The sequence below is a fragment of the Marivibrio sp. genome (assembly GCF_040218065.1).
GTDB lineage: Bacteria > Pseudomonadota > Alphaproteobacteria > UBA8366 > Aestuariispiraceae > Marivibrio.
On record NZ_JAVJQE010000009.1, the window covers coordinates 1 to 112,400 of the forward strand.

Below are 112,400 nucleotides of genomic sequence, written 5' to 3' on the forward strand. Positions count from 1 at the left end.
GCCCGCGCGCTGCGCCGCTTCCAGGCCGCCGCCGGCCTGAAAGTCGACGGGCTCGCGCGGCCCGGCGGGCCGACCGACGCCGCGCTCGACAACCGCCGCCGGCGCGTCTGGCGCTTGGCCGCGCAAGGCCGCCGGCCGGAGGATGAGACGCTCGACGACCGCCTCGCCGTCTTCTTGCAAGACCGCGCCCGGCGCCGCCGGATCGCCGAGGACGACCTCGCCGCGCTTTCGGAAAGCCGCACCGGCCGCCTCCACCTGATCCGCCTCGCCCGCACCACGGACCCGGAGACCGCGCGGCCCATCCTCGCCCGCGAACTCGACCGCCTGCGCGCCGAACGGGCCGCGCGGGCGAAAAGCCCGCCCGACGACGGCTCGCGCCCCCTGCCCGGCGACGGCGACGGTCGCGCCCCTGGCCGGCCGGGACCGCCCGACGACGGATCGCGGCCAATGCCCGGCGACGGGGGCGGTCGCGCGCCCGGCTATCCAGGACCGCCCGACGACGGCTTTCGCCCGCCGCCAGACGGCGATGACGACGGCCGCCCGCCCGGCCTCCCCGGCCCGCCCGACGACGGGTCACGCCCCCTGCCGGACGACAAGCCGCCGCCGCCCGACCCGGACGACGACGAACCGGAAGACGACTGCCCGACGCAGGAGGAGATCGACGCGCTTAAGGCGAGCGCAGCAAAGGTCCGTGAGCGTGTCCGCGAAGCGGAAGAAAAGGTTGCGGCTCGTTTGCGCGAAGCGGCCGCCGCGGAAGCCTCAATCCAAACAGAGAAAGTCAACGCCGCAAAAGCCGGGCTCGACGTTGGGCTTTGCTTGCTCAATTTGAACGCGGCAAGAGCTGCAGCGTGCATCTTACGAACCGCGGGCGTCGCCGGTGGCGCGCTTATCCTCACATTGTATAGATTGGACACCGCGCAAGACGCACTTCGCGCGGCGGAGCAAGAGATGAACGAAGCGCGGGAGGAGTTAGAAGCTCTTGAAGCCGAGATAGAAGCGCTGGAGGAAAAGCGCCGTGTATGTCGGGACAAAGGCCATGGCGCTGCAGTTCCGTCCGATCAGTCTGCAGAGGTCGAGTATCGCAGAAACAGGTGAACCTCACGGCGAACCTTTTTTCGTTCTTTGGCGGTCAAGGCGGCCGCGGCGCGCTCCACATCATCCGGATTCGGCCAAGCTCCCAACGCGGCGGCCAGGAGCATGTGATAATATGCATCCGTGTAGTCGCCCTCGTGCACTTGGAAACCGCCCAAGACGAGCGCGGCGATCGCATCACGCTCCGCGACCGCTTCCCGAAGCCAATATCGCCCGCCTGCGCGGTAACTCGGGTCCGCCGCCGGCGACAGGAGCATCTGGCCCACTGCGCGTTTCTCTGCGGGCGTCATCTCTTCCGGCGTGGGCGGATCGCTCACCGTTCGGGCGAAGCTTGGATAAGGGGCTTGGCCAATGCCGAAGTGAAGGCGCGCCATCAGTTCGAGGCGCGCAAGAGGACCGCCCTTCACGATCAAGGCGGCCCAGGCTCGCTCCCCCTCAACCCCGTTGAGCAGCGCGTCGCGCAACGGCGTCGGCCATTCCCTGAAGGCAGGGCCGAAGATGTCAGCAAACCCGTCCCACTCCTCAGGCGGCGCGTCGTCCAACCACCGCTGAAGCCACCAGCGCGCGGCCTGGTGGCGAAAGTGCGCCTCGGCGTCCGGCTCCCCCTCCCCGGGCTCGGCGAGCTCGAGGCGATAGGCGGCGGCGATGATCGCGGGCGCGAAGCCGCAGACGATCGATCGGTGCACCAACGTCTCCAGCCGATCGATCGCCGGCTGCACGATCGAACGGTCCTGCGCCGCGACGCCGGCCGCGACCTCGTCCATTGCGGCGTTGCACAACGCCCTATCTCGCTCCCGCGCGGCGATCTCCGCCGCGTCCAAGGCGGCGGCGCGGGCGGAGGCGAAGGTCAGCGCGATCAGCGCGAAAAGGAGCAACTTCTTCATTATTCAATTATAGAGAGCTTTTGACGGGCTCGGAAGCGGCCTATGCGGGCCTGGCGCTCCGCGCGCGCACCATGCAACTGGAGGCCGCCGCCGCCCGCCCTTCGCCGCCCGCCCTTCGCCGCCCGAGGCCCCCGCTTTCGCGGGGGCGCCGAGGGGCGTGCGGGCGGCCCGCGCCGCGGCCCGCCTCAAAGAAAAACGGCCGCCCGGATGACCGGACGACCGTTTTCATTGCGACCGGGACGAACCCGAGCCTGCGGCGCCTCAGGCGGCCTTCAGGTTCTGGTTGGCGAAGTCCCAGTTGATCAGATGCTCCAGGAACGCGCCCATATAGTCCGGACGGCGGTTCTGGTAGTCGAGATAGTAGGCGTGCTCCCACACATCCATGGTGATGAGCGGGGTCTTGCCGTGCACCAGCGGCGTGTCGGCGTTGAGCGTCTTCTCGACCTTCAACTTGCCGCCGTCGAGGACGAGCCACGCCCAGCCGGAGCCGAACTGCGTCGCGCCGGCGGTCTTGAACTGGTTGGCGAACTCCTCGTAGGAGCCGAAATCCTCCTTGATCTTGTCGGCGATGTCGCCGGTCGGCTGACCGCCGCCGTTCGGGCTCATCGAGTGCCAATAGAAGGTGTGGTTCCAGACCTGGGCGGCCTGGTTGAAGAGCCCTTGATCGCCCTTGTCATGGGCCGCCTGGGCGATCTCCTCGATCGAGGCGCCCTCAAGGTCGGTGCCGGAGATCAGCTCGTTGGTCTTGGTGACGTAGGCGTTGTGGTGCTTGTCGTGGTGGAAGCTGAGCGTATCGGCCGAGATGTGCGGCGCGAGCGCATCCTTACCGTAGGGCAGATCGGGCAGTTCGATAGCCATTTTTCCCTCGCTTTATCCCTGTTTCGCGCGGCGCGTCGCCGCTTCGGTGGGGTCTCGTTTCGGGCGAAAGACGGGGGCGGGCGCAGATACGCCGCGAAAGCCCCCTCGTCCCGCCTGCGCAATGTAAGCGCTCGCGGGCGGGGATCAACCCGGACGAACGGCGGGACCGGGGTTCAGGCCTCCGCGTCCGGGGCGTTCTTCTCCGCCGCACGCTCCCAGCCGCGATCGGTCTGCTTCCAGTAGGTCAGATGACGCCCGCCCTCCATCTCGCGCTTCCAGGCGGCCCGCGCGGCGGCGACGGCTTCTGGATCCCGGCCGTCGAAGATCCGGCAGACCAAGGCGAAGCCCTCCGCGCTCGCGGCCTCCGCCCCGTCCGTCAGGAATAGGACGGAGGCGCCGTTGGGGTTCTCCTGCTGGTCGGTCAGCCAGATCGGCTGTTGGGCGGCGTGGCCGTCCGCGGCGGAGCCGTGGGGCAGGAAGCTGCGCTCGGCGTAGGTCCAGAGGTGATCGGCCAACTGCTCCACCCGGTCGGTCGAGCGCGCACGCACGATCGCGCGCCAGCCGCGCTCCAGACAGCGCTCCAACATGATGGGAAGCGCCCCCTCCAGGCTCGCCCGCTCAAGATGATAGTAGCGGATTTCCATCGCCGAGCCTCCGCGCCCGAGCCGACCGCCCGCCGCCTCAGCCGTAATGGTCGGCGACGAAGCGGTTCAGCAGCCGAACGCCGAAGCCGGTCGCGCCCTTCGGGACGGTCGGCTTCTCCTTGGTCGACCAGGCCATGCCGGCGATATCCAGGTGCGCCCACTTGGTGTTGTCGATGAAGCGCGCCAGGAACTGCGCGGCCGTGATCGACCCCGCCGGCCGACCGCCGACATTCTTCATGTCGGCGATGTCGGATTTTAACTGCTTGTCGTAATCCTCGCCCATCGGCAGCCGCCAGACCTTCTCGGCGCTGTCCTGGCCGGCGCGGTGCAGACGTTCGGCCAGCTCGTCGTCGTTGCAGAACAGGCCGGCGTGCTCATGCCCCAGTCCGATGATGATGGCGCCGGTCAGCGTCGCCAGATCGACGATCAACTGCGGCTTGTGCTCCTTCTGGACATAGGTCAGCACGTCGCACAGCACGAGGCGGCCCTCAGCGTCGGTGTTGATCACCTCGATCGTCTGGCCGGACATTGAGGTCACCACGTCGCCCGGACGCTGCGCGTCGCCGTCGGGCATGTTCTCGACCAGACCGACGGCGCCGATGACGTTCGCCTTGGCCTTGCGGCCGGCCAGCGCCTTCATCAAGCCGGAGACGGCGCCCGCGCCCCCCATGTCCCACTTCATCTCCTCCATGCCGCCGGCGGGCTTGAGCGAGATGCCGCCGGTGTCGAAGGTGACGCCCTTTCCGACGAAACAGAGCGGGCGCGAGGATTTGCCGGCGCCGTTCCATTTCATGACCACGACTTGGCTTTCCCGGCGCGAGCCTCGGCCGACCGCGAGCAGCGCGCCCATGCCCAGCTTCTCGAGCTTCTTCTCGCCCATGACTTCGACTTCGACGCCGAGCGCTTCGAGCGCCTGTAGCTCCTTCGCGAAGCTTTCGGGGTAAAGGACGTTGGGCGGCTCCGAGACGAGGTCCCGCGTGAAGAAGACGCCGTCGGCGACGGCCTCGAGGTCTTTGTAAAGCTTGCGGGCCTTCGCCGGCTCCTCCGACTGGACGGAAAGCTTCCGGAGGGTCGGTTTGTCGCTCGCCTTCTCCTTGGTGCGGTACTTGTCGAAGCGATACCCCGACAAAAGCGCGCCATAGGCGAGGTTTGCAGCCGCATCGGCCGCGCTGACCGCGCCGAGATCGACGCAGATCAGCGCCTCCTTCTCACCGTCGGCGTTAAGCGCCTTGGCGAGCCGTCCGCCGACGTCCTGCCACTGCAGCAACTCCAATCCGCGGCCGACGCCGTAAAGATAGACTCGGCTGTAGGCGGCGTCGGACGGGGCCAGGACGGTGAGCGATTCGCCGGTTTTGCCGTTGAACCGGCTGACTTTCAGCGCCCGACTGATCGCGCCGCCGGTCTCCTCGTCGACGCGCTGAGCGGCGGGGCCGAGTTTGCGGCCCTCCTCGATCGCGCAGGCGACGGCGCCCGTCGCGCCAGCTTTCTTGGGCGCGCCCTTGGGCGCATCGGAAAAGGCGATCTTGAGCGCGTTCGTCATGGTCGGACCCGAAATTCCCTGCAAGTTAAGTCGCTTGGCCCGCCGGCCCCGCGCGCGACAGCGGCGCTGCGTCCGGCGTCTCCATGCAAGAGAGTAGGGCCTCCCCTCGCGCTTGAAAAGCGCCCCGGCCGGGGAAACCGCCGGCGCGGCGAAAGGGGCGATTTCGGGGCGCCCGGTGAAAGCGCGTGCATGGGCGGGGCGCTTTTGCTAGGAAAACAAACGCTCTAGCTCCAGGCGCCGCGCCGGCGCAGGCGGGGCGTTCGACCGGACGGACCGGACTCGTTAACGGATCGAACATGCGACGCGTCACACTCTACATGAGCCAACAGATCGCGGCCGTGACCCTGTTCGCGACGGTGGTCTTGTGCGTGGCGGTGCTCCTCGTCCAGTCAGTGCGGCTGATCGATCTGATCGTCAATCGCGGCGTGGGCCTCAGCCAGTTCGGCTATATGGCCTCGCTGATGGTGCCGCGGTTCGTCGCGCTGGTAATGCCGATCGCGCTCTTCGGAGCGACGCTCTTCAGCTACAACCGGATGATCAACGACAGCGAGCTTGTGGTGCTTCGCTCGGCGGGGCTGAGCACCTGGTCGTTGGCGCGTCCCGCGCTGATCGTCGCGGTCGCGGCGAGCGCGGTGTGCTACGCCATGACGCTCTACATGATGCCGGCGGCGGCGAAGGAGTTGCGCTTTCATCTGGAAGAGACCCGTTCCCAATGGGGCGCGGCGCTGTTGCAGGAGGGCAAGTTCACGAACGTCGGCGACGAGGTGACGATTTTCGTGCGCGAACGCACCGGCTCCGGCGAGTTGCAGGGGATCCTCTATCATAGTCAGGCGGCCGGCGAGACGGCCTTCACCGTCATCGCAGAACGCGGCGCCGTGGTCGAGACCGAACAGGGTCCGCGCATCGTCGTCCTGAACGGCACCCGCCAATCCTTCGAGGACGGGCGCATGCATCTGGTGCGGTTCGACCGTAGTACGATCGACCTTGGCGGCGACCGGAAGGCGAGCGAAAACTACTGGGATCAGCCTGAGGAGCGCTTCCTTCCGCGTCTTCTCTATCCCAGCGAGACCGACCCGAACGACGTCTACTACCGCCCGAAATTGATCGCCGAAGGACATGGCCGCCTGGTTCTCCCCATCCTACCGATCACCTATGCGGCCTTGGCGCTGGCCTTCATGTTGCGCGCGCAGTTCTCGCGACGAGGCAATCTGGGCGGCGTTTTGTGCGCCGTGGGCGTCATGACGGTGGTTCTGATCGGGCATCTGTCGCTGTTGAACGCGGCCGGGCGCAATTTAGACCTACTGCCGGCGCTTTGGGCGAACGCGCTCGCGCCGCTCCTGATCGCGCTGGCGGTGCTTTACAAGCCGCGAAAACACAAGCGCCGCGCCCCGCCGCCGGAGACGGCGGAGCCGCTCGGCCAGCCGGCGGAGTAGCGGGACGATGCGCCTATCGCTGCTGTTCACCCGCTACATGGGCCGGCATTTCGGATTTTGGCTCGCCTCGGTCTTTCTGACGTTGATCGCGATCGTGGCGATGTTCGATTTGGTGGAGCTGTTGCGCCGCGCGTCGGGCAAACAGGAGGTGACCACCGAGGTCGTGGTGCAGATGTCGCTGCTGAAGCTCCCGCATCTGGTCCAGGACATGCTGCCCTTCGCCGTGCTGATCGGGGGCATGCTGACCTTCTGGCGTCTCGCGCGGGCGAACGAACTGGTGGTGGCCCGGGCCGCGGGCGTGTCTGTCTGGCAACTGCTGCTGGCCCCCATCGCGATCACCTTCCTGGTCGGCGTGGTGTTGATCACGACCTTCAATCCCTTCGCGGCGGCCATGCGCACCCAATACGAACAGCTCGAGGCGAAGTATCTCAGCCAGCAACGCAGCGAGTTGGCCGTTTCGCCGACGGGCGTGTGGCTGCGTCAGGGCACGCGCGACCGGCAGTCGGTGATCCACGCTGACGACGTAGACGGCAGGGGCGCTACGCTGATCGGCGTCACCGTCTACCGGTTGGCGGAGCAGGACCGGTTCGTGGGACGCGTCGACGCCGCGCGCGCGGTTCTGCGAGAGGGCTATTGGGAGCTCCAGGACGCGTTCGTCTCCGAGCCCGAGCGGGCCTCGGAGCCTTACGCAACATACCGGATCGCGACGGACCTGACCGTCGACAAGATCCAAGACAGTTTCGCCTCCGCCGACAGTCTCAGCTTCTGGGAGCTGCCGCAGTTCATCGGCACGATGGAGGAGGCCGGATTCAACGCCAACATTCACCGGCTCTATCTGCATTCGTTGCTGGCGACGCCGCTGTTGCTGTGCGCGATGGTGCTGATCGCGGCCAGCTTCACGATCCGAACCGGACGGCGCGCGCGCACCGGACTGATGGTTGTGGGCGGCGTGACCAGCGGCTTTGTGCTTTACTTCTTCACCAACGTGGTCCACGCGCTTGGCCTGTCCGCCAGCATCCCGGCGCAACTCGCCGCCTGGATGCCGGCGGGGGTCAGCACAATGCTTGGCGTGACCGCGCTGTTGCATCTGGAGGATGGATGACGTTCCAACCCCCCCGTCGCTTTCGCACCCTCGCCGTCGTCGCAGCCGGACTGGTCGCGCTGGGGGGCGGCGCCTTCGCCCCCGATCCGTTGGGCGCGGACCCGCGCGACGGACGGGCCGCGGCGCAGGAGAATGTGCTGCGCATCGCCGCGGTGGTGAACGGCGACGTGATCTCGATCTACGATCTGACCAACCGACTGTCGCTGGTCGCGCTGTCGTCAGGGCTGGAGCTGGATCAGGAGACGCAACAGCGTCTGTTGCCGCAGGTCATGCGCTCCATGATCGACGAAAAGCTGCAGCTCCAGGCCGCCGCGGAGAACGGCGTGCGGGTGACCGACCGTGAAATCGAGCAGCAAATCGAACAACTGGCCCAGCGCAACAACATGCAGTCCCCGGACCAACTTCGGGCCTTTGTGGCCCAGCGCGGAGTCAACCCAACGGCGTTGCGCCAACAGATCGAGCCGCAGATCGCTTGGGCGAAGTATGTGCAACGCCGACTGCGTCGCGACGTGCGCATCGGCGAGGACGAGATCGACGAAGAGCTGGCCCGCCTCGCCGCCGTCGCCGATCAGCCGCAGCACCGGGTCTATGAGATATTTCTGTCCGTCGACAATCCGGACCGGGAGCAGGACGTGCGGCAGAACGCCGAACGGCTGGTCAGCCAGATCCGCAACGGCGCGGATTTCAGCTCGATCGCGCGGAGTTTCTCGCAGAGTTCGACCGCGCCGGCCGGCGGCGATTTAGGTTGGGTGGCCGCCGGGCAGTTGGAGCCGCAGTTGGACGAAGTCCTGCAGCAGTTGCGCCCAGGGATGATCTCCCGTCCGATCCGAACGGTGGCGGGCTACTACATCCTGTACGTCACGGACGAGCGGATCGAAGGGGTCGACCCGCTCGACGCGACAATCGATCTGGCGCAGATGACCGTCCGTCCCGACGGCGACGATCCGGCCGCGCGCGACCTGGTCCGGCGCGACTTGGATCAACGCGCCGGGTCGATCGCCGGCTGCGACGGGTTGCAGCGCTACTCAGACGAACGCGGCGACGCCAGCATCGCCCGTGCGGACGGGGTGCGGCTTGGCGATCTGCCGGAAGCGGTGCGCGAGGCGGTGGCGCCGCTTCAAACCGGCCAGACATCGCGCGCGATCGACCGCGGCGGCCCGATGGTGATGATCTCGATCTGCGCGCGCGAGGAGGCGACGGCCAACCTGCCGAGCCGCGACGAGGTGGCGAACCGGTTGCTGTCTGAGCGGCTGGATCTGCGCGCCCGACGGGAACTGCGCGACCTGCGGCGCGCGGCCTATGTCGACGTCCGGCTTTGAGGCGGCGATGGCGGACGGCGCCCCCGAGGTGAGAACGCCGCCGCTGGCGGTGACGATGGGCGAGCCGGCGGGCGTCGGCGGAGAGATCGCGCTGGCCGCATGGACCCGGCGCGCCGGCGAAGACCTGTCCCCGTTCTTTATGATCGACGATCCGGACCGGCTGACGGCATTGGCGCGCAAGATCGGTCTCGATGCGCCAGTGGCCGCGATCGACGCGCCCTCGGAAGCGCCCGGCGTTTTCGGGCGCGCCCTGCCCGTGCTCCCGCTGCGCGGCGGCTGCGCCGACGCAACCCCCGGCGCACCGCATCCGGCCCACGCGCCGAGCGTCATCGAATCGATTGACCGGGCCGTGCGCGCGGCGCAAAGCGGCGAAGCCGCCGGCGTCGTCACCAACCCTATCCAGAAAAGCGCGCTTTACGAGGCGGGGTTCACCCATCCCGGCCATACCGAGTATCTGGCGGCGCTCACCGGCGCCGAACGCTCGGTCATGATGCTGGTCGCGCCCGGTTTGCGCGCCGTGCCGGTGACGATCCACCGGCCGCTGGCGAAGGCCGTGCAGGAGTTGACGACGGATATGATCGTCGAGACGGGGCGGATTACGGCCGCGGCTTTGGCGCGCGACTTCGCGATCGCCGCCCCGCGTCTCGCGCTCGCCGGCCTCAATCCCCACGCTGGAGAAGGCGGCGCGCTGGGACGCGAGGAGATCGAGATCATCGCGCCCGCCGCGGAGATCCTGCGCGCCGACGGGATCACCGTGCTGGGTCCGCTGCCGGGCGACACCATGTTCCATGCGGAGGCCCGCGAGACCTATGACGCAGCGCTCGGCATGTATCACGACCAGGCGCTGATCCCGGTCAAGACGCTGGATTTCCACGGCGGGGTCAACATGACCCTCGGCCTGCCGATCATTCGCACCTCGCCGGATCACGGCACGGCGCTTACCCTGGCGGGAGCGGGCGTCGCGCGGCCGGACAGCCTGATCGCCGCGCTGCGGCTGGCCGCCCGGGCCGCCGCCAACCGCGCCCGCGCGCCCGGCGCCCACCAGCCGTGAGCGACGGCGATCCGGACGCACGGCGGATCGCCGAACGCGTGGCGGCGCTTCCCCCCTTGCGCGAGGTGATCGCCGGGTCGGGCTTGAGCGCACGCAAGGGGCTGGGTCAGAACTTTCTTTTCGACCTGAACCTGACGGGCAAGATCGCCCGGACGGCGGCGCCGCTCGACCGGGGGACCGTCATCGAAGTCGGCCCCGGCCCGGGCGGTTTGACCCGGGCGTTGTTAAGCGAGGGCGCGACCCGCGTCGTCGCGATCGAGAAGGACGCGCGCTGCATCGAGGCGTTGGCGCCATTGGTCGAGGCGGCGGACGGACGCCTCGTCCTGCTGCAGGCCGACGCCCTGACGGTGGACGTTGAGGCGTTGGGGCCGCCCCCGCGGCGCATCGTCGCCAACCTGCCCTACAATGTCGCGACGCCGCTTCTCATCGGCTGGCTGAAGCGCGCCGAGCTTTTCGAACGCCTGGTGCTGATGTTCCAGAAGGAGGTGGCGGAGCGGATCGTCGCACGCCCCGGCGACGACGCGTACGGCCGCCTGGGCGTGCTGACCGGATGGCGCGCGCATGCGCACATCGCCTTTTCCCTGCCGCCGCGCGCCTTCACCCCGCCGCCCAAGGTGGAAAGCGCCGTGGTCGACATCGAACCGCGGGTTCCGCCCCCGGAGGATTGTCGCTTGGCCGACCTGGAGGCCGTGACGGCGGCTGCGTTCGGACAGCGACGCAAGATGCTGCGCCGGTCGCTGAAGACCTTGACGCCGGCGGCGGAGACCTTGATCGCCGAGACGGGGCTGGATCCGACGGCCCGAGCGGAAACCCTGACGGTCGCGGATTTCGCCGCGCTCGCGCGCGGCTGGCGGCGCCTGTCCGAAAGCGGCGACGCTTAGGCGCCCTAAAGAAATCGTCAAGGGGTTGCACGACCATAATTGACCAATAGGTCCAGGTCGATGGCGCGCAGCGCGTCCTTGCGGCGCGTTGCCTGCAACTCGACGATAGAAAGGAGGCTCTCCCATGCGCACCATCGCAAGAACGAGCAGCCTGATCGCCGCCGGCGCCTTCGTCTTCGGCGCCGCCGCCGGCCTCGCGACGCCGACGCAGCCGGCCCACGGGGCGATCGAAACCACGATTCTAAGCGACTGGAGCTACGATGCGCTCTACGGCGACTGGCGGCTCACCTCCTTGATGGAGGCGTCCGTCCACGCCGAGACCGGCGAACGCGTCGGCTGGGTCGAGGACGTGATCTTCGACCAGAACGGCGTAATCGACACGGTGGTCGTCGAAACCAAGGGCGACATGGTGGAGAACGGGCGCTTTTTCGAAGTGGAGTGGGACACGCTCGTGTTCGACTCTCAAGAACGGGCCGTGACCTTGCCGTACACGGTCGCCCAGGTGCTCGATCTTGAGACGGCCCCGACCCATGCGGCCTTCGATTCCGGCCAGGAACGTCGCGGCGAGGCGCTTTTGTCCATGGTCGTTAATCTGGACGGGCGCGAGCCCTACGGTCGGGTCGACGATCTGCTGATGAACGTGGTCGGCAAGGTCGACGCCTACGTCGTCGAGCCGGACGGCGAAGAAGGCATGGGCTACGCCCTGCCCTACGATCCGAACCGGATCGATACGTCGGTCGAGCACACGACCTTGCCCTACACGCAGGACAAGATCATCGAACTTGGCCGCTTCGACTACGGCGAAATGGATCAATAATCCGCGCCGTTTCCAGCGCGCGCGACGCCGGGCCGGGTCCTGTCGGACCCGCGCCCAGCGCTCGCGTTCGCCGTCTCTTTTGTTGACGCTGCTCTCATGGATTTAGTTAATCGCCGACTGACCCCGCTCTTGGAGCGCTCCGAGACCACGATCTACATCGCGACCGCGCTGATCCTGGTCGGCGCGGCGGGCGCATTGCTGATCTTGGCGCTTGCCGAGACCGTCCAACGGGTGAGCGCGGGCGACCATATGGGCGCCCTGCTCAATCTGCTCGACCGGGCCTTGCTGGTCCTGATGCTGGCGGAGATCATCTACACCGTCCGGCGGATCGCCCGCACCCATCGGCTTGAGGCCGAGCCCTTCTTCATCGTCGCCATCATCGCCGCCATCCGGCGCATGCTGGTGATCACGGCCGAAAGCACGGCGCATGTGAACATGCAGGATCCGACCTTCCAGGCGGCGCTCGCCGAACTGGGCCTGTTGGCGCTGATCATCCTGGCGCTGGCCGGCAGCATGCGGATCGTGCGCCGGGTCGAACGCGAAGACGACGGCGCGGCGAAGGAGGAAACCGACGAACGGTGAGCGCGCCCCGTCCGTCACGCCGCCCCTCGCCTCTCGGCGCGGCGTTGTCGCGGCGCGTCGACGCTGGTAAAAGCCGGGCGCGCGCACGGCGAATCGGCTAGAGGCTGAGCGATCGTCGCCCAGGTTTCGCACCACGGCCCCTTTCTGGAGAGAGCGCCCGCCCATGAAAGCCAAAGTCTTCGTCACGCTGAAACCAGGCGTCCTCGACCCGCAGGGCAAGGCAATCGAACACGCGTTGGGCGGCCTCGGATTCGAGGGGGTCAACGAGGTGCGCCAGGGCAAGGTGATCGAACTCGACCTCGCCGCCAAGGACCGCGCGGCGGCGGAGGCCGAGGTGGAGGCGATGTGCAAGAAGCTCCTCGCCAACACCGTGATCGAGAATTACGCCATCGAGATCGACGGCTGAGCCGCGGAGACGAACCCATGAAATCCGCGGTCATCCTGTTCCCCGGCACCAATCGCGAAAAGGACATGCTGGATGCGATCGAGCGCGCCTCGGGCGTTCGGCCGGATCTGATCTGGCATCGCGAGACGAGCCTCGCCGGCTACGACCTGATCGTCGTGCCCGGCGGCTTCTCCTACGGCGATTACCTGCGCTGCGGGGCGATGGCCGGCAATTCGCCCATCATGCGCGCGGTCAAGGCTGAGGCCGAACGCGGCGTCGCGGTGCTTGGCGTGTGCAACGGCTTCCAGATCCTGACCGAAACCGGGTTGCTGCCCGGCGCGCTGTTGCGCAACGCCGGCCTCAAATTCATCTGCAAATACACCCATCTGAAGGCCGAGCGCTGCGCCGCGCCCTTCACCCAGACGCTGACGCCCGGCCAGGTCACCGAAGTCGCCGTCGCCCATAATGAAGGCAACTATTTCGCCGATCAGGCGACCTTGGACGAGCTTGAGGGCGAGGGCCGCGTGGTGTTCCGTTACTGCGACGCGGACGGCGCCGTGTCGGCCGAAACCAACCTCAACGGCTCGCAGCGCAACATCGCCGGCGTCGTCAACGCGCGCGGCAACGTACTGGGCATGATGCCGCATCCCGAAGATGCGACCGACGCGGCTCTCGGGAAGACCGAGGGGCTGCCGCTGTTCGAAAGCCTCGCGCACGCGCTGGCCCCCGCCTGACCGCTCGCTAAAGAAGGGACGCCTGCATGTTCGGAGCCGCGAACGACGACGCCCAACGCAATGTCTTCGGCGAGGCGATTCTGCCCTGCTCCGCCGATCCGATCACCGGCTTCTACCGCGACGGCTGCTGCAACACCGGCTCGGAGGATCACGGCTCCCACACCGTCTGCGCGGTGATGACCGAAGACTTTCTGACCTTCACCAAATCGGTCGGCAACGACCTCTCCACGCCGCGGCCCGAATTCGGCTTCCCCGGCCTGAAGCCTGGCGATCAATGGTGTCTGTGCGCGGCGCGCTGGCTGCAGGCCTACGAGGCCGACGCCGCGCCGAAGGTGCATCTGCTGGCGACCAACGAGAAGGCGTTGGAGATCGTGCCGCTCGACCTGATGAAGGCCCATGCGGCGGATCTGAGCTAAACGGCGCCTTTTTCTCGCGGGCGCTCGCCGGCAGGCGGGTATAGTCTGCGGACCAGATCGACAAAACGTCTTCCCGGACCCGGACCTCCCCTCTCATGGCGCGCTCAGCCGCCCTTTCCCCCTATCTTTCGCTCGCGGCGATCATCGGTTCGATCACGCTGCTCCAGTTGGGCTCCGGCCTGCTGCTGGCGCTGATGCCGCTCAAGATGGAGGCGGCGGGCCTGCCGGCGCGATCCGTCGGCTTCGTCTCCACCGGCTATGCGGCCGGCTTCATGGCGGGCTGCCTGTTCGCGACCTGGTTCGTGCGCTGGATCGGCCATATCCGCGCCTTCGCGGCGCTGGCGGCGGTTCTGGCGGCGACCACGCTCGCCTTCACCGTCAGCGGCGACCCTTGGCTGTGGACGGGCCTGCGCGCCTTCATGGGGCTGTGCATGGCGGGGCTGATGACCATCTCGGACAGCTGGGTCTCCGCCCAGACGCCCCCGGACCAGCGCGGCCGCGTGCTGTCCGGCTACATGATCCTGAACAAGCTGGCGCTCGCCGGCGGGCCGATGATGCTGACCTTCGGCGAGATCGCGGGGCCGGGCTTCTTCATGTTGATCTCGGCGCTCTACTCGATCTCGATGCTCCCGGTCGCCTTCACCCACGCGCCGCTGCCGACCTTGCCGCCGGCGGAACGCCTCGGCCTGCGCGCGGTCTATCGCAATGCGCCTGCGGCTCTGATCGGTTGCGTGGCGATCGGGCTGATGAATTCCGCCGTGCTCAATCTGGCGCCGCTCTACGGCGCGCAGGTCGGCCTCGCCCCCGCGGCGGCGGGCGCGCTGCTGACGGTCTTCCAATTGGGCTCGCTGCTGCTGCAATGGCCGATCGGGTGGCTCAGCGATCGAATGGATCGGCGCCGGGTAATCGTCGGCGGCGCGCTGGCGGTGGCGGCCGTGTCGCTGGCGCTCGGCCTGCTGGGCGGGCGGATCGGCGACGGCTGGATGCTGTTCGCGCTGGTCGGGCTGTGGGGCGGCGTGGGGCTGTCGATCTACGCGGTCTGCATCGCGCACGCCACCGACTTCGCCAAGCCGGAGCAGATGGTGGCGCTGTGCTCCAGCCTGATCCTGGGCTGGGCCATCGGCTCGGCGATCGGGCCGACGGCGGGCTCGCTGGCGATGGAGCGGCTAGGGCCGGGCGGGGTCTTCCTCTACGCCGCCGCGGTGGCGCTGGCGCTCGCCGGCTTCGTCGCCTACCGCATGACGCGCCGGCGCGCCAAGGCCCCGGCGGAGCGCGATCCCTTCGTCAACCTGCCCGCCACAAGTCCAGCGATTCCTCAGCTCGATCCGCGGGCGAAGCGGGCGATGGCCGAAAGCGTCGACGAAGCGCTGGGCTTGGACGAGACCCCTGACGGCGACGATCCGGCGGAGCCGCCGCGCTACAGCCCCAGCGCGCGCTGACCCGCGGGGCCTTCAACGATCAGCGCGAGCCTCGGGTCTCGGCGAAAAGGCTGCGCACCCGATCGATGTCCGCCTGGGTGAGCCGCCCCTGATCCTGCAGATGCGATTGGAACCGGAGGTCCGCCTTCGCCGCGTCGGCCGGCACCTCATCGAAATGGCTCACAACGTCCTCGCGATCCGCATAGCCTTTGCGCGCGCACGCCGTCCGGATATCTTCAAGCGCCGCGAGCGAGCCCGCATGGCGATCTCGGCGCCAAAGGAGGCCGGGATAGCCGTGCGCGGCCATCGTCTCCTCCTCATGGGCGAAGCGGACCCGCAAGCGAGCGATCAAGGCGTCCAGCCGCGCCTCGTAATCGCCGACGCGCGTTCCGTCATAGGCGTCGACGCAGTCGTTGAGGGCGTCGAGAATGGCGAGAGGCTCTTCATCGATCGCCAGCCACGCGATGATCCAAACCGCGGGCGACAGAAACCGCTTCATCCCCTCCTCGCAGTCGCTTCGCGCGATACGCCCCTGTTATACATTTTATGATATGCACCGCCTGCTGCGCGAAGATGTGGCGGCGGGCTAGGCCGCGACAAAAAAAACGCCCGGCCGAAGCGGCCGGGCGTCCTTCGTGGCTTTGGGACGCGCCGTTAGCGCGAATAGAACTCAACCACCAGATTCGGCTCCATCTGGACCGGATAGGGCACGTCCTCAAGCTTCGGCGTGCGGGTGATCGAAGCGGCCAGCTTCTTGTGATCGACGTCGAGATAATCCGGAATCTCGCGCTCGGCGGACTGGATCGCCTCCAGCACCAGCGGCATCTCTTTCGACTTCTGACGAACCTCGACCACATCGCCCATCTTGACGACGTAGGAGGGAACTGTGACGCGCTGACCGTTGACCAGAACATGGCCGTGATTGACGAACTGGCGCGCGGCGAAGACCGTCGGCACGAACTTCGCGCGATAGACGACGGCGTCCAGGCGGTGCTCCAGCAGGCCGATCAGGTTCTCGCCGGTGTCGCCGCGACGGCGCACGGCCTCATCGTAATACTTGCGGAACTGCTTCTCGCCGATGTTGCCGTAGTAGCCCTTGAGCTTCTGCTTGGCCATCAGCTGGATGCCGAAGTCGGAGGGCTTGCGCTTGCGGCCCTGGCCGTGCTGGCCGGGTCCGTATTCACGCTTGTTAACGGGGCTCTTGGGCCGACCCCACAGGTTGACGCCCAAACGGCGGTCAATTTTGTGCTTAGCGGCGTTGCGCTTTGACATATGGTCTCTCCCGGTTTACCCGATCGGATGCCGACCGGCGGTTGGCGTTGTCCCGGTAGTCCGACCCCGATGGCCACTTAAGGTTGATGCGCCCTGCATCCACCCGGCCGTCAGGCGGCGGGATCGCGATTCGATCGCCCGACCGTCGTGCGGCGAGCAAGCGTCCGCGATCCGCATTCCCGGAAAGCGCGCGGACTATAGGGATTTCGCAGACGCTGTCAAACCCGGCGCGCCGGGCGCGACGAGCCTTTTTTCAGGAGCGTTCATGACCGCTGGCGGCGAGATCGACCAGGACGCGTCCGACGCCGAACGGGCGGCGCACGCGCGCGGCTTCGCGCTGACGCTGTTCGGCGTCATGGTGCTGACGCCGGACACGCTTTTGATCCGTCTGATCGACACCGATCCATGGACCATGACCTTCTGGCGCGGCCTATTGATGCCCAGCGCCCTGATGATCGCCTATTGGGTCGTTCGGCGCGGGAAGATGTGGGCCGACATCCGCGGTCTCGGCTGGGCGGGGCTCGCGGTTTCGGGCATCTACGCCGTCAACGCGCTCAGCTTCGTGCTCGCGGTGGAGCACACGAAGGTCGCCAACGTGTTGGTGATCCTGGCCGCGGCCCCGCTGTTCGCCGGGCTGTTCTCGGTCATTTTCCTGCGCGAGCGGGTCCCGCTGCCGACCTGGGCGGCGATCGCCGCCGGCGTCGCGGGCGTCGCCATCGTGGTGGGCGGCGGCTTCTCCGCCGGGACGTCGGTCGGCGATCTGTTCGCCCTGCTGACGGCCTTCTCGCTGGCCGGCACCTTCACGGTGATCCGCAAATCGAAGGCGCGCAACATGGTGCCGGCGACGGCGCTGGGCGGGTTCCTCACCATGATCGCGATGATTCCGCTGGCCGATCCGGGATCGCTCGAAGGGATGCGGCTCGGCATGATGCTGCTCTTGGGCCTCGTCGTGCTGCCGATCGCCTTCGGCCTGATCACGCTGGGTCCGCGCACGGTGCCGGCGCCGGAGGTGGCGCTGCTGATGCTGCTGGAGACGGTGCTGGGTCCGTTCTGGGTCTGGCTGGCGATCGGCGAGGCGCCGGGCCTGCCGACCTATATCGGCGGCGCGGTCGTCCTCGGCGCGGTCGCGCTCCACGCCGTCTGGCGCCTCAGCCGCCGCCGGCGCGTCCGGCCCCATCCGCCGCCGCATGGGTGAACGCGGGCGCCGTCAGCCCAACGCCGCCAGAATGCTCTCGGCCACGCTCAGCGGCGCGCGGCGAGCCGTGTCCAAGCGCAAATCCGCCTCCGGCCAAGGCGGCGTTCGCCGGGCGCGCGCCTGTTCCCAGCTTGGCGCGCGCGCCGCGCCCGCCGCCTCCCGACGCGCCTCGACCCGCTCGCGCCAGAGCGCCTCGTCGCCGCACCGCAGTTCGACCGCCAAAAAACGCGCGCCCGCCTCCGCGGCGACCGCCCGCCAGGCCGCGCGCGTCTCCGGCAGCGGATTGACGCAGTCCGCGATGACGACCGCCTTGCGGTCCAGGTGGTCGGCGGCGAGCGCATAGCCTACGAGGTAGCCCGCCGGCGTATCGGCCAGCGCCGGATCGTGGCGTCGAAGGCCGGCTTCGATCGCGTCCACCCGGACCACCACCGCGCCCGTGCAGAGGGCGAGCGCGTCCGCCGCGCAAGACTTGCCGACGCCGGGCGGCCCCGACAGGGCGATCAGCAACGGTCCAGTGACAACGGCCATCAGCGCTCCATCGCCTGTCGCCGCGCGCCGGCGCCGCGCGGTCTCAGGTCTTGTCCAGCCGGATCGTCTCGCCGCCCTCGCTGACGGCGTAGAGGCCGTCGACCTTCTGCTGTTTCAGCATGTCGGCGTCCGCGCGGCGGAACTCCTCGATCACGCGATCGATCGTCTCCTCCCCCTCGCCCAGCCGGCGCAGGCCCTCGGCCGCCAGCACGACCGAGCTTTCGAAGGTGTCCCGCACGAAATAGTCGGCGTCGGAATCGATCATCTCCAGCGCGTGGATCCGGTCATGGGCGCGCGCCATGATCTTGATCTGGGGGAAGCGCTTTCGAATCTCCTGGATCGCCTGCAGGCACGCCTTCTGGTCGTCGATGGTGACGAAGATCATGTCCGCCTCCGCCGCCCCGGCGGCGGCGAGAACGTCGACGCGCGTCGCGTCGCCGAAATAGACCTTATGGCCGAAGCGCTTGGCCGCCTCGATCCGCTTGGGGTCGCCGTCGATCGCGGTCACCGGCACGCCCACGGACATGAAAATGCGAGCCACCACTTGCCCCACCCGTCCAAAGCCCACGACGATCGCCATGTTGCGATCCGCCTCGGCGGCGTCGGGCATCTCGCCGGTCTCGTCGGAGGTGAAAAGGCGGCCGATCGCCCGATCGCCGAGCAGACCGACGAGCGGCGTCAACGCCATCGAGACCGTCACAAGCGCCGTCATCAGATTCGCCTCGGCGGGCGAGAGGATCGCCGCGCCCGCGGCGACGGAGAACAGCACGAAGCCGAACTCTCCCCCCTGCGGCAGGGTGACCGCAATGCGGATCGCGTCTTTCGGGCCGGACCCGAAAAGCCGGGCCAGCGCGAACAGGATCAGCCCCTTGATCGCCATCAGCGCGACCGCCCCGCCCAGGACGAAGCCCCATTGCTGGATCACGATGCGCCAATCCACCGCCATGCCGACGGCGATGAAAAAGAGGCCGAGAAGCAATCCGCGGAACGGATCGATGTCGGCCTCGAGCTGGTGGCGGTATTCGGATTCGGCCAGCATCACGCCGGCGATGAAGGCGCCCAGCGCCATCGACATGCCGACCATGTGCATCAGCAGGGCGGCCCCGATCACCACGAACAAGGCCGCCGCCACGCTGATCTCGTCCGAGCGCGTCGCCGCGATGATGCGAAACAGCGGATTCAGCAGGAACTTGCCGGCCAGCACCAGGGCGGCGATGACGCCGACGGCCTCGAGCGTCGCCAACCAATCGGGCGCCGCCCCTTCCGCCCCGACCGCCAACAAGGGGACGAGCGCCAGCAGCGGCACGATCGCCAGATCCTGAAACAGCAGGATCGAGAAGGCGCGCGTGCCGTAGGGCGTGTTGAGGTCGCCCCGCTCGCGCAGAATCTGCACGCCGAAGGCGGTCGAACTGAGCGCGACCGCGAACCCGCCGGCAAGCGCGGCGTTCCACCCCACCCCCATGCCGTGGGCGGCGATCGCGGCGAGGAGAAGTCCGGTGATCATCACCTGAAGCAGACCGAGGCCGAAGATGTCGCGTTTGAGCGACCAGAGCCGCGACGGCTTCAACTCGAGCCCGATGACGAACAGCAGAAGCACCACGCCGAATTCGGCGAAATGCAGCACGTTCTCCGCATTGTCGATGACGGCGAGGCCGGCCGGCCCCAGCACCGCGCCGGCGGCGAGATAGCCCAGGATAGAGCCGAGCTTCAGGCGCTGGAAGATCGGCACGGCGACCACGGCGGCGCCCAGGAAGACAGCCGCGTTCTGGACCAACTCGACGCCCGCGCCTGAGGCCGCCGCCATATCAGCTCTCCTCCCGCCGGCGCCGATCGTAGCGCGGCGCATTGCGCTCCGCCCGGCGGATGGCGACGATGATCCCGTGCAGCGTGCTGATTTCCTGCTCCGTGGGACGGGCGCGCTGGAACAGGCTGCGGATGTTGCGCATCACCGTCGGCTTCATCGGCGCGGAGCGGAAGAAGCCGCCTTCGTCCAGCTGTTCCTCCAGCCGGATCAGGAAATTGTCGAGGCTCTCCTTGGTCGCGACCTCTGAAAGATTGGTTTCCAGGCGCTCCGCCGGCGTCTCGTCGCCGGCGATCCACCATTCGTAGGCCAGCATCAGCACGGCCTGGGCGAGATTGAGCGAGGTGAAGCCGGGGTTGAGCGGGGCGGTGATGATGGTGTCGGCGAGGCTTATGTCCTCGTTGTCGAGGCCGGAGCGCTCGCCGCCGAACAGCACCCCGGCCTTACCGCCGCCGCCCGACGCTTCCGCCCGCATCTCACGCGCCGCCGCCGCCGGCGTCAACACGCGGGTCACCATCTCGCGCGGGCGCGCGGTCGTGGCGTAGACGCGGGTCAGATCGGCGAGCGCGTCGCGCGTCGTCTCGAAGACCTGGGCGCCGTCGATCACCTCCAGCGCCCCGGCCGAGGTCTCGCGCGCCTTCTCGCTTGGCCAGCCGTCGCGTGGGCGCACGAGGCGCAGCTCGGTCAGCCCGCAATTCAGCATGGCGCGCGCGACCATCCCGATATTCTCGCCCAACTGCGGGGCGATCAGGATTACGACGGGCTTCTCGTCGGCGGCGGGATCGGTCACGGGCGGAGCGCTGCCTACATTGCGGGGGAAACGGGCTCGCCTCTCGGTTTTAGACGAGGCGGGCCTCGATTGCCAACGGGCCGGCGCCCCTTTAGAACCGCATTATGCAAGAAATCCGGGGAGAGCGGCGATGAGCGAGCATGTGCTGGGGGTGATCGGCGGCAGCGGCGTCTACGACATTGAGGGGCTCGACGGCGCCGAATGGACCTCGGTGGAGACGCCGTGGGGCGATCCCTCCGATCACGTGCTGTGCGGCGTGCTGGACGGGCTGCCGGTGCGCTTTCTGCCGCGCCACGGCCGCGGGCACGTGCAGACCCCGAGCTCGATCAACTACCGCGCCAATATCGACGCGCTGAAGCGTCTCGGCTGCACGGACGTGCTGTCCGTCTCGGCATGCGGATCGTTGAAGGAAGAGCTGCCGCCCGGCCGCTTCGTCGTCGTGGATCAGTTCATCGACCGCACCGTCGCCCGCGAGAGGAGCTTCTTCGGCCCCGGCTGCGTCGCGCACGTCTCGATGGCGCATCCGGTCTCGCGCTGGCTCGGCGACCGCTGCGAGGATGCGCTGAAAGAGCTTGAAATCGCCTATCAGCGCGGCGGGACCTATCTGGTGATGGAGGGGCCGCAATTCTCGACGGCCGCCGAGAGCGCGCTCTATCGCAGCTGGGGCTGCGACGTGATCGGCATGACCAACATGCCCGAAGCCAAGCTCGCCCGCGAGGCGGAGCTGCGCTACGCCACCGTCGCGATGGTCACCGATTACGATTGCTGGCATCCCGATCACGACCATGTCGATGTGGCGATGGTGGTGAAGACGCTGCTCGACAACGCCGACAAGGCTAGAGCGCTCGTCAAACGCGTCGCGGCGACGCTGACCGGCCCGACCAGCCCCGACGACGGCTGCGACGAGGCGCTGGAGAACGCTCTCATCACCCATCCGGACAAGCGTGATCCGGCGATGACGGCGAAGCTCGACGCGGTGGCGGGGCGCGTGCTGGGCGGGTGAGGGTTGCGACGCGCGGCGTCAGCGAGATCCGGGTCGGCCTGACGACCTTCCGGGATGATGGTGCTTGCTGCAAATCACGGCGCCCCCGCGAAGGCGGGGGCCTCAGGAGGATCGCACGCCGGCGGCGAAGCCGGTTGAGAAAGGTCCCCGCCTTCGCGGGGACTCCCACCGGCGGGCTGACTTTATGACGTCGTCGCCCCGGCGGGATGAACGAACTCGCCCCCTACCGCTCGAACAACCCCGCCAGTCCTTCCTTCGTCGCGGGCGCGACGCCGCGCTCCGTGATCAGGCCGGAGACGAGGCGCGCGGGCGTCACGTCGAAAGCGTCGTTGCGCGCGGCGACGCCTTCGGGGGCGATGTCGACCTCGACCACCTCACCCGTCTCGGTGCGCCCGGCGATGCGGGTCAGCTCCCGGCCGCTACGCTGCTCGATCGGGATTTCGGCCAAGCCGTCCTCGACCGTCCAGTCGATCGTGGTCGACGGCAGCGCGACATAGAACGGAACCTCGTTGTCCTTGGCCGCCAACGCCTTGAGGTAGGTCCCGATCTTGTTGCAGACGTCGCCGCGCGCCGTCGTCCGGTCGGTGCCCACGATGCACAGATCGACCAACCCGCGCTGCATCAGATGGCCGCCGACATTGTCGGCCACCAGCGTGTGGTCGACGCCGTGCCGGCCGAGCTCGAACGCCGTCAGCGCCGCGCCCTGGTTGCGCGGGCGCGTCTCGTCGACCCAGACGTGGATCGGAATCCCGGCCTCATAGGCCATGTAGATCGGCGCCGTCGCCGTGCCCCAATCCACCGTGGCGAGCCAACCGGCGTTGCAGTGGGTCAGAACGTTGACCGGCTCGCCCTTCGGTTTTTGCGCCGCAATCTCTTCGATCAAGGTCAGGCCGTTGCGCCCGATCGCCTTGCAGATTTCCACATCCTCGTCGCCGATCTCGGCCGCGCGCGCCCAGGCCAGCGCCGCGCGCTCCTCGACCGCGCGGTTGTCGAGCAGCGCCGTCATCTGATCCAACGCCCAGCGCAGATTGACCGCCGTCGGGCGCGTCGAATAGAGCCGGTCGTAGGCGCGGCGCAGCCCCTCGTCGCTCGCATCCTCGTTGCAGGCCATCGCCATACCGTAGGCCGCCGTCGCCCCGATCAGCGGGGCGCCGCGCACCAACATGTCGGAAATCGCCCGCGCCGCCTCGTCCATCGAGGAGAGCGTCACCGTCGTGAAGCGATGCGGCAGCTTGGTCTGGTCGATGATCCCGACCGATCGGCCCGGCTCCTCGACCCAGATGGTGCGATAGGGGATTCCGTCGATTTCCATAGCGCGTTCTACTTTCGCTTCGGCTGTTTGCCGTACGTCTTGAACTTCTCCAGCACCTCGGCCATTTCGGCGGCGCTCAGGATATGGGGATCGCCGAGCTGGCGGGCCAGCAGGTACTGCCGGGCCAGCGCCTCGACCTCCACCGCCAGGGCCAGCGCCTTGGCCGGGTCGGCGGCGAAACCGATCATGCCGTGATTGGCCAGCAGACAGGCCGTGCGCCCCTCCAGCGCCGTCAGCATATGGTCCGACAGAGCCTGCGTGCCGAAGGTGGCGTAGTCGGCGCAGCGGATATCGATCCCGCCGGCCGCCGCCACCATGTAATGGAACGCCGGAATCCCCTCCCGCCGGCAACTCAGCGCTGTGCAATGCGGGGCGTGCGTGTGGACGATCCCGCCCGCTTCCGCCCGAGCCGCATAGATGTCGCGATGCATCCGCCATTCGCTGGAGGGAAGCAACGCGCCCTCGGCCCCGCCGTCGGACAGCCGTACGCGTACGATCGAATTCGGAGTCACGTCTTCGTATGCGACCCCGGACGGCGTGATCAGCATCGCCGCGCCGTCTTCCGAGCGGGCCGAGACGTTGCCGGACTTCCCCTGGTTGATCCCGGCCGCGTTCATGGCGAGCGCCGCGTCGATCACGGCCTGGGCGCGCTCCTGGTCGGTCATGACGGTCGTCCCTTCCTCAGGCGCCCCGCGCGCCCGCCCGGAACAGCTTGTAGGCGTAGGCGTCGTAGAGCGCCATGACGGAGGCGTCGATGATGTTGGCGGAGGCCCCCACGGTCGTCCAGCGCACGCCGTCCTGATCCTGGCTTTCGATGGTGACGCGGGTCACCGCGTCGGTGCCGGTGCTGTCGGCCGAGGGCGGCATGATCCGCACCTTGTAGTCGACCAGATGCATCTGCGCCAGATCCGGATAGACGCTCATCAGCGCGGCGCGTAAGGCCGTATCCAGCGCGTTCACCGGGCCGTTGCCGTTGGCCACCCGCATCGACTGTTCGCCCGCCACCTCGACCATCACCGTGGCCTCGGACTCGGTCACCAGATCGCCGATCGCGTTGCGCCGACGCTCGTCGATCACCCGGAAGCGGATCAGGTCGAAATACTCCGGCACCTCGCCGCGCGTCCGGCGGGCCAGCAGTTCGAAAGAGGCCTCCGCCCCGTCATACGCGAAGCCGGCAAGCGCCTGGGCCTTCACCTCGTCCAGCAGACGGCGCAGCGCGGGCTCCTCCATCTCCACGCCGATCTCGTTGAGCATCGCGACGACGTTGGACCGGCCGGCTTGGTCCGAGACCACGATGCGCCGACGGTTTCCGACCAAATGCGGCTCGATGTGCTCGTAGGTTCGCGGGTCCTTGGCGACGGCGGAGACGTGCAGGCCGCCCTTGTGCGCGAAAGCCGCCTCGCCGACATACGGGCGGTGGCGGTCGGAGGGGCGGTTCAGCCGCTCGTCCAGCAGGCGCGAGACGTCTGTCAGCTCCTCGAGCCGCTCGCCGGCCGCCCCGCAGTCCATTCCCATCTTCAAGGCGAGCGACGGGATCACCGCCATCAGATCGGCGTTGCCGCAGCGCTCCCCCAGCCCGTTGATCGTGCCTTGCACTTGGCGCGCGCCCGCGCGCACGGCCGCCAGGCTGTTGGCGACGGCGTTCCCGGTGTCGTTGTGCGCGTGAATGCCGAGGTGATCGCCCGGCACATGCTCCGCCGCCTCGGCGACAATGCGCGCCACCTCGTCGGGCAGCGTTCCGCCGTTGGTGTCGCACAGCACGATCCAGCGCGCGCCGGCCTCATAGGCCGCCGTGATGCAGGCGAGCGCGAAGGCCCGGTTCGCCTTCCAGCCGTCGAAGAAATGCTCGGCGTCGAACATCGCCTCGCCCTTGCGCGCCTTGGCCAGCGCGATCGAGTCGCGGATCATCGCCACGTTCTCCGCGTGGTCGATCTCCAGCGCCACGTCGACGTGGAAGTCCCAGCTCTTGCCGACGAGACAGGCGGCGTCCGCCTTGGAGGACAAGATGGGGGCGAGACCCGGATCGTTCTCCGCCGACCGCCCGGGCCGGCGCGTCATGCCGAAGGCGACCAGCTTGGCGGTCTGCAAAGCGGGCGGCGCCTGAAAGAAGGCGTCGTCGCTCGGATTGGCCCCGGGCCAGCCGCCTTCGATATAGTCCACGCCCAACGCGTCCAATCCGCGCGCGATCGCCTCCTTGTCCGCGACGGAGAAGTCGACGCCCTGCGTCTGCGCGCCGTCGCGCAGCGTGGTGTCGAAGAGGTAGATACGCTCGCTCATGGTCTCGTCATCCTCATGCTCCCTCTCCCCTTCAGAGGGGAGAGGGCGGGGTGAGGGTGGTCGCGGAAAGTGGGGGCGCAAGCGCTTGGCCGCATCGATCCCCTCACCCTCCCGCGACGAGTCCCGCGCCGCGGATCCCTCCCTCTCCCCTTAGGAAAGGGAGAGGGCGTTAACCGCCCCTCACGCCCGCCGCCACTCCGTCACCCCGCCGGGCTTGTCCTCCAGCACGACGCCCCTGGCGGCCAGATCGTCGCGGATCTTGTCGGCGGTCGCGAAGTCCTTTTGTTTCTTCGCCGCCTTGCGCGCGTCGATCAGGCGCTCGACTTCCGCGGCGTCGGGCCCGTCGGCGCCGCCCTTGAACCAGGTTTCTGCGTCCTGTTGCAGCAATCCAAGCATGTCGGCGCCGGCGCGAAAGGCGGACGGATCGTCACATTCATGCAACGCTGCAATCGCCTTCGGCGTGTTCAAATCATCCTGCAAGGCGGACAACAGCGCGGTCGGCGGCTCGCCCGCCGCGTCGCCGGTCAGCCGACGATAGAATCCGTCCAACTCCGCCTTCGCCTCGCGCAGCTTCTCTTTCGAGAAATCCAGCGGCGAGCGATAGTGCGTCTTCAGGATGACCAGCCGCAGCGCCTCGCCCGGAAATTCGTCCAGCAGTTCGCGCACGGTGTAGAAGTTGCCGAGGCTCTTCGACATCTTCTCGCCTTCGCTCATCACATAGCCGTTGTGCATCCAGTATTTGGCGAAACGGCCGTCGCGCGCGCCCGGCGGATGGGCGCAGCAGCTTTGCGCGATTTCGTTCTGATGGTGCGGGAAGACGAGGTCGAGCCCGCCGCCGTGGATGTCGAAGTCCGCGCCCAGATGCTTCTCCGACATGGCGGAGCATTCGATGTGCCAGCCGGGGCGCCCCTTATCGCACCAGGGGCTCGGCCAGCCGGGTTGGTCCTCGTCGGAAGGCTTCCACAGCACGAAGTCCGCTGGATCGCGCTTGTAGCTGGCGACGTCGACCCGCGCGCCGGAAATCTGCTCATCCCGGTCCTTGTTGGCGAAGCGGCCGTAGTCGGGCCAGCTGGGCACATGGAACAGCACGTGCCCGTCGTCGAGCGCGTAGGCGTGGCCCTGGTCGATCAGCCGCTCGATCAGCGCGACGATCTCCGGGATCGTCTCGGTCGCGCGCGGCTCCACATCCGGCGTCAGGCAGCCCAGCGCGGCCGCGTCCTCGTGGAAATAGCGGATGGTCTCGGCCGTAAGGTCGCCGATCTCGACGCCGCGTTCGGCCGCGCGCGCGTTGATCTTGTCGTCGACGTCCGTGATGTTGCGCACGTATTTGACCGACGGATAGAGCCTCCGCAACAGCCGGTACAGCACGTCGAAGACAATCAGCGGCCGCGCGTTGCCGATATGAATGCGATCGTAGACCGTCGGCCCGCAGACATACATCCCCACGGCCTGCGGATCGCGCGGCTCGAACGGCCGCTTTTCGCGCGTCGCGGTGTCGTGGATCGTAAGCGTCATGGGACCCGAACCTCGCCTGCCGGAAGGCCCGTGTCATGCCTCATAGCGCGGCCGGTTGCAAGGCGGCGGGCGGCGGGCCGTCAGCCGTACGCGGGCGCCCTTCAGGTCCGCTTGCCCGTCATCCCGGCCTTGTGCCGGGGGAACAGCGGCCGGCGCCGTCGGCGCGTGTCGCCGTTGGGCCGGAAAGAAGTCCGGCCCGACGTTCAAGCCTGCGCCTGAGAAGACGGCGCCGCCGCCTCATCCGCCTTTGAGCCGCCTCACCGCGCGCGCCCGTCCCATCAGCGGCAACAGCGCGCCCAGGTCGGGGCCGTGCGCGCGCCCCGTCAGCGCCCGGCGCAGCGGCATGAAGAGTCCCTTGCCCTTGCGGCCGCTCGCCTCCTTCAGCCGCCCGATCCAGACGGGATAGGTCTCGGCGTCGAACGGTTCGTCCGGCAGCAGGTCGGCTGCCTGCGCGAGGTAGGCTTCATCCTCCGGCGCGCGCTCCGGCTCGATCTCGCCATAGGCCGCGGCGGCCCAGTGCGGCGCGTCCTCCAGGCTCTCCACATTTTCGCGCACGGCGTCCCACAAGGCTTCGTCGACGCCGGCTTGGCGCAACGCCTCGGCCAGCGCCGCATAAGGCTTGCGGTGCAGCACCTTGGCGTTGAGCTGGGCGAGTTCCTTCGGATCGAAACGCGGCGCGGCGCGCCCGAAAACGGCGATGTCGAAGCCGGGCGTCAGACTGTCGAGCGTATCGGAGCCTTCCGGCGCGGTCGGCGTGCCGAGTCGCGCGAGATAGGCGACCAACGCCTCGGGCTGGACGCCTTGCGCGCGCAGATCGCCGAGCGCGAGCGAGCCGAGCCGTTTCGAGAGCTGCTTGCCGTCCGCCCCCACCATCAGCGGCAGATGCGCGAAGCGCGGCGCGTCGTAGCCGAGCGCCTGGAACAATTCGATCTGCACGGCCGTGTTGGCGACGTGATCCTCGCCGCGGATCACGTGGGTGATGAAGAATTCTCCGTCGTCGACGACCGAAGACAGCGTGTAAAGCGGCCGACCGTCCTCGCGCAGCAGCACCGGGTCGGAAAGGTGCCCGGCCTCGAAGCGCACCGCGCCGCGGCCGAGGTCGGTCCACTCGATCGGCTGGTCGGCCAACTTGAAGCGCCAATGGGGCGCGCGCCCGTCGGCCATGAGGGCCGCCTGCTCCTCCGCCGAGAGATCGAGGGCGGCCCGGTCATAGACCGGCGGCTTTCCGCGACCCAGCTGGATCTTGCGCTTGAGCTCGAGCTCCTCCGCCGTCTCGAAACAGGGATAGAGCCGGCCCTTGGCCTTCAGGCGCGCCACCGCCGCGTCATAGCGCCCTTGGCGCGCCGATTGGCGGACGAAGTCGTCCCAATCGAGACCGAGCCATTTGAGATCCTCGAGAATCTCGCGCTCGAAGGCCTTGGTCGAGCGCTCCCGGTCGGTGTCGTCCATGCGCAGTAGGAATTCCCCCGCCTTGGACCGGGCGGCAAGCCAGTTCAGCACCGCGACGCGCGCGTTGCCGACATGCAGGCGCCCTGTGGGGCTGGGCGCGAAACGGACTTTGACCTCGGACATGACAGGACCTTCAGAGGATGCGGCGGAAGGCGTTGGTGATCGGATAGCGCCGGTCGCGCCCGAAGGCGCGCGGCGTCACCTTGACGCCCGGCGGCGCCTGACGGCGCTTGTATTCCGAGAGGTCGAGTTGACGCCAGACCTTTTGCACCGTCTCCGCCTCATGGCCGCGCGCGGTGATCTCCTCGACGCTCATCTCGCGCTCGATCAGACAGAACAGGATGTCGTCCAGCTTGTCGTAAGGCGGCAGCGTGTCCTCGTCCTTCTGGTCCGGCTTAAGTTCCGCCGACGGGGCTTTGGTGATGATCCGATCCGGCATGACCGGGCCGTCGGGGCCGAGAAGGGCCGCGCCCTCTCCCGACACGGCCGCCTTGCCCTCGTTGCGCAGCCGGCAGATGGCGAAGACGTCGGTCTTATAGATGTCCTTCAGCACGGAATAGCCGCCGCACATGTCGCCGTAGAGTGTGGCGTAGCCGACCGACATCTCCGACTTGTTGCCGGTGGTCAGCAGCATCTTCCCCTGCTTGTTGGAGATCGCCATCAACAGAAGCCCGCGTGAGCGCGACTGGATGTTCTCCTCCGTAATGTCGGCCGGCGCGCCTTGGAAGATCGGGGCCAGCATCTGATCGAAGGCCTGCATCGCCGGCTCGATCGACACCTCGTCCAACAGACAACCCAGCATCTCGGCCGCCCCGGCCGCGTCGTCCAGACTGTGCTGACTGGTGTAGGGGCTCGGCATCATCACGCAATGCACGGCGTCGGGCCCGAGCGCGTCGACCGCAACCGCAGCTGAAAGCGCCGAATCGACGCCCCCGGATAGGCCCAGCACCACGCCCGGAAAGCCGTTCTTGCGCACGTAGTCGCGGAGCCCCAAAACCATTGCGTGATACATTGACGCATGCCGATCCAACGGCTTGGCCTGCGCCCCGCCCTCGCAGACCCAGCCGTCGCCGCCGCGGGTCCAGCGGGTGAGCGTCAGCGCCTCCTCGAAGGCCGGCATCCGGAAGGCCAGACTGCAATCGCCGTTAACGCCGAAGGACGCGCCGTCATAGACCAGCTCGTCCTGGCCGCCGACCTGGTTCAGGTAAACCATCGGCAGGCCGCTTTCGGCGACCCGATTCAACACCAGCTGAAGGCGCTGGTCCTCCTTCTCCGCCTCATAGGGGCTGCCGTTGGGAACCAGCAGCAGCTCCGCCCCGCTCTCCTCCAGGCATTCGACGACGTCCGGCGTCCAGACGTCCTCGCAGATCGGGACCCCGATGCGCACGCCGCGAAAATTGATCGGCCCGGGCATCGGCCCCGGCTTGAACACCCGCTTCTCGTCAAACACGCCGTAATTCGGCAGATCGGCCTTATAGCGCTCCGCCGCAACCTCGCCCCCGTCCAACAGCAGGGCCGCATTGAAGACGCCGTCGGCCGTGCGGCGCGGCGTCGGCAGCAGCACGGCCGGCCCGCCGTCGGCGGTCTCGGCGGCCAGCGCCTCGATCGCCTCCTCCAGCTTGGCGTGGAAGAAAGGCTTCAGGACCAGGTCCTCCGGCTGATAGCCGCTCAGGAACAGCTCGGGAAAGACGATCAGCTCGGCGCCCTCTTGCGCCGCCTCGGCTCGGGCCTTGCGCACGCGCTCGGCGTTGCCGGCGATGTCTCCGACGATCGGGTTCAATTGCGCAAGCGCGATCGTGAGGCTGTCGGTCATGGGATCCCCAGAGATTCAGGCGCGACGGCGCGCGCGCGGACGGGGCAGAGCGTAGTCCGCCGGCCCGAGGACGCAAGAGCCGAGTCCGTCTCCGGGCGCCCCGGGTCCCGCCCTGCCGCGCCGCTGACCCGGGTGCGGTCGCCCCGCCGGTCTGGTCAGCGACGTCCCGGTTGCCTACTGTCTCACGGGCGAGGCGACGGCGGCGCGATTCCTGCATGGCCTCGTCCGGCGAAGACGCGCTGCGGCCAGGTTTCGGGGTGAGGTGGATCGGATGAGCGAGCGGGATCGCGATCATGACGGCGGATCGGCCAAAGGCGGCCCGGATCAGGCCGGACGGCAGGGCCTGAACGAACTGACGCAGGACGTGCTGGCGCTTTACATGCGCCGGGTGGCGGACGCCGTGGCGCGCACCGGCGTCACGACGATCGACCCGCAGGCGTTGGAGAGCATCGCCGAGCGCATGTCGCGCGGCGAAGACCCGGCGCTGCAGAAGATCTACGAGCGCACATGGGAGCGGCTGCAGGAGAGTTTCGAGCACGCCTTCTGGGCGCGCATGCGCAAATATCCGCTGGAGCGCCTGATCGTCTCGCGGTTCGAACACAAGCTGGCCCCGCGCGACGAGGCTCCGGCGCCCGGCGAGACCCTGTCGCGGCGCGTGATCCCGGCCTTCATCGGCGCGCTGCACCAAATGATCGGCCCCGACCTCTTCAACGAGTATGAGGAGCGCTCGCGAAACCTGGTGGAGGCCGTTCGCTCGTTGGAAGGGGACGGCGCGGCCTGGGACAAGCTTTACCAGCATCCGCAGGCGGACGTGCTGGTGAACGACATCCTGGTCTATATCGCGCGATACTTCACCGACGCGCCCAAGCGCCGGCACTGGCTGACCGGCTATATGGAGCGCAGCCTGCCGAGCGCGAAGACCGAAAGCGAGAAGCGCTGGGTCTTCGGCGACCGGGAGTTTCATCTGCTGCTGGGCGCGCTCTACGAGCAATTGGAGGCGCAGTTGCAGAAACCCGAAATCCGCATTCGGCACGTCAAGCGCTACGGCGAAGAGAACGTACAGATGGTGGAAGAGGCGCTCTCTGCGCTGGCGCGCGATCGACGACATGTCGGAACCTAGCGAGAGGGCCGCTTCCCGGTGATCGACCCAGGCGACTACGAGCGCCTCATCGCGGCGAACCGCGCCGCCTGGGACGGGTCCGCGCCGGATTGGGAGCTGGACGCCCGCACCCTTGGACGCTGTCGGACCCTGCGCGCCTGGCGGAAAGCTACTTCCGAGGCGCCCCCTTCATCGAAGAGCAGGCGCCCCTCTCTGACGACGTCGAGCCGACGCTGGGGCCGCCGCAGTACTGGTTTCCCCAGACGCCGCCCGACATCCTGATCGCCTGCCTCAAGGCCGGGCTCGCAATCGAAGCCTTCGTTGAGTTTCCGCGCAACATCACGACGACGGCCCATGACATCTATCAGGACCAACCGCTCCAACCGCCGCTGTGCTATTGGCTGACGGCCCGCAAGCCAGCCGCGAAGCCCTAACCTAACCAGCCGAAACGATGGAAAAAAAGCGGCGGCGGCGCGTTGATTGAGGGGGCCCCTGGGAAAAGCCGATCCTCACGCGCCGCCGCCTGTGCGGGCCGGACGGCAAACAGGAGGAAACCGTCCGCTGCGGATAAAACTCATGATAGTGTGATTGATGAAGGTTGTTAAGCTTAAAGTTGCCGTTTTCGCCAAAAAAGTGCAGTTTACGAAAATGTCCCCTCAGCCGGCGAGCTCGCGCCGGTCCAATGTGGCGACGACTTGCGGCAGGATCTCGTGGAAGGGACGGCGCCCGCGCGGATCGCCTGACAGCTCGAAGGCGCCCAAAATGCGGTCCACGCGCCCGCCCTCCCCCAGCGGCAACGACAAGCGGCGATACCGGAAGGTCTCGCCGCTTTCCAACTCATAGAGAGTGTCCGTAAGCCACGGCCGACGGTCGCGCATCACCGTGGTGTAGGATCGGCGCGCGGCGTCGCGCAGCCGCGGCTCGGGGAGCATCTCGGCGACGGTGCGCCCCGTCGGCTCGGCGTTGAACAGCTCGCGCACACCGGTTCCGGCAAGCCGGAAGCGATACGCGCCCTCGCCGATCGGCTCCAGGATGTAGAGCGCGGACAGCACATCCGGTATTTCGGTGGGATCAATGGCGCCGCGCGGCGGCATCTCGGCGCCGCCGGCCTTTTCCTCCCAATAGGCGAAAAGCCGCACCAGAGGGCCTGTCGCACCCAGCGCCTCGCGGAAGGCGCGTCGTCGGGCCTCGCTCACCGGCGCGAGCGGCCCAGCGCGGGATCGGGCGGCGCGTCGCTGCCTGCCGTCCGACCGGGGGAGCCCGCCGCGACGGCCCCGCCATAGCCGGCGCCGATCGCCGCGCGCGCACGGCGCTCGGAGGGGTCCTCGCCCGCCTCTTCATCGTGCGGGCGCTGCAGCAGAAACTCGCGCCCGACCTTGACGCGCGGCTCGCCGTCATAGGCGACGATGTCGGCGGTCGCGTAGGTCTCCGACCAACGGTCCGGCAGATAGGAGCCGGAGCCGATCACGTCGATCGGCGCGTCGGCGAGCGCCATGGTCTTACATTTCTCCGGCCCGAAACCGGACGAGACGACGATCTTGACCTGCGGAAAGCCCGCCGCGTCCAGCTTCTCGCGCAGATGCCAGATGGCCGCGGCCGAAACGCCGGGACCGATCAGATGGCGCAACTCATTCTCGGTGCGATACCCGCGAATGGCGCGCGGCGCGTTGCGGTCCAGCACCGCGTAGGAGGCCGCCGGATCCAGGCCCTCGCAAAACCGCCCGCCGGGCGTGTCCAGACGGATCGAAAGCTGGCCTTCGGCCGCCAACTCCGGAAACCGCTCGGCGACCGCAAGCGAGTCCGAAATCTCGCGTCCGAAATAGTCGACCAGCACCACCAGATTGGCGTCAGGGTGCGCCTCGTGGAACATTTCAGCCGCGCGGACGGTGGAATTGGCGTAGCCGATCAGCGCGTGCGGCATGGTGCCGAGGCCCCTCTCGCGGCCGAAATAATGCGCGGTCGCGTCGGTGGCGTTGCCGACGAAGCCGACGGCCCCCGACTTACGCTTCGCCCGGCCGGACCCGACGCTGGCGGCGTAGGCCATGAGCTCCGCCATTTCGGCGCCCGCGCAATGGCGCGCGTCCATCGCGAGAAAAGCGACCTTGGGCAGTTCCTGGCACATCGTGAAGGCGTTGTAGGCGGCGACCGAGGCCGGGCCGATTTTCTGCAGCAGCAGCGTCTCCAGATCGACCAGATGCAGGAACGAGCCGGTGACGTACATGATCGGCTCGCCGGCGCCGACCCAGCGCCCTTCGGCGTAGTTCAGATCGATCTGAAAGGCCGCGCCCCGGCGCATAGCCGTCGCCTCGAGCCATTCGATCGCCAGTCGCGGCGCCGAGACGACCGGGCGCCGCATGAAAACGGCGTAGGTCACCTGACAATCCCCGAACTTCTCAATCGCCGCCTTGGTGCGATTGAAGTAGGCGTCGGTCCAACGCCGCACTTCCGCATCGTCGCGCCCGGTCAGCGCGCCGCCCTGACGGCTCTCGCCGGACTCGTGCGTCTCCCGCTCGCTCATCACCCTTCCCCCGACATCGATCGGCGTCTTGCGCGCCGACCCGATCACATAACGCGTACGTCTGTCCTTCAGGACGCGGCGGCGAGGCTCTGAGCGAGCGCAGCGCGCTCGGTCTTCAACTGTTCGGCGATCAGGAAGGCGAGCTCCAGCGCCTGCGGCCCGTTGAGACGCGGGTCGCAATGGGTGTGATAGCGCGCGGACAGCCCGTCGTCTGTGATCGCCTGAGCCCCGCCCAGACACTCCGTCACGTCGCGGCCCGTCATTTCGAAATGCACGCCGCCGGCGTAGGTGCCTTCGGCTGCGTGGACTTCAAAGAAGCTGCGCACCTCCGCCAGGATGCGGTCGAAGGGACGCGTCTTGTAACCGCTCTCCGCCTTGATCGTGTTGCCGTGCATCGGGTCGGACGACCAGACGACCTTTCGGCCCTCGCGCTCGACCGCCCGGATAAGGGCCGGCAGATGCTTCTCCACCTTATCGTGCCCCATGCGTGCGATTAGCGTCAGGCGGCCCGCCTCATTGTGCGGATTGAGGATGTCGATCATCCGCAACAGGTCGTCGGGGTCCAGGCTCGGCCCGCACTTCATGCCGATCGGATTGTCGACGCCGCGCAGGAACTCGACATGGGCGCTGTCCGGCTCGCGCGTCCGGTCGCCGATCCACAGCATGTGGGCGGAGCAGTCGTAGTGCTTCTTGCTGATGCTGTCCTGCCGGGTCAGCGCCTGCTCGTACCACAGCAGCAGCGCCTCGTGGCTGGTGTAGAACTCGGTCTCCTGGATCTGCGGCACCCGGTCGGCGGTCAGGCCGCAGGCGGCCATGAAGCTCAGACACTCGGTCAGCCGCTCCGCCAGTTCGCCGTAGCGTTCGCCGGCGGGGCTGTTGGAGACGAAATCCTGGGTCCACTGATGCACCTGATGCAGGTCGGCGAAGCCGCCCTGGGCGAAGGCGCGCAGCAGGTTCAGCGTCGCCGACGCCTGATTATAGGCGCGCAGCATGCGCTCCGGATCCGGCCTGCGGGCGGCGGGGTCGAAATCGATGCCGTTGACGATGTCGCCGCGATAGCTCGGCAGCTCGACCCCGTCCTGGGTCTCCAGCGGAGCCGACCGGGGCTTGGCGAACTGACCGGCCAGACGCCCGACCTTCACAACCGGGCAGGCCGCCCCGAAGGTGAGCACGACCGCCATCTGCAGCAGCACCTTGAACGTGTCGCGGATGTTGTTGGCGCTGAACTCGGCGAAACTTTCGGCGCAGTCGCCGCCCTGCAGCAGAAAGGCGCGGCCTTCCGCGACCTCGCCCAGCGCCTTCTTCAGCTTGCGCGCCTCGCCCGCAAAGACCAGCGGGGGATAGGCGGCCAGCGTCGCTTCGACCTCCTGCAGCTTCGCCGGATCCTCATACTCCGGGACCTGCTTGATCGGCTTGTCGCGCCAGCTCTGCGGCGTCCATGCACCCGCCATGATCTCGTTCCTCGTAAAAAGCCAGGGTTCGCGCCCGCCTCGCGCCGTCCGCGCGGCTGCGCCAGGGGCCTTGTCTATCGCGCCCGGCCTCACTTTTCCACAGCGAAAGCGGGATTGAAAGAGCGCGGGCGGTGGCGATCCGGCGCGCGCGAGGCTAAGCTCGCCCCCGGGAGGCGGTCTGTCGAGGAAGAAGAGGCCCCATCATGTCCAATCCGATCCGTCAGGCGCTCGCCGCCGGCCTGCTGCTGCTGGCCGGCGGGCTCGCCGCCTGTTCTCCGGTCACGGTCGCCCAGCGCGCGCTGGAGGACCGCTCGGTCGCCGACATCCGCGAGGACAACCGCATCGTCGTCGCCGTCAACAAGCTGATGGCGAAGTACGAGACCGTCTCCGTGTCGACCGAGATCTACGAGCAGCATCTGCTGATCTACGGGATCCTGGAGACCGAGAGCGCCTACGAAGGCTTCCGCAACGACGTCGGCAAGATCGAGGGGATCGAGCGCCTCTACTGGCATGTGGAGCAGATGAGCGAGGCGGAGCGGGAGGCCCGCGAGGACGAGATGCTCGGCTTCGCGCAAGGTTTGAAAGTCAAGGCGCTGATCGAGAAGGACTGGCTGCAGGCGGAAGGGGTCGAAAGCTTGAATTTCCGCGTCGCCGTCGACCCGTTCGCCGCCGCCTACATCCTCGGCCGCGCGAAAAGCCAGATGGAAATGGAGCGCGCGATCGCCGTCGTCCGCAATACCGAAGGCGTGCGCCGGGTCCGCAACTACGCCGCGGTGCGCTGAGCGGCGGACGGGCGGGCGACCTTCGCCGCCCGCCCGCCGCCCGAAACGCTTCGGTTAGTCGCCGATGCGCTCGGGGATGTCGACCAGCTTGCCGCGCGGGATGGCGCGATCCTTGTCGTACATCGGCAGTTCGCACAGTTCGCCCGGATGGACCTGGCCGTCCTTACAGTCGACGTCGACGCGCGTGCCGGGCCCGTGCTCGGGATCGTCCATGCGCACGAAGGCCACGCCGCACTGGAGATAGGGCGACCAGGCGCTGGAGCAGACCAGCCCCACCTCCTCATTGTCGATCTTGATGGCGCGGCCGTTCCAGGGGAAGGCGCCCTCGCCCTCGACTTTCATGCCCCACAGCCTGCAGCGACGATCGGCCTTCATCAGGGCCTCGCGGCCCACGAACTCGCCTTTCTCGAAATCGACCATCGCGCCGAGGCCGACGTCGAAGGGAGTCGTCGTCTCGTCGAAGTCGGAGCCGGCGTTGAGCAGGCCGGACTCGATCCGGCGCGCGCCGAAGATGGAGATCGGGCGCAGGCCGAACGCCTCGCCCACCTCGGCGATGCGGTCGCCGACGGCTTCCGCGTCGATGTCGGGGGTCATGTAGTATTCCCAGCCCAGCTCGTTGGTGAAGCCGGTGCGGGTGATCAGCAGCTCCTGGCCTGCGATCGAGACGGTCGCGCTGTCGAAGTAACGGAAGGGCTCCGGATAGGGGCCGTCGATCGCGGCCTCCAGGATCTTCAGCGAATTCGGCCCCTGCACCTGGCTGATCCAGAGATTGGGGTCGATCACCTCGACGTCCAGGCCGCGGCCGTGGGCCTTCAGCCAGGAATAGAGGTCGCCCTCGGCCTGGCCGTACCAGAAGCGATCCTCGGCCAAGCGCACCAGCACGCCGTCGGTGATCATCCCGCCCTCGTCATAGCAGGCGAACTGGTAGGAGCAGCGCCCGACCTTCACCTTCGAGACGTCGCGGGTGAAGACGAAGTTCAGCAGGCGCACCGCGTCGGGACCGCGGATCTCCAGCGCGTATTCGCCGGTGTGGCGGGTCACCGCCTCGCGGCGGATGGCCCAGTACATGTCCTCGGCCGGGACGCTCGGGAAGCGAAGCGCGACGAGACGGTTGTTGTAGAGCCCGAATTCCGGGTCGAACGGCAGTTCCTGATAGACCAGCGGATGGGGCATCATGGTGCGCATCAACTCGGCGCGGTTCGGCCCGCCGAGCGGCAGGGCCTTGACGGCGAAACGGACCTCTTCACGACGCGGCATAACCTTTCCTCCTCGGCGGTTTTTCGGTGGTTTTGTTTCGCCGAGAGGTAAGAGAGCGTTCGCTTTTCGACTGTCGCACAAACGACGCGCAACGGGCCTGTGCAATCCTACAGGCGACACGCGGTTTCAAGGCCGCCGCGTACGCCCGCGCGCCCCGCCGCACGCGACGTCACGCCGCATTCTCCGGCCGGCCGGCCAACGCCCGGGCGTACAGCACCAAAGGATCGCCGTCGGCGTCGCGCTTGAAGTCGCAGCCGAGATAGCCGTGGGCCAGCAGGTCCTGCTGCCGCGCCTCGTCCATCGCCGGGACGGCGACGGGCGCGACGTTGGGGTCGAAGGTGACGGGGCGGCCGACATCCTTGTGCAGCAGCACGCGCAGCTTGGCCCCGCGCGGGGTGGGGTGCATGTAGGCGATCTGGCGCACCGCCATGCCGGCGCGCGTCATGTTGCGGCAGGACGGCGTGTTGCGCGGGCTGGCGTTGGCCAGGAAATGCCGGCACCCGCGGGCCAGCGCGTGATCCATGCGCACGCGGATCATCACCCGCTGCAGGCCCCGCCCGCGTAGGTAGGGCGGCGCGTAAACCCCGTCGATGTGGGCGACGGCCGAGCGCTCCTCGGCCGGGACGGCGCCGGACCCTTCGGGCAGCAGATCGGCGAAGCTCTCAAGTCGTCCGCCCGGCAGGCCGAGGAAGCAATAGCCCTCCAGCCGGCCGTCGACGAACAGGCCGAAGACCGCCCCCTCCCCGTCCATGAAAAGCTGGATCTCCTCCGGCGGATGCGGGTGGAAGAGATCCCAATCGGCGTCGCCGATCAGGCGCGCCGCTTCCTGCTGAACGGCGTCGAGCGCCTCAAGAGAGTCCGGGCCGAGAGCGCGTACGTCGTAGGCGACCTCCCGCCCCTCGACGCGCAATCGGCCGGCGGCGCGCAGCGTGGGATCACCCGCGGGGACGGTCGCGTCTGCAGGCGGCGTCTGCGCGGCCGGCGGGGCGTTCTCGCGGCTCACCACGCCGGCTCCTCGGCGCCGACGATCTCCGCGAAGCGCAGGAGCGGCAGCGGCGGATAGGACGCGACCGCGCGGGCCGTGTCGATGTTCACGACATAGGAAAAGCGCGACAGCGTCTCGATCGGGATCGTGCCGGGATCGCGACCTTCGACCAGGATTTGCTTGGCCTTAAAGGCGGTGAAGCGACCCAGCGCGACATAAGAGCTGACCAGGCCCGCCATCACCCCGTGCTCCCGGATAACGCGTTCGGTCGCCGCAAAGCTCGGGAGCCGCAGACGCTTCGCCTCCTCGGCGTAGAGCGCGCCCCAAGCCCCGATATAGCTGTCCGGCCCGATATAGAGCGCATCGACGCCCTCGGCTGCGATTTCCTGCAGTCGGGCGGTCAGCGCCTCGCCGCCGATCGCCTTGCCGTCTTCGTCCAGCGGCGCGGCCCGCTCCACCAGTTCAAGGCCGAGCCTCGGGGCCGCCTCGCGCAGCCGCTCCATCGTCCAGAGCATGTTGCTTTCGGCGGGATTGTAGAGGACCCCCAGCCGCGCGACCGGGAGATAGGCTTGGATCGCGCGCAGTTGGGCTTCGACGTCGGCGACGTGGCTCGTGCCGGTGACGTGGCGGCCGGAGCCGGCGAGGCTCTCGGTCAGCTTCGCGCCCTGCGGGGTCGTCACCATCGTGAACACATGCGGCGTCTCCGTTATGTGCGCCTGCGGGTCGGCCGCGTCATAGCGCCCTGAGAGCGCGAGCGCCGGGCCGGTCCCCCAACTGTAGACGAGGTCCGGCGGGTCGGCCTTGATCTCCGCGATGAGCGCCGGAAAGCGGCTTCGGTCGCGCTCGACGTCGCGGTGGCGGATGTCGACCGACAGGCCGGCGTCACGAAAGCCGGCGACGAAGCCGTCCTCCACCGCCGTCCAGCCGCGCCACGTCACCACCGTGATGACGAAGGGATCCTCAGGCGAGCCGTCGCCGGCGGCGGCTTGCCCCGGACCCGTCAGGATGAGAGCGCCTAACAGCGCCGCCAGAACCGGTCTTCCCCGTCGCATCGCCCGCCTCGCCGCCGTGACGCCCTGTTGTATCACGGACGCGCGGGCTTGTATGCGCGCCTCAGCCGATCCGCGCCATCAACCGTTCGGCCGTCGCGACGTCGTCGGGGCTGTTGGCGTTGAAGAAAGGGTCCACCGGCTCGGCGGCGAATTCGACCTGGATGAGCTTGTGCCGGCCGGTCCAGCGATCGACCTTCCTGATCTCATCGTCGACCATCGCGCGGCGCAGATCGTCGGCGAGGCGCACCGGCCAGAGGCCGACGACCGGATGCGCGCGGCCGTCCGAGGCCGCGCAGGCGAGGTCGGCGCCTGCGCGCTCCACCGCCTGGGACAGGCGGCTGACCAGATTCTTCGGCAGAAACGGCGCATCGCCCGGAAACGTGGCCAGCCACTGCGCCTGCGGATGCACGCGGCGCGCCCATTCGAGACCCGACAGCACGCCCGCCAGCGGCCCCGGATTGCCGTCCATCGTGTCGGCGATGACGTCCATGCCGTAATAGGCGAAGCGTCCAGGGTCGCCGTTGGCGTTAAGGGCGAGCGCGTCCACCTGCGGGCGCACCCGATCCAGGATATGCTCCAGGATCGGTTTGCCGGCGAGCGCGGTCATCGGTTTGTCGCCGCCGCCCATGCGCCGCGCCAACCCGCCGGCCAGCACCACGCCGACTACGCCGCCCTCCGCAGCGCCTTCAGCGGCCTCGCGGACCCGCGAGTCCGCGCTACTCGCCGTCGTCTCCTCCGTCATATATCTTGTCCCTCCCAGGTTCGTCAGCGCGCCAGCCGACCACGCGGTTCCTGCCGCCGCGTTTCGCCTCGTAGAGCGCCTCGTCCGCGCGCTCAATCACCGTCTTCAGGCCCACGCCGGGCGCCGCCGCCGCCACGCCGAAAGAGGCCGTGACGTGCAGCTCCTCGCCGTTCTCAAGGCCGACCGGCCGCTCCTCCAAGGCTTCGCGCAGACGCTCCAACACGCTGCGCGCGACGCCGGGCGAGGCGTTGGGAAGCGAGACCAGGAATTCCTCCCCGCCGTAGCGGTAGATGGAGTCGCTCGGCCGAAGCCGCGACAGGAATCGGCCGGCGACGGCCCGCAGCACCTCGTCGCCGACCGCATGGCCGTGCACGTCGTTTACCTGCTTGAAGCGGTCGATGTCCGCAAGGGCGATCGCCAGCCCTCGGCCGGTCGCGCTCCCGCCGCCCGCCGCGCGGGCGTACTCCGCCTCCAGCTCCGCCGCCATCGCCGCGCGGGTCGAGAGGCCGGTAAGCGGGTCGAGTTCGGAAACCGCCTTGCGGAAGGCGTCGCGCAGGCGGCGCGCGCGGCTTCGGAATTCATCCTCGCGGCGCACCAACTCGTCATATTCGCCGACCGGCACAGGTTTGGCGTCGGTCGCGCGCTCGGCCAGCACGCGCGACAGGCTGTGCACCTCCAGATAACAACGCCAAAGATCGCCCAAGGCCGGTTGCTGCAGCAGCGGATCGTCCGCGTGGATCGTGTACCAGCGCCCGAACTCGGTCGCGAGATGCTGGTCTTCCTGCAGCAGATCCGGGTCGGGCGGGATGCGGCAGACCAACGCGCGCCGCCAGCGGCTCATCCAGCGCTCGTGCTCCTCCAACGCGTCGTCGAGCGCGGCGAGCACGTCGCCGGCCTTCAGAACGGCCGCGCCCTCTTCCTGGGAGGGGGCGCGGCGTTCAGCCGTCATCGCCTTCGCGCGCGGCCTTGCGCCGGGCGGCCTTGGGCTCGTCCGCCGCCTGGGCGGGATCGGCGTCGTACTCGATGCGCTCCGCCCCTGAGAGGGCGAGAAAGCGCTTGCCGCGCGCTCGGCCGATCAACGTCAGCCCGGTCTCTCGCGCCAATTCCACCCCCCAGGCGGTGAAGCCGGAGCGCGAGATCAGGATCGGGATGCGCATCTGCACCGTCTTGATCACCATCTCGGAGGTGAGGCGTCCGGTGGTGTAGAAGACCTTGTCCTCCGGGGAGACGCCGTTGAGGAACATGTAGCCGGCGATCTTATCGACCGCGTTATGCCGGCCGACATCCTCCATATAGACCAACGGCTTATCGCGCTGGCACAGCACGCAGCCGTGAATCGCGCCGGCGGTCAGATAAAGACTGTCGGTCGTATTGATCTTGTGGGTCAGCGCGTAGAGGTCGGAGGTCTTGAGGCGCGCGGCCGCGTCGAGGCGGATGTCCTCGATCTTCTCCATCAGATCGCCGAAGACCGTCCCCTGGGCGCAGCCGGAGGTGCGGGTCTTCTTCTTCAGCTTCTCTTCGTAATCGGTCTCGCGAGCCGTGCGCACGACGACGAGATCGAGATCCTCGTCGACGTCGATTCCCGTGATCTCGTCGTCCGCGCGCAGCATGTTTTGATTGAGCAGGAAGCCGACGGCCAGATATTCCGGAAAGTCGCCGATCGTCATGTTGGTGACGATCTCTTGCCCGTTGAGAAACAGCGTCAACGGTCGTTCGACCACGACCCGCGTCTCGACGCGGGCGCCGTCCTGGTCCACCCCCTCCACCGCCTGGGTCAGGCGGGGGTCCTGCGGGTCGGGGCCGAGCACGTAGTCGGGCGTCCTCTCGGAGGCGGCGTCAGTCGGCTTCGCGGCGGTTTCGGTGCTCATGTCGCCTACTATGGAAGGCCTGGGGCGGCGCGACAAGCCAAGCGCCTCCGGGGTGTTGGACTCGCGATGTGATCCTTATATAGTCGGCATCAAATGGTCACACCACTTCGCCGCCTGGGATCGTCGGCGCGGGGTGGAGAAGGACAGCCTGCGGGGTAGGAGATACACAGTCATGGACGGCGGCGTCGCTCACACCGATCAGCAGCAGGACCGCGCGGGCCCTGAGGGGCAGGACGCGCCGATCATCGATCCCTTCGGACGCTCGATCACCTATCTGCGCGTTTCGGTCACGGATCGCTGCGATTTCCGATGCGTCTACTGCATGTCCGAGGACATGACGTTCCTGCCCAAGCAGGACGTTCTGTCGCTTGAAGAGTTGGATCGCGCCTGCTCCGCCTTCGTGCGGATGGGCGTCAAGAAGCTGCGGCTGACCGGCGGCGAGCCGCTGGTGCGCCGAAACATCATGTGGCTGATCGAACGGCTGGGCCGGCACCTGGAAACGGGCGCCTTGGAGGAGCTGACGCTCACCACCAACGGCAGCCAGCTCTCCCGCTACGCCGACCAGCTTTACGCCGCGGGCGTGCGCCGGGTGAACGTCTCGCTGGATACGCTCAATCCCGACAAGTTCCTGGCGATCACCCGCTGGGGCAAATACGACAAGGTGATGGAGGGGCTGGAGGCCGCCAAGCAGGCCGGCCTGCAGGTCAAGATCAACTGCGTCGCGCTTAAGGGCGTCAACGACGACGAGATTCACCGCCTGGTCGAATGGTGCGGCGAGGAGGGCTTCGACCTCACCTTCATCGAGGTCATGCCGATAGGCGACATCGGCAATGAGGAGCGCCTGGATCAGTACTGGCCGCTCACCATGGTGCGGGCCGAGCTCGCCAAGCGCTGGACGCTGAGCGACAGCGACTACGTCACCGGCGGGCCGGCGCGCTACGTCCATGTCGCGGAGACCGGCCGCAAGATCGGCTTCATCACGCCGCTGACCCATAATTTCTGCGAGAGCTGCAATCGGGTCCGCTTCACCTGCACCGGCACGCTCTACATGTGTCTGGGCCAGGACGATGCGGCCGACCTGAAAACCCCGCTGCGCGCCAGCGGGGACGACGCCGACCTCGAAGAGGCGATCCGCGAGGCGATCAGCCGCAAGCCCAAGGGCCACGACTTCGTCATCGACCGCCGCCGCGGCGCCAAGTCCGTCGCCCGGCATATGAGCGTGACGGGGGGCTAGAGGCCCGCGGCCGGAGAGGGCCGAATCAAGGCCCGCTGACGCGTGTCCTTGCTGTCTTGGCGTCATAACACACCGTCATCCCCGGGCTTGACCCGGGGATCTCAACCGCCCCTCTCCTACATAAGCCGATCGAAAAGATCCTCCCATTCCGGATTTTCTCTTTCGATCAGCGCGACCTTCCAAGCTCGCGACCAGTGCTTCCGGGTCTTCTCGCGCTGAATGGCGTTGCGGACCTCTTCAAACGGCTCGACGTGAACAAGATGTTTCAGGTTGTACTTCTTAGTGAAGCTGTCGACCTCGCCCGCCCGGTGTTGCCAGGCGCGCTGGGGCAGGTTCGTTGTGACGCCGACGTAGAGGAGTCCGTTCGGTTTGTTCGTCACAATGTAGAGACACGCCGGCATGCGTGCAGTCTGCCGATCGGCAGGGTGCAGAGCGCGTTGTATGAGATCCCCGGGTCATGCCTGGGGATGACGGTCCCGCTCCCTTAGGAAGGCCCCCTCACAGATCCCGGCGCAGCAGCACCACCGACTTGGCGCCCCCTTCGGTCTCCTGCTCGCCGACGGGCCGGAAGCCGAGGCCTTCGTGGAAGGCCATGGAGCCGGGGTTGGGCGGGCGGCTGTTGACCTCGCAGCCGACGAAGGCGTAGCGGCCGGCCATGTCGGCGAACAGATCCTCGTAGAGCCGCCGGCCGACCCCGAGGCGGCGCGCGCGCTCATGAACCATGATCCGGTCCATATAGACGAAATCCGCGTAATGGCGGCTGAACCAGGCGTAGTTCAGGCTGCCGTAGTCCGCGTCCGGCCCGAAGGCGACCATGACGCCGGCCGGCAGATCGTCGACCCAGGCGCCTTTAGCGTAGGCGGCCGCGTCAATCAGCCGGGCGAGCTCCGCTTTCGGCAGCGAATTCACCTCCGGCACGCAGGCCTCGTTGAGATCGAAATACCAGTCGACGTCATCGACCGGGTCGAGCGGCTTCAGGATGATCTCGGCCATGACGCCCGCCCCCGTCAGCCGCGGCCCGCCTCGCGCCGGGCCATGAAGGCCAGACGCTCGAACAGATGCACGTCCTGTTCATTCTTGAGGAGCGCGCCGTGCAGCGGCGGAATCGCCTTGGTCGGATCGCTTTCGCGCAGCACCGAAGGATCGACGTCCTCCGCCATCAGGAGCTTGATCCAGTCGAGCAGCTCGGAGGTCGACGGCCGCTTCTTCAGCCCCTTCACCTCGCGCAGCTCAAAGAAAAGGCCGAGCGCTTCCTTGAGCAGCCGCTTCTTCAGCTCGGGGAAATGCACCTCGACGATCTGCGCCATCGTCTCGGCGTCGGGGAAGCGGATGTAGTGGAAAAAGCAGCGCCGCAGAAAGGCGTCCGGGAGCTCCTTCTCATTGTTCGACGTGATGATGACGATCGGCCGGTTCTCGGCGCGCACCACCTCGCCGGTCTCGTAGACATGGAACTCCATCCGATCGAGCTCCAGCAGCAGATCGTTCGGGAACTCGATGTCCGCTTTGTCGATCTCGTCGATCAGCAGAACCGGCGCGGGCGTCGTGGTGAAGGCCTCCCACAGCTTGCCGCGCACGATGTAGTTGGCGATGTCGTGCACCCGCTCGTCGCCCAGCTGGCTGTCGCGCAGGCGGCTGACGGCGTCGTACTCGTAAAGGCCCTGCTGCGCCTTGGTGGTGGATTTGACGTGCCACTGGATCAGCGGCCGGTCGAGGGCGCGCGCGATCTCCGCCGCCAACTGCGTCTTGCCGGTGCCGGGCTCGCCCTTCACCAGCAGCGGGCGCTCCAACGTCACCGCCGCATTGACCGCGGCGGAAAGATCCTCGGAGGCGACGTAGGAGTCGGTGCCGGTGAAACGCATGGGGCCGTCCTTCCGCTCGGGGCTAAACCTTGAGATCGCGCGGAAGGTACGGCGACAGCGCCGGGGCGGCAAGCGCCCGGGCGCGCTTTCCGAGCGCGGCCGGGTCTTGAAGGACGAGGGCGAAGAGGGACTTATTCCGCCGCCTTCGACGCCTCGGCCCGACGGGTCGGTTCGCGCATGGTGACGAACTCCTCCGCGCTGGTCGGGTGGATGCCGACGGTGCTGTCGAAGTCCGCCTTCGTCGCGCCGGCCCGGAAGGCGACGGCGAAGCCTTGCGCGATCTCGCCCGCCTCGGGGCCGACCATGTGCAGGCCGACGACGCGGTCGGACTTGGGCTCGACCAGCAGCTTCATCAGCGCCTTTTCCTGATTGCCGCTCAGCGTGTTCTTCATCGGCCGGAAGCTCGCCTGATAGACGTCGACGGCGCCGTATTCGGCGACCGCCTCGGCCTCGCTCAACCCGACGCTGCCGATCGGCGGATGGCTGAAGACGGCGCTCGGGATGTCGCGATAGTCCATCTTGCGGCTCTGCCCGGCGAAGGTGTTGAAGGCGAAGACCATTCCCTCGCCGATCGCGACCGGGGTCAGCTGCACCCGGTCGATCACGTCGCCGATGGCGTAGACGCTCGACGCGGTGGTCCGATAATCGTCGTCGACCTTGATCGCGCCCTTGGCGTCGGTCTCGACGCCCGCCGCCTCGAGGCCCAGCCCGTCCGTGTTGGGCGAGCGGCCGATGGCGTAGAGGATAAGGTCGGTCTCAAGCGTCTCGCCGCCCGAGAGATGGGCGACCAGCGTGCCGTCCTCACGTTTCTCCGTCTTCTCGATGATCGTGTTGAAGCGCAGATCCACGCCCTTCTTGCGCATCTCTTCAGCCAGGTGCGCGCGCACGTCGTCGTCGAAGCCGCGCAGGAACATATCGCCGCGATAAAGCTGCGTCGTCTCGACGCCGAGGCCGTGCAGGATGCCCGCGAACTCGACCGCGATGTAGCCCCCGCCGGCGACGATCGCGCGCTTCGGCAGCTCGTCCAAATAGAACATGTCGTCGGAGACGACGCCGTACTCCGCCCCCGGTTCGGACGGGCGGTTCGGCCGCCCGCCGACGGCGATCAGGATCCGTTCGGCCGTCACCGTCTCGCCGCCCACGTCGAGCGTGTGGGCGTCGACCAACGTGGCGCGCGCATTGTAGAGCGTGACGCCGGCGTTCGAGAGCAGCTTTTCATAGATGCCGTTGAGGCGCTCGATCTCGGCCGTCTTGTTGTCGCGCAGAGTCGGCCAGTCGAAGCGGGGCGCGCCCACCGTCCAGCCGTAGCCGGCGGCGTCCTTCACCTCGTCCGGGACATGGGCGGCGTAGGTGAAGAGCTTTTTCGGCACGCAGCCCACATTGACGCAGGTCCCGCCGAGAAAACGCTCCTCGGCGATGGCGACGCGCGCGCCGTTGGCGGACGACATCCGCGCCGCCCGCACGCCGCCGGAGCCGGCGCCGATGACGAAGAGGTCGTAGTCGTAGGAATGGCTCGCGGTGTCGCTCATCGTTCCATGCTCCTTGACCGGGGTGATCGGGCGGTGATCCTAACGGGCGCAAGCCGTGCCGGAAACGCCCTGCGGCCCGATTTTTGCTGACGCTACCGGCTGTCTGCCGCTTAGATGGGCCTATATGCCGGAACGGCAAGCCCCGGCGATGGGCTAATGATTTGTGACGGATTCGCATGGCTGACGGCCCAAAAACCGCTGATCGAGACGATGTGGAAGAGGCGACCTATGATACGCTGCGCGTTTGCGTGAATTTCCGCGCGGGCGACATGCTGCCCTCATGCGGCGCGCGGGGCTCGAAGGAGTTGGCCGCGGCCCTCGACGCCGCACAACCGGACGCGGCGCCGAACCTCAAGATCCAGAAGGTGCATTGTCTGGGGCGCTGCCATCTGGGCCCGGCGCTGCGTCTCTCGCCGCGCGGACCGCACCTAGTCGGCGTCGCTCCGTCGGACGCGCAATGGGTCCTGGACCGGATCGCGGTCGGCGACGTCGCGGCCCTCGTCGCCGCCTATCCCGATCCGCTGGCGGAGGAGCGGGGATGACCCGCGCCGCTGCGCTCGCTGCGCTGACGCTGGCGCTGGTCCTCGCCGTCGGGCCGGCGGCGGCGCAGACCGCCCCTTTGCGAAACGACCAAGGGAAACAGATCCCGCGCCTGTCCGCGCCGGAGCCGCACGAGATCCCCGATTTCGATCGGTTGGGCACGCGCGTGCTGGCCGGCGTCGACGCCGCCCGCCTTCGCGAGAGCCTGTCGCGGCCGCTGTCGGCCGCCTGCTCCATCGATCGCTTCAACCAAGCGCGCCGCGGGCGCTACTTCCTTGACCTGCGCATGCCCGACGGCGAGGTGAAGCGCTTCGGCTTCGCCGGCTCCAACGGCCTCAACCTGCGCGACCCGAAAGGCCTCGCGGCCCAGAACCAGGGCTATCTCTTCGAGCTCGACGGCACCAGCGAGTGCAAGGTCTACGTGACGCCGGTGACGTGGTGAGGGCGGGCGGCGGTCCGGCCGACGCTCCCGGTCGGCCGTCGTCAAGTCAGTCTGTCGTTTGGGAAGCCCCGCGAAAGCGGGCGCCTGTTTTTCCGCTTCGGGAAGCATGTCATCCCGGGCGGCCGTTAGGCCGATCCGGGATCTCGCGAGAGGCGCTTCGACATCGAGATTCCGGCTCTCCGCTGCGCGTCGGCCGGGATGACGGCCTGTCGCCGTGATGAAAGCGGCGCGCAGCGCCCCTCACGTCACCGCCGCGCGCTTCTGGAATCGCGGCTCTTTCCAGCGGCCGGTCTCAAGGATGTCGGCCAAACGGTCGACCGCCTCGACGACGTCGGCGTAGCCCAGATAGAGCGGCGCGAAGCCGAAGCGCAGGATGTCGGGGCTGCGGAAGTCGCCGATGACGCCGGCGGCGATCAGCGCCTGCATGATCGGGTAGCCGTCGGCGTGGCGGAAGGCGACCTGAGAGCCGCGCTCGGCCGCCACGCGCGGGCTGGCGAGCGTGAGCCCGTGGCCGGCGCAGAGCGTCTCCGCCGCCTCGACGAAAAGGTCGGTCAGCGCCTCGCTCTTGGCGCGGACGGCGGCGAGGTCGGCCTCCTCCGCGATCTCCAGGCCCGCCTCCATCGCGCGGAGCGAAAGGATCGGCTGGGTGCCGCACAGCATGCGGCGGATTCCGGGATCGCCGTCATAGTCCGGCGCGAAGGCGAAGGGCGCGGCGTGCCCCCACCAGCCGGACAAGGGCTGGCGCATGCGGCCGTGATGCTTGGTCGCCGCCGCGACGAAGGCCGGCGCCCCCGGCCCGCCGTTCAGGTATTTGTAGCTGCACCCCACCGCGAAGTCGGCGCCGGACCCGGCGAAGTCCACCGGCATGACGCCCGCGCTGTGGCACAGGTCCCAGACGACCAGCGCGCCGACGGCGTGCGCCGCCGCGGTCACGGCCGCCACGTCGCGCCGCGCCCCGCTGCGGTAATCCACCTGATTCACCAGCAGCACGGCGACGCGGTCGTCCAGCAGGTATTCAAGCGTCGGTCCCCCGGCCTCCGCCCGGCGGATCTCCAGATCCGGCCGCAGGCTCCTGATCCCCTCCAGGATGTAGAGGTCGGTCGGAAAGCCGTCGCCTTCCGCCACGATGACGGGCCGGTCGGGATTGAGCGCCAGCGCCGCCTGCACGGCCTTGAAGATGTTGATCGAGGTGCTGTCGCAGACGACGGTCTCGCCTTCGGCCGCGCCGATCAGCCGGCCGATCCGGGCGCCCAGCCGGTCGGTCAGCGTGAACCAGTCGGCCTCGTTCCAGCTGCGGATCAGGCCTTGGGCCCATTCCGCCTCGGCCGCGGTGCGCAGCGCGTCCAGCGCCGCCTTCGGGGCGGGTCCCAGCGAATTGCCGTCGAGATAGATCTCTCCCGCGGGCAGGATGAAGCGGTCGCGAAAGCCGGCCAGCGGATCGGCGGCGTCGAGCGCGCGCACGGCCTCGAGATCACGCACGGCCCGCCCCTTCCCCTATTCGACCGTCACGCTCTTCGCCAGGTTCCGAGGCTGGTCGACGTCGGTCCCCTTGGTGACGGCGGTGTGATAGGCGAGCAGTTGAATCGGGATGGCGTAGAGGATCGGCGCGACGAAGGGGTCGACCTTCGGCAGCTCGATCTCGGCGAACGGCTTCGCCATCTTGCGCATGCGGGTCAAGCCCTCCTCGTCGGACAGGAAAATGACCTTGCCGCCGCGGCTCACCATTTCCTGCACGTTTGAGGCGGTCTTGTCGAAAAGCGGGCCGGAGGGAGCGATCATCACCACCGGCACATCCTCTTCGATCAGCGCGATGGGGCCGTGCTTCATCTCGCCGGCGGCGTAGCCTTCGGCGTGGATGTAGGAGATCTCCTTCAGCTTAAGCGCCCCCTCCAGCGCGATCGGGAACCCGGTCCCGCGCCCCATGTAGAAGACGTCGCGCGCCTCCGCCAGGCCGCGGGCGATCTGGGCGATGTGGGCGTCATGGTTCAAGACCTCGGCGGCGCGGCCCGGCACTTCCGCGAGCGCGGCGGCGAGCGCGGCCTCGCGCGGACGATCGAGCGTCCCGCGGGCCTTGGCGAACGCCATCGCCAGCGCGGCCAAAACGGTCAGCTGCGTCGTGAAGGCCTTGGTGGAGGCGACGCCGATCTCGGGTCCGGCCTGGGTCAGCAGCACCGCGTCGGATTCCCGCGCGATGGTGCTTTCCGGCACGTTGACGACGGAGAGGATCGTCTGACCCTGGGACTTCGCGTAGCGCAGCGCCTCCAGCGTATCCATCGTCTCGCCCGACTGGCTGATGAAGAGCGCCAGCCCCCCGTCAGGCAGCGGCGTCTCGCGGTAGCGCAGCTCGGAGCCGATATCGACCTCGGTCGGCAGGCGCGCCAGCCCCTCCAGCCAGTACTTCGCCACCATGCCGGCGTAGGAGGCCGTGCCGCAGGCGCAGATCGTCACCTTCGGCGGCTTGGCCGCGTCGAACGGCAGTTCGGGCAGCGTGATCGTCCCCTCGGCGGGGTTGAGATAGCTGTGCAGAGTGTCGCCGATCACCGCCGGCTGCTCATGGATCTCCTTCTCCATGAAGTGGCGGTATTCGCCCTTGCCGATCATGGCGCCGCTGACCGCGGTCTCGCGCACCGGGCGCTCGACTTTTTCGGTCCGGCCGTCAGCGTCGGTCTGGAAGATCTCCGCGCCGTCCGGGGTGACGACGGCCCAGTCGCCCTCCTCCAGATAGCAGATGCGTTTCGTCAGCGGCGCCAGCGCCAAGGCGTCGGAGCCGAAGTACATCTCCCCCTCGCCGTAGCCGACGGCGAGCGGGCTGCCCCGGCGCGCCCCGATCATCAGGTCGTGCCGGCCGGCGAAGATCATGACGAAGCCGAAGGCGCCTTCCAGCAGCGGCAGCGTGCACTCCACCGCCTCCTGCGGGCTCATGCCCTGCTCCAGATAGGCGGTGACCAGATGGGCCACGACCTCGGTGTCGGTCTCGGAGGTGAAGCTCGCCGGATCGCCGACGCGCTCGCGCAGGCTCTGGTAATTCTCGATGATGCCGTTGTGGACGATCGCCACCCGGTCGGTCGCGTGCGGGTGGGCGTTGGTCTCGTTCGGCACGCCGTGCGTCGCCCAACGGGTGTGGCCGAGCCCGACCGCACCCGGCAGCGGGTCGCGCTCCAGCACGCGCGCCAGGTTCTCAAGCTTTCCCTCGGCCCGGCGCCGATCGATCCGGCCGTTCGTCAGCGTCGCGATCCCGGCCGAATCGTAGCCGCGATATTCAAGCCGCTTCAGCCCGTCCAGCAGCCGCGGAGCCGCCTCTTCCCGCCCCAGGATTCCGATGATGCCGCACATACCGTCACTCGCCTTTCTTGCGCGCCGCTTTTTCGGCCGACTTGCGTTCCGCCAAGCGCTTTCCGCCGCCCGCCACGGTCGTCTGCGCGCCGCGCGCGACGGTCAGCGCGTCGGCCGGCACGTCCTGCGTGACGGTCGAGCCGGCGCCGACCACCGCGCCCGCGCCGATTTCAACCGGCGCCACAAGCGCCGTATTGGAGCCGATGAAGGCCTTCGGTCCGATGATCGTGCGATGCTTCAGATAGCCGTCGTAGTTGCAGGTGATCGTCCCGGCGCCGATGTTCGCCCCCTCGCCCACCGCGGCGTCGCCTAGATAGGTCAGGTGATTGGCCTTGGCCCCGGGGGCGAGCGTCGCATTCTTAACCTCGACGAAATTGCCGATCCGCGCGCCCTCGCCGATATCCGCGCCAGGGCGCAGGCGGGCGTAGGGGCCGACCTCCGCGCCGGCTTTCACGACGCAGCCCTCAAGATGACTGAAGGGCTTGATCGACGCCCCCGCTTCGACCCGCACGCCGGGACCGAAGACGACGTTCTGCCCCACCGTCACGTCCCGATCGAGGATCGTGTCCCAGCTGAACCAGACGCTTGCGGGATCGCTCAGAACGGCGCCCTCTTCGGCCATCGCATGCAGCCGGCGCGCGCGTTGCCAACGCGCCTCGGCGTCGGCGAGATCGACCTTGCTGTCGACCCCGAGAAGTTCGTCCTCCGAGGCGCGAATCGCGGCGCAGGAGAGCCCCTCGGCGCGCGCCAGCCCGACCACGTCGGTCAGATAATACTCGCCCTTGGCGTTTTGGTTGTCGATGCGCTCGATCAACGCCCAGGCCCGCGCCGCGTCCAACGCCATGACGCCGGAATTGCACAGACGGACGGCGCGCTCCGCCTCGCTCGCGTCGCGATGCTCCACGATACGAATGAGGGCGCCCGTCTCGTCGGTGATCAGGCGGCCGTAGCCCGTGGGATCCTCCGCCTCGAAGCCCAAAACCACCACCGCGGCCCCGCCCTCGCGGGTCGCCGCCATGTCCGCCAACGTCTCCGGGCGGATGAAGGGGGTGTCGCCGAACAGGACGAACAACGTGCCGCGCCCGAAATCGCGCAGCGCCTCGCGCGCCGCCTTCACCGCGTCGGCCGTCCCAAGGCGTTCGCGCTGAACCGCGATCTCGGCGGGCGCCACCGCCGCGCCGACGCTCTCCGCCATCTCAGGGCCGACCACCACGACGCGACGCTCCGCCTCCAGGGGGGCGACGGCGTCGAGGACGTAAAGGATCATCGGCCGCCCCGCCAAAGGCTGGAGCACCTTCGGTCGGTCCGACTTCATGCGCGTGCCGAGCCCCGCGCCGAGAAGCACGGCGGCGACGGGTTCGCTCAACGCGGCGGGATCGAACTTGACCGGATCGGACATCCGTTGGGCGGGCTCCGCGAGAGGGCGAGGCGACGGGCCGACGGCTGGCGCTCACGCGGGCGTCGAGGCGGCCGTCAGCCTGTTGTGGAACGGCGCAGACCCTGCCACAGGCCGCCCTTCGCGCCAAGTCACAAGCTGTTTCGATCCATTGCGATTTGTTGCGATTTGTTGCGGTCTATGACGGTCGAGCCGTCCGGCGGCGCGAGGCGCTCAGTGGCCGCCGCGGGCGATCTTTTCCCGCCCTTCGGCGAGAAGCGAGTCGATCAGGCCGAGCGCCCGTTCGCGCCGCTCGCCGTCGAGCCGCTCCAGCCCGTCATTGATGGCGAGCTGCATGTCGAGTCCCCATTCGCCGCGCTGCATAGCAGCGCGAATCAGGCTGCCGGCCAAATCTTCGCCGACGATCGCGGCGAGCTTGTCCTCCAGCAAAGGAAGCGCGTCCTTATCCGACTGACCCATCGCCGCCCTCACCCCCGGATTCACCCCGTAACGGTACCCGAGTCCGCCGTGCGCGCAACGGAGAATAAATCGCGCGCCCCGCAACCGAAGGCTGCTTTTCGCCAGCGCGCACGCTGTGAAGAACGTTGCTAGCCGCGCTCAGGCGCGTCAATAGTGCGCCCATGACGCCGCCTCTTTCCTCGCTCGCCGACCGGCTGATCGTCTTCGATCTCGACGGCACCCTGATCGACAGCGCCCCGGATCTCGCTGCGGCGCTGAACCGGCTGCTGGCTGCCGAGGGGCGCGCGATGCTGCCTTTCCGGCAGGTCCGCGCGATGATCGGGCGGGGCGCGCAGAAGCTGGTCGCGCGCGGTTTCGCGGCGACCGGGGGCCCGCCGGCGGACCTGGAGGCCGCGACCGCCCGCTTTCTCGCAATCTACGGCCGGGCGCTGGCCTGCCACACTCGACCCTATCCGGGCGTCCCCGAGACGCTCGAACGTCTGCGCGGCGCGGGGGCCCGCTTCGCCCTGCTGACCAACAAACCGCAAGCGCCGAGCGAAGCTATTCTGGCGGAGCTTGGATTGAACGGGTGGTTCGAGGCGGGCCTCGTGCTGGGCGGCGATGCGGCGCCGGCCAAGAAGCCGGACCCGGCCGGCCTGATAGCGCTTATGACCGCGGCCGGCGTACCGGCGGCGCGGACGATCTTGGTCGGCGACAGCGCCGCCGACGTCGACGCGGCCCGGGCCGCCGGCGTCGCCTGCGTGGCCGTCGCCTACGGCTACACCCAGGAACCCGCCGCAGAGCTAGGCGCGGATCTGGTGCTCGCGGGGTTCAGCGACTTGCCGGCCGCGCTCGACGCGATGATCGCGCGAGGCTGAAGCGCGCTCAATCCTCGTCCGCCATGACGTCCCGGCCGGGCTCCAGCGCAATGCGCTGATCCGCCAGATACGCGCCCACCAGATGCACCACCGCCTCGCCCAGGGCGGTTTCGATCTCGACCCGCACGGGAACCGCCGGGCCGCCGGGAATCGGGCGGCCGACATAGACCGTGCGGTCGCGCGCCGTCTCGGAGTATTTCGAGCGCTCGACCCGGAAGCCGCCGAGGCGTTCGATCTCGATGCGACAGGCCCGCGCCGTCCCGTCGAAGATGGTGTAGTCGTTCGGCGCGAAGGTCCGCTCGCCCTCGTCGGTGAGCTGCACATTGTAGCGCCGGCGCCCGTCATAGAGCTGCAGCTCCGCCTCGCACCGCCCGCCTTCGTCCAGCACTTCGGCCATGGCGACGATCGCGCTGATGGGGTCGATCGTGTTTTGCGTCGTTCCCTCCGGGATAGGGGTCAATTCGTCCTCGTCGGGCGGGGAGCCTTCGGCCTTTGAGACGCGCCCCTCCTCGTCATAGCTCAACACCGACCAGCGCGGGTCGCCTCGCCATTCGCCGCGGTTGCGGTGCATCGCCGGCTTGGGCGCAAGCTTGGCGGCGTTGCGCACGTCTTCGTCCGACAGCCGCCCGCGCGTCTCCGCCTGACCGCGCCATTCGGAGAACCACTCCAGTATCCCGCGCGCGCGGGCTTCGGCGCTGACGCGGTAGCGCGACCCCTCGCGCACGAGAACGGCGCGGGCGGAGCCGACATGCAACCCGCCGAAATAGCCTTCGTATTCGAGACGCAGACCGCTCTCCAACGGAACCTCGATGGGCTGGGTCCCGAGCGCCTCCGCATCCCGCGCCGCGCCGCCGTCGGTGCTGGCCAACGCGCCGGCCGCGACGCCGAGCGACGCCGCGAAACCGAGGCCGAGTCCCAGACGGCGTAGGGACCGCGACGCGGGGCCTTGCTCGAACGAGGTCATGGCGGCGACTCTCCGTGTTGGATGACGGGCGCGTTTTCCGGCGCGTCATAGATGTAGGCGCCCGCGCGCCGAAAGCCAGAGCCCGCCAAAAGGCCTTCTGAGCGGGCGGGCGGATCGGCGGGGCGGATCGGCGGGGCGGCCCCCTTGCGCGCCGGCGCGGCGCTTTCCACTATAAATGCGGGACGGGCGCACGACGGATCGACGCGGCCGGCGCCGATCGACAGAGGAGTACTTCATGAGTGTGACAGAACAGCGCCGCAGCCTGCGTCGCGCGGGCTTGTCCGTCGTCGGCGTCGCGATGACGCTGAGCGCTTTCGCGCTGAGCCCCGCGCCGCAGGAGGGGTCCGTTTGGCTGAGCCTCGCCCCGGCCTACGCGAAAAGCGACAAGGCCAAGGGCGGCCCGCCCGAGGGTCAGGGGAAACCGGCGCGCGCGGGCGGCGGCGCCGAGGCGGACGACGCCGCCGAAGAACGTCTCGAAGACGAGATCGTCGATGAAGTTCTGGACGGGGTCTTCGGCGAGGACGAGCGCGACATCATCGAACGCTACGCCCGCGAGCGCGAGTTGCGCCCGACCGATCTGCCGCCCGGAATCGCCAAGAACGTCGCGCGCGGCAAGCCGCTGCCCCCCGGGATCGCCAAGCGCGGCCTGCCGTCCGATCTTGAGGGTCGGCTGCCGCCGCTGCGCGAGGGTCTGGAGCGCATCATCGTCGGCGACGACGTCACCATCGTCGAGGAAGGCACACGCATCGTCGTCGACGTCCTGAAGGACGTGCTGACGGGCCAATGAGAGAGCCGGCCGCCGCCGCTTGACAACCCCGGGCGGGGCGGCGTAAACGACCGATCCCGACGCCGGGCCGCCCAGCCGGACGCCCGCGCCCGGGCGCGTAGCTCAGCGGGAGAGCACTGTCTTCACACGGCAGGGGTCGCTGGTTCAATCCCAGCCGCGCCCACCACCGAAACCCCCAGGGAAACCTGGGGGTTTCGTCGTTTCGGGGGTCGCGGCGCCGTCCGCGCTTTGCAAAGCGGGACGGCGCGGCTTATCGTGCTGCGAGGTTTGGACCGAGCGGAGCGCAGGAGGGCCCGTGGACCCGACGACTCGCGACACCACCCAGCGCATAGCGCGGCTGCAGCGCGCGGACTTCGCGGCCGCTGAGGCGCTGCGCGCGCGCGGCTTCGAGATCGATCGCGGGGCCGCCTGGCCGGCCGCCTTGGCCGTCGCTCGGCTGTGTGCGGCCCGCGCCGCGGGGGCCGAAACGGGGGCGGGCCCGGACATCGCCGCCGTCGCGCGCGCGACAGGCTTGCCGCGCACCACCGTCCGCCGGGCGCTCGAAACGCTGGCGGCGCGAGGACTGGTCGATTTCCGGCCGAGCCCGGGCGACGGCCGTCAACGGCTGGTTGAGCCCACGCCCGCGTTCCACATCTTGATGGAAGACCTGTCGGCGGAGGTGGACTCCTGCTATCGCGCCGCCTATGCGGGCGGGGCTCACGCGGCGGCCGCCGGCGCGCCCTCCTGGGCGAACGCGCTGTTGGAGCGGCTGGGCGACGCGGCGCTCTTGACGGACGCGCCGGCGCCGGGCGCCCAGCCGGTCGTGCTCGCCGCCAATGGGGCGTTCGAGCGGCTGACCGGCTACGATCGCGCGGAGGTGATCGGGCGCAGCCCCAAGATGCTGCAGGGAGCGGGCACGGAGGCGAGCGCGCGTGCGGCGATCCGGCGCGCCTTGGATTCAGGCGACGGGGCGCACGCCGTGTTCCTAAACTACCGAAAGAACGGCGAGCCCTATCGCTGCGATCTGACCTTGGAGCCGCTGCACGCGCCCGACGGGGCCCACACGCATTATCTGGGGATCGCTCGAGACCTCGACGCGGAGCCGCGCGCCCGCGCGAGCTGAGCCCAAGCGTCAGGCGAGCAGTGAGACCAGCGCGGCGCGGATGCGTTCCTGCCCGGCCTGAATGTCAACGCCCTGGGTCAGGGTCTGGAAGGTGTTCTCCTTCACGACCAAAGACTGGCCGTCGGGGCTGAAGGCGAACTGGAAGCCCCGGCGATTCTCATAGAGCGCCAGCGCTTCCTCCTCCCAGGCCGCCTCAGTCTGCGGCCCGTCCGGGTCCGGTTGAAGGAACTCCGGAATCACCGTGCCGATATTGTTGCGGCTGATCGTGACCGCGCCGTTCTCATCGAGGTCCAGGAAATAGTCCTCACCGCTCGACTTGTTGCCGAGCGCGGTGAAGTGCCACCCCTTGGTCGCCGCGCGTTGGCCGGACAGGATGTCCTGAAGTTCGTTGCGCGCGTTGAGCAGCGTCCGCCGGTCGTCGAGATCCTCGATCTCGGAGAAGTCGTGCGTGAGCTGATCGAGCGCCGTGACCGCGCCGTCCGCGTCGAGCGCGATCTTGACCGGACGGCCGGCGGCCTCCAGCGATTGGAACTGCCGCTCCCAGAACTCCTCCGCCGGCGAGAAGCGCTTCATCTCCTCGACACGCAGCATGGCGAACGCAAGTTCGCCGCGCAGCTCCGTCTTCTTGTCTTCAAAGTCAACCTGTTGGACCAACTCGTTCATCCGCTCGATTGCGTCGCGGATCATCTTTTGCTGGCGGGGGTTGAAATCGGCCAAATCGCTTTCGGCTTGCGCCTGCACTTGGATCTCGCCCTTGTCGCCGATCGAGAGCGTGAAGGGCTGGCCGGTGATCTGCAGGAAGCCGCCGACGCGCTCCCAATCGTTGGAGGGATCGATGATCCCCTGCGCGACGCCGTTCAAGCGATTGACCGCCGACCCGATCATCTGCTGGCGCGCAGCCTGCGCGCCCAACTGGTCGATCGTCCCGCGGATGTTCACCGCGGCGTCGTTGCGGATTTTGAATTCGCCGGGCTTGCGCTGCGAGGCCTTGAGGATCGCGCTCGCGTTGGCCGCCCCAATATCCGACGCCATTTCTACGACCTTTCGACGGGCTCGCCGCCGTCTGTTCAGCACGGCTGGAGCCGATCCCGCGCCCTTCTGGCACGCAATACTCATACCATGCGCGGATAACGGCGGCAAGACAGGGCGCGCGACGGGCGCGGCGCCGGCTTTCGACGGGCGCGTCCGCCCGGCTACGCCGCCGGGCGGTCCGCCGTCAGCTTGTTGAACTTGGTCAGCAGGTAGTCGACCGTATCGACGCCGAAATCCTCGACGATCTCCTCATGCTCGGTCAGCACATGCTCGAGCAGACGGCGCATCCGGGCCTCGGGATCTTCGTCGGTCCGTTCGCCCTCGACGGCGCGAGCCTGCTGGACGGCCGACTGGAAAGCCGGGAAAAGCGCCTTCGGAAGCCCTGCCTTATCGTAGAGGGATTGCAGCCCGAGCCGCCCTTCGTCATGGATCAGAACGCGGGCGTTGTTGAGCGGGACGCCTGCGAGTCGCGCCATCGCCGCCTCGAAGAAACTGACGTCGCCGAGGCACAGGCTGCGCAGCACCAGCGAGGCCGAGAGCCGCCCGTTGGCGGCCAACTGATCCGCCAACACGCCGACGTCGGCGCTGTTCTCGGCGGCCAGCTGCACCGTCGCCCGCTCCCGACTGTGCAGGATCAGATCGCTCGCCGTCTCCTCCGGCAGAGCGTGATGCGTGACCAGATGCTCCTTCAGCGCGTCGGAGACCAGGTTCACCAGCTTCTCAGCCACCGTCACCGGCAAGGACTCGCGGTTGACGAGCGGCGCGTGCACGCGCTCCACGTGACCGAAATCGTCGACCACGCGGGTGAGCGTGGGCTCCGAGAGTTCCGCCCCGTCGTTGCCGACCAGGCTTACGACGGCGTCCTCGTTGCCGGTGTCGACAATCGCGGAGGCGAGCGCGTCGGAGACCGTCGGCCGCTCCGCGATTGCGACTTGGCGTGCGGGCGAGGCGGCTTTCAGGATCCCGATCAGATCGGCGTCCGAAAGCGCCGCGCTGGTCTTCAGCACCGGCAGGGCGACCCGATCGCTTTCGTCGGCGGCGAGCGCGGCGGCGAGATCCCCCGGCGCATTCGGCGCACGGCTCAAATTTTGAGAAAGCGCGGCGCGCACCCGCTCCTCGGCGTCCTGCACCAGGACGCGCAGGATGTCTTCGGCGATCGACCGGGCTTCGGCGCTCAGCGCGCCCTCGCCGAACGCGCCCGAGACCTTGTCGGCGGCGTCGACGCGCGCGTCCGCCGACGGATCGGTCATCAGCCGCTGCACATCGGCGGCGCTCAATTCGTATTTGGCCATGGCCTCAGGCTTTCTGCTCCCGGCAAGGGTCGGCCCCATCCCGCCTCTCTTAAAAGGATAGGCGGGCGAGCCGGGAAAGGCCAGCGCCGATTAATTGCACAAGATATTGATTTCACGGAATTTTGAGCCAAACCCCGGCGGTCGGCTCTTGCCGAGGGCGCGCGTCTCCCGCATGTCTTACTCTCCGAGCGGCTCAGACCGCTGAGCAGACCGAGGATTTCCACGATGCCGGACGCCCGTCCCGTTCCCGCCCGCCCCGTTCCCACACGCCCCGTTCCCACACGCCCGGTTCCCAACCGCGCCGTTCCCGACAGACCGGTCTGCGCCAACCCGTCCCGCCGCGCGGCGATCGCTTGCGCCGCCGCTGCGGCCCTGACGCTCAGCCTCGGCGCGGCCGCGCCGGCGACGGCGGAATCGGTGATGACCCCGGAGGAGACGTTGGCGCGGGTCGAAGGCGGCGAGATGCTGCTGCTCGACATCCGCCGCCCCAGCGAATGGGCGGCGACCGGCGTGCCGACCCCGGCGCGCGAGGTGACGATGCATCTGGAGGGCGGACCGCGCGCTTTCCTCCGCGCGGTCGACGCCGCGGTCGCGGGAGACCGCGACCGGCCGGTGGCGCTGATCTGCGCGTCGGGTGTGCGCACCACGTGGGCCAGCCGCTTTCTGACGGCCAACGGCTACAGCGCGGTCTACAACGTGAAGGAAGGCGTGCTCGGTCGGGGTCCTGACAGCGGCTGGATCAGCCGCGGCCTGCCGATGCGCGATTGCGAGACCTGCGGGTCCGACGGCTGAGCCTTACTCCGCCGCTTGGCCCGCCGTCCCCGCGGCCGCCTTCTCGCCCTTCATTCGATTGGTGCGCGCACCCTCCAAGGTCTTCAAGAAGAGCGCCAGAAGCGGCGGGATGATCGTCAGCGTCAGCACGGCCGACAGCGCCAGCCCGCCGACGACGACCGAGCCGAGGCCGCGGTAGATCTCCGAACCCGCGCCGGGGAACATCACCAACGGCAGCATCCCGAAGACGCTGGTCAGCGTCGACATGAAGATCGGCCGCACGCGATTTCGGGTCGCCTCCACGATCGCCTCTTCCGGCGTGGAGCCCTCGTCGCGCACCAAATACAAGGTTTGGTGAACCAACAGGATCGCGTTGTTCACCACGATGCCGATCAAGATCACGAAGCCGAGAAGCGTCAGCATGTCGAGCGCCTGGAAGGTGAACTGGTTCAACACCCACAGGCCCAGCACCCCGCCCGCCGTCGCCAGCGGCACCGAGAGCACCATGATCAGCGGATAGGCGAAGCTCTCGAACAGGATCGCCATAACCAGATAGACGATGACCAGCGCCAGGAGCAGGTCGAGTTGCATCGCCGCCCACGTCTCCGCCAGCTTGTCGGCGGTGCCGGACAGCTCGATCTCGATCCCCGGCGGCAGCCCCTCGGCCTCGAGGGCGTCGATCACGTCGCGCTCCAGGGTCTGTACGGCCGCGCCCAGCGGAATCGAATTGTTCGGGCGGATCTGCAACGTGACGGTGCGCTGGCGTTCGGTGTGGCGGATTTCCGTAGGCCCGGCGGTCAGGCTGACCTGCGCCAGCGACTCCGCCGGCAGGATGACGCCCTGGCGCGTGACGACCGGCAATTGGCCGACGCCCTGCGTGTCGGTGACATAGGAATCCGCGCCCTTCAGCATCAGGTCCATCAACTGCCCGTCGACCGTGATCTCCTCCACCCGCAAACCGTCGTTGAAGGCGTCGACCGTGAGGCCCAACTCGCGCGCGGTCACGCCCGCATCCGAGAGCGCGACCGGATCGGGCTTCACGCGCACCTCCGGCGCGCCGAGCTCGAGCCCCGGTTGCGGGCGCAACTGATTGCCCTCGCTGCGCGGGAAGTACTGTCCGACAAGGCCGGCCGCGCGTTGCGCGGTCTGGATCACCTGCACCAGATCCGCGCCGCGGATGTCCATGTCGATCGAACGGGTGCCGCCTACGCCGCGCCCGAAGATCGACGGTTGGGTGAAGAAGCCGAAGGTGCCGGGCTCCCGAAAGACAGGTCCCGTCAGGACCGGGATCAACTCGCCCACCCGGAAGGGGTCGGTCGCGCGCGCGCCCATGAAGGTGCGCGAATTGGTGGCGACGAAGAAGAAGGTCTCGATGCCGGGAGGACCCTGCTCCGCGCCCGCCTCGGCGCGTTGGCTCGGCCCTTGTTCTCCCTCCGGCCGGCCAGGATAGTCGAAGTCCCACAGCGGCTTCACCGCGCTTTCCACGCGGCCCGCCATCTCGCGCATGGTGTCGAGGTTGTAGCCCGGCGGGGGGAAGATGATGCCGAAGACGAAGTTGCGGTTGCCTTCCGGCAGATATTCCAGATCCGGCAACAGCTTGTAAGTCATGCCGCCGGCCGCCAGGGTGATGCACAGCACCATCCCCGCCGCGACGGCGCGGCTCTTCACCACAAGGCGCGCCATCGCGGTGACGCCGCGCAGGAAGGCGCGGCCGAAATGATCGATCCCGGGAAGGCTGAGCTGGCGCTTGTTTTCGCCGCCCACCTTGCCGGCCAGCAAGCGGCGCGACAGCGCGGGGATCACCGTCACCGAAACCAGCAGCGACAGGATGACCGCGACCGAAATCGCGACCGCGATGTCCCGGAAGAGCTGACCGACCTCCAACTGCATAACGAGGATCGGGATGAAGACCATCACCGTCGTCAGCGCCGAGACCATGATGGCGCCCCAGACCTGATTGGCGCCGATGAAGGCGGCCTCGTGGGCGGGTTTGCCGAGCTGGCGGTGCCGGTAGATGTTCTCCAGCACAACGATGGCGGCGTCGACCACCATGCCGACCGCAAAGGCGATGCCCGCCAGACTGACGACGTTCAGCGAGCGGCCCATGAAGGCCATGGCGACGAAGCTTGCGATGACCGAAACCGGGATCGCCAACGCCACCACCGCCGTCGCCCGCACGGAGCGCAAGAAGATCAGCAGGATCACCACCGCCAGCGCGCCGCCCACCCAGATGTTCTGGATCACCAGATCGATGGCGGAGTTGATGTAGACGGTCTCGTCATAGACCTGCTCCAGGCGGAGGTTCTCGCGCGCAAGCTCCCCCTCGTTCAGGTCGGCCACGGTCTCCTTGATGCCGGCCATGATCTCGATGACGTTGGCGCCGATCTCGCGGGTGGCGTTGATGGCGATCGCCTCTTCGCCGTTGCCCCGGATGTAGGCGGTCGCGTCCTTGTAGCCGAAGCGCACGTCGGCCACGTCGCCGACGGTCACGCGCGCGACGCGGCCCGTCTGCGCGTCCGCGTCAGTGCGCAGAACAACGTCGCGCACGCTGTCCAGAGTGTCGAACTCGTTGTCGGTGCGCACGATGTATCGGCGCTTGCCTTCGTCCACTTCGCCGCCGGAGATGGTGGCGTTCGCCGCTGAGAGCGTGTCGACGATCTCGCCGACCGTCAGGCCGAACTCGGCCATCAGCGCCGGATCGACGACGACCTGCATCTCGCGGGCGCCGCCGCCGAATATGTTGACCCCCCCGACGCCCGGCACGCGCTCGATTCGCGCCTTGATGAAATCCTCGGCGAAGTCTCCGTAATTGTGGATCGGCGTCGCGTTGTCGCCGATCCGGACCAGACGGAACCAGGCGATCGCGTTGTCGTCCGTGCCCGCGGTGTCGAGCGTCGGCTCCTCGGCTTCGGGCGGGTAGCTCGGCACGCGGTCCAGCCGGTTCGCGGTCAACAGCAGCGCGCGCGACATGTCGGTGCCGACGGCGAACTCGAGCTCGACCTCGGCGCGCCCGTCACGCGCCTGAGAGACCATGCGCTCCAGCCCTTCGAGGCCCTTGAGGACCTCTTCCTGCTCCTTGACGATTTCGCGCTCGATTTCCTCGGGCGCCGCGCCGAACCAGGGCGTTTCGATCGTGATGACGGGGCGCGAGACGTCCGGCGCCAGTTGAATCGGAATGGTCTGCAACGCGACCCAGCCGAACAGCACGGCCATGATGACGGCGGAGATGACGGCGGTCGGCCGATCGATCGCGGTGCGGATGATGTTCATGGGGCGGGCTCGCCTCGCTCTTCAGCTAATAGTCGCCGGACGCTCAGCCGGCGGTTGCGCCGGATTTGGCCGTCTCGCCGCCGCCGTCCGACGGCGCGCCGCTTTGCGAGCCGTCTGCGCCGCCCTGCTCGCCGCTCTCACCGGCCCCGTCGCCGGCGGCCTCCGGCGGCTCGGCGATAGAGACCGCCTGGCCCGGGCGCAGCCGTTCATTGCCCATGGTGACGACCATCTCGCCGGGCTGGAGCCCGCCCTTCACGACGAGCCGGGTTCCCGCCGCTTCGCCCAGATCGACCGGACGCGGTTGCGCCTTGCCGTCGACCACCACGAAAACGCTGTCGCCGCCTTGGGGCAGAACGGCGTCCTTGTGCACGGTGACAACCTCGCGGGATTCGCCCACCGGCACGCGCACCGTGATGGTCGCGCCCGGCGCCAGATCGCGGGCGAGCTCGGCCCCGTTCATGGCGGGCAGGAAGCGAACCGCGCGGGTGCGCGTGCGGGCGTTCTCCTCGGGGATGGTCGCGCGAACGACGGCGTCGTAGCGGGCGCCGCCCTCGCGCAGTTCGAAGCTGACGAGCCGCCCTTCACTCAACCCGCTCAGAAGGCGGGCCGGCACATCGGCCTCGATCTCCAGATCCTCGTCGTTCAAAAGCGTAACCGCCGGCTCGCCCACATTAGCGTAACCGCCGCGAACCATGTGTTTTTCGATCACCACGCCGTTGAACGGCGCCTTGATGACCGCCAGGGTCAGGTCGATCTCGCTGAGCCGCACCTGGGCGCGCGCCGCCTCGATCGCAGCCTGCGCCTCGCCGACGCGCGCGCGGGCGGTGGCGACTTCGCGACGCTTGTCGTCATAGCGCGCCGGGCTGAACGCGGGACTGTCCTGCAACCGCTCGAGCCGTTCCAACTCCTGCTGGGCGAGGTCGAGCTGGGAGCGCGCGGTGCCCAGCGCCGCCTGCTGGCGTGCCACCTCGGCCCGGCCGGCGTTGACCGCCTCCTCCAGCCGGTCGGCGGCCAGGCGGACGAGAACGTCGCCTTCGCGCACCCGGTCTCCGACCTCGACCAGAACTTCGTAGACCGGCCCGCGGCTCAGGCTCGCCACCACGCCGCGCTGGCGCGCGACGATCCGGCCGATCACGGGGGCGGTCTGAGCAAGCGGTTCGCTCACCACCTCGTCCACCTCGACCGGCGCCGGACGCTCGCCGCCCTGCGCCGATGCAGGCCCGGCGACGAGGCCGAAAGCGATCAGAACGCCGGCGGTCCAGGCGATTATACGTGTCATGGTCTAACGGCTCCTTGGCGCCGTCGGCGCATAAGCGCGCGTCGACGTTTCACATCGAGTCAATCACCATACCTAAGATGTACGGGGTTATGCCCCCTGCCGGATGACTTGGCGAGGGAAGATTCTGCGACGAACCGTTTACGACGGGCCGGTCAGTCTGCGATCAGCGCCCTGAGATGATGCGTCGTGGAGCGCGTCAGCGCGCCGAGGTCGTAGCCGCCCTCCAGCAGGGAGACGACTTTGCCGTTACAGGTCCGCTTGGCGACGCCGACCAGCTTTTCGGTCGCCCAGCCGTAATCCTCGTCCTCCAGGTCGCAGTCGGCGAGCGGATCGTCGCGATGCGCATCGAAACCGGCGGAGATGATCAGCAGATCGGGCTGAAAGCGCTCCAGCATCGGCAGGACGCGATCCGCCATCGACTGGCGGAATTCGGCCGAGCCCGCGCCCGGCGGCATCGGCGCGTTCAGGATGTTCTCCGCCACGCCGGAGACGCCGGGCCGCCCGGTGCCGGGATAGAGCGGCCATTGGTGGGTGGAGGCGTAGAAAAGCCCCGGCTCGTTCTCAAAACAGGCCTCGGTGCCGTTGCCGTGGTGAACGTCGAAATCGACCACGGCGACCCGATGCGCGCCGTGCTTTGTGTGGGCGTGCATGGCCGCGATCGCGGCGTTGGAATAGACGCAGAAGCCCATCGAGCGGTCGGGCTCCGCGTGGTGCCCGGGCGGGCGCACCGCGCAGAAGGCGCGGAAGACTTCGCCGCCCATCACCGCGTCGACGGCCGCGACGGCGGCCCCCGCGGCGCGCAGCGCGGCTTCCTGAGAGCCTGGCCCGACCGAGGTGTCGGCGTCCAGGCGCACCAGATCCTCTTCCTCTTTCGCGCGGGCGAAAATCCCCTCGATCCGGTCCAGATAAAGGCCCGGATGGACCAGCGCCAGCCGATCGCGCGCGCAGATCGGCGCCTCCCGGCGCTCAAGCGCCCGGAATTCGTCTGCGTCGAGCGCCTGCATGACGGCTTTCAGCCGCGCAGGACTCTCCGGATGGCCGTGGCCCATGTCATGATCGGCGCAGGCCGGATGGGTGAAGATCAGGCAGTCGGTCATGGCCCGTACGCTATCGGCGGGCGCGGGCGCGGACAAGCGGGATCAACGGCGAAAAGCGTACGACGTCCGGACTCGGGCGCGCCGGGTTGAAGCGGACCGCACAGCCAGCGACCGCGCCGGCCCCGTTGAAGCCCTGCGCCCTCGCGTCTATGCTCGCCGCGCCCACCTAGACCCAGGCGAAGGGAGCCCTCGATGGCCGAGAAGAAGGCGGACGCGATCCCGGACGACATCCAGGCGATGAGCTTCGAGCAGGCGATGCACGAGCTGGAAGAGATCGTTCAGGCGATGGAGCGCGGCGACGCCGGCCTGGACGAGGCCATCGACCGCTACACCCGCGGCGCGCAGCTCAAGCGCCACTGCGAGGCCAAGCTGAAAGAGGCCAAGGCGCGGGTCGAGAAGATCACGGTGGGCGCCGACGGCGGCGTGTCCGCCGAAGACGCCGATCTGGGCTGACCGGCATGACGGATCTCGACGACGCGCTCGCCGCGAGCGCTGAGGCGGTCGAAGCGGAGCTAGACCGGCTGCTCGCCCGCGAGGACGCGCCGGAAAAGCGGCTGGTGGAGGCGATGCGCCACGCCGTTCTCGGCGGCGGCAAGCGGGTGCGCCCGTTCCTGGTGATGGAGACGGCGACGCTGTTCGGCGTCGCCGAGCAGGCGCGTCTGCGCACCGCGGCGGCGCTGGAGCTGGTGCACTGCTACTCGCTCGTCCACGACGATCTGCCGGCGATGGACGACGACGACGTGCGCCGCGGCCGACCGACGGTGCACAAGGCCTATGACGAGGCGACGGCGATCCTGGCGGGCGACGCGCTGTTGACGCTCGCCTTCGAGGTGCTGGCCCATCCGGCGACGCATGCGAACCCGTCGGTGCGGATCGAACTCACCCAGCTGTTGGCGAAGGCCGCCGGGGCCCACGGCATGGTCGGCGGCCAGATGATCGACCTCGCCGCCGCGGAGGCCGCGAAGCGGGGCGAACAGTTGGACATCGGCGGGATCACGCGGCTGCAGCGCCTGAAGACCGGCGCCTTGATCGACTTCGCCTGCCTGGCGGGTGCGACGCTGGGGCGCGCGCAGGAGACGGCGCGCGGCGCGCTTCGGGGCTACACGCACGATCTCGGCCTCGCCTTCCAGATCGCCGACGATCTGCTCGACGTCGAAGGCGACGAGGCGCAGGTGGGCAAGAAGCTCTTCAAGGACGCCGACGCCGGCAAGGCGACTTTCGTCTCGATCCTGGGGCCTGATCGCGCGCGCGACCAGGCGGGCCGGCTGGCCGATCAGGCGGCCGCGCACCTCGGCGTCTTCGGCCCGGAGGCGGACAATCTCCGCGCGCTGGCGCGCTTCGTGGTGGAGCGGAAGAGTTAGCGGGCGTCCGCCGCGCGCCTCGGAGACTGACCGTCGTCCCGTCGATCCGTGGGACGGGACCATAGGCCGTCGGGCTGCGCGCGTCGCTGTCGCGCCCTAGACAAGCCCGGGATGAGCGCGAGGGTATTTTGCTGCGGTCCCAGAATCCGAGAGGAGGAATCCGAGAGGAGGAATCCGAGAGGGGCGATTCGAGAGGATATGGCGTCCCGAACGACGGCGGCAGCGCGCACCGGCGCCCCTTCGCACTGGAAAAACCCTTCCCGTCGCGTTACATCGCGGGGGTAGCGTACGCCCGCACCGGGCGATGAGGAGCGAGCCTTTGACCTTAAAGACCCCGCATCTGGACCGCGTCACGTTCCCGGCCGACCTACGCCGCTTCAAGCCGGAAGAGCTGAAGCCGCTCGCCGACGAATTGCGCCAGGCCACGATCCATGCGGTCTCCAAGACCGGCGGGCATCTGGGCGCGGGCCTCGGCGTGGTGGAGCTCACGGTGGCGCTGCATTACGTCTACGACACGCCGCGCGATCGGCTGATCTGGGACGTCGGGCATCAATGCTATCCGCACAAGATCCTGACCGGCCGACGCGACCGGATCGAGACGCTGCGCCAGGGCGGCGGCCTCTCCGGCTTCACCAAACGCGACGAGAGCGAGTACGACCCCTTCGGCGCGGCGCACAGCTCGACCTCGATCTCGGCCGGGCTCGGCATGGCGACGGCGCGCGACCTGTCGCAGGACGACAATCATGTGGTCGCGGTCATCGGCGACGGGGCGATGTCGGCCGGCATGGCCTATGAGGCGCTGAACAACGCCGGCGCCATGCATTCGCGCCTCACCGTCATCCTGAATGACAACGACATGTCGATCGCCCCGCCGGTCGGCGCGATGAGCGCCTATCTCTCGCGCCTCCTGTCCTCCAAGCAGTATCTGTCGTTGCGCGAACTGGGCAAAGGCGTCGCCGAACGCTTTCCCAAGCGCCTCGAACGGGCGATGGAGAAGTGGGAGGAGTACGCGCGCGGCCTCGTCACCGGCGGCACGCTGTTCGAGGAGATGGGCTTCTACTACATCGGCCCGATCGACGGCCATAACCTCGACCACCTGCTGCCCGTCCTGAAGAACGTGCGCAACGCCAAGGACGCGGGCCCTGTGCTGATCCACGTGGTCACGCAGAAGGGCAAGGGCTACGATCCGGCCGAGCAGTCGGCGGACAAGTACCACGGCGTCGCCAAGTTCGACGTCGTCACCGGAACCCAGCACAAAGGCAAGCCCAACGCGCCGGCCTACACCAAGGTGTTCGGCAATACGCTCGCCAAATTGGCGGAGAGCGACGACAAGATCGTCGCGCTGACCGCCGCAATGCCGTCGGGCACCGGCGTAGACCTATTCGAAAAGGCGCATCCCAGCCGCGCCTTCGACGTCGGCATCGCCGAACAGCACGGCGTCACCTTCGCCGCGGGCCTGGCGAGCGAGGGCTACAAGCCGTTCGCCGCGATCTATTCGACCTTCCTGCAGCGCGCCTACGACCAGGTGGTCCACGACGTGGCGATCCAGTCGCTGCCGGTGCGCTTCGCGATCGACCGCGCGGGCTATGTCGGCGCCGACGGCCAGACACATTGCGGCGCCTTCGATATCGCCTATCTCGCCTGCCTGCCGAACTTCGTCGTCATGGCGCCGTCGGACGAGGCCGAACTCGCCGCCATGATCGCGACGCAGGTTCAGATCGACGACCGGCCGTCGGCCGTGCGCTATCCGCGCGGCGAGGGCGTCGGCGTGGAGATGCCGGAGACGCCGCAGCCGCTTGCGATCGGCCAGGGCCGCATCGTGCGTGAGGGCGCGAAGGGCGGGCGCGGCGCGGTCGCGATCCTCTCGCTCGGCTCGCGTCTGCAGGATGCGCTGGCCGCAGCCGACCGGCTGGGCGCCAAGGGCCTCGCCACCACGGTCGCCGACGCGCGCTTCGCCAAGCCGCTGGACGAGGCGCTGATCCGCCAGTTGGCCGAGAACCACGAGTTGCTGATCGTGATCGAAGAGGCCTCCATCGGCGGCTTCGGCAGCCACGTGCTGGATTTCCTGGCGAAGAACGATCTGACGCAGGGCCTGAAGGTCCGCCCGATGGCGATGCCCGACCGCTTCCTCGACCAGGACAAGCCGGAGAAACAGGTCGCCGAAGCCGGCCTCGATGCGGATGCGATCGTCGCCACCGCGCTCGACGCGCTCGGCGTCGGCGCCGCCGACGCCGACGGCGAGGACGCGCCCGCGCGGGCGTGACGCGTCAGGCGGGAGCCCCTAAGCCATGACCGGCCTCGTCGCCGCCGTCGTCGCCGTGCTCGGCTGGTCCGTCTACGCGACGCTGGCCCACGGCGTTAAGGGCGCGCCGGTCTACACGGTGCTGCTGTGGGAGTTCGTCGCGGCCGCGATCGGGACCTTTCTCGTCGCGCTGTTCCTGGCCAGACGCGCCGGGCGGCCGTTCAAGACCACGCCCCGCTCCGTCGCGATCGCAAGCGTGGGGCAATTCGGCTTCAACGTCTTCTTTCTGGCCGCCCTGCCCTTCGCACCGACGACGCATGTCAATCTAACCGCCTATCTCTGGCCGGCGATGGTCGTCCTGGCCCTGCCCTTGATCGAGCGCACGCCCTTTCGACCCGCCGCCGGGTTGGGCGCGCTGCTGGGCTTCGCCGGCGTCGCCGTGCTGATCTGGGAGCCGGGGGCGCTTCAGCGTTCGGGCGAGCCGGCGGGCTACCTGCTCGCGCTCGCCTGCGGGGGAAGCTGGGCGGCCTATTCGCTGCTGCGCCGCTTCGCGCCGGACGAGACGGCGCCGACGCTCGCCGTCAGCTTCGCGGTCTGCGCGGCGGGCGCCGGCGCGACCGCGCTCATGCGCGGCGACGCGCTCCTCCCCTCGCCGGACGTCCTGATCGCCGCCCTAGCGATCGGCCTGATCCCGATCGCGCTCGCCAATTCCGCCTGGGACGTCGCGATCCGCTCCGGCGAAAGCGGGCGGGCGGCTCTCCTGAGCTACGGCGTGCCAGTGCTTTCGACCGCGCTGATCGTCGCCTGGACGGAGCTAGAGGCCGATCTGGCGCTGGCGCTGGGCGCAGCCTTGGTGACGCTGGGCGTCTCCCTGCCGGAGCTCGTCGACCGGCGGCGGCGCGGGCGCGGGCGCGGGCGAATGGGAAGGCCGGCGCCGTGACCGACAAGGGCAAGCGTTACTTGTTTTTCGCCCTCGGCCTCGTCTCGACCGGCCTTGGCTTCGTCGGCGCGGTGCTGCCCATCATGCCGACGGTCCCGTTCCTGATCGTGGCGGTCTGGGCCTTCTCGCGCTCCAGCCAGCGGTTCCACGACTGGCTCTACAATCACCCGACCTACGGGCCGACCCTCAGGCGCTGGGACAAGTACCGCGTCGTCCCGCCGGTCGCCAAGGTTTGGACGGTCGTCGCCATGGCGGGCGGGCTCACGCTGACGACGATCTTCACCACGATCCCGATGTGGGCCGTGGTCGGGGCGGCGATCGGCATGGGATTGGTCGCCGCCTACATCCTGACGCGCCCGTCCTATCCGCCGCCGGGGGCGGAGGTTTAGGGCGCCTCTTTCCCGATCGCTCGAATTCCCGCATAAGCCGGCTCATGAGCGCACGAACCCAGCACCTTGAGACCGGCGCGCGCGGGGAGACCCGCGCGATGCTGCGGCTCGCCTGGCCGTTGGCGGCCTCGATGCTGGCGATCATCCTGGTCGAGACGACGGACGTGCTGATGATCGCACGCCTGGGCGAGGAGCAGCTGGCGGCCGGCGCGCTCGGCTTCAATCTATTCATCCTGTTCCTGCTGTTCGGCGTGGGCGCCAGCAGCGCGGTCTCGGGCCTGAGCGCGCAAGCATTGGGCGCGGGCGACGAGGCGGGCGTGCGCCGCACCTTCCGGCAGGGGCTGTGGCTCGCCCTCCTGGCGGCGGCGCCTTGCGCGGCGGCGCTGAGCCAGGGCGATCGCATCCTGATCGCGCTGGGCCAGGATCCGCAGCTGTCGGCCTTGGCGCAGACCTATCTGGACTACATGGCCTGGGTTCCCTTTCCGATCTTCCTGATCCTGGTGCTGCGCAACACCATGGCTGCGCTGGAGTGCGTGCGCACGCCCATGCTGATGACCTTTGCGCTGGTGCCGCTCAACATCCTGTTCAACTGGATCTTCATGTTCGGCGGGTTGGGCCTGGTCGCGCCGATGGGCCTGCCGGGGGCGGGCCTGGGAACCTTGGTGATCGAGGGCGCCGGCCTTCTAGCCCTGCTGCTCTATATGACCCGCGCGAAGCGCTTCCGGCGGTTCGAGTTCCTGAAGAATCTCCACCGTCCCGACTGGCCGCGCTTCCGCAGCCTGGCGCGCGTGGGCGCGCCCGCCGGCGGGCTCGCCGTCTTGGAGCATGCGATGTTCCTGAGCGCCGCCCTTCTGATGGGCTGGATCGGCACGCGGGAGCTCGCGGCCTACCACATCGCGATCCAGATCTGCTCGATCCTGTTCGTTGCGCCCTTCGCGCTCGCGCAGGCCGCCACGATCCGCATCGGTCAGGCGGCAGGGGGCCGGGATCTGGCGGCCGTGCGCGCGCGGGGGCGCACGGTCCTCGGCCTGACGGTTCTGGTCATGGGCGCGGCCGGGGTCGGGCTTTGGGTCTGGGCGGAGGCGCTGATGCGCCTGTTCGTCGGGGGTGAGCAGACGAACGCGGCCGAGCTGATCGCGCTGGGCGCCGGCTATCTGGCGATCGCCGCCCTGTTTCAGTTGGTCGACGGGCTGCAGATCGTCGCCTGCGGGGCGCTGCGCGGGTTGAACGACACGATGGCCGCGTTCTGGCTGGGGCTCGTCGGCTATATCGCGGCGGGCTCGGGCTTCGCTTATCTGTTCGCCTTTCCGCTGGGATGGGGCGGGGCCGGGGTCTGGTGGGGATTGGCCGTCGGATTGGCGATCGTCGCCGCGCTCGCCCTGCTGCGCTTCCACCTGATGACTCGCGACGCGGCGCACGCCTTCCGACGCCTGATGCAAGAGGCGCCGCCGTCATGACCGCCGCGCAGAAGAAACAACGCGCCGACCAAGCGCTGGTCGAACGCGGCCTGGTCGAGACCCGCGCCAAGGCGCAGGCGCTGATCATGGCCGGCAAGGTCTTCACCGGCGAACAGCGCATCGAAAAGCCCGGGCAGCCGATCGCGCCCGACAAACCGCTCGAGGTGCGCGGCCAGGACCACCCCTGGGTGAGCCGAGGCGGCCTGAAGCTGGAGATGGGGCTCGCCGCCTTCGGGATCGACCCGACGGGGATGGTCGCGATCGATGTGGGCGCGTCCACCGGCGGCTTCACGGACGTGCTGCTGCAACGCGGGGCCGCCAGGGTCTACGCCGTCGACGTCGGGCGCGGCCAGCTGCATTGGAAGCTGCGCAGCGACGCGCGCGTCGTGGTTCTTGAAGCGACGAACGCCCGCGCGCTGAGCGCCGAGCAAATCCCCGAGCCCGCCGACATCGTCGTCTGCGACGCGAGCTTCATCGGGCTGGAGAAGGTGCTGCCGGCGGCCCTCGCGCTCACCAAGCCCGAAGCCTGGCTGGCGGCGCTGATCAAGCCGCAATTCCAGGTCGGCAAAGGCGAGGTCGGCAAGGGCGGGGTCGTGCGGGACCCGGCGCTGCACGAGCGCGTGTGCGCCGAAGCCCGCGCCTGGCTGGACGCCCAACCCGGCTGGCGCGCCCTCGACATCGTGGAAAGCCCGATCACCGGGCCCTCGGGGAACGTCGAGTTCCTGCTGGGCGGGCGGAAGGGTTAGGGGCCCCCTTTGTCGTCCCGCCACGCTCGCGCCGCTCTCCGGATAGTCGTCGGCGCGGCCCTCAGATCGCGGGTCTCCTCCTCAGCGACCCCCGCGCCCGGCCCTGCGCCGCACGGCGGGCGTCTTTTCCCCTCGGCCCCGCCACCGCGGGCGCTTTTTTTAAGCCGTCTCGGACCTTCACCCTTTTCCCGGCGACTGATCAGTCGCTTGCATGCGCCAGACCAAACGCCTCGTAGGCGGCCCGCTTTACAGCCTCCCGCGCAATTTCGGTGTGCGCCTGGTCCGGCTTTAGATGATAGGTCGCACCGCCGAACCGGACCGCGCCCCGTTTATTCCCGTCGAAGCCGTGGGTCGCGCCGTCGATGACGACAATTTCGAAATTCTTACCCAGCTTCTCCGCCTGTTGGCCGAGATCGACGCAGGCTTCCGGATAGGAGAGCGTATCTGAGGTGCCGACAATGATCAGAACTTTCTCATCGGTCGTCTGCCGGTCGACATTGACCCGCATGCAGCCTGGGTAGAGGCCGACATAGAGTTTCGGCGTGATGTCGCCCGTCGGATACGGACGCAGCCGCATTGTTCCCAACGTGACCGAGCCCCCGCGGGAGAAGCCCATGATCCCCATCCGCTCGGCGTCGATCTGCGGATGCGTCGCCAAGAAGGGCAATGCGCCCTGCACGTCCTGGATCGGCGTCGGTCCGCCGGGACCGATCGGCGGAACCAGACCGCGCGGCTGATAATAATTGATGCGGAAGGTTGCGACGCCCAACTCGTTCAGAAAGGCGCTCCAGGTCCAATCGCGATAGCCTTGGCCGCCGCTGCCGTGGAGAATCAGCATCACGGGAACCTTCCCCTCGACGCCCTCCGGCATGGTCAGCGTGCCGATCGGATCCACCTGATCGCCCCGCCAGTAGCTCGTCGGAGACGGATATTTGAAGGTCCCTGTCGCTCCGTCGGAGAGCGAGGCGCGTCGCTCCGCGCAGGCCCCCAACGTTAGGGCGACCGCGATCAGCGACGCCGCTAGAAGGCGATGGTTGGACATTTTCATGAGGACTTCCTTCATCTACGTCGACCCGCCGACCTCGCGCTCCGCGGCCGGCGGCGCCTGAGATCGTAGGAAAAGGCGCCCGGGACGGCTCGCACGACCGTGCGCGATCCGTCCCGGGCCATACGCCGCGACAGCGTCTAGCTTTCGATCGCGTACTGGGTGCTGAGCGAACCGTCCGCGTCGTAGAAGTAAAGCCGCTCGCCGTCGTAACGGATCTTCTGGCACTTGGTGTACCGGTCCAGATCGTCAGGGTCCGCCCCTTCCGGCCGGATCACGCGGCACCAGCCGCCATCCTCCAATTCATAGGTCATGTCGAACATTTTGCCGCGCGAGGCCCCAACGGCCGTCCCGTCGGCGGAGAACTCCACCCAATGATCCGCGCGGTCCAGGTCCTGGATGCGCTTGCCGTAGACGAGCGCGGCGAGTTGTTCAGAACTCACCGGTTCGCCTTTCATTTCGGGCGCGGCGGCGGTTTGCGTCCCGCTCCCGCTGGTCTGACAGGCGGCCAGCACGAAGAGAGCGGCGGCGAAGAATAGTGAGGGCTTCATGATTCTTCTTTAACGTTGGAGGGGCGCGCTTATGAAGTCGGACCCTTCAGGGTGCGCGTGAAGAAGGCGGTGATGTCGGCAAGCGCCTGCGCGCGCACCTCCGGCGTGCCGCCGCGGGTGAAGCCGCGCTTGCCGCAATCCTTGAAGACCGTTCGCACGAAGGGGCCCCAGCCCATCTCCGAGGTGATGTCGAGCGGCTCGTAAACCATCAGACCCGAATCGCGGATCTCGAACTGGCAGTCGGCGAACGTCGCCGCTGTGGAGACCCGGCTCTTTCTGGGTATGAGAAACTGGTGGGAGGCGTCGGGGTAGACGGTCACCGACACGTCCTGGGCGCCCTGCGCGCGCATCCGGTCCGCGGTGATCTCGCAGTTGGCTGCCGGCGTCTGATCGTCTTCGGCCCCGAGGAAAAAATGAATCGGACCGCCGACGGTCTTCACAGTGTCCCACTGCATCGCGCATCCGGGATAGACCGGCGCGTAGGCGGCGAACGGCGGCGCGTCGCCCAGGATCGCCTGCTTGATCGGGGCCAGCGCGTCGTACATCGCAACGATGCCGCCGCGCGAGAAGCCGGTGATCCCCACTCGCTCGGGATCGATCTCCGGGCGTTGGCGCAGCGCCTTGAGCGCCTGGAGGCCGTCCACGACGTTTGCCGGGATCGGCAGCTTGCCTTGATCGCGTCCGGTGCTGGACAGCCCCCGTCCGGAGAAACTGTCGACGATGAAGGCGGCGAAGCCGGCTTCCAGGAGAGCGTCGCTCACCGAGCCTTCGATCTCTGAGCGGATGCCGCCGCTGCCGTGCATCAGGATGACGGCCGGAACCGGCCCCTCAGCCCCCTCCGGCAGGCGCAGCACGCCGTCGATCTCATCGACCTCGCCGGTGTAGCTCCCATCCAGGATTTGGACATAGCCGTCCGGCGTGTAGGTCTGAAAGCTGATCTCCTCCCCGCCGCCGGCCCCTGAACCAGACCCGGTCGTTTGACAGGCGCTTAGCGCGAAAGCGGCGAAGCAGGCTGCGGAAAAACGGCGGTTGAAAATCACAGGTCACCTCCATTGAGTGGCAGACGGTTGGCGACCGCCTTTTGCTAATCAAAGAGTGACGAAATCTTCATTGGCGTACAGTTTCCATATGGAAAGGGGGAGGAGAAAGACACCGCCAAACGTCGCTAAGGCGCGGCTAACGGCAAAACACGCAATCCAACATTGCGCGCCGAAACTCTTCCCCATACTCTATTTAGGATGCCGAATAGACTGGGACTTTCGGGTTAGTTCCTATGGATCAGTGGACACTGAGTCAGGCGATTGAAGGCCTATATACCTCGGCGCTCGAAGAGGACGCTCTACGGAAAGTCGCCGAGAAAATGCGGCGCATCTTTTCTTCGAATCTTGGTTTCGTCGGCCGCTTCGATATCTCTTCCGCGCAACAAACGACTGTTTCGGCCGGCGGCTCCCCAACGATGGACGCCGAGTACGCTCAGTTCGGACCCGGGACGCCGCTGACGCGGGTGATGCTGAGCGGGTGTGGAGATTCGCCCTACCTCGACACGGACTTGAGCGCTGACGCGCGGCGCCTTTACACCACCGCCCCCGTGGTTCGAGAGTTCTTCGCACCCAGGGAAATGGATAAAGCGATTCTGGCCCCGTTGACCGTCGCCGGCGATTCTGTGACCTATATCGGGGTTCGCCGCGGCGGCGGCGGCGGTCATTACCGGGAAGACGATAGAATGATGTTTTCCCTCCTCGCCCCGCATGTGCGGCAGATTGCGCATATCCAAACTTGTCTCGGCGAAGCCGAGAGCCTCAAACACGCCCTGGCGCGTTCAATGGACCTTTTGGGGGCAGGGGTCTTTCTCATCAATGACGAGCGCCGCCTTCTTCATATGAACCGCCGCGCGGAACAGTTGGTGCAAGAGCGCGACGGGATTTCCATAACGAAAGGCGGTATCCTCGTCGCTTCTATCCGCGACTCAAACGCCGCCTTACAGCGAGCCTTGCGCGATGTCGCGCGCACGGATGTCGCCCCAGCCGAACAGACGGGCTGCGTCTTACGGCTTGAGCGTCCCAACGGCCGCCGTCCATTGAGCGTTCTTATATCGCCGGTCAATGAGCCTATGGCCGGCGCGCTTTCGATCGCGCATCCGCGGGCGACCGCCATTCTTTTCGTTCGCGATCCGGACGCGGACCTGGATGTCGCTCGGGAAGACGTCGCCGCCCTTTGCGGAGTCTCAACACGCGAAGCCGAAGTCATTGTCGGCCTGTTGCACGGTCGGACCATAAAGGAGGTCGCGCGTCAAATGGGACTGACCGAAAACAGCGCGCGCCAATATGTGAAAAACATTCTGACCAAAACAGGCGCCCGTTCCCAGCACGACCTCGTCGGACGCGTATTCGCTGCGTTGCCCGCACGATGACGGAGCGCCGACTGAGCGTGATTGTGCGCTAAAGGATGCGCCCCAAAAATTCCCGAAGAAGCCCCTCAAAGCGTTCCCTAGAATCGAAGACGACGGAATGGTGCGCGCCCTCGACGATGCGAAACCGGCCGCCGAACAACTTGGAAGGCCGCAGAGCCGCCACATAATCCTGGCTGACGAATGCGTCGCGCTCGCCCACAGCCATCAAGAGGGGGACGCGCGACGTGTGCGTCAAGGCCGCCTCGTCAACGAACTCGCCGCGCTGGAGGCTGCTCGCCAAATTGCGCCTGGCGCGCCCATCGCTCCGTTCTACATCGCTCAGTAGGGTCTCAAACAGCGCGCCAGATGAAGCGCCTGTCACCGCGTGCAAGAACTGTCTCGCCTCCGCGTCGGTGAGATGTTCCTGAAAGAGGTAGCCTATTTCCTCCGATCGCTTGAAGGCGCGGTCTAGGTCCTCTGGCTCCCGAGAGACCGGCGGCGTTCCGAACGCCGCCACCGCTTTGAGCCGCGTGTCGGCCGTGGCCGAATACTCAAGCGCGATATGCCCCCCTAAACTAACGCCGACGAGCACGAAGGGGTCCAGATCAAGGCCGTCCGCGACCTCTTCTAGGATTCGCGCGTATCCCGGCAGCGAATAATCCGTCTCGGGCCGCCGGGCGTTCTGGGAGCGTCCGTGGCCCGGCAGATCAAACGCGACAACCCGAAGGCTGTCGCCGAAAGATCCGGTCAATTGCTCAGAAAATAGGCTCGCAGAGAGTGAATTTCCGTGGAGGAGAACGACGCACGGTCCTTGCCCCTGACTATCGTAAACAGATACCGAGCCAGCAGTCGTTTCTAAGGAAACGGAGACAGGACGCACACAAACGCTCCACAACACCGCGTGATTGGTGCGAGCGTATCTAAATATCAGACGGCTGCAAGCCAAACGGCGCGCCCAACCTAATTGAGCGGTCTCCAGTGATCGTCAATGTATTGTCGCCTCCTCGCGACGGCCGCGAACGTCGGCGATGGGCGATCCGTCTTTACGACGACAATGACCGCCCCCTGAAACAGGCGCGACGCGTCGCCTCGTTCGACCGTGCGCCTGTTTCCCTTCGAGGGGTAGGGACAGGTCGCCCGCCGGCCTCGCCAGCCCGGCCGATTGCGCAGCGACGTCCTGCGGTCCGCGGGGGCGCGAGAAGCGGGCTCAATCGCCCTCCCCTACTCCACCCGGCGGATCGGCGGCATGGCGACGGGCCCCGCCATCAGGGCCCGAAGGGTCGTGAGATCGCCGGTCACGGGCTCGACCCGGCGCGCGACGACCGAGGTGATCAGGGCGTCGGCGAACTCCTCGACGCCGCCGCCGCCGTCGATCCATTCCATCACCGCTTCGAAGGGCGATTTCGGCTCCGGCATGAGGCGCAGGTCCAGCGGCGCGTCCGCCGGCAGGTCGAGGAGCGCGCGCGTCTCCTCGAGCGCCGCCTTGAAGCCGCCCACCCGATCGACCAGGCCGGCCTCCAGCGCGTCCGAGCCGAGCCAGATGCGCCCGCGCGCGGCTTGATCCAGCTGCTCGGGCGAGAAATTGCGGGCGCGCGCCACATGGCCCGTGAAATCGTCGTAGACGAAGTCGAGCATCGCCTCGAAGCGCTCCCGCTCGGCCGGATCGAAGCGGTCGATAAAGCTCCACATCCCGGCGTTCTCTCCGGCGGAGACTTCGCCCCACTGCACGCCGAGGCTGTCCCAGAAACCGCGGGTGGCGAGCTTGCCGGAATAGACCCCGATCGAGCCGGTGAGCGTGCCGGGCGAGGCCAGAATCCGGTCGGCGTCCAGGCTCACCATATAGCCGCCAGAGGCCGCGACATCGCCCATCGAGACGATCACGGGCTTGCCCGCCTCGCGCAGCCGACGCACGGCGCGGCGCACCTCGTCGGAGGGGCCGTAGGCGCCGCCGGGACTGGTCACGCGAAACAGCACGGCCGCGATCTGATCGTCGGCCAGCGCGTCCTCCATCGCCTGCGCGACGCGCGCCGGCCCGAAGCTGTCGTCGCCGAAGAAAGGATCGGGTTCCTCAACCGCCTCGATCGGTCCGACGCCGTAGATCAGCGCGACGGTGCGCGCCGGCGCCTCCGCATCGGCCCGCGCGGCGCGGTAGTGGGCGACGGAGACCGGATCGGCCTCCGCGCCCAAGGCCTCGTCCAGCGCCAGGCCGGCTTCGTCACGGTAGCCGATGCGATCGACCAACCCCGCCTCGAACGCCTCGCGCGCCAACAGCGGCCCGCGGTCGACCAGCGCGCGCACCGCGTCCGGCGCCATGCCGCGGTTGGCGGCGATCTCGCCCGCCAGCTGGTCGACCCAGCCGTCGACGACGCGCTGCAACGAGCGCCGTACGGGCTCGGAATAGCCTTGGCGGATCAGCGGGTCGATCCCGCCCTTGAATTCGTGCCGCTGACCGACCTGCGGGTCGATCTCCAGATCGTTGAGGGCTTCGGCGAAGAACGGCGCCTCCAGCGCGATTCCTGACAGGCCGACGCCGCCCGACGGCTGCAGCCAAAGCTCCGAGAAGGCGGTGGCCACGGCGACGTCCGCCATCTCGTCGCCGAGCGCGCCAAGGTCGCTGGCGAAGGCCAGCGCCGGCTTGCCGCTCTCCCGGAAGGTGCGGATCGCCTCGGCCAGCTCCTGCGCTTGGGCGACGCCCAGGCCCGCGCCGCCGACTTCGGCGCGCAGGGCCTTGATCTGCGGATCGTCGGCTGCGGCCTCAATCGCCGCCAGCATTTCCTGCAGCGTCGGCTCGGGCTCGGGGTCGAACAACGGCTGCGTGGTGCGCTGCTCCAGCGGCGCGAGCGTAAGATCGAGGCTGAGCACCGCCTGATCCGGCAACGTCGGCGCGTCGCCGCGGACCGAGAGGGTGAAGAGCGTCACCGCCGCGACGATCGAGATCGTCAGGACGCCGACCACGGCGAAGGCCCACAGCAGAATACGACCGACTTTGCGCACCAGAAAAACTCCCGACTTCAGACTGGCGGCCCGCGCCGCCGGGACGTCGCAATAGGTAAAGCGTGCGGCGAGCGATGCAAGCGCCCGACGCTCAACCCGATAGGCGGCCCAGGCGATCGCGGCCGAACCGGTTGCCCGGCCGCCGCTCCAGGCGTTCGGACACCAGCGCCCGGGCGAGCGTGCGGCGATCGTCGGCGAGCGCGGCGTCGATCAACAGCCGCTCGAACAGGTCGCGCTGGGCCCAGCTCCCGCCGATCAGGCGCACCCGGTCGCGCACCGGCGCCAGCAGGTCGACCGCGCGGCCGGGCCGCCCGGCGCGCACCGCCTCGGCCGCGCCGACCAGCGCGCGGCCGCACGCCTGCCACACCTGGGCGTAGGTATCGTCGGCGGTGCAGGCATGCGCCTCCTGCGCGTGCTTCAAGCGCTCAAGATCGTCGCCGCGCCCGTCGGCGGCCAGCGCCATCGCGAAATGCCCGGTCGCGAAGACGAGGGCGTGCTCCGCCGCGCGCTCCGCTGCAAGATCGGCGATCGGCGCCCACCGATCGCCGACCGCGACCCCTTCCTCCTCCAGGCGCCATAGCAGCGAGGCGGCGTTGGAGACGTCGAGATAGTCGCCCGCGATCTCGGTCCAGACGTCCTGATCGTAAATCTCCAGCGCCTGGTCGAGCCGACCGAGCTCCAGCGCGAACAGCGCGCGGTGCCAGTGGGCGTGGTGTTTGAAATTGTGAACGCCGTCCCAGTCGCTCTTCAGGTGGTCGAGCCAGCCGAGGCCCTGACCCACGCGGCCCTGCATCTCCATGACGTGGGCGACCGCGTGGGCGGCCCAGACGTCGGTGCGGTCGATCTCGATCGCCTCGCGCCCCTTCAGCTCCGCCTCATGATAGGCGCCGTCCTCCTCCAGCGCGAAGGCGTAGGAGCCCATCAGATAGCCGTAGCCCGGCGCGTCCTCGTCCCAGGCGTAGAGCGCGCGCGCAATCGCGCCGCGCATGCCCGCCGGATCGCCGAGATAGAAGCGGTTCAGCTGGGCGAGCTTGAGCGCCAGCAGATCGCGCGGATGATCGATCGTGAGCGCCTCCCACGCACGACACGCCCCCTCCAGATCGCCCGCGACCCAGGCGGCGAGCGCATCCAGATGCCCGCGCTCGCGCGTCGTCCCGTCGCCGGCGGCCAGACGCTCGCGCAGTTGCTCGGCGCTCTTGGCGGCGGCCGCGTCCATCTTCTCGGTCGCGAACATCTTCAGGAACGCGCCCTTGGCCGCCAGCGCCATCGGCATCTCGGGATCGGCCTCGAAGACCGTCTTCATGCGATCGCCGATATCGGTGCGCATGCCGCAATAGGCCAGGATCGCGCCGTCCAGGCGCTCGACCGCCAGCGCGTTGGCCGCCGTCGTCTCCTGGCCCCATGCGTCGATCTCAATCGGCATCGGGCGGCTCCCGGTCCATCGCGTGATACTCCCGGTTCGGCTGCATCTCGAGCGCGTGGGCCATGCGGTTCGTGTAGTTGAAGAAGCTTGCGGTCTCGGCGACGTCCCACAGCGCGGCGTCGTCGAAGCCCGCCTCGCGCAGCCGCGCGCGATCCGCCTCGGAAAGCGCCATCGGGTCGGCGGTCAGCGTCCAGGCGTAGTCCAGCATCGCGCGATGGCGCGCGGAGAGATCCGCCATGCGGTAGTTCATCACCAGCATCTCGCCCAGGATCGGATCGCCGGAGAGCCGCCGCACCGCCTGGCCATGTGCGACCAGGCAGTAGGTGCAGCGATTGTAGGCGGAGACGACGACCGCGATCATCTCGCGCTCAAGCTTGGAGAGCGGCCCCTCGGACAGCATGATCTCGTTGTAGCTGTCGATGAAGCGGCGCAGCCGCTCCGGGCGAAAGGAATAGGCCTTCAGCACATTGGGGACGAGGCCCAGCTTCTCGCGGCAGATCGCGAAATACTTCTGCAGCTCGGGGTCTAGCTCGCCCTCCTCCGGGATCGGCAGGGCGCTGATCGGCGGCTGATTCGCCATGACGTTTCTCTCCGACTTACAGACAGGCCTGGCATGAGATCGCCGCGTAGTCGCGCCATCCCGCCTCGCCCGGATAGGCCGCTCCGTCGCGCGCCAGGATCGGCGGCGCGTCGACCTGGATGAAGCCTAACGCCTCAAGCCGCTTGGACAAGCCGTCGCGATGATCGGGCAGGTCGATGCGCAAGCGCCCCCGCCAGTCGCGCGCCAGACGCGCCGCCAGCGCCGCCGCCACCGCATCGTCTGCGGCCGCGATCGGCCCCAAGATGCGCAGATCCCCCTGGTCGACGCCCAGGCCGTAGCCGACGACGTTCCCCTCGGCGTCCACCGCGGCGGCGCGGGTCGCCGCCTGACTCAACCGCGCTTTCAAGAAGGCGTCGCGGGGCGCGCCGAAGGCCGTGCGGTCCAGGCGCAGGACGGGCGCCAGATGGGCGATCGCGATCTGATCGCGGATCTCCGCCGCCGCGTCGGCCTCTTCCGCCAAGCCGCCCTGGTGCATGAATTTGCGCAAGCCGCCGACATGGCGGAAGCCGAGCCGCTCGTAGAGGCCCAGACCTTCGCGCGTGGCCGCCAGATAGACCGCCGTATCGTCCGGCTTGCCCTGCAGACAGCGCGCGACGACTGCGCGGCCCAGGCCCCGGCGCTGACGGTCCGGCGCGACCATCGCCATGCCGATGACGGCCGTGTGCGGGCCGTATGGGAAGACCGCGGCGCAGGCGTCGATCGGCGCGCCCGGCTCGTCGCCGCCGTCGCGGCGCAGGCCGTAGATCAAGCCGCATTTCAGAAAGCTCGCCCAATCATCCTGGGTGTGATCCCAGGCGAGCGTCCGACTGAGCGCGTGAAGCTGGGCCAAATCCCCCCAGCCGAGGCGCGTCGGCCGCGCCGGCTCGCCGGGCTCCGCGCTCATGACCTCAGCGGCGCCGCCGCGGGCAGCGGCGGGCCGCATTGCGCGCGGTGGCGCAGGAGATGATCGGCGAGAACGAGGGCCATCATCGCCTCGCCCACCGGCACGGCGCGGATGCCGACGCACGGATCATGGCGGCCCTTGGTGACGATCTCGGTCTCCTCGCCGTCGCGGGTGACCGTATCGCGCGGCTGCAGGATGGAACTGGTCGGCTTCACCGCGAAGCGCGCGACCACCGGCTGACCGGTTGAGATGCCGCCCAGCACGCCGCCCGCCTTGTTGGAGCGAAAGATCGGCCGGCCGTCATTCCCCATTCGGATCTCGTCGGCGTTCTCCTCGCCGCTGAGGGCCGCGGCCTCGAAGCCGGCGCCGACCTCGACGCCCTTCACCGCGTTGATCGACATCATCGCGGCCGCCAAATCGGCGTCCAGCTTGCCGTAGATCGGCGCGCCGAGGCCGACCGGGACGCCCTCCGCGACAACCTCGATCACCGCGCCGCAAGAGGAGCCGGCCTTGCGCACGCCGTCGAGATAATCGGCCCAGCGCCGGGCCGCCTCGGCGTCGGGACAGAAGAACGGATTTTCGTCCACCTGATCCCAGTTCCAACGGTCGCGGTCGATCCCGTGCGGCCCCATCTGGACCAGCGCCGCGCGGATCTGCACCCCGCCTTCGACCTGGCTCTCCAGCACCTTGCGCGCGACCGCGCCGGCGGCGACGCGCATAGCGGTCTCGCGCGCGCTGGACCGCCCGCCGCCGCGATAGTCGCGGATCCCGTACTTCATGTCGTAGGTGTAGTCGGCGTGGCCGGGGCGAAACTTCGGCGCGATGTCCGAATAGTCCTTGGAGCGCTGGTCGACGTTGCGGATCACCAGACTGATCGGCGTGCCGGTGGTGAGGCCGTCGAAGACGCCGGACTGGATCTCGACCTCGTCCGGCTCGCGGCGTTGGGTCGTGTATTTCGACTGACCGGGCTTGCGGCGGTCGAGATATTTCTGGATGTCGGCTGCGGCGAGCGGAATGCGCGGCGGGCAGCCGTCGACGACGCAGCCGATGGCCGGCCCGTGGCTTTCCCCCCAGGTGGTGAAGCGAAACAGCGCGCCGAAGGCGTTGGAGGACATGAGGTCGTCCCTCAGCCCCGCCGCAGACCCTGCAGCAGCTCCGAGATCTGATCGGCGGCGTCCTCGCGGACCATGCCGACAGTGTGATAGCCGCAATCGACGTGATGCACTTCACCGGTCGCGCCGGTCGAGAGATCGGAGAGGAAATAGAGGCCGGCGCCGCCGACCTCGTCGATCGTCACGTTCCGGCGCATCGGCGAATTCAGCTCGTTCCACTTCAGGATATAGCGGAAATCGCCGATGCCGCTCGCCGCCAGGGTTTTGATCGGGCCGGCGGAAATCGCGTTCACCCGCACGTTGCGCTTGCCCATGTCGACGGCGAGATAACGCACGCTCGCCTCCAGCGCGGCTTTGGCGACGCCCATGACATTGTAGTGGGGCATCACCCGCTCCGCCCCGAAATAAGTCAGCGTCAGCACCGAGCCGCCGCTTGTCATCAGCGGCATGGCGCGCTGACACAGCGCAGTGAAGCTGTAGCAGGAGATGTCCATCGTGCGCAGGAAGTTGGCGCGCGTGGTCGCCAGATACTCGCCCTTCAGCTCATCCTTGTCGGAATAGGCGATGGCGTGGACCAGAAAGTCGATCTCGCCCCACTCCGCCTCGATCGTCTTGAAGACGGCCTCGACGCTCTCCTCGTCGGTGACGTCGCAGGGCAGCACCATGTTGGGCGAGCACCCCAGACTTTCGGCCAGCGGGACCACCCGCTTCTTCAGCGCGTCGCCTTGATAGGTGAAGGCGATCTCCGCGCCCTGGGCCGCGATCGCCTTCGCGATGCCCCAGGCGATCGATTTGTCGTTGGCGACTCCGAGGATGACCCCCTTCTTCCCCTTCATCAGCGCGCCCGACTGAATGGGCCCGGAACCGTCCATGCCGAAACTCTCCTCGAAATCCCTGTGGTCGGCGCGCGCGACGGCGAAGCCGCGCGCATCCTACACCATGCCCCCGGCCGGTCAAAGCCGGCCCCGCGACCCGGCGCGCCGGCCCCGGCCGCGCGCTTGTTCCTTGAAAACCCCGTAAAGGCTATACTTATGGAACGCAGGGGATAGTGCATGACGGACCGGCCTGTAAAGCGCGCTGACGCGACCGGCGGCCCGCCCGACGACGGGGGCGCGCCGGCGCCCGCTCGCGCCCCCAATCCGATCGGCCATTTCGCCAAATTCCTGCTCTATGCGGGGGAGCGATTCGCCCGCGACGGCTGCCCGCAGCGCGCGGCCGGCCTGACTTTCTCGTTTCTGCTGGCGATGGTGCCGCTGCTGGCGGTCAGCTTCGCGATCTTCGCCGCCTTTCCGGCCTACGACGATCTGCAGGCGAAGGTGCAAGACTACATCTTCGAGAATTTCGTACCGCAGGTCGGCGCGGAGGTGCAGAACTACATCACCGACTTCACCGCCCAGACGGGCAAGTTGAGCGCCGTCGGCGTGGTCTTCCTGGCGGTGACCGCCGTTCTGCTGCTGATGAACGTGAACGGGGCGCTGAACCATATCTGGCGGGCGCGCCAGACGCGCGGACTGGTCATGCGCCTCCTCGTCTTCTGGTCGGTGCTGACGCTGACGCCGCTGCTGTTCGGCGCGTCGATCTCCTTGTCCAGCGTGCTGTTCGCCGCCGCCAAGTCCACCGGCGTGGAGACGCTGACGGGCGGCCTCACCCGCTTCGCCTTCGCGCTGCCCTTTCTGTTCCAGGCGGCGGGCTTCACCATCCTGTTCCTGGTGATGCCGAACGCCCCGGTGCGCCGGCGCGATGCGGTGATGGGCGGATTGATCGCCTCTGTGCTGTTGGAGGCGCTGAAGCGCGGCTTCGGCCTCTACATCACCTATTTCCCGACCTACGAGACGATCTACGGCGTCATGGCGACGGTGCCGATCTTCTTGCTCTGGGTCTATCTCAGTTGGATGGTGGTGCTGTTCGGCGCGGAGTTCGCGGCCAGCCTGCCCGAATGGCGCGCCGGCGCCCGACGCATCGGACGCGAGGGGCTCTCCCCCGTCCAGAAGCTCTCCTCCGCGCTCGCCGTGCTGCACGCACTCTCGCGCGGCGCGCGGGCCGGCGAGACGCTCTCCGAACGCCGCCTGACGCAGTCGAGCCATGTCGGGCCGGAGGCGTTGGGCTGGGCGCTGCGCCGGCTGGAGAAGAGGAAATACGTCACCCGCACGGCGCGCGGCGGCTGGTGCCTGAGCCGGGATCTCGAGACGGTGCGGCTGGTCGACCTGTACCGCGACCTCGGCCTCGATCTGGGGCCGCGCATCCCGCCGGTGCATCTGCGCACCGCCTGGGGTCGGCGCTTCGCCCAGGCCGTCGACCGGCTTGAGACGGCCGAGGAAGAAACCATGGAGACGCGCCTCAAGGATCTTCTCGCGCCCCCCGACGTCGGCGACGACCCCGCCCTCGCCCCCGATGCGGAGGGCGAAAACGCCGACGAAACCCCGCGCCGCAGCTTCAACGCCCGCGTGCTGGCCCTGATCGGGCTTGGGACCGTCGGTCAGGCGGGGTGAGGCCGGCCGCGCAGGCCGCTCAAGGCCGAATTGGAGAAAAAACCGCGCGCCTTCGTTGGAAGGGCGCGCGGGTGGGGGTGCGGGTAACAGGGTCTGTAGGGATAAAGGATCAGGCGCTCGCGCCTCAGAGCGGGTAGTCGCGCTCCGGGTCGACGCCCGCTTCGGTTAGGAAGTGGCGAAGCTCCACCACCTCGTCGCGCGGGATGCTGTGCTTGGGGTGCTTGAAGGCGTGCTTCTTGCCGTTGAGGGAGACGGAGATCTTCGAGCCGCTGCGCTCTTCGATCTCGGCCCCCAGCTCGCGCAGAACGCTCTCGACCTGCCCGAAATCGATGTTGTCGTTCATCGGGTGGGAGAACAGCGAATGCAGCACTTTGCGGTGTTTGTGATTCATCGAAACCCTCGATCCGTTTTGGCCTGAATGACCGACGTCCCGACGCTAGAGGGCGTCGGGGCCTCGGTCCTTGATCCGGATCAAGCGGGCGCGGCCTTTTTCGCGTCGGCGTTACGGCTTGTCCAGGCCCGAGCGCTTGCGCACGTCGTAATCGAAGTCCTTCGACCAGTCCTTCACGAAGTCGACCAAGTCCTTGTCCGGCTTGTCGGGCAGCATGACCTTGAGGCGCACGAACTGATCGCCGGCCGCCGCCCCCTTGCGCGCGACGCCCTTGCCGCGCAGGCGCAGCGTGGAGCCGGTGTTGGAGCCGGTGGGCACCGTCACCGCCACCATCCCGTGGATCGTCGGCACCGTGATCTTGGCGCCCAGCACGGCCTCCGACAGCGTCACCGGCACGTCCAGGAAGACGTCGTCGCCGTCGCGTTCGAAGAACCGGTGCGGATCAACCTGCACCTCGACATAGGCGTCGCCGGCCTCGCCGCCGCCCATGCCGGGCATGCCCTGACCTTTGAGGCGCAGGGTCTGTCCGTCGGTCGCCCCGGCGGGGATGCCGACATCGATCGTCTTGCCGTCATAGAGGGTGACCCGTCGCTTGGCGCCGAGCGCGGCGTCGAGGAAGGAGACGCGGATGGAGTAATTGACGTCCTTGCCCTTCATGCGCACGGTCCGCGTGCGCTGACGCCGTGCGCCGGCCCCGAACAGATCGGCGAAGATGTCCTCCGCCGCGCCGGCGCCGAACCCCTCGAAGCCCCCGCCCCCTTGCGGGCCGGCGCCGCGGCGGAAGCCGCCGAAACCGCCCGCCCCGCCGCCGAAGCCGCGGGGGCTGCCGTCGGCGTTGATCTCGCCGCGGTCGTACGCCGCCCGCTTCTCCTTGTCGCCGAGCAGGTGGTAGGCTTGGCTCACCTCCTTGAAGCGCTGCTCGACGATCGGATCGTCAGGGTTAAGATCCGGGTGCAGCTCCTTCGCAAGGCGGCGATAGGCGCTCTTGATCTCCTCGGGCGCGGCGTTCTTCTTCACGCCGAGGGTTTCATAGGGATCCTTCATCTCGGTTCCGACGCTCATGGGTGCTCAACCGTCCCGTTGAAATCGCACGACTGAAATCGCACGACGGGGGCCGCCCGACAACGGCTTTAGGAGTTGACGATCTCCCAGGAGCCGTCGGGCTGGCGGCAGGCGGTGCCGTAGGCTTCCTCGGTCTTGCCGCCGATGGTGACGGTCTGCTGGAACTCCCGGCAGTAGCGGCCGTCGTTGCGCTGATAGGTTTCGACAGGCGTCACGGTGCCCTGCGCGTTGTCGTTCGGGTTGCTCCAGCTGGAGGTCTGGTCGTCCGCCACATGCTCCAGCGTCGCCTGCGTGGTGCGGGCCATCTTCTGGCGGCTGACCTCGTCCATCGTGCGGCCGATTGAGGAGCCGACCAGCCCGCCGAGCACCGCGCCCGCGCCCGTCGCGATCAGCCGGCCGGAGCCGCCGCCGACCTGCGCGCCGAGCAGACCGCCGAGCACGGCGCCGCCGACGCCGCCGAGCGTCTCGTTGGTCCCGCGGTCCTGGGCGCAGCCGGCGAGCGCCAGCCCCGCCGCCACCACGAGCACCGCCGCCTTGCCGAAAATCGTCTTCTGAGCCGTCATCATCGCTCTCCTGAACCGTTGGTCGCCCGTCGGGCCGCGCGTCCGGCCCGAGGCGTCGCTGTCTCCCGCCCGCCCCTCCTCACTCGACGACGCGCGGGATATCGCAGCCTAGCGCAGCCAGCAAGAACCGCGCCAGCCGCCGAGCGATCGTCGACGGCTAAGGCGCGGCCCGCCGGATTGGTCTTTGTCCGAGACCGCGTCAGGCTATATGTAAGCTCGCCAGGGAATATGGCGATTGAAAGGCCGGTTGAAAGACCCGCAACCGGCCCGCACGCGCGAGGCGGAGAGAGCGTTTGATGACTGATTTGAGCGGCCGCGACCCGTTCGAGCTGTTTCAGGAATGGCTGGATGAGGCGAGTGAGAGCGAGCTGAACGACCCCAACGCGATGGCGATTGCGACAGCGGACGCTGAAGGCCGCCCGTCGCTGCGGATGGTGTTGCTGAAGGGTTTCGACGCCGACGGCTTCGTCTTCTACACGAATCTGGAAAGCCGCAAAGGCGCCCAATTGGCGGAGAACGCGAACGCCGCCCTGCTGTTCCACTGGAAGAGCCTGCGCCGGCAGGTGCGCGTCGAGGGACCGGTCGAGCCGGTGACGGCCGAAGAGGCGGACGAGTATTTCGCCAGCCGCGCGCGCGGCAGCCAAGTCGGAGCCTGGGCCAGCGATCAGTCGCGGCCGCTGGAATCACGCTACGCGCTGGAGAAGAAGGTGGCGAGCTTCGGCGCCAAGTTCGGCGTGTCCAAGGTGCCGCGCCCGCCGCATTGGTCGGGCTTTCGAATCAAGCCCCGCCGGATCGAGTTTTGGAAGGACGGCGCCTTCCGTCTGCACGATCGGTTCCTGTTCACGCGCGAGACGCCGGGCGAAGGCCCCTGGACGGTGGACCGGCTTTATCCGTGACGGGCGCGCGCCCAAGCCCCTTCCCTTAACGGGGCCGCGGCCCCACACTCCGCCCATGGCCGATCCGATCAAAAAGCTGCGCGGGATGCGCGGGCGCGAAAGCCGCCTGATGCGCTGGGCGACCTACGCATCGACCGCAACGGCCTTGACGTTGATCGTCGCCAAAACCGGCGCCTGGTTCGCGACCGAGTCGGTGGCGATGCTCTCCAGCCTGATTGATTCATTGCTCGACAGCTTCGCCTCGCTGGTGACGCTGATCGCTGTGCGTCAGGCGCTGACGCCGGCGGACGCCGACCATCGCTTCGGCCACGGCAAGGCGGAGCCGCTGGCGGCGATGATGCAGGCCGGCTTCATCGCCGGGTCGGCCGCGCTCCTGCTGATTGAGGCGATCGACCGGCTGATCGATCCGCAGCCGGTGACGCAGACCGAAATCGGCCTCGCCGTGATGACGCTCTCGGTCGTGCTCACCCTCGCCCTGGTGAGCTTTCAGACCTATGTGGTGCGGCGCTCCAAATCGGTCGCCATTCAGGCCGACAGCGTCCATTACAAGGCGGACCTGCTGGCCAATGTCGGCGTCATGCTGGCGCTCGTCGCAAGCGGCTTCTTCGGACTGACGCTGGTCGATCCGCTGTTCGGGATCGCGATCGCCGCCTATATCCTGAAGGGCGCTTGGGACATTGGGGGCGACGCCTTCAACATGCTGATGGATCGCGAATTGCCGGACGAGGAGCGCGAACGGATCAAGGAGATCGCGCTCGGCTATTCAGGGGTGCTGGGGGTGCATGACCTGCGCACAAGGCGCTCCGGGCCGGACGTCTTCATTCAGATGCATCTGGATTTGAACGGCGCTCTCAGCCTCAATCGCGCGCACACGATCGCGGATGCGGTCGAGAAGGATGTGATGGAGCGGTTTCCGGGCGCGGAGGTCTTCGTCCACCAGGACCCGGTTACGCCGGAGAGCCCGCCCGACGTGACCGACCGCGACCAGGAAGATTCCGCCGGCCTGCGCGCCGTGGCGCATCCGCCGACGCCCGGCCGAGACGATCAGAGCGACGAGGAAGGACGCGAGCGATGAGCGAAGAGACCGACGATCGCAAGACGCTGGTGCTGACCGGCGCCAGCCGCGGCATCGGGCACGCGACGGTGCAGCGGTTCTCGGACGAGAACTGGCGCATCATCACCTGCTCGCGCGAGGACATCCCCGCCCACTGCAAGGCCGATCCGAACTGGACCCATCACATCCCGACCGATCTGGCGGACCCCGCGTCGGTAAAGGCCTTCATCGATCAGGCGAACGAGATCCTGGGCAAACAGCCGGTCCACGCGCTCGTGAATAACGCCGCCATCTCGCCGAAAAGCTCCATGAAGGAGCGGTTAGGCTGCCTCAACGGCGACCTCGATCAATGGCGCAAGGTCTATGAGTTGAACCTGTTCACACCGCTCTCGCTGTGCCGCGGCTTCGCCGCGGCGCTGGGCCGCGCCGGCCGGCTTGAGACCGAGGACGGCAAACGCCCGGGCGCGGCGATCTGCAACATCACCTCGATCGCCGGCCACGCGATCCACCCGTTCGCGGGCTCGGCTTACTCGACCTCCAAGGCGGGACTGTCGGCGCTGACGCGGGAGTTGGCGGTGGAGTTCGCGCAACTCGGCGTGCGGGTCAACGCGGTCGCCCCGGGCGAGATCGAAACGGGCATGATCGGCCCGGAGTACGAGCCCTTGATCCCCCGCATCCCGATGCAGCGCATGGGCGCGCCCGAGGAGGTCGCCGGCGCGGTCTTCCAGCTGTGCAACGCCGATTTCGGATACGTCACCGGTACGGAGATCTTCGTAACCGGCGGGCAGCACGTCTACTAGCGCGGCGCGATCGGCTCAGCCGACGAGGGCGTCCATCTGCGCCTCCAGCCAGGCGAGGCGCTTGTCCGCCTGTTCGACGTCGAAGGCGAGCCATTCGGCCATCGGGCGGTCGGCGTATTCCTTCGCCAACTCGTCAAGCCGCGCGCGCTCCGTACGCACCAGGTCCGCGATCATGTCGAGCTGATCTTCCTGAGCCTCCGGGTCGAGCAGCACGAGAAACCGCATCTTCAGCAGCAGCACCAGCCGGCTCATGTCGTTGAGCGGCGCGCGCAGGACTGCGTCCATGAGCTGATGAAAGTTGCGGCGTCCGGCGTCGGTCACGGCGAACTCGCGGTCCTCGGCGGCGCCGCCGGCGCCGGTCTCCTCCGCCAAGCCCTCGATCAGCAACAGTTCCAGCGAGGATCCCAAGAGGTCGAGCGACGGACCGACGACGCGCGCGGTGAAGAAGCGGATCTCCTCCGCCAGCTCCCCATAGCGGCGCGGGCGCTCCATCAGGCCGCCCAGCGCGGCGAGGCGCACGGCTTCGGTCGGGGTCAGCGAGCGATCGCGAAACATCGGGCGCGGCGTCCTTTCACCGGAAGGTCACAGGCCCAGCGACTGTAACGGGGCGCGCGCCGGGACGCCAGCGTTGCGAACGATTTTCAACTGAACGGCGCCGCCCAAAAGAAAACGGCGCGCGAGGGAGCCTCGCGCGCCGTCTTTCGCCCCGCCGTCGCCGTCGCCGGGCTCAGCCGGGCGAGAGGCCGCGCAGCCGTTCGTTGCGCCGCCGAAGCAGTTCCAGCGTCGTCAGCAGCAGAATCGACAGGGTGATCAGCAGCGTCGCCACCGCAAGGATGGTGGGACTGATCTCCTCTCGAATGCCGGAGAACATCGCCCAAGGAATTGTGCGCTGTTCGACTGAGCCGACGAAGAGCACGACCACCACCTCGTCGAACGAGGTGATGAAGGCGAACAACGCGCCCGAGATCACGCCCGGCAGAATCAGCGGGACGATGACCTTGAAGAACACCGTCGTCGGATGGGCTCCCAGATTGGCGGCCGCGCGGGTCAAGGAATGATCGAAGCCCACCAGCGTCGCCGTCACCGTGATGACGACGAAGGGCGTCCCCAACGCGGCGTGCGCCAGGATCACCCCGACATGGGTCGAGGCGAGCCCGATCCGGCTGTAGAAGAAGTACATGCCGGCCGCCGAGATGATCAGCGGCACGATCATCGGCGAGATCATCAGCGCCATCACCAGCGTCTTGAACGGCATTTCCGACCGGCTGAGGCCAAGCGCGGCCAGCGTGCCGAGCGTGGTCGAGATCAGCGTCGCAAAGATCGCGATCACAAAACTGTTCTGCACCGCGAGCCGCCAGTTGGCGTCCGACCAGAAGTCGACGTACCAGCGCGTCGAAAAGCCGGCCGGGTCGAGCGACAGCATCTCCGGGGTGAAGTTGAAGTACGGCTCCGCGTTGAAGCTGAGCGGCACGATGATGAACAGCGGTCCGATCAGGAAGATGAAGATCAGAGCGCAGATCACGCGGAAGGAGTAGTACCAGGTCTTTTCGACCGGTCCGGCGTAAATCGGTGGCGCCATTGTTCTCTACTCCCCCTTACCCGAGCTTCATGTTGTCGACGCCGACGATCTTGTCGTACAGCAGGAACATAATCATCACGATCCCCAGCAACAGCACGCCAAGCGCCGCCGCCAGACCCCAGTTCTGGGTCGAGCCGCTGATGTACTGCGCGATGAAGTTGGAGATGAAGATGCCGGTCCGGCCGCCGACCAGGTTCGGCGTGATGTAATAGCCGATGGCCAAGATGAAGACCAGAATGCCGCCGGCGCCCATGCCCGCGACCGTGTTCGGCACGTAGACGCGCACGAAGGCGGTCAGCGGATTGGCGCCCAACGACTTCGCCGCGCGCATGTAGCTCGGCGGGATCGTCTTCATCACCGAATAGAGCGGCAGGATCATGAACGGCAGCAGAATGTGCGTCATCGCGATCATCGTGCCGGTTTGGTTGTAGATAAGCTGCAATCGTCCGTCGTCTGACACGAGCCCGATCTTCACCAGGATGTCGTTGATCACGCCCTCCGTCTGCAACAGCGCGATCCAGGACGAGGTGCGCACCAGCAAACTGGTCCAGAAGGGCAGCAGCACCAGGATCATCAACAGGTTGGATAGCCTGAGCGGCAGCGTCGCCATCAGGAACGCGACCGGAAAGCCCAGCAGCAGGCAGAGCCCGGTGATCGCCGCGCTCATCCATAAGGTGCGCCAGAACAGCGGCAGATAGATCTGGCGCTCGTCCGGGACGGCCGTGATGTTCCCCTGCTCGTCGTAGGTCATGTCGACGGCGGCGATGTAGTGGGACAACGTCGTGAAGTCGCTTTCGCGCTTGATCAGGCGCCAGATCTCCGGATCGGCCCAATCCTCGTCGATGTCGAGCAGCGCCTCCTTGTAGGGCGGCTCCAGCCGGTCGGCTCGGCGCTGGGTCTTGCGGAACAGCGAGCTCGCGCCCGGCACCTCGTAGTTCAGGCGCCGCGCCACCCGGCCGATGGTGCGGTTTTCGTAGCCTTCCGCGATGTCCTGGACGATGGCCTCGTAAACGGGTTCCGGCGGCACCGGCTCCGCGTCCGGGTTCCAGCTCTGCACCGCCTGGACCGTACGCGGCAGTTGCTCCGGCACGACCGAATTGTCGATCGATTTGAACAGCATGTCGCCGATCGGCAGGATGAAGGTGATCAGCAGAAACATGAAAAGCGGCGCCGTCAGCAAAAGCGCCGTATTCCGCTTGCGCCGCATCGCGCGCCGAAGGCTGACCTTCAGCGGCACGCCGTCGGCGGTGACCATTTCCTGCTTGCCCGAGCCGGCGTCCTCCTGCCCCCCGATGCGGTCATGTCAGCCTGCGCCATTCTCGTCCGTCTCCCTCGGTGTCGAGGCCGCGGCGCATTCGCCGTCGGACGCGCGGCCCCCGTTCATCGTCGACCCGAAACCGCCCCCGTCGGCCGCCCGGATCTCTTTTCTCCCCTCGGCTCCCGGCTCTTTTGGGCTCAATGCGGCCCGGCCGGCGACGCCTGTCGTCATAAATCGACTAATGCAAAGCAGTCAGGGCGTCCCGCAACGGCTGCCAGTCGACCGGGCGGGGCCCGCGGCGGGTCGACGGGGCGGGCGGCGAAGCCCGCCCCGTCTGAAGACGCCCGCTTTAGGCGTCGCCCGTCTTACTGGGCGAGCCAGGCGTTGAAGCGCTCGTCCATCTCGGCGCCGTTGTCAGCCCACCAGACGTAGTCGAACTGGAGGACGTTCTCGGCGTTCTTCGGATCCGTCGGCATGTGCGGCTTCATGTCGATGCCGAGCTCGGCGTGGTTGCCGACGAGCGGGGCCGAAGACTTACGGGCCGGGCCGTAAGAGATGAACTTGGCCTGATCCGCGAGACGCTGCGTGTCGGTCGCGAAGTAGATGTAGTCCTTGATGACGTCGATCTTCGCGTCCTTCAGCGGGATGGTCCAACCGTCCAGGTCGAACGACTGCCAGTCCCACATCATGGCGATCGGCTGCTTCTCCACCGCGATGGCGTTGAACAGACGACCGTTGTAGGCGGAGGCCATCACGACTTCGCCGTCCGCCAGAAGCTGCGGCGGGCGCGCGCCTTTCGACCACCAGACGGTGTCGGTCTTGACCGTATCGAGGATCGAGAAGGCGCGGTCGACGCCGCCGTCCTCGTCGAGGGCCTCATAGACCTTGTCGCCCGGCACGCCGTCGGAGATCAGCGCCCACTCGAGATTGTTGAGCGGCCGCTGCTGCAGCGAACGCTTGCCCGGGATCTTCTCCAGGTCGAACACGTCGCCGATGGTCTGCGGCGCGGTGTCGACCATGTCCGTGCGATACCCGAAGGTCGTCGAGTAGACGATCTGCGGGATGAAGCAGTCGGTGCCGCCCGGCGACAGCGTGCCCTCGAAGAAGTCCTCCGAGGCGGGCGTGCCGTCCGGCGCCGGCGCCAGCCACTCGTCCGGATCGATCCGGTAGATCAGCCCTTCGTCGCAGGCCGTGATCGAGTCGGACGCGATCATGTCGACGATGTCCCAGGTGACGTTCCCGGACTCGACCTGGGCGCGCAGCTTGGCGAGACCCTCGGCGGCCGAATCGTCGTTCAGGATCGTGACTTCTGGATTCTTCTCCATATACGGCTCGTGGTAAGCCTTCTGCTGGCTTTCCGTATACGCGCCGCCCCAGGAGACGATCGTAAGAGTCGTGTCCGCGGAGGCCCCGGCCGAGGCGGCAACGCCCATGCCGACGGCGACCGCCGTGCTGCGAAGCATCATTTTCATCTTGTTACTCCCTGTTTCACCAGTACCGCCGGGCGCCCTCATGACGATCCGGCAATCCCCCCGAAACGGCAGCCTTGCGAGCGTTCGACCGGGGCGCGGACGCCGGGACGATCGGTGCGGTCAAAGGCCTGACCGCATGCGTCGTCCCGACGCCTTCGCCTAGGCCGGCTGGCCCATCTGGCCGCCGGTTACCGTGCGAGCCAAGCGTTGAAGCGCTCGGCCATCTCCGCCTCGTGGTCGGCCCACCAGACGAAATCGAAGTTCAGAACATTGTCCGCATTGTCCGGATCCGTCGGCATATGCGGCTTCATGTCGATGCCGAGATCGGCGTGCTTGCCGACCAGCGGCGCCGACGACTTACGGGCCGGACCGTACGAGATGTACTTGGCCTGATCCGCGAGACGCTGCGTGTCGGTCGCGAAGTAGATGTAGTCCTTGATGACCTCGAGCTTCTCTTCCTTGTTGGGGATCACCCAACCGTCGAGGTTGTAGGACTGCCAATCCCACATCATGCCGATCGGCTGCTTCTCAACCGCGATGGCGTTGAACAGACGACCGTTGTAGGCCGAGGCCATCACGACTTCGCCGTCGGCGAGCAGCTGCGGCGGGCGCGCGCCCTTCGACCACCAGATCGTCTGGTCCTTGATCTCGCCGAGCTTGGCGAAGGCGCGGTCGATGTTCTCGTCCTCGTCCATCGCCTCGTAGACCTTGTCGCCCGGGACGCCGTCAGCCATCAGGGCCCACTCGATGTTGTTCATCGGGCGACGCTCAAGCGCACGCTTACCCGGATAGGCCTCCATATCGAAGACGTCGCCGATCGAGGTCGGCGCCTCGTCGACCATGTCCGTGCGATAGCCGAAGGTCGTCGAGTAGACGATCTGCGGGATGAAGCAATCGGTGCCGCCGATCGAGAGCGTGCCCTCGAAGAAGTCCTCCGAGGCGGGCGTGCCGTCCGGCGCGGGGGCCAGCCACTCGTTCGGGTCGATGCGATGCACCAGCCCTTCGTCGCAGGCAGCGATCGAATCGGACGCGATCATGTCGACGATGTCCCAGGTGATGTTCCCGGACTCGACCTGGGCGCGCAGCTTGGCGAGACCCTCGGCGGCCGAATCGTCGTTCAGGATCGAGACCTCCGGATTCTTCTCCATGTACGGCTCGTGATAAGCCTTCTGCTGGCTCTCCGTGTAGGCGCCGCCCCAGGACACGATGGTCAGCGTGGTGTCGGCGCTCGCCGCGCCCGCCGCCGTCGCGCTCAGCGCGATCGCAATGGCCGTACTCCGCAACATACTTTTCATTTTAACTCCCCGACGCCCGAACCGGGCGCCTCGTTTACTGAACGGATCGTCCGACGCCGCGCCGAACGCGCGAAACCGACCGTCCGCTTCCGTCAGGGCGACCCGAAAGCTGCGCCCCGACGCTCGATCGCCCCGCCGTCCAAAAGCGTCGCCCCGGCGTCCGCGCGAAGCGGGCTAGGGCGACGCGCAGACGCGCGGGGTCGGCGTCAATCCGGGATGGCCTCATGCGCGGTCGCGTCAAGCGCCCGGCAATCTTCCGTCACCCAGCCGACGGTGGCCTCTTCGCCGACCTTCAGCGCCGCATGACCGTGAGCGTTAGGGATTTTCACGATGAAATCCTCGTTGCCGCTGACCTGCATGCGGGTGCGGATGTGGTCTCCCAGATAAATCAGTTCCTGAACCTTGCCGGTGAGGGCGTTGGTCGCGGCCTCGCCCTCCGGGTCGACGATCACCCGTTCGGGCCGCAGCGAGAGCGTGGTGCGCTCGCCCGCCTTCTCGACATTCACCTGCTTGGCCTTGACCATCTTGCCGGAGCCGTCGAGCTCGACCGTGCAGGTTCCGTCCTTGATTTCCTTGATCGTCCCGTAGAGCCGGTTGTTCTCGCCGATGAAGTAGGCGCAGAACGCGTTGACCGGCTCTTCATAGAGCACGTCCGGCGGGGCCAGCTGTTGAATGATCCCGTCGTCGAACACCGCGATGCGGTTCGACATGGTGAGCGCCTCGGTCTGATCGTGGGTCACGTAGACGACGGAGACGCCGAGATTTTCATGAATGTGCTTGATCTCGTACTGCATCTCCTCGCGGAGGTTCTTGTCGAGCGCGCCCAGCGGCTCGTCCATCAGCACCAGATCCGGCTCGAAGACCAGCGCGCGGGCGACCGCGACGCGCTGCTGCTGACCGCCGGAAAGCTGGCCGGGCCGACGCCCCGCCATCTGCGGCAGCTGCACCATGTCGAGCGCGCGCTTCACCTTGGCTTCGATGTCCGACTTGCTCATCCCGCGCACTTCCAGCGGAAAGGCCAGGTTCTCGGCAACCGTCATGTGCGGGAACAGCGCATAGTTCTGGAACACCATGCCGATGCCGCGCTTGTGCGGCGGCACCTTGTTGATCGGCGTGTCCTTCAGATAGATCTCGCCGTTGGTGGCCGGCTCAAAGCCCGCCAGCATCATCAGGCAGGTGGTTTTGCCGGAGCCCGACGGCCCGAGCATGGTGAGGAACTCACCCGTCTCCACATTCAGGTTGAGATTCTTAACGACGAGCGATTCGCCGTCGTAGCTCTTCTGAACGTTCTCGAATCGGACGATGTAATCGCCCGCGGCGTCGTTTGGCATACGCTCCGCTCGCCCCCTATGTCTCCCGGCCGGCCGGACAGTTCCGACCTATGGCCTGACTTCCCCCGCGCGGGTCCCTTATGGGCCGGACCTCGCGCCGCTCGTCCTCCCGATGCGGTCCGGCGTCGCCGGACCCGTCGGTCGACGCGGCCCCCGAAGACCGTGCGACCGCCGCGCCCGAAGCGCGCTCATCCGCGCCGGACGCTCTCGGGATCGGCCGACCTCGCGTCGGCCTAAACGCCGCCCTTTGCGCTCGGCGGCTGGCGTTCCCCGCGCCGGTTCGGCGCGCCGCCGGACGATCGCCCGCAGCCGACCGCCCAAAAATAGCTCACACAGCGCCCGAGGATCCCAAAGAACGCACTCGCTCCGATCCAAGACGAACCTTGGTCATGCGTTCGAGAAGGCCTCCCACATCGGCGCTGCCTCCTCCCGGACGACAGCCGGCGTTGTGTTGTCGATTGAAAAAACCCTGCCAAACCCTGTTCATACCGGCCGCTGTTTCGCGTTGTTCTTATCGCCGTTTTTTCCCGACGCCTTGTTGTTTCAATGCATCGTTGACCGAAGCCTAGCGCGTTCGCACCCCAAATGTGAAGGATAAAATCCCAACAATCTCAAAGCTTGCGTCGCAACTTTTTACGATTGCGCCATTCAGTCTGCGGTTTTGCGTCACGCCTTCACGCCGCATGCTGCAGGTCGAGGTCGCGCCAGACGTCGCACAAAGCGGCCGTGAGCGCATCCATCTGGGCGTCCGTGTGAAACGGCGTCGGCGTGAGGCGCAGCCGCTCCGTGCCGTGCGCGACGGTCGGATAATTGATCGGCTGGACGTAGATCGCGTGGCGTTCCAACAGCAAATCGGAGGCGCGCCGGCACGCGATCGGGTCGCCCACCAGAACCGGCACGATGTGACATTCGGAGGGCATGACCGGCAGGCCCGCGGCGCGCAGCTTCTGTTTGAGACGCGCGGCCCGCTCCTGATGGCGCGCCCGCAGCTCGGGGGCCTGCTTGACGATCTCGACGCTTTTCAGCGCGCCCGCCGCAACCGCCGGCGGCAGCGCCGTCGTGAAGATGAAGCCGGCGCCGAAGGAGCGGATAAAGTCGATCGTGTTGGCCGAGGCGGCGACATAGCCGCCGATCACCCCGAACGCCTTGGCGAGCGTTCCCTGGATGACGGAGACCCGGTCCATCACGCCCTCACGCTCGGCCACGCCGCCGCCGCGCGGGCCGTACATACCGACCGCATGGACCTCGTCCAGATAGCTGAGCGCGCCGTGCGCCTCGCACACGCTCAGAATCTCGTCCAACGGCGCGACGTCGCCGTCCATCGAGTAGACGCTTTCGAACATGACGAGCTTCGGGCGCGCCGGATCGTCCGCCGCCATCAGGCGGTCCAGGTCGGCGGCGTCGTTATGCTTGAAGATGCGCTTCTCGGCGCGGCTGTGGCGCAGCCCTTCGATCATCGAATTGTGGTTCAGCGCGTCCGAATAGACGATGCAGTCGGGCGTCTTCGCCGCCAGGGTCGAGAGCGCCGTCATGTTCGCGACGTACCCCGACGTGAAGATCAACGCCGCTTGCTTGCCGTGCAGGTCGGCGAGCGCCCGCTCCAGAAGAATGTGCAGATGATTGGTGCCCGAGATGTTGCGGGTCCCGCCGGCGCCGGCGCCGTGCTGGTCGATCGCCGCCTTCATGGCGGCCAGCACCTCGGGGTGCTGGCCCATGCCCATGTAGTCGTTGGAGCACCAGACGGTGACATCCTCGACGGCGCCGTCGGCGTGCCGGCGCGCGCGCGGAAAATCTCCCGCGCACCGCTCCAACTCCGCAAAGATGCGATAGTCGCCGGCGCTCTTAAGGGTCTGCAGCCGCTCGGCGAAAAACTCTTCGAAATTCATACGCGGTCCAACCGTCTGCTTGTCGACACCGCCCAACTTAACGCGCCCGGCCGGACCCGTCGACCGGTGGGGCGGTTGGCCGCAGGGGGCGGTTGGAAGCAGGGGGCGGTTGGAAGCAGGGGCGGTTGGAAGCAGGGGGCGGCGCTCGCCGAACGCCTTCGTGTCACGCCGAGGCGAGGCCCCTCGGCCCGGATCCGTTCCGGGCCGTCGGCGTCACGCGGCCGGCGGCGCCCGACGCCCTTCCCTTCACGCCGCCGCCTGCGACAGCCACGCGGCGGTGTCGTCGAGCGCGCGGCCGAAGCGCTCCAGCAGCTGGTCGATCTCCTCTTCCGAGATCACCAGGGGCGGCGAGAAGGCCACCGCGTCGCCCGGCAACGGACGGACGACAAGCCCGTGATCATGGGCGAGATCGGCGCATTTCAGCGCCACGCCCTGCGACGCCTCAAAGGGCGTCTTGGCCGCCTTGTCGGCGACCAGCTGCACGGCGCCGATCAGACCGACGCCGCGCACCTCGCCGACCAGCGGGTGGCCGGCGAATCGCTCGCGCAGGCCCGCTTGCAGGCGCGGCGCGACCTGCTTCACATGGCTGATGACGTCGCGCTCTTCGTAGATCTTCAAGGTCTCCAGCGCGACGGCCGCGGCGGCCGGGTGGCCGGAATAGGTGTAGCCGTGGCCGAAGGTGCCGATCTTGCCCGAATTGTCGATGACGGCGTCCGAGATCGTCTTGTTCGCCATCACGGCCGAGATGGGCAGATAGGCCGACGACAGCGCCTTGGCGACGCTGACCATGTCGGGGACGATGCCGTAGGTCTCGCAGCCGAACATCTCGCCGGTGCGCCCGAAGCCGCAGATCACCTCGTCCGCGACGAACAGCACGTCGTGCTTCTGCAAGACCTTCTGGATCTTCTCGAAATAGGTCGGCGGCGGGACGATCACCCCGCCCGCCCCCATCACCGGCTCGGCGAAGAAGGCGGCCACGGTCTCCGGCCCCTCCTCCTGGATCATCTGATCCAGCTCCTCGGCGCGCCGCGTCGCGAAGTCCTCCTCGCTCTCGCCCTCATGCGCCTCGAAATAATGGTGCGGACAGCCGGTGTGCAGGATGTTCGCGATCGGCAGGTCGAAGTCCTTGTGGTTCGCCGGCAGGCCGGTGAGGCTCGCGCTCGCCACGGTGACGCCGTGATAGCCCTTGATGCGGGCGATGATCTTCTTCTTCTCAGGCCGGCCGATCGCGTTGTTGTAGTACCAGATCAGCTTGATCGCGGTGTCGTTCGCCTCCGAGCCGGAATTGGCGAAGAAGACCTTGTCCATCGGCCCGTCGTGCGAGGGCGGGCTCATCGCGCACAGCCGTTCCGCCAGTTCGATCGCCGGATCGTGGCTCTTGTGCGCGAAGAGGTGATAGTAAGGGAGCTGGCGCATCTGATGGGCGGCGGCCTCGATCAGCCGCTCCTCGCCGAAGCCGAGCGAGGTGCACCACAGACCCGCCATGCCTTCGAGATAACGCTTGCCGGAATCGTCCGTGACCCAGCAGCCGCCCCCCTTCTGCATGATCAGCGGGCCGCGGTCGCGATGCTTCACGCCGTTGGTGTAGGGGTGCAGCAGATAGCGCACGTCCTTGGCGGCGGGCGAGTTGCCGGGCGCGTCGGCGGGGGCGTCGGTGCTCATGGCGGGTCTCCTAAACGTCACGGTCTATGCGCGACGCTACACCCGGGTCGCCCGGCCCGGCAAGCGGACGCTTGGCCGCGCCGCCCGCCCCTGGCGCGAGAAAACGCCCGTGCTATAACCCCCGTCAAACGACGCTGGGGCGGCGACGGATCGCCCGCGCGAACAGATCGCCATGCGGGGGAGGGACTACGGCCGATGATCGTCGTCTTCGGATCGATCAACATCGACATCGAAATGCAGGTGGAGCGGCTGCCGCGCTCGGGCGAGACGTTGCTGTGCCGCGACTATCTGCTGATCCCCGGCGGCAAGGGCGCGAACCAGGCCCGCGCGGCGGCGCTGACCGGCGCCAAGGTGCGGATGTTCGGCAAGGTTGGCGACGACAGCTTCGCCGACAGCGCGACCGAATATCTGATCGCCGCCAACGTCGATCTGGCGGGCGTCAGCGCCGCCGCCGCCCACACCGGCGTCGCCACCGTCCTGGTGGAGCCGACGGGCGAGAACTGCATCACCGTCGGCGCCGGCGCGAACCTTGAAGCGCGCGCCGATCAGGTGCCGGATTCGGCGCTGACGCCGGAGACGACGCTGCTCCTCCAGATGGAGGTGACGGAGAGCGAGAACTGGCGCCTTGTGGAGCGCGCGAAGAAGCGCGGCGCCCGCGTCATCCTGAACGTCGCCCCCGCCGGCATGGTGCCCGAATCCGTGCTGCAGTCGATCGACGTGCTGGTCGCGAACGAGGTGGAGGGCGCCGCCGTCGCGCGCGAAGTGGGCCTCGAGGTCGCGCCGGCCAGCCGCATTCCCCGCGCGCTCGCCCAGCGCTACGCGCTCACCTGCATCATCACGCTGGGCGGCGCGGGGCTGATCAGCTTCGGGCCGGACGGCGGCTGGTCGGTGCCGGGGCTGCCGATCTCGGCCGTCGACACGACCGGCGCGGGCGACGTCTTCGTCGGCGCGCTGGCCGCCGCCCTCGACCGCGGCGACGACCAGCAGGCCGCCACCCGCTTCGCCGCCGCCGCCGCGGGCTTAAGCTGCCAGAAGGCCGGCACCCAGGCCTCCGCCCCGACGCTGGAGGAGGTCGAAGAGGCCTTGCCCTCCCTGCCCGAGTCGCGGCGGCTGGCGTGATAGGCCAGGATGCGATGGCGAGAAAACGCGTCGGACCCTGATCCTGAGAAGGTCGCCGTGGGCGCGCCGCATTAGGGCTTAGGGTAAAGCCTTGGGGCGGGTGGTTCTTTCAGCGCGCCGCTCACACGTTCAGCAGCAAATTCTCGCGCTCCCAGGAGGAGATCACCTGCTGGTAGAGGTCGTATTCGGTGTTCTTGACCTCGATGTAGGCTTTGGCGAAGCGCTCGCCGAGCGCCTCCTTCAGGGGCTTGGCGTAGTTGAACTTGTAGAGCGCGTCGCCCTGGTGGCGGGGCAGCGAGAAGGCGAACCGGTAGGCGTCGCCTTCGACCGGCTTCTGGGGCTCCAGCTTCTCGGTCAGCCCGAGATAGCCGCAGGCCAGCGTCGCGGCGATCGCGAGGTAGGGATTGGCGTCGGAGCCGGCGACGCGGTTCTCGACGCGCCGCGCTTCCGGCCCGCTTTCCGGCACGCGCAGGCCGACCGTGCGGTTGTCGCGGCCCCAATGGACGTTGATCGGCGCGTCGGAATAGCGCGCGATGCGCCGGTAGCTGTTCACGTTCGGCGCCAACAGCGGCATCGAGGGCGAGAGGTAGCGCTGCAAGCCCCCGATATAATGCAGGAACTGCTTCGATTCCTTGCCCGCCTTGGTGCTGAAAACGTTCCGGCCCGTCTCGATGTCGAGCAACGACTGGTGGACGTGCATCGAGCTGCCGGGCTGATTCTGGTGCGGCTTCGCCATGAAGGTGGCGTGGACGCCGTGCTTGAGCGCCGCCTGCCGCACCAGACGCTTGAACAGGAAGACCTGATCGGCGAGCTCCATCGGATCGCCGTGGTTGAAGTTGATCTCGAGCTGCGCCGCGCCCGCCTCATGGGCCAGCGTGTCGATGTCGATGTCGGCGGCCTCGCAATAGTCGTAGATGTCCTCGACGATCGGGTCGAACTCGTTCGCCGCCTCGATGCCGTAGGCTTGGCGGCCGGATTCCTGGCGGCCGGAAAGCCCGATCGGCGGCTCCAGCGGGTAGTCCGGATCGACGTTCTTCTTCACCAGATAGAATTCGAGTTCCGGCGCGACGACGGGCTTAAGCCCCTTCTTGGCGAACAGCTCGACCACCCGGCGCAGCACCGCGCGCGGGGCGTAGTCGACCGGTTTGTCGTTCAGATAGACGGCGTCGCACACCACCTGCGCCACCGGCGTCGGATACCAGGGCACCAGTCTTATCGTGCCCGGGTCGGGCTTCAGATAGACGTCGAGGCTCTGGTCGCTCGCCACCTCCGTCTCCTGGACGAAGTCGCCCGTCACCGTCTGGATGAAGACGCTGTCGGGCATGCGCAGATCGCGCCCGCCCAGACCCTTCACGAATTTCGCGCAGGGCAGGATCTTGCCCCGCGCGATGCCGGCCATATCCGGCACAAGACATTCGACCTCGTCGATCGTGCGCGACGTCACCCATTCCGCCAATTCTTCGTTCGTCATGTTCCCCTGCCAGCGAACCCCGAAGCGCGAAGCCCTTCGAGCGCCCGCCATTTTGAAATTGTGATCACATTTCTATTGCCTATACTCCCGCCCCGCAACCGGCGCGAACGATAGCGCGGGAATGAAACGGGGTCGACGATGACCGAACGGCTGACAAAGGCGGAGGTCGACGCCTTCCTCGAGGACCATCCGGACCTCAAGGGCGTCGACATGCTGCTGCCCGACATGTGCGGGATCTTGCGCGGCAAGCGCATCGGGGCGGAGGCGCTGGACAAGCTCTACGAGAAGGGCGTGCAGATGCCCGGCTCGACCTATTTGCTCGACGCCACCGGACAGAACTGCGAGACGCTGGTCTACGGCACCAGCGACGGCGACCCCGACTATCCCTGCTTCGGCGTCGCAGAGACGCTGAAGCCGGTGCCCTGGGCCTCGCAGCCGACGGGCCAGGTGATCGCCACCATGCTGGACGCCGAGGGCGAACCTTTTTTCGCCGATCCGCGTCAGGTGCTGACCCGCGCCGCGCAGCCGCTGAAGGACATGGGCCTGACGCCCGTCGTCGCGATCGAGCTGGAGTTCTACCTGATCGACGCGGAGTTCGACGCGACGGGCCGACCGCAACCGGCGCGTCCGCCCGCGCCGGCGCAGCGCCAATCGACGACGCAGGTCTACGGCATCGAGGAGCTGTACGACTTCGAAGCCTTCCTGATCGACGTCGAGACCGCCTGCCAAGCCCAGAATGTCCCGGCCGACACCGCGACCAGCGAATACGCGCCCGGCCAGTACGAGATCAACCTTCATCACGTCGCCGACGCGGTGGACGCCTGCGACGACGCGCTGATGCTGAAGCGCCTGATCAAGGGCGTCGCGCGCAAGCACGGCATGACGGCGAGCTTCATGGCGAAGCCCTTCGAGGAGCTGGCCGGCTGCGGCCTGCACGTCCATGTCAGTCTGGTCGACGAGGCCGGCCGCAACATCTTCGGGGCGGACGCACGCGACGAGGAGACCGGCCTGCCCGTCGCGCCCGCGCTGAAGCACGCGATCGCCGGCCTGAAAGCCACGATGCCGGAGGCGATGGCGATCTTCGCGCCCAACGCCAATTCCTACCGCCGCTTCCAGGCGAACTCCTATGCGCCGATCAACACCGCCTGGGGCGTCGACAACCGCACGGTCAGTCTGCGCATCCCGCGGGCGGAGAAGCGGGACATGCGGGTCGAGCACCGCGTCGCCGGCGCGGACGCCAACCCCTATCTGACCGTCGCGGCCGTGCTGGCGGGTCTGCATCACGGCATCGCGAACCAGCTCGACCCCGGCCCGATCGAGCGCGAGAACGCCTACGACAAACCGCCTTCGGGCCTGCCGCTTCGCTGGTGGCAGGCGCTGCTGCGGATGGATGAGGGCGAGATCCTGCCGCGCTATATCGGCGAGCATTATCGCGACTGCTATGTCGCCGCGCGCAGCTTCGAGAACGACAACTTCGCCGCCCACATCCCGGCGCTGGACTACAACTGGTATCTGCGCACCGTCTAGGCGACGCGTCGCATCCCGTCCATCATCCAGAGGTTTCTAAATGGCCCTCGATCAGACCCGTCCGTCCTATTATCAGGCGACCTGCAACGACGAGACCCGCCATCCGGCCCTCACCGGCGAGATCAAGGCGGACGTCGTGGTGATCGGCGCCGGCTACACCGGCCTGTCGGCCGCGCTGGAATTGGCCGAGGCCGGGATGGACGTGGTCGTGCTGGAGGCGGAGACCGTCGGCTACGGCGCCTCGGGACGCAACGGCGGGCACGTCTGTCCGGACTTCAACAAGTCCATGAGCTATCTCGAGAAGCATATCGGCCGCGACATGGCGCAGATCGCCTGGGATCTCGGCCAGGAGACCACGCGTCTGGTCGGCGAGCGGGTCGAGAAGTACGAGATCGATTGCGACCTCACCTGGGGCTATCTGCACGCGGCCGACAAGAAAAGCCATGTCGAGGATCTGAAGGCCCATCGCGACGAGGCCGCCGCCTGGGGCTATGACGGCCAGACCCTGATCGAGGGGGCGGATCTGCGCGCGCGCCTCGGCACGGAGCGCTATCACGCCGCGCTGCACGATCCGCGCGCGGGCCACCTCCACCCGCTCAACTTCTGCAGGGGCCTCGCCCGCGCGGCGACGGCCGCCGGCGCGCGGATCTTCGAGAACAGCCGCGTCGTGACGCTGGAGACCGGCGAAGCCGGCGGCACCGTGCGGGCGACCACGGCGGACGGGACGGTCGCCGCGGACTTCATGGTGCTGGCCGGCAACGCCTATCTGCAGGAGACGCAGCCGTTCCTGTTCCGCCGGCTGATGCCGGTCGGCTCCTACATCGTGGCGACGGAGCCCTTGGGCGACAACATGGCGCGCGAGCTGATCCGCGACCGGGAGGCGGTGGCCAACATGCGCCACATCGTCGACTACTATCGCCTCTCGGCCGACAACCGCATGCTCTACGGCGGGCGGGCGACCTATTCCGGGCTCGATCCGAAGGATCTCGCCGGCTTCGTACGCCCGCGCATGCTGGACGTCTTCCCGCAACTGTCAGAATCGAAGATCGACTACGCCTGGGGCGGTTATATCGGCATCACGATGGACCGCATGCCGCATGTCGGGCGGCTCGGACAGCGCTGCTACTTCTCCCAGGGCTATTCCGGCCACGGGCTCGCGCTCTCGAACCTCTGCGGCAAGCTCCTGGCCGAGGCGATCCGCGGCCAGCAGGAACGCTTCGACGTCATGGCCGCCGTCAAGCACCCGATCTTCCCCGGCGGGCGCTTCCGCACCCCGCTCCTGTCGCTGGGGATGCTGTGGTACCGGCTGCAGGATGCGTTGGCGTAACGCAATCGATTCGCTCCTACACGCCGCGTTATGCTCGCGCGCCGGGTTCTTCGCCCATAGGTAACTTTACCATCGGTTTAACATCGCCGCGTCGGCATATTCAGGTATGCTATTTTTGGGGGTTATGCTTGCATATCGCTACTTAAAATAAACCCCGCGGATAGGCTCTTCCTCCCCAACTCATGGGGAAAAGAAACAGGAGGAAGAGCATGCAGTACGATCCGATGGATTTGGCCGATTTCGTCGCGCGGCGACGCGAGGAATTGCGGGCGCTGGGCCTCGTCGTGGAGACCCGGCGCGACTTCGAGACGCTTTACGATCTGGACTTGCCGGGCAAGGCGCTGTCGCCGATGTTCTCGCCCCGGCATTACGATTTGCTGGAGGAAAAGGCGCGCTGGATCTGCGGGCGGATGGGCGAGACGGTCGTCCACGTTCAGGCGGTGCGCCTGATCGAGACCGGCGAAGCCTCCGCCGAGCGGGCGCTGGGGTGCGAGTTCGCCCGCCTGTTCGGCAAGCCGAGCTATCCGCCCGGGCGCATCGCTGACGCGTTGGAGGCGATGCGCGGGCGCGCGGTCTATCACGGCGATCTATGGTGCGACGCCCGGCTGCGCGGAACCGGCGCGGGCGAGCGGCTGGGCGCGCTCGGGGTCGCGCTGGCGATGCTGACCTTCGACCCGGATCACGTCTTCGGCTTCATGGAGCAGCCGTTGGCGGGGAAAGGCTTCTTCTTCCGAGAGGGGTATTTCAACATCGAACCGCTGGGCGCGGGGTGGCGGCGCGGCGCGCCGTTCTTGCTGGAAAGCGATTGGCTGGTCTACGCAGGCCGCGAGACCTTGCGCAAGCTGATCGCCCGGGACGCTCAGCTGAACCGGGTCAGGCAGGCGACCACCCGTTTGGAGCCCAGCGTCATCGGGAACACCATTTGATAATAGGAGACGATGTGCTTCAAGCCGTCCACGGTGAGGCCGGCGGTCACCCGCTGGCTCACCGGACGGCCGCTGACCGCAACATGGTGATAGGCCATCTGGACGGTGCGCTCGAACGCCTCGTCGGACAGACCGGGCTCGCCGACCAGGCCGGCCGCAAAGTCGCGACCGAAAAGTTCGCTGGTGGTGGAGTTCGCCCCGCAATGGAGATAGGGGCACCCGTCGCGCATCGGCGCGAAGATCTGCAGCCGGTCCAGCAGCGCCTCAAACCGCTTGGGCTGCTGGCCGGCGTGCCCGCCCAGGCGATGAAAATCGATCGCCGGCTGGAAGATCGAATTCCGACCCGCCAGATCGTCCAGAGTGAGGGTTTCGATGCGCACGCCCACGTTTCGGCCCGCCTTTTCCTTCGCCCGCGTTCAGCTCTCGCCGACTGCGCGACGCCCGTCCGCCCGTTCCTGCAGCATGGCCGCAACGGTTCGGATATAGCGCAGCGCCCGGTCGAGATCGGCGCCCGAAATCCTCTCCAGATCGTCCGCGCCGATGGTCTCGCGCAGCCAATAGGTCAGCAACAATTCGGCGTGGGCCGCGCGCGCGGTCTCCTGCACGATGACGCGCTTGCGGGCGTCGGAAACGCCGACTCGATCGGTCATCAACCGGGTGATTTGTCGCTCCAGATATTCAGCCCGCCGACTCATAGGTCCACCACCTGGGGTTTGTTTCCCCTAGTATCGGCCCTCTGGGGCGGGATGATCAAGCGCTGCGCCGATAAATTGTTGAAAATACTCCTTTTTGGCGAGCCGCCTTCGGAAATGCGCCAATAGTGCGAGGGGCGCCCGCGCGGTGCGCGGGCGCCCCTGCCGGGCCAGGTCGCGCCGCCCCTTGCCGGGGGGCGGGCGGGCCTGCGATCAGCCGTCCGCGCGCAGCCGCTCGTTATCGGGGTCGAACGGGCTCTCGTCGATCACGACGCATTTGTGCAGGGTGCGCAGGATGTCGATCTCGAGCTCCGTGCCGACCTCGGCGAGGCTCGGCCGGACCATCGCGAGGACCAGCGACTTGCCCGTACGGAAGCCGTAATTGCCCGAGGTGGCGCGGCCGACCAACTCCCCGTCCTTGTAGATCGGGTTGGAGCCGAGCGCGTCGGCGGGACTTTCGCCGTCGCCGTAGCCGTCCGAGTCGCGCTTGACCAGCCCTTCGCCGTTCGGGCCGATCGGCGGGACGTCGGTCACCTCCAGCGTCACGAACTGGTTGGCGAAGCCCTTTTCCCGCCAGCGGGAGAGCGCGTCGCGGCCCAGGAACTCGCCCTTGTTGAGATGCACGAAGCGATCGAGGCCGCTTTCCAGCGCCGCGTACTCGATCGACAGCTCCTTGCCCGGCAGGCGGTAGCTCTTCTCGATGCGCATCGAGTCCATCGCCCGGATGCCGAAGGGCTTCACGCCGAGGTCGGCCCCCGCCTCCATCAGCGCGTCGAAGATGGTGAGCTGATACTCGATCGGGTGGTGCAGCTCCCAGCCCAGCTCGCCGACAAAGTTCACGCGCATCGCCCGGCAGGGCGCCATCGCGACGTCGATGTCCTGCGCCGACAGCCATGGGAAGGCCTTGTTCGAGAAATCGACGCGCGGGGCGACGCGCTTCATCAGCTCGCGCGCCTTGGGTCCGGCGACCACCAGGACGCCCATCGCGCCGGTGAGGTTCTCGAAGCGGACCGAGCCGTCCTTCGGCATGTGCTTCCACAGCCAGTCATGGTCGAGCCGCTGGAACGCCCCGGCCGAGACCAGATAGAAGCTGGGATCGCCGTAGCGGTCGACGCCTTCGCGCATGATGGTGAATTCGGAATGCACGCCGCCGCCCGGCGAGAGCGAGTGCGCCAGCGCGACGCGCCCCACCTTCTTCGGGATCTTGTTGGCGACGAAATGATCGAGGAACGCCTCCGCTCCGGGACCCGAGACGCGCGCCTTCGCGAAGGCGGTCATGTCGAGGACGCCGACATTCTCGGTGACGTTCAGACACTCCTTGCGCACGCTTTCCATGTAGCGCGAGCGACGGAAGGAGTAGTCGTCCTCCTGGGCCTCGCCGTCGGTCGCGAAGAAGTTCGCACGCTCCCAGCCGAAGGCCTGGCCGAAGACGGCGCCCATCGCCTTCAGGCGATCGTAGACCGGCGATTTGCGCAGCGGCCGGGCGGCCGGGCGCTCTTCGTCCGGGAAGTGATTGATGAAGACGTGGGCGTAGGCCTCCTCCGCCTTGGTGATGAGGTAGCCCTTGCTGACGTAGTCGCCGAACCGCCGCGGATCGACGCCCAGCATGTCGATCGAGGGCTCGCCCTCGACAATCCATTCGGCGAGCTGCCAGCCGGCCCCGCCGGCGGCCGTGATGCCGAAGCTGTGCCCTTCGGATAGCCAGAAGTTCGGCACGTCCCAGGCCGGGCCGACGATCGGGTTGCCGTCCGGCGTGTAGGCGATGGCGCCGTTGTAGACCTGCTTCACGCCCACTTCGCCGAAGGCGGGGACGCGCATCATGGCGTGCTCGATATGCGGCTCCAGGCGCTCCAGATCCTCCTGGAAGAGCTCGTATTCGCAATCCTCGCTCGGCCCGTCGACGTAGCAGGCGGGCGCGCCGTGCTCATAGGGGCCGAGGATCAAGCCGCCGCGCTCCTCGCGCATGTACCATTCGCCGTCGGAGCCGCGCAGCACGCCCATCTCGGGCAGCCCCTGCTCCTTGCGTTTCAGGATCTCGGGATGGGCGTCGGTGACGATGTACTGGTGCTCGACCGGCATCACGGGGATGTCGAGGCCGATCATCTTGCCCGTCTGGCGCGCGAACGAACCGGTGGCGCTCACCACATGCTCGCAGGTGATGTCGCCCTGGTCGGTCTTCACGACCCACTCGCCGGACGGCGTGCGCTCGAAGCCGGTGACGCAGGTGTTGCGGTAGATCTCCGCGCCCCGGGCGCGCGCGCCCTTGGCGAAGGCCTGGGTCAGGTCCGCCGGCTGGATGTAGCCGTCCTCCGGATGGCGGATCGCGCCGACCAGCCCCTCGGTCGACATCAGCGGCCAGATCTCCTGGACCTCCTCCGGCGTCATGAAGTCGACCTTCACGCCGATCGTCTCGGCGACGCCGGCGTACTGGCGATACTCGTCCATCCGGTCCTGATTTTCCGCGAGCCGGATGTTGGAGACGACGGAGAAGCCGACGTCCTGGCCGGTCTCCTCCTGAAGCTCGTGGTACATCTTGACGGAGTACTTGTGGATCTGCCCCACCGAGTAGCTCATGTTGAACAGCGGCAGCAGACCGGCCGCGTGCCAGGTGGAGCCGCTCGTCAGCTCCTTGCGCTCGACCAGGACGACGTCGCTCCAACCCTTCTTGGCCAGATGATAAAGGGTCGAGACCCCGACGACGCCGCCGCCGACCACCACCACACGCGCATGTGACTTCATTGCTGTTCCGCTCCCCGAGCCTGCGGCGCCTCAGGGCGAGGCGATGAAACCGCAGTCGTCCGCCAGATATGGGACTTCGGCCGAAGCGTCTCTCCGACCGCGATATCGGCGGCACAATGAAACGGGGTCAACCGGCTCGCTTGCCGATGTGCGACGGGCGATTGGCGTTTTCGCGCCGCCCGCCGCCGCCGCGACGCTCCGCCGCACGGCGCGCTCGGGGCGGCTTCAGCGGCGCAGGACTTCGCGGACCGCGGCGACGCGCTCCGCAAAGTTGAAGCCGTACCGGCGGGCGCACGTCAACGCGCCCTCTGGCACGGGGACAGGCGTTCCGTCTGGCGCGTTGGTCCGGGCGTACGGTCCCCAGTGACAGCCGCCCTCAGCGAAGCCCGGCGTGGCGCGGGGCAACGGGACGATCGCCATGCCGAGCTGGGCGAAGTTGCTCAGCATCGCCAGCATCGCCAGATCAGCGCCGCCGCCCGCCCCGCCGTAGCCGCCGCCGGTGGCGAAGACGCCGCAATGCCGGTCGCTGAGATCGACCTGGCGCCACAGCGGGCCGCACTGCTGATCGATGAAACGCTTGGCCCGCCAATGCATCGCGCCCATGTGCACCGGACTGCCGAACAGCACGCCGTCGGCCTGAAGCACGTCCTCGCCGCACAGCGCGTCCACATCCGCCGCATGCACCGTGGTCGAGGGCGACTCGCGCGCGCCCTCCGCCAGCGCTTCGGCGAGGCGCGCGGTCGCCCCCTTGTCGCTTGCGTAGGCGATCAGAATGCGCGCCACGGCCTGCGCCCTCCCCTCACCCGCCGGCGCGGGGCGCGTCATGCACCAGACGAAAGCCGGTGATGCGGAATTGCGGCCCCGGATGCGGCCCGTGTCGGCGCGCGCCCCGACACAGATCTCCGCCCAACAGGAAGGAGCCGCCGCGCAAGATCGGATACCGCGGCCCCACCAGCTTGATCAGGTCGTCCGCGATGAACCGGCCGCCGGGATAGGGGGCGTACCGGCTGGCGGTCCATTCCTCGACATTGCCCGCCAGATCGACGACGCCGCACCAGGAGGGATTCCGGGCGAAGGCGTCGACCGGCGTCGTTTCGCCCCGCCCGCTCTCGACGGTGTTGCAGCAGGCGGGATCGAAGCGCTCGCCGAACGGATAGGCGCGGCCGTCGGGTCCGCGCGCCATCCACTCCCACTCCGCCTCCCGCGGCAGCCGCCAGGGCCGCCCGTCCCGCCCTTCCAGCCATCGCGCGAAGGCCTCCGCTTGGTCGAGCGTGACGCCCCAGACGGGGTGGTCGGCGGGCGCGTTGACCTGAAGCGATTCCGGCAGAGGCGTCGCCGTCTCGGCGCAGAAGTCGGCGAAGAGCGCGTTGTCGACCGGATAGACCATCGCCTCGAAACCGGCCACCAGAACCGGATGACGCGGATGCTCCTTCATGATCCAGTCGCGGAAATTCTCGGCGTAGGACGGATCGACCAGCCTGCCCGTCCAATCGGCGACGCACGCCTCAACCTCTTCAGCGGTGCTGCCGCGCTGAAGCCGCCCGCCAGGGACGCGCGCCGTGCGCGGCTCACTCATTGTAGCTGGAGCTCAGCAGGCGCTCGGTCACCGCACCGTGCGCG

General features: G+C 67.9%; 105 protein-coding genes, 1 tRNA gene and 1 pseudogene (1 of these 107 running past the window's edge). 41 read left to right on the forward strand and 66 right to left on the reverse strand.

Annotated elements, in window-relative coordinates; genetic code table 11:
- Window positions 1-1,095: pseudogene (locus RIB45_RS08755) on the forward strand (hypothetical protein); the annotation flags it as partial.
- Here RIB45_RS08755 and RIB45_RS08760 read toward each other — a convergent pair.
- The 4 genes from RIB45_RS08760 to RIB45_RS08775 all read right to left on the reverse strand — a co-directional run bounded on the left by RIB45_RS08760 (window position 1,059) and on the right by RIB45_RS08775 (window position 5,018).
- Entirely contained in the window at window positions 1,059-1,976 is a 918-nt protein-coding gene (locus tag RIB45_RS08760; protein ID WP_350049879.1) for a hypothetical protein, read from the reverse strand. The pseudogene RIB45_RS08755 and the gene RIB45_RS08760 sit on opposite strands and share 37 nt — an antisense overlap.
- A gap of 261 nt (window positions 1,977-2,237) precedes the next feature.
- On the reverse strand, window positions 2,238-2,834 hold the full coding sequence (locus tag RIB45_RS08765; RefSeq protein WP_350049880.1) for a superoxide dismutase: 597 nt from the start codon (window positions 2,832-2,834) through the stop codon (window positions 2,238-2,240).
- Between the two features lie 173 nt (window positions 2,835-3,007).
- Entirely contained in the window at window positions 3,008-3,478 is a 471-nt protein-coding gene (locus tag RIB45_RS08770) for a DNA polymerase III subunit chi (protein ID WP_350049881.1), read from the reverse strand.
- 37 nt (window positions 3,479-3,515) lie between these two features.
- On the reverse strand, window positions 3,516-5,018 hold the full coding sequence (locus tag RIB45_RS08775; RefSeq protein ID WP_350049882.1) for a leucyl aminopeptidase: 1,503 nt from the start codon (window positions 5,016-5,018) through the stop codon (window positions 3,516-3,518).
- A gap of 296 nt (window positions 5,019-5,314) precedes the next feature.
- Here RIB45_RS08775 and RIB45_RS08780 point away from each other — a divergent pair, with 296 nt between their 5' ends.
- The 11 genes from RIB45_RS08780 to RIB45_RS08830 all read left to right on the forward strand — a co-directional run bounded on the left by RIB45_RS08780 (window position 5,315) and on the right by RIB45_RS08830 (window position 15,177).
- Window positions 5,315-6,451, forward strand: coding sequence for an LptF/LptG family permease (locus RIB45_RS08780; RefSeq protein WP_350049883.1), 1,137 nt, complete (start codon window positions 5,315-5,317; stop codon window positions 6,449-6,451).
- Window positions 6,452-6,458: 7 nt separating this feature from the next.
- Entirely contained in the window at window positions 6,459-7,553 is a 1,095-nt protein-coding gene (gene lptG, locus RIB45_RS08785; protein ID WP_350049884.1) for an LPS export ABC transporter permease LptG, read from the forward strand.
- Window positions 7,550-8,872: a peptidylprolyl isomerase gene (locus tag RIB45_RS08790; protein WP_350049885.1), complete on the forward strand. Its 1,323-nt coding sequence runs from the start codon at window positions 7,550-7,552 to the stop codon at window positions 8,870-8,872. The genes lptG and RIB45_RS08790 overlap by 4 nt, the downstream gene beginning before the upstream one ends.
- Window positions 8,873-8,879: 7 nt before the next feature.
- Window positions 8,880-9,923, forward strand: coding sequence for a 4-hydroxythreonine-4-phosphate dehydrogenase PdxA (pdxA, locus tag RIB45_RS08795; RefSeq protein WP_350049886.1), 1,044 nt, complete (start codon window positions 8,880-8,882; stop codon window positions 9,921-9,923).
- Between the two features lie 38 nt (window positions 9,924-9,961).
- On the forward strand, window positions 9,962-10,804 hold the full coding sequence (rsmA, locus tag RIB45_RS08800; protein ID WP_350050124.1) for a 16S rRNA (adenine(1518)-N(6)/adenine(1519)-N(6))-dimethyltransferase RsmA: 843 nt from the start codon (window positions 9,962-9,964) through the stop codon (window positions 10,802-10,804).
- Between the two features lie 124 nt (window positions 10,805-10,928).
- Window positions 10,929-11,621 carry a PRC-barrel domain-containing protein gene (locus tag RIB45_RS08805; RefSeq protein ID WP_350049887.1) on the forward strand — a complete coding sequence of 231 codons (693 nt, stop codon included), beginning with the start codon at window positions 10,929-10,931 and terminating at the stop codon, window positions 11,619-11,621.
- 96 nt (window positions 11,622-11,717) lie between these two features.
- Window positions 11,718-12,203 carry a phosphate-starvation-inducible PsiE family protein gene (locus RIB45_RS08810; protein WP_350049888.1) on the forward strand — a complete coding sequence of 162 codons (486 nt, stop codon included), beginning with the start codon at window positions 11,718-11,720 and terminating at the stop codon, window positions 12,201-12,203.
- Between the two features lie 163 nt (window positions 12,204-12,366).
- Window positions 12,367-12,609 (forward strand): phosphoribosylformylglycinamidine synthase subunit PurS, encoded by a 243-nt coding sequence (gene purS / locus RIB45_RS08815; protein ID WP_350049889.1) that lies wholly within the window; start codon window positions 12,367-12,369, stop codon window positions 12,607-12,609.
- A 17-nt stretch (window positions 12,610-12,626) separates the two neighbouring features.
- Entirely contained in the window at window positions 12,627-13,322 is a 696-nt protein-coding gene (purQ, locus tag RIB45_RS08820) for a phosphoribosylformylglycinamidine synthase subunit PurQ (RefSeq protein WP_350049890.1), read from the forward strand.
- 26 nt (window positions 13,323-13,348) lie between these two features.
- Window positions 13,349-13,738, forward strand: coding sequence for a DUF2237 family protein (locus RIB45_RS08825; RefSeq protein WP_350049891.1), 390 nt, complete (start codon window positions 13,349-13,351; stop codon window positions 13,736-13,738).
- A 95-nt stretch (window positions 13,739-13,833) separates the two neighbouring features.
- Complete coding sequence (locus tag RIB45_RS08830) at window positions 13,834-15,177, forward strand: MFS transporter (protein ID WP_350049892.1); 1,344 nt, start codon at window positions 13,834-13,836, stop codon at window positions 15,175-15,177.
- 19 nt (window positions 15,178-15,196) lie between these two features.
- Here the strand turns inward: RIB45_RS08830 and RIB45_RS08835 are convergent, their stop codons facing one another.
- The gene (locus RIB45_RS08835; protein WP_350049893.1) at window positions 15,197-15,655 is read right to left on the reverse strand and encodes a hemerythrin domain-containing protein; all 459 of its coding nucleotides are present in this window, start codon (window positions 15,653-15,655) and stop codon (window positions 15,197-15,199) included.
- Between the two features lie 155 nt (window positions 15,656-15,810).
- On the reverse strand, window positions 15,811-16,428 hold the full coding sequence (gene rpsD / locus RIB45_RS08840; protein ID WP_350049894.1) for a 30S ribosomal protein S4: 618 nt from the start codon (window positions 16,426-16,428) through the stop codon (window positions 15,811-15,813).
- Window positions 16,429-16,693: 265 nt separating this feature from the next.
- Here rpsD and RIB45_RS08845 point away from each other — a divergent pair, with 265 nt between their 5' ends.
- Entirely contained in the window at window positions 16,694-17,623 is a 930-nt protein-coding gene (locus tag RIB45_RS08845) for a DMT family transporter (protein WP_350049895.1), read from the forward strand.
- 12 nt (window positions 17,624-17,635) lie between these two features.
- Here RIB45_RS08845 and RIB45_RS08850 read toward each other — a convergent pair whose 3' ends face one another.
- Genes RIB45_RS08850 through RIB45_RS08860 form a run of 3 tightly spaced genes read right to left on the reverse strand, consistent with a single transcriptional unit; the run spans window position 17,636 to window position 20,742 of the window.
- A complete protein-coding gene (locus tag RIB45_RS08850) occupies window positions 17,636-18,151 on the reverse strand; it encodes a P-loop nucleotide/nucleoside kinase family protein (protein ID WP_350049896.1) in 516 nt (171 codons plus the stop codon).
- A gap of 43 nt (window positions 18,152-18,194) precedes the next feature.
- Window positions 18,195-19,955, reverse strand: a complete 1,761-nt coding sequence (locus tag RIB45_RS08855) for a monovalent cation:proton antiporter-2 (CPA2) family protein (RefSeq protein WP_350049897.1) — start codon at window positions 19,953-19,955, stop codon at window positions 18,195-18,197.
- 1 nt (window position 19,956) lies between these two features.
- Window positions 19,957-20,742 carry an RNA methyltransferase gene (locus tag RIB45_RS08860; protein ID WP_350049898.1) on the reverse strand — a complete coding sequence of 262 codons (786 nt, stop codon included), beginning with the start codon at window positions 20,740-20,742 and terminating at the stop codon, window positions 19,957-19,959.
- Between the two features lie 130 nt (window positions 20,743-20,872).
- Here RIB45_RS08860 and RIB45_RS08865 point away from each other — a divergent pair, with 130 nt between their 5' ends.
- The gene (locus RIB45_RS08865; protein ID WP_350049899.1) at window positions 20,873-21,745 is read left to right on the forward strand and encodes an S-methyl-5'-thioadenosine phosphorylase; all 873 of its coding nucleotides are present in this window, start codon (window positions 20,873-20,875) and stop codon (window positions 21,743-21,745) included.
- A gap of 223 nt (window positions 21,746-21,968) precedes the next feature.
- On the opposite strand, the gene mtnA is transcribed toward RIB45_RS08865, so the two are convergent.
- The 6 genes from mtnA to RIB45_RS08895 form a co-directional block, all read right to left on the reverse strand.
- Window positions 21,969-23,057 (reverse strand): S-methyl-5-thioribose-1-phosphate isomerase, encoded by a 1,089-nt coding sequence (gene mtnA / locus RIB45_RS08870; protein ID WP_350049900.1) that lies wholly within the window; start codon window positions 23,055-23,057, stop codon window positions 21,969-21,971.
- 8 nt (window positions 23,058-23,065) lie between these two features.
- A complete protein-coding gene (locus RIB45_RS08875; protein ID WP_350049901.1) occupies window positions 23,066-23,722 on the reverse strand; it encodes a class II aldolase/adducin family protein in 657 nt (218 codons plus the stop codon).
- A 16-nt stretch (window positions 23,723-23,738) separates the two neighbouring features.
- Window positions 23,739-25,334 (reverse strand): citramalate synthase, encoded by a 1,596-nt coding sequence (cimA, locus tag RIB45_RS08880; RefSeq protein WP_350049902.1) that lies wholly within the window; start codon window positions 25,332-25,334, stop codon window positions 23,739-23,741.
- Between the two features lie 180 nt (window positions 25,335-25,514).
- A complete protein-coding gene (cysS, locus tag RIB45_RS08885; RefSeq protein ID WP_350049903.1) occupies window positions 25,515-26,849 on the reverse strand; it encodes a cysteine--tRNA ligase in 1,335 nt (444 codons plus the stop codon).
- A 237-nt stretch (window positions 26,850-27,086) separates the two neighbouring features.
- A complete protein-coding gene (gene gltX / locus RIB45_RS08890; protein ID WP_350049904.1) occupies window positions 27,087-28,421 on the reverse strand; it encodes a glutamate--tRNA ligase in 1,335 nt (444 codons plus the stop codon).
- A 10-nt stretch (window positions 28,422-28,431) separates the two neighbouring features.
- Window positions 28,432-30,111: an NAD+ synthase gene (locus RIB45_RS08895; protein WP_350049905.1), complete on the reverse strand. Its 1,680-nt coding sequence runs from the start codon at window positions 30,109-30,111 to the stop codon at window positions 28,432-28,434.
- Between the two features lie 271 nt (window positions 30,112-30,382).
- Here RIB45_RS08895 and RIB45_RS08900 point away from each other — a divergent pair, with 271 nt between their 5' ends.
- Together RIB45_RS08900 and RIB45_RS08905 are read left to right on the forward strand one after the other, a co-directional pair.
- A complete protein-coding gene (locus RIB45_RS08900; protein ID WP_350049906.1) occupies window positions 30,383-31,231 on the forward strand; it encodes a hypothetical protein in 849 nt (282 codons plus the stop codon).
- Window positions 31,232-31,320: 89 nt separating this feature from the next.
- On the forward strand, window positions 31,321-31,644 hold the full coding sequence (locus RIB45_RS08905) for a hypothetical protein (protein WP_350049907.1): 324 nt from the start codon (window positions 31,321-31,323) through the stop codon (window positions 31,642-31,644).
- 222 nt (window positions 31,645-31,866) lie between these two features.
- On the opposite strand, the gene RIB45_RS08910 is transcribed toward RIB45_RS08905, so the two are convergent.
- From RIB45_RS08910 to RIB45_RS08920, 3 genes are all read right to left on the reverse strand, one after another.
- Window positions 31,867-32,406, reverse strand: coding sequence for a PAS domain-containing protein (locus RIB45_RS08910; protein WP_350049908.1), 540 nt, complete (start codon window positions 32,404-32,406; stop codon window positions 31,867-31,869).
- Window positions 32,403-33,728, reverse strand: coding sequence for a beta/alpha barrel domain-containing protein (locus tag RIB45_RS08915; protein WP_350049909.1), 1,326 nt, complete (start codon window positions 33,726-33,728; stop codon window positions 32,403-32,405). Before RIB45_RS08915 ends, RIB45_RS08910 begins: the two co-directional genes overlap by 4 nt.
- Window positions 33,729-33,796: 68 nt before the next feature.
- Window positions 33,797-35,179, reverse strand: a complete 1,383-nt coding sequence (locus tag RIB45_RS08920) for a class II 3-deoxy-7-phosphoheptulonate synthase (RefSeq protein WP_350049910.1) — start codon at window positions 35,177-35,179, stop codon at window positions 33,797-33,799.
- A gap of 203 nt (window positions 35,180-35,382) precedes the next feature.
- Here RIB45_RS08920 and RIB45_RS08925 point away from each other — a divergent pair, with 203 nt between their 5' ends.
- Complete coding sequence (locus RIB45_RS08925; RefSeq protein ID WP_350049911.1) at window positions 35,383-35,961, forward strand: BON domain-containing protein; 579 nt, start codon at window positions 35,383-35,385, stop codon at window positions 35,959-35,961.
- A 54-nt stretch (window positions 35,962-36,015) separates the two neighbouring features.
- On the opposite strand, the gene RIB45_RS08930 is transcribed toward RIB45_RS08925, so the two are convergent.
- From RIB45_RS08930 to fdhD, 6 genes are all read right to left on the reverse strand, one after another.
- The gene (locus RIB45_RS08930; RefSeq protein ID WP_350049912.1) at window positions 36,016-37,218 is read right to left on the reverse strand and encodes an aminomethyl transferase family protein; all 1,203 of its coding nucleotides are present in this window, start codon (window positions 37,216-37,218) and stop codon (window positions 36,016-36,018) included.
- A gap of 169 nt (window positions 37,219-37,387) precedes the next feature.
- Entirely contained in the window at window positions 37,388-38,221 is an 834-nt protein-coding gene (locus RIB45_RS08935) for a GNAT family N-acetyltransferase (RefSeq protein ID WP_350049913.1), read from the reverse strand.
- Window positions 38,218-39,255: an ABC transporter substrate-binding protein gene (locus RIB45_RS08940; RefSeq protein ID WP_350049914.1), complete on the reverse strand. Its 1,038-nt coding sequence runs from the start codon at window positions 39,253-39,255 to the stop codon at window positions 38,218-38,220. Before RIB45_RS08940 ends, RIB45_RS08935 begins: the two co-directional genes overlap by 4 nt.
- A gap of 61 nt (window positions 39,256-39,316) precedes the next feature.
- Window positions 39,317-39,997 (reverse strand): molybdenum cofactor guanylyltransferase MobA, encoded by a 681-nt coding sequence (mobA, locus tag RIB45_RS08945; RefSeq protein ID WP_350049915.1) that lies wholly within the window; start codon window positions 39,995-39,997, stop codon window positions 39,317-39,319.
- Window positions 39,972-40,946, reverse strand: a complete 975-nt coding sequence (locus RIB45_RS08950; protein WP_350049916.1) for a diguanylate cyclase — start codon at window positions 40,944-40,946, stop codon at window positions 39,972-39,974. The genes mobA and RIB45_RS08950 overlap by 26 nt, the downstream gene beginning before the upstream one ends.
- A complete protein-coding gene (fdhD, locus tag RIB45_RS08955; protein ID WP_350049917.1) occupies window positions 40,936-41,865 on the reverse strand; it encodes a formate dehydrogenase accessory sulfurtransferase FdhD in 930 nt (309 codons plus the stop codon). Before fdhD ends, RIB45_RS08950 begins: the two co-directional genes overlap by 11 nt.
- Window positions 41,866-42,106: 241 nt before the next feature.
- Between fdhD and moaA the strand changes: the two genes are divergently transcribed.
- Window positions 42,107-43,099, forward strand: a complete 993-nt coding sequence (moaA, locus tag RIB45_RS08960) for a GTP 3',8-cyclase MoaA (protein ID WP_350050125.1) — start codon at window positions 42,107-42,109, stop codon at window positions 43,097-43,099.
- Window positions 43,100-43,215: 116 nt separating this feature from the next.
- Here moaA and RIB45_RS08965 read toward each other — a convergent pair whose 3' ends face one another.
- The 4 genes from RIB45_RS08965 to gor all read right to left on the reverse strand — a co-directional run bounded on the left by RIB45_RS08965 (window position 43,216) and on the right by gor (window position 46,487).
- Window positions 43,216-43,500 carry a GIY-YIG nuclease family protein gene (locus RIB45_RS08965; RefSeq protein ID WP_350049918.1) on the reverse strand — a complete coding sequence of 95 codons (285 nt, stop codon included), beginning with the start codon at window positions 43,498-43,500 and terminating at the stop codon, window positions 43,216-43,218.
- Window positions 43,501-43,597: 97 nt separating this feature from the next.
- Window positions 43,598-44,092 (reverse strand): GNAT family N-acetyltransferase, encoded by a 495-nt coding sequence (locus RIB45_RS08970; protein WP_350049919.1) that lies wholly within the window; start codon window positions 44,090-44,092, stop codon window positions 43,598-43,600.
- Window positions 44,093-44,106: 14 nt separating this feature from the next.
- Complete coding sequence (locus tag RIB45_RS08975) at window positions 44,107-44,958, reverse strand: AAA family ATPase (RefSeq protein ID WP_350049920.1); 852 nt, start codon at window positions 44,956-44,958, stop codon at window positions 44,107-44,109.
- Between the two features lie 131 nt (window positions 44,959-45,089).
- Window positions 45,090-46,487 carry a glutathione-disulfide reductase gene (gene gor / locus RIB45_RS08980; RefSeq protein ID WP_350049921.1) on the reverse strand — a complete coding sequence of 466 codons (1,398 nt, stop codon included), beginning with the start codon at window positions 46,485-46,487 and terminating at the stop codon, window positions 45,090-45,092.
- Between the two features lie 176 nt (window positions 46,488-46,663).
- Between gor and RIB45_RS08985 the strand changes: the two genes are divergently transcribed.
- Both RIB45_RS08985 and RIB45_RS08990 read left to right on the forward strand, forming a co-directional pair.
- Window positions 46,664-47,029 carry a (2Fe-2S) ferredoxin domain-containing protein gene (locus RIB45_RS08985; RefSeq protein ID WP_350049922.1) on the forward strand — a complete coding sequence of 122 codons (366 nt, stop codon included), beginning with the start codon at window positions 46,664-46,666 and terminating at the stop codon, window positions 47,027-47,029.
- The gene (locus RIB45_RS08990; protein WP_350049923.1) at window positions 47,026-47,469 is read left to right on the forward strand and encodes a DUF8265 family protein; all 444 of its coding nucleotides are present in this window, start codon (window positions 47,026-47,028) and stop codon (window positions 47,467-47,469) included. Before RIB45_RS08985 ends, RIB45_RS08990 begins: the two co-directional genes overlap by 4 nt.
- A gap of 240 nt (window positions 47,470-47,709) precedes the next feature.
- Here the strand turns inward: RIB45_RS08990 and kynU are convergent, their stop codons facing one another.
- The 4 genes from kynU to RIB45_RS09010 form a co-directional block, all read right to left on the reverse strand.
- Window positions 47,710-48,948 (reverse strand): kynureninase, encoded by a 1,239-nt coding sequence (kynU, locus tag RIB45_RS08995; RefSeq protein ID WP_350049924.1) that lies wholly within the window; start codon window positions 48,946-48,948, stop codon window positions 47,710-47,712.
- Window positions 48,949-48,963: 15 nt separating this feature from the next.
- Entirely contained in the window at window positions 48,964-50,802 is a 1,839-nt protein-coding gene (gene glmS, locus RIB45_RS09000; RefSeq protein WP_350049925.1) for a glutamine--fructose-6-phosphate transaminase (isomerizing), read from the reverse strand.
- A gap of 4 nt (window positions 50,803-50,806) precedes the next feature.
- On the reverse strand, window positions 50,807-52,201 hold the full coding sequence (gene glmU / locus RIB45_RS09005) for a bifunctional UDP-N-acetylglucosamine diphosphorylase/glucosamine-1-phosphate N-acetyltransferase GlmU (RefSeq protein WP_350049926.1): 1,395 nt from the start codon (window positions 52,199-52,201) through the stop codon (window positions 50,807-50,809).
- Window positions 52,202-52,411: 210 nt separating this feature from the next.
- Window positions 52,412-52,657 carry a hypothetical protein gene (locus RIB45_RS09010; protein ID WP_350049927.1) on the reverse strand — a complete coding sequence of 82 codons (246 nt, stop codon included), beginning with the start codon at window positions 52,655-52,657 and terminating at the stop codon, window positions 52,412-52,414.
- A gap of 161 nt (window positions 52,658-52,818) precedes the next feature.
- On the opposite strand from RIB45_RS09010, the gene gph reads away from it, so the two are divergent.
- A complete protein-coding gene (gene gph, locus RIB45_RS09015) occupies window positions 52,819-53,514 on the forward strand; it encodes a phosphoglycolate phosphatase (protein ID WP_350049928.1) in 696 nt (231 codons plus the stop codon).
- Window positions 53,515-53,521: 7 nt separating this feature from the next.
- Here gph and RIB45_RS09020 read toward each other — a convergent pair whose 3' ends face one another.
- Window positions 53,522-54,478 carry a DUF3108 domain-containing protein gene (locus RIB45_RS09020; protein WP_350049929.1) on the reverse strand — a complete coding sequence of 319 codons (957 nt, stop codon included), beginning with the start codon at window positions 54,476-54,478 and terminating at the stop codon, window positions 53,522-53,524.
- Between the two features lie 235 nt (window positions 54,479-54,713).
- On the opposite strand from RIB45_RS09020, the gene RIB45_RS09025 reads away from it, so the two are divergent.
- The 3 genes from RIB45_RS09025 to RIB45_RS09035 all read left to right on the forward strand — a co-directional run bounded on the left by RIB45_RS09025 (window position 54,714) and on the right by RIB45_RS09035 (window position 56,367).
- Window positions 54,714-55,265, forward strand: a complete 552-nt coding sequence (locus RIB45_RS09025) for an anti-virulence regulator CigR family protein (RefSeq protein ID WP_350049930.1) — start codon at window positions 54,714-54,716, stop codon at window positions 55,263-55,265.
- 91 nt (window positions 55,266-55,356) lie between these two features.
- Window positions 55,357-55,431 (forward strand) — tRNA-Val (locus RIB45_RS09030).
- A 129-nt stretch (window positions 55,432-55,560) separates the two neighbouring features.
- Window positions 55,561-56,367 carry a PAS domain-containing protein gene (locus tag RIB45_RS09035; protein WP_350049931.1) on the forward strand — a complete coding sequence of 269 codons (807 nt, stop codon included), beginning with the start codon at window positions 55,561-55,563 and terminating at the stop codon, window positions 56,365-56,367.
- A 9-nt stretch (window positions 56,368-56,376) separates the two neighbouring features.
- Here RIB45_RS09035 and RIB45_RS09040 read toward each other — a convergent pair whose 3' ends face one another.
- Together RIB45_RS09040 and spbR are read right to left on the reverse strand one after the other, a co-directional pair.
- The gene (locus RIB45_RS09040; protein ID WP_350049932.1) at window positions 56,377-57,399 is read right to left on the reverse strand and encodes a hypothetical protein; all 1,023 of its coding nucleotides are present in this window, start codon (window positions 57,397-57,399) and stop codon (window positions 56,377-56,379) included.
- Window positions 57,400-57,560: 161 nt separating this feature from the next.
- Window positions 57,561-58,691 (reverse strand): SpbR family protein, encoded by a 1,131-nt coding sequence (spbR, locus tag RIB45_RS09045; protein WP_350049933.1) that lies wholly within the window; start codon window positions 58,689-58,691, stop codon window positions 57,561-57,563.
- A gap of 225 nt (window positions 58,692-58,916) precedes the next feature.
- Between spbR and RIB45_RS09050 the strand changes: the two genes are divergently transcribed.
- Window positions 58,917-59,483, forward strand: coding sequence for a rhodanese-like domain-containing protein (locus RIB45_RS09050; RefSeq protein ID WP_350049935.1), 567 nt, complete (start codon window positions 58,917-58,919; stop codon window positions 59,481-59,483).
- A 3-nt stretch (window positions 59,484-59,486) separates the two neighbouring features.
- Here the strand turns inward: RIB45_RS09050 and RIB45_RS09055 are convergent, their stop codons facing one another.
- From RIB45_RS09055 to RIB45_RS09065, 3 genes are all read right to left on the reverse strand, one after another.
- Window positions 59,487-62,732: an efflux RND transporter permease subunit gene (locus RIB45_RS09055; RefSeq protein ID WP_350049936.1), complete on the reverse strand. Its 3,246-nt coding sequence runs from the start codon at window positions 62,730-62,732 to the stop codon at window positions 59,487-59,489.
- Window positions 62,733-62,775: 43 nt separating this feature from the next.
- On the reverse strand, window positions 62,776-64,011 hold the full coding sequence (locus RIB45_RS09060) for an efflux RND transporter periplasmic adaptor subunit (protein WP_350049937.1): 1,236 nt from the start codon (window positions 64,009-64,011) through the stop codon (window positions 62,776-62,778).
- Between the two features lie 152 nt (window positions 64,012-64,163).
- The gene (locus tag RIB45_RS09065) at window positions 64,164-65,108 is read right to left on the reverse strand and encodes a histone deacetylase family protein (protein ID WP_350049938.1); all 945 of its coding nucleotides are present in this window, start codon (window positions 65,106-65,108) and stop codon (window positions 64,164-64,166) included.
- Window positions 65,109-65,300: 192 nt separating this feature from the next.
- On the opposite strand from RIB45_RS09065, the gene RIB45_RS09070 reads away from it, so the two are divergent.
- The 7 genes from RIB45_RS09070 (at window position 65,301) to RIB45_RS09100 (ending at window position 72,243) form a co-directional block, all read left to right on the forward strand.
- The gene (locus RIB45_RS09070; protein WP_350049939.1) at window positions 65,301-65,561 is read left to right on the forward strand and encodes an exodeoxyribonuclease VII small subunit; all 261 of its coding nucleotides are present in this window, start codon (window positions 65,301-65,303) and stop codon (window positions 65,559-65,561) included.
- A gap of 5 nt (window positions 65,562-65,566) precedes the next feature.
- Window positions 65,567-66,469, forward strand: a complete 903-nt coding sequence (locus RIB45_RS09075; RefSeq protein ID WP_350049940.1) for a polyprenyl synthetase family protein — start codon at window positions 65,567-65,569, stop codon at window positions 66,467-66,469.
- A 319-nt stretch (window positions 66,470-66,788) separates the two neighbouring features.
- Window positions 66,789-68,732, forward strand: coding sequence for a 1-deoxy-D-xylulose-5-phosphate synthase (dxs, locus tag RIB45_RS09080; protein ID WP_502882567.1), 1,944 nt, complete (start codon window positions 66,789-66,791; stop codon window positions 68,730-68,732).
- 25 nt (window positions 68,733-68,757) lie between these two features.
- Entirely contained in the window at window positions 68,758-69,651 is an 894-nt protein-coding gene (locus tag RIB45_RS09085; RefSeq protein ID WP_350049942.1) for a DMT family transporter, read from the forward strand.
- Window positions 69,648-70,040, forward strand: a complete 393-nt coding sequence (locus RIB45_RS09090; protein ID WP_350049943.1) for a YbaN family protein — start codon at window positions 69,648-69,650, stop codon at window positions 70,038-70,040. The genes RIB45_RS09085 and RIB45_RS09090 overlap by 4 nt, the downstream gene beginning before the upstream one ends.
- Window positions 70,041-70,084: 44 nt before the next feature.
- Window positions 70,085-71,497: an MATE family efflux transporter gene (locus RIB45_RS09095; RefSeq protein ID WP_350049944.1), complete on the forward strand. Its 1,413-nt coding sequence runs from the start codon at window positions 70,085-70,087 to the stop codon at window positions 71,495-71,497.
- Window positions 71,494-72,243, forward strand: a complete 750-nt coding sequence (locus RIB45_RS09100; RefSeq protein ID WP_350049945.1) for a TlyA family RNA methyltransferase — start codon at window positions 71,494-71,496, stop codon at window positions 72,241-72,243. The genes RIB45_RS09095 and RIB45_RS09100 overlap by 4 nt, the downstream gene beginning before the upstream one ends.
- 199 nt (window positions 72,244-72,442) lie before the next feature.
- On the opposite strand, the gene RIB45_RS09105 is transcribed toward RIB45_RS09100, so the two are convergent.
- From RIB45_RS09105 to RIB45_RS09115, 3 genes are all read right to left on the reverse strand, one after another.
- Entirely contained in the window at window positions 72,443-73,291 is an 849-nt protein-coding gene (locus tag RIB45_RS09105) for a dienelactone hydrolase family protein (RefSeq protein ID WP_350049946.1), read from the reverse strand.
- Window positions 73,292-73,428: 137 nt separating this feature from the next.
- Window positions 73,429-73,839, reverse strand: coding sequence for a hypothetical protein (locus RIB45_RS09110; protein WP_350049947.1), 411 nt, complete (start codon window positions 73,837-73,839; stop codon window positions 73,429-73,431).
- A gap of 29 nt (window positions 73,840-73,868) precedes the next feature.
- Window positions 73,869-74,879 (reverse strand): dienelactone hydrolase family protein, encoded by a 1,011-nt coding sequence (locus RIB45_RS09115; RefSeq protein ID WP_350049948.1) that lies wholly within the window; start codon window positions 74,877-74,879, stop codon window positions 73,869-73,871.
- Window positions 74,880-75,112: 233 nt separating this feature from the next.
- Between RIB45_RS09115 and RIB45_RS09120 the strand changes: the two genes are divergently transcribed.
- Window positions 75,113-76,249 (forward strand): helix-turn-helix transcriptional regulator, encoded by a 1,137-nt coding sequence (locus tag RIB45_RS09120; protein ID WP_350049949.1) that lies wholly within the window; start codon window positions 75,113-75,115, stop codon window positions 76,247-76,249.
- Window positions 76,250-76,277: 28 nt separating this feature from the next.
- Here the strand turns inward: RIB45_RS09120 and RIB45_RS09125 are convergent, their stop codons facing one another.
- From RIB45_RS09125 to fabI, 7 genes are all read right to left on the reverse strand, one after another.
- Window positions 76,278-77,126 carry an alpha/beta fold hydrolase gene (locus RIB45_RS09125; RefSeq protein ID WP_350049950.1) on the reverse strand — a complete coding sequence of 283 codons (849 nt, stop codon included), beginning with the start codon at window positions 77,124-77,126 and terminating at the stop codon, window positions 76,278-76,280.
- A 323-nt stretch (window positions 77,127-77,449) separates the two neighbouring features.
- Window positions 77,450-79,222 (reverse strand): S49 family peptidase, encoded by a 1,773-nt coding sequence (locus tag RIB45_RS09130; protein WP_350049951.1) that lies wholly within the window; start codon window positions 79,220-79,222, stop codon window positions 77,450-77,452.
- Between the two features lie 91 nt (window positions 79,223-79,313).
- The gene (locus RIB45_RS09135) at window positions 79,314-80,645 is read right to left on the reverse strand and encodes a tetratricopeptide repeat protein (RefSeq protein WP_350049952.1); all 1,332 of its coding nucleotides are present in this window, start codon (window positions 80,643-80,645) and stop codon (window positions 79,314-79,316) included.
- Entirely contained in the window at window positions 80,635-81,225 is a 591-nt protein-coding gene (locus RIB45_RS09140; protein ID WP_350049953.1) for a peroxidase-related enzyme, read from the reverse strand. The genes RIB45_RS09135 and RIB45_RS09140 overlap by 11 nt, the downstream gene beginning before the upstream one ends.
- A gap of 16 nt (window positions 81,226-81,241) precedes the next feature.
- Entirely contained in the window at window positions 81,242-82,129 is an 888-nt protein-coding gene (locus tag RIB45_RS09145) for a GNAT family N-acetyltransferase (RefSeq protein WP_350049954.1), read from the reverse strand.
- The gene (gene aroC / locus RIB45_RS09150) at window positions 82,126-83,244 is read right to left on the reverse strand and encodes a chorismate synthase (RefSeq protein WP_350049955.1); all 1,119 of its coding nucleotides are present in this window, start codon (window positions 83,242-83,244) and stop codon (window positions 82,126-82,128) included. Before aroC ends, RIB45_RS09145 begins: the two co-directional genes overlap by 4 nt.
- Before the next feature lie 11 nt (window positions 83,245-83,255).
- Window positions 83,256-84,113, reverse strand: a complete 858-nt coding sequence (fabI, locus tag RIB45_RS09155) for an enoyl-ACP reductase FabI (protein ID WP_350049956.1) — start codon at window positions 84,111-84,113, stop codon at window positions 83,256-83,258.
- Window positions 84,114-84,293: 180 nt separating this feature from the next.
- Between fabI and RIB45_RS09160 the strand changes: the two genes are divergently transcribed.
- Window positions 84,294-85,730 (forward strand): YihY family inner membrane protein, encoded by a 1,437-nt coding sequence (locus RIB45_RS09160; RefSeq protein ID WP_350049957.1) that lies wholly within the window; start codon window positions 84,294-84,296, stop codon window positions 85,728-85,730.
- 124 nt (window positions 85,731-85,854) lie between these two features.
- Here the strand turns inward: RIB45_RS09160 and RIB45_RS09165 are convergent, their stop codons facing one another.
- The 3 genes from RIB45_RS09165 to RIB45_RS09175 form a co-directional block, all read right to left on the reverse strand.
- A complete protein-coding gene (locus tag RIB45_RS09165) occupies window positions 85,855-86,121 on the reverse strand; it encodes a hypothetical protein (protein WP_350049958.1) in 267 nt (88 codons plus the stop codon).
- 111 nt (window positions 86,122-86,232) lie between these two features.
- Window positions 86,233-87,183: a DnaJ C-terminal domain-containing protein gene (locus RIB45_RS09170; RefSeq protein WP_350049959.1), complete on the reverse strand. Its 951-nt coding sequence runs from the start codon at window positions 87,181-87,183 to the stop codon at window positions 86,233-86,235.
- A gap of 68 nt (window positions 87,184-87,251) precedes the next feature.
- Window positions 87,252-87,746, reverse strand: a complete 495-nt coding sequence (locus RIB45_RS09175; protein WP_350049960.1) for an RT0821/Lpp0805 family surface protein — start codon at window positions 87,744-87,746, stop codon at window positions 87,252-87,254.
- 296 nt (window positions 87,747-88,042) lie between these two features.
- Here RIB45_RS09175 and pdxH point away from each other — a divergent pair, with 296 nt between their 5' ends.
- The 3 genes from pdxH to RIB45_RS09190 are packed head-to-tail and all read left to right on the forward strand — an operon-like array spanning window position 88,043 to window position 90,496.
- Complete coding sequence (gene pdxH / locus RIB45_RS09180) at window positions 88,043-88,642, forward strand: pyridoxamine 5'-phosphate oxidase (protein WP_350049961.1); 600 nt, start codon at window positions 88,043-88,045, stop codon at window positions 88,640-88,642.
- Between the two features lie 55 nt (window positions 88,643-88,697).
- Window positions 88,698-89,717: a cation diffusion facilitator family transporter gene (locus RIB45_RS09185; protein WP_350049962.1), complete on the forward strand. Its 1,020-nt coding sequence runs from the start codon at window positions 88,698-88,700 to the stop codon at window positions 89,715-89,717.
- The gene (locus RIB45_RS09190) at window positions 89,714-90,496 is read left to right on the forward strand and encodes an SDR family NAD(P)-dependent oxidoreductase (protein ID WP_350049963.1); all 783 of its coding nucleotides are present in this window, start codon (window positions 89,714-89,716) and stop codon (window positions 90,494-90,496) included. The genes RIB45_RS09185 and RIB45_RS09190 overlap by 4 nt, the downstream gene beginning before the upstream one ends.
- Window positions 90,497-90,511: 15 nt before the next feature.
- Here the strand turns inward: RIB45_RS09190 and RIB45_RS09195 are convergent, their stop codons facing one another.
- The 8 genes from RIB45_RS09195 to RIB45_RS09230 all read right to left on the reverse strand — a co-directional run bounded on the left by RIB45_RS09195 (window position 90,512) and on the right by RIB45_RS09230 (window position 100,979).
- Window positions 90,512-91,051 carry a hypothetical protein gene (locus RIB45_RS09195; RefSeq protein ID WP_350049964.1) on the reverse strand — a complete coding sequence of 180 codons (540 nt, stop codon included), beginning with the start codon at window positions 91,049-91,051 and terminating at the stop codon, window positions 90,512-90,514.
- A gap of 172 nt (window positions 91,052-91,223) precedes the next feature.
- Window positions 91,224-92,075 (reverse strand): ABC transporter permease, encoded by an 852-nt coding sequence (locus RIB45_RS09200; protein ID WP_350049965.1) that lies wholly within the window; start codon window positions 92,073-92,075, stop codon window positions 91,224-91,226.
- Between the two features lie 16 nt (window positions 92,076-92,091).
- Entirely contained in the window at window positions 92,092-93,330 is a 1,239-nt protein-coding gene (locus RIB45_RS09205) for an ABC transporter permease (protein ID WP_350049966.1), read from the reverse strand.
- A 368-nt stretch (window positions 93,331-93,698) separates the two neighbouring features.
- A complete protein-coding gene (locus tag RIB45_RS09210) occupies window positions 93,699-94,805 on the reverse strand; it encodes an extracellular solute-binding protein (RefSeq protein WP_350049967.1) in 1,107 nt (368 codons plus the stop codon).
- Between the two features lie 188 nt (window positions 94,806-94,993).
- Window positions 94,994-96,100 carry an extracellular solute-binding protein gene (locus tag RIB45_RS09215; protein ID WP_350049968.1) on the reverse strand — a complete coding sequence of 369 codons (1,107 nt, stop codon included), beginning with the start codon at window positions 96,098-96,100 and terminating at the stop codon, window positions 94,994-94,996.
- A gap of 206 nt (window positions 96,101-96,306) precedes the next feature.
- On the reverse strand, window positions 96,307-97,431 hold the full coding sequence (locus RIB45_RS09220; protein ID WP_350049969.1) for an ABC transporter ATP-binding protein: 1,125 nt from the start codon (window positions 97,429-97,431) through the stop codon (window positions 96,307-96,309).
- 674 nt (window positions 97,432-98,105) lie between these two features.
- The gene (gene hemA / locus RIB45_RS09225; protein WP_350049970.1) at window positions 98,106-99,317 is read right to left on the reverse strand and encodes a 5-aminolevulinate synthase; all 1,212 of its coding nucleotides are present in this window, start codon (window positions 99,315-99,317) and stop codon (window positions 98,106-98,108) included.
- A gap of 246 nt (window positions 99,318-99,563) precedes the next feature.
- A complete protein-coding gene (locus tag RIB45_RS09230) occupies window positions 99,564-100,979 on the reverse strand; it encodes an aspartate aminotransferase family protein (protein WP_350049971.1) in 1,416 nt (471 codons plus the stop codon).
- A gap of 195 nt (window positions 100,980-101,174) precedes the next feature.
- Here RIB45_RS09230 and RIB45_RS09235 point away from each other — a divergent pair, with 195 nt between their 5' ends.
- Window positions 101,175-102,098: a ribokinase gene (locus tag RIB45_RS09235; protein WP_350049972.1), complete on the forward strand. Its 924-nt coding sequence runs from the start codon at window positions 101,175-101,177 to the stop codon at window positions 102,096-102,098.
- Window positions 102,099-102,219: 121 nt separating this feature from the next.
- Here RIB45_RS09235 and RIB45_RS09240 read toward each other — a convergent pair whose 3' ends face one another.
- The gene (locus RIB45_RS09240; protein WP_350049973.1) at window positions 102,220-103,569 is read right to left on the reverse strand and encodes a glutamine synthetase family protein; all 1,350 of its coding nucleotides are present in this window, start codon (window positions 103,567-103,569) and stop codon (window positions 102,220-102,222) included.
- 138 nt (window positions 103,570-103,707) lie between these two features.
- Here RIB45_RS09240 and RIB45_RS09245 point away from each other — a divergent pair, with 138 nt between their 5' ends.
- From RIB45_RS09245 to RIB45_RS09255, 3 genes are all read left to right on the forward strand, one after another.
- On the forward strand, window positions 103,708-105,096 hold the full coding sequence (locus RIB45_RS09245; protein WP_350049974.1) for a glutamine synthetase family protein: 1,389 nt from the start codon (window positions 103,708-103,710) through the stop codon (window positions 105,094-105,096).
- 40 nt (window positions 105,097-105,136) lie between these two features.
- On the forward strand, window positions 105,137-106,423 hold the full coding sequence (locus RIB45_RS09250) for an NAD(P)/FAD-dependent oxidoreductase (RefSeq protein WP_350049975.1): 1,287 nt from the start codon (window positions 105,137-105,139) through the stop codon (window positions 106,421-106,423).
- Between the two features lie 209 nt (window positions 106,424-106,632).
- Window positions 106,633-107,349, forward strand: coding sequence for a hypothetical protein (locus RIB45_RS09255; protein WP_350049976.1), 717 nt, complete (start codon window positions 106,633-106,635; stop codon window positions 107,347-107,349).
- On the opposite strand, the gene RIB45_RS09260 is transcribed toward RIB45_RS09255, so the two are convergent.
- The 6 genes from RIB45_RS09260 to RIB45_RS09285 all read right to left on the reverse strand — a co-directional run.
- Window positions 107,283-107,735, reverse strand: coding sequence for a hypothetical protein (locus RIB45_RS09260; RefSeq protein WP_350049977.1), 453 nt, complete (start codon window positions 107,733-107,735; stop codon window positions 107,283-107,285). The genes RIB45_RS09255 and RIB45_RS09260 overlap by 67 nt on opposite strands.
- 30 nt (window positions 107,736-107,765) lie before the next feature.
- Window positions 107,766-107,999, reverse strand: a complete 234-nt coding sequence (locus tag RIB45_RS09265) for a hypothetical protein (protein ID WP_350049978.1) — start codon at window positions 107,997-107,999, stop codon at window positions 107,766-107,768.
- A gap of 255 nt (window positions 108,000-108,254) precedes the next feature.
- The gene (locus RIB45_RS09270) at window positions 108,255-110,780 is read right to left on the reverse strand and encodes a GcvT family protein (protein ID WP_350049979.1); all 2,526 of its coding nucleotides are present in this window, start codon (window positions 110,778-110,780) and stop codon (window positions 108,255-108,257) included.
- Between the two features lie 225 nt (window positions 110,781-111,005).
- On the reverse strand, window positions 111,006-111,605 hold the full coding sequence (locus RIB45_RS09275) for a flavodoxin family protein (protein WP_350049980.1): 600 nt from the start codon (window positions 111,603-111,605) through the stop codon (window positions 111,006-111,008).
- The gene (locus RIB45_RS09280) at window positions 111,580-112,356 is read right to left on the reverse strand and encodes a formylglycine-generating enzyme family protein (protein ID WP_350049981.1); all 777 of its coding nucleotides are present in this window, start codon (window positions 112,354-112,356) and stop codon (window positions 111,580-111,582) included. Before RIB45_RS09280 ends, RIB45_RS09275 begins: the two co-directional genes overlap by 26 nt.
- A protein-coding gene (locus RIB45_RS09285) for a WD40 repeat domain-containing protein (protein WP_350049982.1) crosses the window boundary here: on the reverse strand, window positions 112,349-112,400 show its 3' portion. 1,847 nt of this gene lie beyond the right edge of the window; 52 of the gene's 1,899 nt are visible here — the last part of the coding sequence; its start codon lies off the right edge, out of view — the gene reads right to left on this strand; it ends in the stop codon at window positions 112,349-112,351. Before RIB45_RS09285 ends, RIB45_RS09280 begins: the two co-directional genes overlap by 8 nt.

Coding starts and splice junctions, on each gene's coding strand:
- RIB45_RS08760 (WP_350049879.1), bottom strand. CDS start 1,976: ATGAAGAAGTTGCTCCTTTTCGCGCTGATCGCGCTGACCTTCGCCTCC.
- RIB45_RS08765 (WP_350049880.1), bottom strand. CDS start 2,834: ATGGCTATCGAACTGCCCGATCTGCCCTACGGTAAGGATGCGCTCGCG.
- RIB45_RS08770 (WP_350049881.1), bottom strand. CDS start 3,478: ATGGAAATCCGCTACTATCATCTTGAGCGGGCGAGCCTGGAGGGGGCG.
- RIB45_RS08775 (WP_350049882.1), bottom strand. CDS start 5,018: ATGACGAACGCGCTCAAGATCGCCTTTTCCGATGCGCCCAAGGGCGCG.
- RIB45_RS08780 (WP_350049883.1), top strand. CDS start 5,315: ATGCGACGCGTCACACTCTACATGAGCCAACAGATCGCGGCCGTGACC.
- lptG (WP_350049884.1), top strand. CDS start 6,459: ATGCGCCTATCGCTGCTGTTCACCCGCTACATGGGCCGGCATTTCGGA.
- RIB45_RS08790 (WP_350049885.1), top strand. CDS start 7,550: ATGACGTTCCAACCCCCCCGTCGCTTTCGCACCCTCGCCGTCGTCGCA.
- pdxA (WP_350049886.1), top strand. CDS start 8,880: ATGGCGGACGGCGCCCCCGAGGTGAGAACGCCGCCGCTGGCGGTGACG.
- RIB45_RS08805 (WP_350049887.1), top strand. CDS start 10,929: ATGCGCACCATCGCAAGAACGAGCAGCCTGATCGCCGCCGGCGCCTTC.
- RIB45_RS08810 (WP_350049888.1), top strand. CDS start 11,718: ATGGATTTAGTTAATCGCCGACTGACCCCGCTCTTGGAGCGCTCCGAG.
- purS (WP_350049889.1), top strand. CDS start 12,367: ATGAAAGCCAAAGTCTTCGTCACGCTGAAACCAGGCGTCCTCGACCCG.
- purQ (WP_350049890.1), top strand. CDS start 12,627: ATGAAATCCGCGGTCATCCTGTTCCCCGGCACCAATCGCGAAAAGGAC.
- RIB45_RS08825 (WP_350049891.1), top strand. CDS start 13,349: ATGTTCGGAGCCGCGAACGACGACGCCCAACGCAATGTCTTCGGCGAG.
- RIB45_RS08830 (WP_350049892.1), top strand. CDS start 13,834: ATGGCGCGCTCAGCCGCCCTTTCCCCCTATCTTTCGCTCGCGGCGATC.
- RIB45_RS08835 (WP_350049893.1), bottom strand. CDS start 15,655: ATGAAGCGGTTTCTGTCGCCCGCGGTTTGGATCATCGCGTGGCTGGCG.
- rpsD (WP_350049894.1), bottom strand. CDS start 16,428: ATGTCAAAGCGCAACGCCGCTAAGCACAAAATTGACCGCCGTTTGGGC.
- RIB45_RS08845 (WP_350049895.1), top strand. CDS start 16,694: ATGACCGCTGGCGGCGAGATCGACCAGGACGCGTCCGACGCCGAACGG.
- RIB45_RS08850 (WP_350049896.1), bottom strand. CDS start 18,151: ATGGCCGTTGTCACTGGACCGTTGCTGATCGCCCTGTCGGGGCCGCCC.
- RIB45_RS08855 (WP_350049897.1), bottom strand. CDS start 19,955: ATGGCGGCGGCCTCAGGCGCGGGCGTCGAGTTGGTCCAGAACGCGGCT.
- RIB45_RS08865 (WP_350049899.1), top strand. CDS start 20,873: ATGAGCGAGCATGTGCTGGGGGTGATCGGCGGCAGCGGCGTCTACGAC.
- mtnA (WP_350049900.1), bottom strand. CDS start 23,057: ATGGAAATCGACGGAATCCCCTATCGCACCATCTGGGTCGAGGAGCCG.
- RIB45_RS08875 (WP_350049901.1), bottom strand. CDS start 23,722: ATGACCGACCAGGAGCGCGCCCAGGCCGTGATCGACGCGGCGCTCGCC.
- cimA (WP_350049902.1), bottom strand. CDS start 25,334: ATGAGCGAGCGTATCTACCTCTTCGACACCACGCTGCGCGACGGCGCG.
- cysS (WP_350049903.1), bottom strand. CDS start 26,849: ATGACGCTTACGATCCACGACACCGCGACGCGCGAAAAGCGGCCGTTC.
- gltX (WP_350049904.1), bottom strand. CDS start 28,421: ATGTCCGAGGTCAAAGTCCGTTTCGCGCCCAGCCCCACAGGGCGCCTG.
- RIB45_RS08895 (WP_350049905.1), bottom strand. CDS start 30,111: ATGACCGACAGCCTCACGATCGCGCTTGCGCAATTGAACCCGATCGTC.
- RIB45_RS08900 (WP_350049906.1), top strand. CDS start 30,383: ATGAGCGAGCGGGATCGCGATCATGACGGCGGATCGGCCAAAGGCGGC.
- RIB45_RS08915 (WP_350049909.1), bottom strand. CDS start 33,728: ATGAGCGAGCGGGAGACGCACGAGTCCGGCGAGAGCCGTCAGGGCGGC.
- RIB45_RS08920 (WP_350049910.1), bottom strand. CDS start 35,179: ATGGCGGGTGCATGGACGCCGCAGAGCTGGCGCGACAAGCCGATCAAG.
- RIB45_RS08925 (WP_350049911.1), top strand. CDS start 35,383: ATGTCCAATCCGATCCGTCAGGCGCTCGCCGCCGGCCTGCTGCTGCTG.
- RIB45_RS08930 (WP_350049912.1), bottom strand. CDS start 37,218: ATGCCGCGTCGTGAAGAGGTCCGTTTCGCCGTCAAGGCCCTGCCGCTC.
- RIB45_RS08940 (WP_350049914.1), bottom strand. CDS start 39,255: ATGCGACGGGGAAGACCGGTTCTGGCGGCGCTGTTAGGCGCTCTCATC.
- mobA (WP_350049915.1), bottom strand. CDS start 39,997: ATGACGGAGGAGACGACGGCGAGTAGCGCGGACTCGCGGGTCCGCGAG.
- RIB45_RS08950 (WP_350049916.1), bottom strand. CDS start 40,946: ATGACGGCTGAACGCCGCGCCCCCTCCCAGGAAGAGGGCGCGGCCGTT.
- fdhD (WP_350049917.1), bottom strand. CDS start 41,865: ATGAGCACCGAAACCGCCGCGAAGCCGACTGACGCCGCCTCCGAGAGG.
- RIB45_RS08965 (WP_350049918.1), bottom strand. CDS start 43,500: ATGCCGGCGTGTCTCTACATTGTGACGAACAAACCGAACGGACTCCTC.
- RIB45_RS08970 (WP_350049919.1), bottom strand. CDS start 44,092: ATGGCCGAGATCATCCTGAAGCCGCTCGACCCGGTCGATGACGTCGAC.
- RIB45_RS08975 (WP_350049920.1), bottom strand. CDS start 44,958: ATGCGTTTCACCGGCACCGACTCCTACGTCGCCTCCGAGGATCTTTCC.
- gor (WP_350049921.1), bottom strand. CDS start 46,487: ATGAGCGACACCGCGAGCCATTCCTACGACTACGACCTCTTCGTCATC.
- RIB45_RS08985 (WP_350049922.1), top strand. CDS start 46,664: ATGGCTGACGGCCCAAAAACCGCTGATCGAGACGATGTGGAAGAGGCG.
- RIB45_RS08990 (WP_350049923.1), top strand. CDS start 47,026: ATGACCCGCGCCGCTGCGCTCGCTGCGCTGACGCTGGCGCTGGTCCTC.
- glmS (WP_350049925.1), bottom strand. CDS start 50,802: ATGTGCGGCATCATCGGAATCCTGGGGCGGGAAGAGGCGGCTCCGCGG.
- glmU (WP_350049926.1), bottom strand. CDS start 52,201: ATGTCCGATCCGGTCAAGTTCGATCCCGCCGCGTTGAGCGAACCCGTC.
- RIB45_RS09010 (WP_350049927.1), bottom strand. CDS start 52,657: ATGGGTCAGTCGGATAAGGACGCGCTTCCTTTGCTGGAGGACAAGCTC.
- gph (WP_350049928.1), top strand. CDS start 52,819: ATGACGCCGCCTCTTTCCTCGCTCGCCGACCGGCTGATCGTCTTCGAT.
- RIB45_RS09020 (WP_350049929.1), bottom strand. CDS start 54,478: ATGACCTCGTTCGAGCAAGGCCCCGCGTCGCGGTCCCTACGCCGTCTG.
- RIB45_RS09025 (WP_350049930.1), top strand. CDS start 54,714: ATGAGTGTGACAGAACAGCGCCGCAGCCTGCGTCGCGCGGGCTTGTCC.
- RIB45_RS09040 (WP_350049932.1), bottom strand. CDS start 57,399: ATGGCGTCGGATATTGGGGCGGCCAACGCGAGCGCGATCCTCAAGGCC.
- spbR (WP_350049933.1), bottom strand. CDS start 58,691: ATGGCCAAATACGAATTGAGCGCCGCCGATGTGCAGCGGCTGATGACC.
- RIB45_RS09050 (WP_350049935.1), top strand. CDS start 58,917: ATGCCGGACGCCCGTCCCGTTCCCGCCCGCCCCGTTCCCACACGCCCC.
- RIB45_RS09055 (WP_350049936.1), bottom strand. CDS start 62,732: ATGAACATCATCCGCACCGCGATCGATCGGCCGACCGCCGTCATCTCC.
- RIB45_RS09060 (WP_350049937.1), bottom strand. CDS start 64,011: ATGACACGTATAATCGCCTGGACCGCCGGCGTTCTGATCGCTTTCGGC.
- RIB45_RS09065 (WP_350049938.1), bottom strand. CDS start 65,108: ATGACCGACTGCCTGATCTTCACCCATCCGGCCTGCGCCGATCATGAC.
- RIB45_RS09070 (WP_350049939.1), top strand. CDS start 65,301: ATGGCCGAGAAGAAGGCGGACGCGATCCCGGACGACATCCAGGCGATG.
- RIB45_RS09075 (WP_350049940.1), top strand. CDS start 65,567: ATGACGGATCTCGACGACGCGCTCGCCGCGAGCGCTGAGGCGGTCGAA.
- RIB45_RS09085 (WP_350049942.1), top strand. CDS start 68,758: ATGACCGGCCTCGTCGCCGCCGTCGTCGCCGTGCTCGGCTGGTCCGTC.
- RIB45_RS09095 (WP_350049944.1), top strand. CDS start 70,085: ATGAGCGCACGAACCCAGCACCTTGAGACCGGCGCGCGCGGGGAGACC.
- RIB45_RS09100 (WP_350049945.1), top strand. CDS start 71,494: ATGACCGCCGCGCAGAAGAAACAACGCGCCGACCAAGCGCTGGTCGAA.
- RIB45_RS09105 (WP_350049946.1), bottom strand. CDS start 73,291: ATGAAAATGTCCAACCATCGCCTTCTAGCGGCGTCGCTGATCGCGGTC.
- RIB45_RS09110 (WP_350049947.1), bottom strand. CDS start 73,839: ATGAAGCCCTCACTATTCTTCGCCGCCGCTCTCTTCGTGCTGGCCGCC.
- RIB45_RS09120 (WP_350049949.1), top strand. CDS start 75,113: ATGGATCAGTGGACACTGAGTCAGGCGATTGAAGGCCTATATACCTCG.
- RIB45_RS09135 (WP_350049952.1), bottom strand. CDS start 80,645: ATGCCGATTGAGATCGACGCATGGGGCCAGGAGACGACGGCGGCCAAC.
- RIB45_RS09140 (WP_350049953.1), bottom strand. CDS start 81,225: ATGGCGAATCAGCCGCCGATCAGCGCCCTGCCGATCCCGGAGGAGGGC.
- RIB45_RS09145 (WP_350049954.1), bottom strand. CDS start 82,129: ATGAGCGCGGAGCCCGGCGAGCCGGCGCGGCCGACGCGCCTCGGCTGG.
- aroC (WP_350049955.1), bottom strand. CDS start 83,244: ATGTCCTCCAACGCCTTCGGCGCGCTGTTTCGCTTCACCACCTGGGGG.
- fabI (WP_350049956.1), bottom strand. CDS start 84,113: ATGGACGGTTCCGGGCCCATTCAGTCGGGCGCGCTGATGAAGGGGAAG.
- RIB45_RS09160 (WP_350049957.1), top strand. CDS start 84,294: ATGACGGACCGGCCTGTAAAGCGCGCTGACGCGACCGGCGGCCCGCCC.
- RIB45_RS09165 (WP_350049958.1), bottom strand. CDS start 86,121: ATGAATCACAAACACCGCAAAGTGCTGCATTCGCTGTTCTCCCACCCG.
- RIB45_RS09170 (WP_350049959.1), bottom strand. CDS start 87,183: ATGAGCGTCGGAACCGAGATGAAGGATCCCTATGAAACCCTCGGCGTG.
- RIB45_RS09175 (WP_350049960.1), bottom strand. CDS start 87,746: ATGACGGCTCAGAAGACGATTTTCGGCAAGGCGGCGGTGCTCGTGGTG.
- pdxH (WP_350049961.1), top strand. CDS start 88,043: ATGACTGATTTGAGCGGCCGCGACCCGTTCGAGCTGTTTCAGGAATGG.
- RIB45_RS09185 (WP_350049962.1), top strand. CDS start 88,698: ATGGCCGATCCGATCAAAAAGCTGCGCGGGATGCGCGGGCGCGAAAGC.
- RIB45_RS09190 (WP_350049963.1), top strand. CDS start 89,714: ATGAGCGAAGAGACCGACGATCGCAAGACGCTGGTGCTGACCGGCGCC.
- RIB45_RS09195 (WP_350049964.1), bottom strand. CDS start 91,051: ATGTTTCGCGATCGCTCGCTGACCCCGACCGAAGCCGTGCGCCTCGCC.
- RIB45_RS09200 (WP_350049965.1), bottom strand. CDS start 92,075: ATGGCGCCACCGATTTACGCCGGACCGGTCGAAAAGACCTGGTACTAC.
- RIB45_RS09205 (WP_350049966.1), bottom strand. CDS start 93,330: ATGGTCACCGCCGACGGCGTGCCGCTGAAGGTCAGCCTTCGGCGCGCG.
- RIB45_RS09210 (WP_350049967.1), bottom strand. CDS start 94,805: ATGAAAATGATGCTTCGCAGCACGGCGGTCGCCGTCGGCATGGGCGTT.
- RIB45_RS09215 (WP_350049968.1), bottom strand. CDS start 96,100: ATGAAAAGTATGTTGCGGAGTACGGCCATTGCGATCGCGCTGAGCGCG.
- RIB45_RS09220 (WP_350049969.1), bottom strand. CDS start 97,431: ATGCCAAACGACGCCGCGGGCGATTACATCGTCCGATTCGAGAACGTT.
- hemA (WP_350049970.1), bottom strand. CDS start 99,317: ATGAATTTCGAAGAGTTTTTCGCCGAGCGGCTGCAGACCCTTAAGAGC.
- RIB45_RS09230 (WP_350049971.1), bottom strand. CDS start 100,979: ATGAGCACCGACGCCCCCGCCGACGCGCCCGGCAACTCGCCCGCCGCC.
- RIB45_RS09235 (WP_350049972.1), top strand. CDS start 101,175: ATGATCGTCGTCTTCGGATCGATCAACATCGACATCGAAATGCAGGTG.
- RIB45_RS09240 (WP_350049973.1), bottom strand. CDS start 103,569: ATGACGAACGAAGAATTGGCGGAATGGGTGACGTCGCGCACGATCGAC.
- RIB45_RS09245 (WP_350049974.1), top strand. CDS start 103,708: ATGACCGAACGGCTGACAAAGGCGGAGGTCGACGCCTTCCTCGAGGAC.
- RIB45_RS09250 (WP_350049975.1), top strand. CDS start 105,137: ATGGCCCTCGATCAGACCCGTCCGTCCTATTATCAGGCGACCTGCAAC.
- RIB45_RS09255 (WP_350049976.1), top strand. CDS start 106,633: ATGCAGTACGATCCGATGGATTTGGCCGATTTCGTCGCGCGGCGACGC.
- RIB45_RS09265 (WP_350049978.1), bottom strand. CDS start 107,999: ATGACCGATCGAGTCGGCGTTTCCGACGCCCGCAAGCGCGTCATCGTG.
- RIB45_RS09270 (WP_350049979.1), bottom strand. CDS start 110,780: ATGAAGTCACATGCGCGTGTGGTGGTGGTCGGCGGCGGCGTCGTCGGG.
- RIB45_RS09275 (WP_350049980.1), bottom strand. CDS start 111,605: ATGACGCGCCCCGCGCCGGCGGGTGAGGGGAGGGCGCAGGCCGTGGCG.
- RIB45_RS09280 (WP_350049981.1), bottom strand. CDS start 112,356: ATGAGTGAGCCGCGCACGGCGCGCGTCCCTGGCGGGCGGCTTCAGCGC.